Consider the following 115,343-nt stretch of genomic DNA (forward strand, 5'->3'; position numbering starts at 1 on the left):
ATTTATTTTTTCCCTCTCTGCCCGCTATCCCGCTAAACCCCGCCCCTGCTGAACCGGAATGCAAAAGTAACACTTATTTGTCGGAGGGCAAGACAAGAAACCAGAATTAACCCCCGCAACCAGCTAACAACATGAAGCTCAACAGGAAAATATTTATACATCCCCGCACAATCAGACACCAACCTGGCCAAGCCCCCGCATGCTCTTCGAAATAAACTATCCCAAAAGACCTTTCGTTCCTGTTGCTAAACTTCTTTTAGGCATACCCTAAGCTGTCTCACTCTTCTCTTTATTTCTTGCAGCACTATCTGCATACTCCTGCAAGTAACTATAGCGCGGAGTTAAACTGCCGCCCTTCGCAATGGTACCTCTTTCCAGCACGCCCTCTGCATCTCCGTTAAATAGATGCGGTAGCACATTGTCTATCAGGTGGCGGCCAAAGTCGCGGGAGGCATTGCGTGGCAGCTCGCAGGGCAGGTTATCAACTGCCATTACTGTGATGTTGCCCTGGCGGCTGTAGGCTGGCTCTAATTTTCCAGTGTGTGGGTTGTAGTCATAAGCTGGCTCCGTAATAGTAGCGGATCGCTTGGTAACAGGTATGGAACCACAAATATCGCAGGTAATATCGGCAATGGTGTTTATTTTGAAATCCGGCGCCAGGGTTTCCGCTTCGGTAAATAATTGAGGCGCACTTGGGTGCCAGTAGGCACAGGCCAGTAATAGATCTGTCACGCGGGTAAATTTGCGGAAGGTACTCTTATATAAGTGTGGATGGGTGTAAAAATCCGGCGAGTCCCATACTTCTACATCGGGGCGGGTGTTGTAATCGCCGGAGTGCAATTGGGCATACACCGGTTCGGTAAACTGCTTGTAGAGGTAATCGAACACGCTCACTTTCCTGATTCCCATTTTGTCGAGCACCTCCATTGCGCCATTGGCTACACGCCCTCCGCCTGTAACAGCAATTTTAATGGGCGGCAGCTTTACCTTAAAATACTCTTCCTGCATGTCTTCCATCTCGTGGCACAGGTAAGCCGGCTTCAAATCGAACAGGCCATGCTTTTTGCCATAGGTCAGGATACCGTTGTAAGCGCCCACAATGCCGGCATAGCGGCCAAAAGCTACTACCCGCTGGCCCTGTGGCGTAGTCAGGGTTTCATAATCTATCAAAGTGATGCGCTTGTCAAGTATAGCGCGGAGCAGCTTAGCATTATGCGGCTGCTTTTTTATAGTATGAGAAAAGAAGAAATACGTTTTATCCGGGATGAGCTGCTCTACCGGCACCTCCTTCACGCCCATCAATATATCGCAATCGCCAAGGTCTGGCTGCAGCGGAATGTGCAGTTCGGCATACTCGGCATCAGAAAAACAGCGGATATCGCTTGGTTGCACCGCCAGTTCCAGTTCCGGAAAGGCCTGTAGTGCCTCCACGCATTTTTTGGGCGTAAGCGGCACCCGTTTATCCACAGGCGTTTTTCCTTCCTTGATGATTCCGATTTTAAGTTTGTGCATCCGGGCCTTTTCTTGAATTGTTAGACAAACAGATTTGTTACGTATAAATGTCAGATATAAAGGGGGTCCAGCAGCAAAGCGCGCTATTACTATTTATAGTATAAGCTCTCCTGTAAGTATAGGCGGCTAAACCTTAACTATTTAAATCCAAGCCTCAATATAATAAAGATTTACGCTTACTTTTGCAGAATTATGGAGCACGGCAGTATTGCACTGGTTCCAGATGCACATAAACGCTAAAAATTTCCTATCCATACATCGTTGTTATGATTTTTAAAACCAAACCTGCCGACATGTTCAAGGAGCGCCACAATGGCCCCGACAAAGAGCAGATGCAGGATATGCTGAAAACCATCGGGGCAGCCTCGCTGGACCAATTAATTGAAGAAACCGTACCGGCCGCCATCCGGCTAAAAAAACCACTGAACCTGCCCGAGGCTCTTTCCGAAAAAGATTTCCTGAACAAGTTTGGGCAGATAGCCAGGCAGAACAAAGTATACAAATCGTACATTGGGCTTGGCTATAACGACACCATTCTGCCGCCGGTTATACTGCGGAACATTATGGAAAACCCGGGCTGGTATACTGCTTATACTCCTTACCAGGCTGAAATTGCGCAGGGCCGCCTGGAGGCGCTGATCAATTACCAGACCATGGTGATGGATCTGACAGGTATGGAAATAGCCAACGCATCATTGCTGGACGAAGGTACCGCTGCTGCGGAGGCCATGGCTATGTTCTGGAACCAGCGCAAAGGTGCCCGCAAAAATGCAACCCGCTTTTTTGTGTCGGAACAGCTGCTGCCCCAAACCATCGATATCCTGAAAACCCGCGCCACACCCATAGGCATTGAGTTGGTTGTCGGCGATCACCGCGAGGCGAACCTGGAAGACGAAACGCTGTTTGGTGCTATTGTACAGTATCCGGCTGCCGATGGCGCCATTTTCGACTATACCGATTTTATCAGCAAAGCGCATGCTAACGATATGTTTGTGGCTGTGGCTGCTGATATTTTGTCGCTTACTTTGCTAACGCCTCCGGGCGAGATGGGCGCTGATGCCGTGGTAGGCACTACGCAGCGCTTTGGCGTGCCGATGGGCTTTGGTGGCCCGCATGCGGGTTACTTTGCTACAAAAGATGCTTTCAAGCGTGTGATTCCGGGCCGCATCATTGGTATTTCTGTGGATGCTGCAGGAAACCGCGCTTACCGTATGGCCCTGCAAACGCGTGAGCAGCACATCCGCCGCGAAAAAGCTACTTCTAACATTTGTACAGCGCAGGTTTTACTGGCGGTAATGGCAGGTATGTACGCGGTTTACCACGGCCCGCGCCGCCTGAAGTATATCGGCCTGAATACACATGCGCTGGCGCAACAGTTGAACAAGGGCCTGCAGGCGCTTGGCTTTGCGCAGCAGAACGAGCAGTATTTTGATACGCTGAAAGTGGTGGTGGAAAGCACTGACATGCAGCAGGCCATCCGGACAGAGGCAGAAGCTGCCGGCATCAATTTCCGCTATTTTAACGGCACCAGCATTGGCATCTCCCTGAACCAGAATACTGAGCTGCAGGATGTGAAAAATATACTGGCCGTGTTCGCGAAAGTAGCAGGCAAATCAGCCGATGTATTAAGTATAAACGAGCTTCCGGAAGAAACGGAAATAACATGGGCTGACAACCTGATCCGCCAGAGCCTATACTTACAGCACGAGGTGTTTAACCAGCATCACTCCGAACTCGAGATTCTGCGCTACATGAAGCACCTCGAGAACAAGGATATTTCCCTGGTGCACTCTATGATACCGCTTGGCTCCTGCACCATGAAGCTGAACGCCACAGCCGAGATGATTCCGGTAACCTGGCCTGAAATCGGGCAGCTGCATCCTTTTGCTCCTGCGGATCAGACACAAGGCTATCAGCAGATTTTTGCTGACCTGGAAAGCTGGCTGTGCGAGATAACGGGCTTTGATGCCATGTCGCTGCAACCAAATTCCGGTGCGCAGGGCGAGTATGCCGGCCTGATGGTGATCCGTGCTTACCACGAGTCGCGCGGCGAAGGACACCGCAACATTGCCCTGATTCCGTCTTCGGCGCATGGCACCAACCCGGCATCGGCCGTGATGGCAGGTATGAAAGTGGTGATTGTGAAGTGCGATGAAAAAGGAAACATTGATGTAGCCGACCTGCGCGCCAAAGCGGAGCAGTACAAAGATAACCTGTCGTGCCTGATGGTAACTTACCCGTCTACGCACGGCGTATATGAGGAGAGCATCATCGAAATCTGTCAGCTTATACATGAAAACGGCGGCCGCGTATACATGGACGGCGCCAACATGAACGCCCAGGTGGGACTTACTTCTCCGGCCAACATTGGCGCAGACGTTTGCCACCTGAACCTGCATAAAACCTTCTGCATTCCGCATGGCGGCGGCGGTCCCGGCGTGGGCCCTATTGGGGTGGTGAAGGATCTCGCACCCTTCCTGCCTGGCCACGCCGTGGTGAAAACCGGCGGTGACAAAGCCATACATGCTATTTCCGCGGCTCCCTGGGGTTCTGCTTCTATCCTGCCTATTTCGTATGCTTATATTGCGATGATGGGTGGTGAGGGTTTGACGGAAGCGACCAAAGTGGCGATTCTGAACGCCAACTATATTAAATCGCGGCTGGAGCAGCATTACCCGGTATTGTATGTTGGTAAAAACGGCCGTTGTGCCCACGAGATGATCCTGGACTGCCGCGGCTTTAAGAAAGCAGGTATAGAGGTTGAGGACATCGCCAAGCGCCTGATGGACTATGGCTTCCATGCACCAACAGTATCATTCCCGGTGGCAGGCACGCTGATGGTAGAGCCTACAGAATCAGAAGCACAGGAAGAACTGGACAGGTTCTGCGATGTGATGATTTCTATTCGCGAAGAAATACGTGAGGTGGAAGAAGGCAAGGCAGATCAGAAAAACAATGTGCTGAAGAACGCGCCGCATACACAGAAAGCCGTAATAGTGGCAGATTGGAACAGGCCCTACAGCCGTGAAAAAGCCGCGTTCCCGATGAGCTACCTGCGCGACAACAAAGTATGGCCAACCGTGAGTCGCATCGACAGCGCTTACGGCGACCGCAACCTAATTTGCTCCTGCGCGCCTACAGAAGCTTATAATGAGAATGGCAATGAAATGGTAGCGGTAGGATAAACCTTTGATTAATCGTGATTTACATGACTTACAGGATGCCAGAAGTATAAATAAAAAGTATACATTCTGGAAATGCTAAGTAGACAGAATTAAGTATAAGTATAAAAAGGCAAAAGCAAGTATAACTATCTGGTTCATAAGGCATCCCATACTTTAGGTCTTTCGTCCTTTGTCATACTTTCTTTTGTCTTTATACTTAGTATTGTACGGCACCAGCTTAAAAAGCAGCAGTCCGGCACTTGTTGTGTTTCGGTATACCTGATGGATTTTACCTCCTATACTTAACTTGAAAATCGCAATGGGAATAAGAAAGTAACCTGAACTACACGAATATATGTTATAACTAATCTTATTAATCTCGATTAAGCAACAGTTTTTTGGTTTTGGCTTGATAATTGGCTACTTTTAGATAAGTGCGGGTAACCCGACAGGATTTGCTATTCAATCACTTTCAGCAACTTATACTTTCCATGGCTTATGGTACCGGAAAGCGGGCGACCCCATCTTTTAAATTTATCTTTTAACCCAATCCTAAAACCAAACTATGGGACTAATAAAGAAAGGGACTATTGCAGCTGCATTCATTGTGGCATCCATGTCTTATGTACCTGCGGCTTACGCTCAGCAGGCGTCAGCCTCTCCAACAGGAAGCCAGCAGACCTCGAGTAAATTTTCTGACGATGAACTGAAGAAGTTTATTGAGGCAAACACTGAGGTTACTGAAATACAGCAAGCAAACCGGCAGGCTGTGGTAGCCGCCATTGAAGAGCAGAATTTAACGCTGGATAGGTTTAATGAGTTAGTGAAAGCCCACCGGCAGCAAAAGCTGGAAGAAGTAGCCGCTAACCCGGAAGAGATTTCCGCCTTCAGTGAGGCTGCGCAGAGCGTCGCTAAACTGCAACCCGAGACAAAGGAAAAAGTAAAGCAGGCCATAGAAAAAACAGGCCTGACAGCAGACAAGTATAAAAAAATTATGCAGGCCTATGAGAACAATGCTGCTGTTCAGGCTAAGATAGCAAAACTGGTGAACCAGTAACAACAACTCCCTTCATCCAAAAAAGCAAAGGCTCCGGGTAATTTTCCCGGAGCCTTTGCTTTTAAATCCGCCCTATTCTAGCTATTATTCTGCTGCCGCTCCTTAACCTTACAGTGCGCACCCAGAACAAGAACCCTTTTATACTTATACCCCTGGCCGGTTGTTGTGCCGTATACGTAGCTAAACGATTTAACACAACAAAAGCCACATGCCGCTATCCCGCTATACTTTACCAACCCTGCTACTATTAAGCCTGCTGCTCTTTGGCGGTTGCGCCCGCATCATTGATGTGCAGAGCGCTTACGATCCCGACATACAATTTAAACATTACCAGACTTTTGCCTGGTACCAGGCCGAAGTGCCCCGGCAACCCGTAGGCGTCGGTCCCAACTTCAACCCCTTGCTGGATATGCGCATCAAAGAAGCCATCGCCAGCGAGTTGGTAAAAGAAGGTATTACGCCTGCTATCAGCAACCCCGGTTTGCTGGTTGCCTATGATATTGCCGTTGATCCGAAACTGGCACCTGCTGCGATAGGCGACGATGTGGGTCCTGGCTTTGCGTATGGCTACAGCTATTGGTACGGCTATCGTTACCGCTACGACTTCTCGGATATTCCGGACTATAAATCCATAGACAAGTATAGCCCCGGCACCCTTGTAATTGATTTGATAGATGCCAGCACCAACGAACTGGTATGGCGTAGCGCAGCGACAGCAAACTTAAACCCTACCCAAATCGAGGAGACACGCATAAACGTAATTGTGGCCAATATCATGTCGCAATACCCGCCTGTACCAGATTCGGTTTACTAAATTATAGCTTATACTTCAGAGAAAGACCGCCGTAGTAGTTGCGGTTGGGGGCGGGCTGGTAGTAACGGCCGCCAAAGGCATTCAGGTCATTGCCCAGGCTATACTTCTCATCCGTCAGATTATCCACACCGCCAAATATTTCCAGCACCAGTTGCTTTGGCAGTTGTTTCCGCCAGCCGGCGCGGACTCCCATTACCAGGTAGCTGTCAGCAAAAACGGTGTTCTCGTCCGTCAGCGGAATCTCATCTGCATAACTGGCGGTCAGGTTTAAGTATAACCCAGGCTTGGTTGCAGCATCCAATGCAAGCGTAGCAGTGTTTGGCGCTACACCGGTCAGTTTATTTCCTGATAAATCGGTATCGTCTTTCTGATAATCTTTAAAACGGAAGTGGCTGTAAGTATAACTGCCCCATACTTTCAGCAGGTTTATTGGCAGTGCCGGATCATTTATAAAGGTATAGCCGAGGCTGGTTTCGAGGCCTGCCTGGCTGGTAGCGCCCACATTCCGGAACACGGCCACGCCCGATACATCCTGGCGGCTCACAATCGTTTCCTTCAGCCGGAAATAAAATCCTACCACATCAAAGCTAAGTTTGCCATGCCCGGCAAAACCACGGATGCCGGCTTCATAATTAGTACCTTTCTCGGCCTCCAATGCGGTGTTCAGGCTACCATCAGAAGGCAGAATTTCTTCCTCGGTAGGTGGCGAAAAACCGGAACTTACGCTGGCATGTACTGAAATCTGGCGGGTAATGCGCTTAAGCAGCGCGAGGCGGGGCGAGAGCACCGTTTTAAAATCACGGGTGTATTCATACTGTCCGCCGCTGGCAGCCTGCCGCAGCCGCGTAATTTTATACTGTGCATCGTTCAAGCTAAGCGCGGCTGTGGCGATAATGCCAGCGGGAAGTTCTACCTCTGCCTGTGCAAACACAAAGCCCGCTTTCGAAATCACCTCATCGTCGGTGCGGAGGCTGTCGGGCGTGCCGCCCTTGTTATCATAGGTGCGCGCTGTCTGGAAACCCCGCTGAAACTCTCCGCCGAAAGTATAGGTAGCGGCCATACTTCCGATATGGCTGTTATACACCAAGCTGCTGCGCCCGCCCAGTTCCTGATTAGTGTTCCGCTCGTAATCAGTGTTAAAAGGATTGTCTTTGAAGCGGTGCAAACCATACAGCGATGTTGTATTTTGCCAGCTATTGTTAAACCTGTATTCCTGCTTCAGGCCGATGTTAATGCCATCCTGCCGGATAGAGGCATGCTGCGCAACGCTGCCAAACAAACCGCCCCTTGCCTGCCGCGGGTTCTGCACGTATTGCTCCTGCGTGAGGCCGCCCGGCAACTCATAGTATAAATCGGAGTAGATGAAGTTGGCGGCAATTGTTCTTTTCTCCGAAGTATAAAACTCAGAAGACAGCAGCAGCACCTGCCGGTCCACCGCCGACTGCTCCCGGTAGCCATCGTACTGCTGCCGCGTGTACTGCACCAGCAGGTTCGCTTTGTCGGAGCCGGAGCTATAGGAAGCCACATAGTGCCGGAATCCGTAAGAGCCGGTAGTTGCATTTACCTGTAGCTCTTGCCCGTCCGTCGCACGCTTTGGTTCCAGCAGAATCGTTCCGCCCGTGCCTGCGCCATACACGCTGGCCGTGGGACCTTTCAGGATTTCGATATTGCCGATGTTGGCGGCATCCAGCAGGTTGAGCGCCGTAGTGCCGTTGGCTTCTGTGAGCGGAATGCCGTTGAAGTATAGCTTGATGTTGCGGATGCCGTAGGGCGATCGGAGCGTGCTGCCGCGGATAGAAAGGCGATAGCTGGCGGGGGCTCGTTCGTCCATGCGCACACCCGGTACCGTGTTGACGGCCCGCACGATAGAGCTTTCGTTAAACCTGTTCAGCACTTCGCTGCCGATTACGCTGATAGCGCCGGCTGTTTGCAGCAGTGGCCGGTTGGTTTCGTAGCCCTGTACTTTTACCTCCTGCAAGGTTGCCGCCTGTGGCCGGAGCAAAGTTTGCTGCAGCCCCTGTTGCCTGAGGTCGGTAATCGTATCTGGCGCAAACCCCAGGTATGATATCAGCAGAAAAGCAGTGTTTTCCGGCACTGTGATAGTATAACCACCATCTGGGGCTGTGAGCACCTGTGCGCCGGTGTTTGCCGTTACCGAAGCGCCTTCCAGCGGCTGCTGGTTACGGGCATTTAGCACCTCACCTTTTACGGTAATTTGTGCCAATAGCAGTTGCGGCATCCCCAGCAGTAACAGTATAAGCAGGAAGATATAGAAGGGTGTTGTTTTCATAAGTAGCGGGCGACGCTTTCTGAACGCAACACCTGCGGCCAGGGTTGGCCATACTTCCCAACCTGGGCAGCTAAATTGCCTGATGTTCCTGGCGTCCGCATCGAAAGCATTAACATCCAGCTTCTTTGTTAGCTCCGACCTCCCAGCGTGCACAGCTCTGCGAAGCCGGAGCTATACTTATACTATGTCCGCTTGCTCTTCGTATTGCTTGCCAAAGCGGTCAGTAGCTATCACTTTCAGCTTCTTTACCTCCGGGCCAAAGTGAGCGACAAAGAGGTGGTCTGTTTTATTAGGCTCTGCAAAGGCCCGTTGCCTGGGTAGTTTGTCTCCTTTGTATAAAGCGACAGCCACTGGGTCAAAACCCTTTGTATTCTGCAGATTGCCCATGTATTTTTCATCTGCCCACCATTCTACCTTCCATTCCGGGCCCCAGTTCCATACATTAGCCACCATACGGTTCTGATTCGTTAATTGCTCCACATGGATGCTCACCTGATAGTTTTTATCCAGGCCTGTGGGTTTGTAATACCATTTTAAGTCAGTGCCGTCTACTTCGTAAACGCCATAGCCTCTGGGCGTACCGTCACCGCAGATAGGGCCTGTCCACCAGGCGCCGCAAACGGCGCCGTGGTTATGCTCATAAATGCCGTCTTTAATTACATTCCGGTTGTAGTGCGTGTGCCCGGACATAATATGTGCTTTATATCCCTCTAACAAGGCATATAACGCTGCATTGTTTTTTACGCCGTTATGCACAGGAATATGCAGGCACACAATAACTAAATTATTTTTGGGAACATACGCGAGGTCCTGCTTTAGCCAGTCTAATTGCTGCTGTGCAATATACCCGTCATACTTCCTGTCTTCGCCGAGGTAACGCACGTCATCCAAAACCACGTAATGCACTTTGCCGCGGTTAAATGAATAATGAGTAGGGCCATACAAGCTTTCAAAGGTATCATCCGAAACCTCATCCCCACCTTTGTTGTAATCCATGTCGTGGTTGCCCAGCGCCTGAAAGAAAGGGATGTTCATTTCTGCTACTGCTTGGTTGTAGCGGTCGAAAAGGGAATGATTGTCCCACACAATATCACCCACCGTAACACCATGAATCAGGGCTCCTGCGCCAAAGGATCGGACAAGCTGCTGTACATCCGGTACGGACTGCGTAAGCATCTGCTCGACATCATTTTCATTCTTTACCTGCGGATCGGCCCAGATAATAAAGTTGTGCTTTGTGTCATCTGTCTGTAAGGCCGTCAGTTCAAAATTATACTGCTGCCTGCCGGTTTTGGTTATAGGATGATAATGCCTGGCTATTCCTTTTTCGTCAGGGAAAGCATACCCCGATGGCGTAGACAGGAAAACAAACTTCGCCTGCTTGTTGAGAGGAAGTTTATACTTTCCTCTCGCATTCGTCTGTACCACGCTGTACCCGTCTGATACGGTTACATTGGCAAGTGCTTTGCCCTGGGCAGTTACGCGTCCTTTAAGCTTTGTTGTAGCTACATTTGCCTGAGCAGTAGCATGGTTATCCGGCAGTAACAAGCCTCCCGTTAGCAGCAAGAGGCTTTGGAGGAAAGGCCTTCTCTTCATCTGTATAATTTAAGTAGAGTTTAAGATGTATAAATCTGAAGCACGGGCTTTCAGAATGCTAATGAATGGAAGAACAACGTTTAATTTATCTACCTATACATAGATTTATCAGGCAGCGGATATCCATACTTATCTGAATCCGATGTGCAGGCGAGGTTGCATTCCCCGCCTGAGTTTAGCGCTCTGGAATATTAATAATTAGGATTTTGCTCCAGGTTCGGGTTCAGATCTGTTTCAGTTAATGGAATAGGCCAGAGATAATCCCTTGCCGGATTAAAAGTTCTCACTTCAATCTGGCTACCGTTATAGGTGTATATGGGTGCATTTAATACATCCTCGGCAGTTTTCCAGCGGCGGATATCATTATAATAATATCCTTCGCCCGCAAATTCAATCCTGCGTTCATGCCGGATAATTTCTCTCAATTCTTCCTGGGTATGCGGAGGGACTATTTCAGGCATATTAACACTTGGGCGCTGCCTTACTTTATTCAGAGCATCATACACAGCAGGAGATGGGCCAGAAAACTCATTCATCGCTTCGGCATACATCAATAAAACATCGGCGTAGCGCAGAATAATGTAATTCGTTTCAGACTGACCGGATTTAAGGTCAGACATGCCGGCAGGTGCAGGACCCTCGTCATAAATCGTATATTTTTGCATACCGAAGCCCGTTACAGCGAAACGATCTTCGTCAACCACCTGCTCCATTAATGTATCGCCCGGATAAAAGATAGTTGCATATAAACGCGGATCACGGTTGGCATAAGGCTCCTCCTCGTTATATCCCGAAAGAGGATCCGAAGCGGGCAGGCCATTTTTCATATCATAAGCCTGTGCCAGCCCAAGCAGCGGTGCATTGGTATTATACTGCTTCCCAATCAGGTCAAAAGAAGTACCAAGCCCTGGGAAGATATACTGTACGTCGAAAATCACCTCTTTATTATTCTCATTCTGGGGCATAAATAATTCGCGGTAATCATCATATAATCCATAGCCGGCTTCAGACAGGTCCATTACCGCTTTCGCAGCATCGGCCGCAGCTTGCCATTTCGTTATATCATTTGAGGGATTAAATAAAGGGCTGGCCTCGTATAACAAAACCCGCGCTTTTAATGCCAGGGCAGCGCCTTTAGTTGCCCGTCCTACATTACCGCCGCTATAGTTTAGTGGCAGCACCAATGCGGCACTGTCTAAATCCTGTATAATCTGTGCCACTACTTCTTCGCGCGGTGTGCGGGACAGGTCTGATTGCGTATCGGGGTTAGGCTCATCTAAAATAAGGGGCACACCACCGTAATAATTCTCCAGCATAAAATAATACAGGCCGCGTAGAAAATGAGCTTCGCCTTTCATCCTGGTTTTAATATCCTCACTCATCTCAACCCTGTCCACATTTGCCAGAAAGGTGTTGCAACGGCCTATACCTACATAGCTGTCGTGCCAGCGCTGGGCAATGATCCCGCCGTTGCTGGACTGCTGGCGGCCTTCGGCAATCAGATTAAAGCCCATCGCGTTGCTGTAGTTATAGGCATTTGGTGTTGCGGTTTCTTCCCAGAGGGGAGTTGCATCGCCGCCAAACAAGCCATCCGCAGTAAGCGGGTTGTAGCACCCTGACAGTGCGGCCTCCACGGCTGCTTCCGACTCCCAGAAATTCCCTTCATTATACTTGTCAGTTGGCTGTGTTTCCAGCAGCTCTTCTTCACAGCCGCCCGCACCCAGGAGCACGACAAGCAGCCCGGTTATAATTGCTATATTTTTCATATTGCCTTTTCTTAAGAAGTTAAAACGTAACATTGAAACCTGCACTAACAGTTTTTAACATCGGATAATGGTATATTGTGCTTGCATTAACGATCGACTCCGGATCAAACCCTTCATACTTAGAGAAGGTAAGGATATTTTGTGCATTAAGGTATACCGATGCCCCGCTGATTTTTACCTGAGACAGCCATTTGGCAGGCAGTGCATAGCTTAACTGGATATTTTTCATCCTTAAATAAGAACCGTCCTGCAGCCAGAAATCAGAAGCTACATAATTATCGTCATCCACATCGCTTGGTGTAACTTGTGGAAGCGGGGCATCCGGCCGCTCCGGTGTCCAGGAATCGGTCACCCATTCCCAGGTAGCATTTGCTCCGTTGTTGAATGGGAAAGCCAGGTTTGCTGTAGGATAAACCTTCAATCCGGTTACTCCCTGAAATAAAGCATTTAAGGTAAATCCCTTGTATCCCAAATCGAGGCCAAACCCGAAAGTATACTTAGGGATTTGGGTTGAGGTAGATATAATTACCCGGTCATCACTCGTAATTTTATTATCTCCGTTTACATCACGGTATTTTAAATCGCCTGCTGTAGTAGTAGCACTTTGAAAAGGGCTGCTTGCTACTTCATCAGCACTTTGAAAAATACCGATAGCATCATATATAAAGTATGAATTTACCGGATAACCCGCCTGCGTGATGGTAGAAAGATTGGTATCAAAGCCGTATAAAATCTCGCCGTTTAAATCCACTACTTCATTCTTGTTATAGGAAACATTTCCATTAACAGCGTAGCTGAAGTCGCCAATATCATTTTGGTAGCCTAAAACGAGCTCAAAACCCGTATTCCGCATGGCCCCGATGTTCCTGTTCGGCCCGCCAAGCCCGCCAACCTGATCGGGAATATTGACGGCACGAAGAATATCGGTTGTATACTTCTTATATACATCTGCGCTAAAGCTGATCCTGTTATTTAGCAGATAGGCATCCAAACCCAGATCATAGGCAGTGGTGGTTTCCCAGGAAATATTCGGATCGCTGTAAGCCGTTGCCGCGGCCCCGGAAGCTAATACGCCGCCAAAACTATAATCCTGCCCCAGGTTAATTGAATTTTCATAGCTATACAACGGTACGGCCTGGTTTCCCAACTCGCCATAAGAGGCCCGCAGTTTTAGCAGGTCAAATACATTTGTCAGGTGGAAGAATGGTTCTTTATCAATACGCCACCCGGCAGACACTGCAGGGAAAAAGCCCCAGCGATTTCCTGTTGCAAAGCGGGATGACCCATCATATCGGAATGTTCCTTCCAACAGGTATTTTCCTTTAAAGTCGTAATTTATCCTGCCGAAATAAGATATCAGGACGTCTTCATTAGAACTGCCGCTGATGTAACCTTCATAAGGAAGAGAACCTGCACTTATGGCAGTAAGCGTTCCATCAAGATAGCCGTATGATCCGCTGGAGAAAGAAATATCATCATAATTATCATAGCTGCCTCCGAGCATTATACTTACATTATGCTTCTCTGCAAAAGTTTTATCCCAGTTCAGGGTATGGTAAAAATGAAGGTTCAGCTCATTATAATCAATTGCTCTGGAACGGGGGGCAGTAGATGGGCTGTTCCAGTTGGTTGCCTTCTCTGTTTTAGGATTGTAATGCTTTACCTGCGGAGTAAAATTCTGTAAAAGGCCATCATATTTATCAGCTCCCAACTTTGCATGATAGGAAATGTCAAAAGGCAGCTGATAATCTGCAAACACAGTAGTCAGAAAGCGGTTTACCGTCTTTTTGCTGTAACCGGTTTCAAGGATCATCCGCGGGTTTTCCCAGTTGTTCCGGCCTGGTGTACGCAGCCAGGAATCACCATACCGTCCGTCTGCCAGGGTATCGGTAAGAATTGGCAATGTCCGGCTCAAATAACTCCAGATACTGTTATAGTAAGGTTCGTTGTAGTGGCGGTAATAGCCATCTAATGTTAAGCCTACTTTTAGCCGTTCGCTCACATTCATGCTGGCATTAAGCCCCAGCGAATATTTCTTTTCCTGATCATTGGGGCCAATGAGAATGCCTTTCCGATCTAAATAACCCAATGAAACCCGGTATTGGTATTTATCAGTACTCCCGGAAACACTAATATCATGTTTTTGTATCGTGCCATTGTCAAGGGCGATATCAAACCAGTTGCTTGCAGGATAAGTAAACGGATCAGTTTTCATTCCCTGCTCATATTCGGCAATTTCCGCATCAGAATAGTCATGCACCTTGCCAATATTTTCCAGCGCCTGGTTCTTCAGGTGCATATAGGCAATCGGATCCCAGATCGCATCAGGCATAACCGTAGGATTTTGAATACCTGTATAAAAGCTATAGTTTACTTTAGGTTTGCCGTTGCCCTTTTTTGTTGTTACCAGGATAACTCCATTAGCCGCACGTGATCCATAAATAGCGGCAGATGCATCTTTAAGTACAGATACACTTTCAATATCAGCAGGATTTAATTCATCCATGGAGTATTCAATACCGTCGACCAGGACTAAAGGATTGTTATTATTTAAGGTTCCCATTCCACGTATGCGGATGGTTGAGCGGTCGACACCGGGTTGGCTGTTGCCCAGATTAACAAACAGGCCGGGTGTTCCATGCAACGCATTACTTACGTTGGTAAGTGGCTGCCCTTCCTTCTCAGACATCTCTACTGTACTTATTGCACCCGTAAGGTTTACCTTTTTCTGTGTTCCGTAACCGACAACAACCACTTCATTTAAGCTCTGCGTATTTTCCTGCATCACAATCTGAAGGGTTGTCTGGTTGTCAACAGGAACTTCCTGCGTGATAAACCCAAGATAGGAAACCACCAATACCGCATTATCCGCTATACCGGACAAGGTAAAATTACCATCCGCATCTGTTGTAACGGCCTGGTTCGTGTCTTTAACCCTAACAGAAGCGCCGGGAAGCGGTTCGCCGTTCTCGTCGACAACTTTTCCTTTAACAGCCACATTTTCACTCTGAAGAACTGCTGCGGGGTGAGGGGCGCCCAATGTATGGGTAACTAAACCGGGACCTGAAAAAATAAGGCATGAGCAGAGTAACAAGCCTTTCCCAAGGCTGTACCTGCATTTTTCGGGAAATAGTAAACACTTCTTCATGTATGGTAAGGCTTAAGTGGTTATGCAAGGTTGATGTAAGTTTCGTTTTTCCTTATTCCAGGTAAGGGCAGTGAAGAAGATAGAGAGTACACAGGCCGCCACAAGCATGATAAAGCCGTTGCTGTTCAAAAGAGTGCATACCTTCAGGGTTATCTTAAGTAAGCGGACAAGAAAAACTACATACTCTCAATCCATCATCAAGTATAAATTGCTGGTTATCAAAGCATAGCAAGTATAAAAGTCTGTGGTTTATGTTCTGCATGCTATAACCGGCTAAACAGATTCGGGTAGTCGGTGATAATGCCGTCCACTCCCATTGCTTTGAGCTCCTTCATTTCTTCCAGCGTATTCACTGTCCAGGGGACGAACTTTATACCTTGCTCATGACACTTTTCTATCAAACTACTTGTGGCTAACTTGTAAGCAGGGCTATAAATCTGGGGAGCAAACCCGATTTTCCGGATGTTGTCTTCAAAGGAAGCTTTGTTATCAGATGTTAGAAAACCGATTACGACCTGCGGGTATTGCCTGTGTACTTCCTGTATCTGCCGGACATCGAATGACTGGATGTAGAACCTGTTATCCAGCTGCTTTTTGTTTACAACATCCATCACCAGCCTGATCAGCTCCTGCGGTTCAGGCTGATACACGCCGTCGTACTCAGGGTTGGCTTTTATTTCTATGTTATAAATAACATCAGGCAAACCCTTCGCGGCAGTATATTGCTCTACCGAATCAATCAGTTCGCCCAGCAAAGGAATATAAGCCGGCATCTTCTTTTGCTCCGGAAAGCTGCTGTAGTATTTAGAGCCTACATCAAACCTGCGGATGTCGGCATAGTCCATCTGGTGGAGAATGTAGCGCCTGGCGTCCTCTTCCGGGATTTCCCCGCCGTCAGGCAGCAGCGCGAAGTTGCGGTTTATGTAAGGATCGTGGGCAACCATCACCTGCCCATCTTTGCTGATTTGTACATCCATCTCCAGCACATTGGCGCCTACGTCCACGGCCTTTTTCATGGCAGGTATCGTGTTTTCAGGCATCAGCCCCCTGGTTCCGCGGTGACCTTCTTTATAGAAATCCGGAAAGTGCTCCTTCATCGCCGTAGCCGGCGACTGTACCCTGCAACCTGAAAACAAGGCTGCTACCAAACAGATCAGTAAAAAGGATTTCGCTGAATAAAACTTCTTCATAGTACAATTAGTTTATTTAGTCTCGCTGCAAAAGTAGACCAGCCAGTTTAAGCCATCTTTACCGCATTGTTATGTTACAGTTAGGTATAAAGCCAAAGCGTTAAATGGAAGCGATTCCGCTGGATAAAGCTTTTCCATAGTATAAATCAGGCTTTGAGCAGTAAGTACAGAAGCGCCGCCAGGCCAGCACCCAGAACAGGGCCTATTACAGGAACCCAGGCATACTTCCAATCGCTGTGGCACTTGTTCTTCATGGGCAAAAGCGTATGAATAATCCTGGGACCCAGGTCACGGGCCGGGTTAATAGCATACCCCGTGGTGCCGCCCAGCGACAGGCCAATGGCCCAAACCAGGAAAGCAACAGGGATAGCGCCCAGCGACCCCATGCCGATAGGAGTTTTTTCATCTCCCATCTCAGGCCCAGTAAAATAAAAGATCACGAATATCAGTACAAAAGTGCCCAGTATTTCGCTGAACAAGTTCGAGAAAGGGTGCCGGATGGCAGGCCCGGTGCTGAACGTCGCCAACTGTAACAGCGGATTGTCGGTAATATCAAGATGGGGCTTGTAGAGCAGCCAGACCAGAAAGGCACCCAGCATGGCTCCCAACAGTTGCGCTATAATAAACAGCCCGACCTGATCCCAAGCGAACTTACCAGCGATGGCCAAACCCAGCGTTACAGCCGGATTTAAGTGGGCGCCACTATAAGGAGCAGCAATAACTACCCCGGCAAAAACTGACAGCGCCCAGCCGGTGGTAATCACGATCCAACCGCTATCATGTCCTTTCGTGCCTTTCAGAACAACATTTGCCACTACGCCATTGCCTAGCAGTATCAAAAACATAGTACCTATCAGTTCGGCCGTAAATGCTGTCATGTTTAATCGGTTATACTATAAAATAATTCGGGTCGCGTTATACAATGTATAATAGGGAATCAGATGTAAAAGAGGCATACAACGAGTCTCTGTTCCTGTTGAAGCTACAACTCTCCCTCATCGAGAGCCATAATTCCTTATACCCAGGCTTTAGTAGCTCTCACAGCCCGGTGCCACCCTTCAATCAGGCCATCCTTCTGTAATGAAGTATCCGGTTCAAAACTGCGACCGGTTTGCCATTGCTGCTGGATTTCCTCTATGCTGTCCCAGTATCCTGTAGCCAGGCCTGCCAGGTAGGCCGATCCAATAGCCGTTACCTCCGTTACCCTGGATTTTACTACACGAGTTCCCAGAATATCTGCCTGAAACTGCATCAGCAGGTCGTTCTCGGTGGCGCCGCCATCAACCCGCAGTTCTTTAATCCTGATTTTAGCATCGGCTTCCATTGCCTGTAACACTTCCAGCGTTTGGTAGGCAATACTTTCCAGGGCTGCCCGGGCAATATGGGCAGAAGTAGTGCCTCGGGTCATTCCCACCATCGTGCCGCGGGCGTGTTGGTTCCAGTGCGGAGCGCCCAGGCCGGCAAATGCCGGAACGAGGTAAACGCCGTCACTGCTTTCCACTTTCTGTGCCAGTTGCTCGACATCGGCGGAGGAGGAGATTACCCCCAACCCATCCCGCAGCCACTGCACCACGGCGCCAGCTATAAAAATGCTTCCTTCCAGGGCATAATGCACCTGATCTTTAATCTTCCAAGCAACGGTAGTTACCAGTTTATGACTGGAGAGGATCGGCTTTTCCCCAATGTTCATGAGCATGAAGCACCCGGTTCCGTAAGTGTTTTTTACCATACCGGGTTTGGTGCACATTTGCCCGAACAAAGCTGCCTGCTGGTCACCGGCAATGCCGGCAATGGGAATCCGCTTTGCAAAAAGGGAACTGGAGGTTTCCCCCACTATTTCACTTGAGGATTTTACCTCGGGCAGCATATTTGCCGGAATTTCAAACAGTTCCAGGAGTTCCTCATCCCACGACAAAGTATTTATATTAAAGAGCAGTGTGCGGGAGGCATTGGTAACGTCCGTTACATGCACTTTGCCGCCAGTCATGTTCCAGATGAGCCAGGAGTCGATGGTGCCGAAAACCAGTTTTCCGGCCTCTGCCTTCTCTCTGGCGCCAGCCACATTTTTAAGGATCCATCTCACCTTGGTAGCTGAAAAGTAGGCGTCTATCACCAAGCCGGTTTTTTCTCTAATCATGCCTTCCAGCCCTTGCTCTTTCAGGCTGTCGCAGTAATCTGCGGTGCGGCGATCCTGCCAAACGATAGCGTTATAGATTACCTCGCCCGTCTGCCGGTCCCATACCACAGTGGTTTCGCGCTGGTTGGTTATACCGATGGCCTCTATGTCTTGTGCGTGTAGCCCCGCCTTAAGTATGGCTTCCGCAGCCACTCCTACCTGCGTAGACCATATTTCCTTGGCGTTATGTTCTACCCAGCCAGGCTTTGGATAGATTTGCGTGAACTCTTTCTGAGAAACTGAGATCAAGGCGCCTTTCTTATCGAAAATAATAGCGCGGGAACTGGTAGTCCCCTGATCGAAAGCAAGAATATATTTTGACATAGATATTAATTTATATGCTTTGAGATCGTTTTGTTGCTGTACTCAATACAAGGCATAGCTAGTGTAGATTGTCCTTGGTGCCATTCATCAACAATAAAAAACATAACTATCTACCTGTTATAATTACTATTCAGCTTAAAGTGCCCACTGTTGGCCAAACTCTTTGTACCATTTAGAGCAATGTTTCTTCTAAATCAAAGACCCTAATTATGTATTGTTGTTACCGGCACATAGGGTGCAAGCAAATAGCGATTCGCTAAGGTGGTAAAAGCGTTTACCTGCTTTTTTTGCCATACTTCATCAAACCCGAGTGCCGCCGCCATAACAACCGCAACTTTAGGCGCCATCTCAATAGCAGCTTTGGCATCCAGAAAAAGAATTCGTAATCTTCTTGCCAGCACATCCTCCACCGTTCTGGCCATCTCGTTTTGCACCGCCCATACCACCTCGGCTTCAATGTCAGGAAATTTCCCGTGCAACCGTTCCCCTAACGCAGGATTACTGTTTAACAGGCTCCTTATTGCTGGCGCATCGCTTCCATAAATACTTAGGTGATCAGACGTACTACCATGCGCTGCATAGCCATGTATTTTTATTCCTGCCGTAGGGCAGGGCACGGCGGGCAGCTTCCCTACTTTGATAGCTTCATCCACGGTGTCTTCTGCCATTTTGCGGTAAGTTGTCCATTTGCCTCCTGTTATGGTGATCAGCCCGGATGAGGTTACCATCAGCTTATGGCTTCGGGAAATCTCCTTCGTGCTGCCTGTATCCTTTCCTGATGCCGCCAATGGGCGAAGTCCGGCAAAAACACTCAGCACATCGAGGCGCGTGGGTTTTCGGCTCAGATACCGCCCGGCAGTTTCCAGAATAAAAGCAATTTCCTCTTCCAGGGCGGTAGGTTCCAGGCTGTGGCTGTTCAGAGGCGTATCTGTTGTTCCGACCAGGACATGCTGGTGCCATGGAACGGCAAACAACACCCGCCCGTCCGGTGTTTTGGGTATCATCAGGGCAGCACCTCCTCCCAGAAAAGAACTGTCCAGCACAACATGCACTCCCTGGCTGGGCTGTATCAACGGTTCCTGCGCAGGCGAATCCATCTGCAACACCTCGTCTACAAATACGCCTGTGGCATTAACCACCACTTTAGCCTGTAGCTGGTATTCCCGGCCGCTCTCCAAATCCTGGGCCTTTACCCCGGCTACTTTTCCTTTCTCATCTTTTAACAGATCCTGAACCTTAGTATAATTAAGCACAACACCGCCTTGTTCGGCGCATGTCTGGGCTATGTTCACGGCTAATCTGGCGTCATCGAACTGACCATCGTAGTATTCTATTCCGCCCTGCAGCCCTTTTTGCTCAATAGTAGGCAGCAACTTCACCACTTCGCTTTTGGAAAGAAAAGTTGTTTTCTGAAATCTGTGACGGCCAGCCATCCAATCGTATACCTTCAGTCCAACTCCGTAAAGCAGCTTGTCCCAGCGGGTATAACTGGGAATGACGAAAGGCTGCACTTTTACCAGGTGTGGCGCATTTTGCAGCAAAAGGCCTCTCTCATGCAAAGCCTCATACACAAGGCTGACATTTCCCTGAGCCAGGTACCGTACGCCTCCATGCACCAATTTGGTGCTCCGGCTGGAAGTACCTTTGGCAAAGTCCGACTGCTCCAGCAACAGGGTTTTAAAACCCCTTGAAGCCGCATCCAAAGCAACCCCCAGTCCGGTAGCGCCGCCGCCAATTACTATCATATCCCAGATGGATTGTGATTCTTCTACTTCCTGCATAAACTGTTGGCGGTCAAACCAGCTTCTATTTGCTTCTACTTTCTTCGGGCGCATTACACATGTTTACGTTTTGTTGTTATAAACTAAAATAATAAAATTGATAATAACAAAAAGAAACATATAAATTTTTTCTTTTATAGCATGAAAAGTAAATCTGATTTCCTATTGACAATCATCATTTAGCTTTGCACTTTTACTAAGTGCAAATACGAAAGTCTCTTTTTTACAAGAAATATTACTGAATTACATTTATGATTAACACAATTGAGAGGCATCAATACATTATAAACAAACTCCAGCAGGAGGGGCAGGTGAATGTGCTATATTTATGCAACGAACTGGATGTTTCGTCTGTAACTATACGAAAGGATTTGAAGCTACTGGAAGATAAAGGTTTGCTTTTTCGGACGCATGGTGGCGCAACCTTGCATAATCCCTATACTATAGATCGTTCCATTAATGAGAAAGAAAAAATTCATTCTACAGAAAAGATGCACATTGGCGCTGCAGCGGCCAAGATGTTACAGCCCAATGATTCTATTCTGATCGCCTCAGGCACTACCGTGCTGGCGCTGGCTAAAAGTATACAGGCCCAGGAAAACTTAACAGTTATTACCTCTGCTCTTCCTGTTGCTATGGAACTGATCCGGTATCCGGAAATCGAAGTGCTTCAATTAGGGGGCGTATTAAGGAAAAGTTCGTCATCCGTTACCGGGCCTCATGCCGAAAGAAGTTTAGCTGACTTTTCTTGTAGTAAGCTGTTTTTAGGGGTAGATGGAATAGATATTGAGTTCGGTTTAACGACCACGAATGTAATGGAGGCGCACCTTAACCGCCAGATGATTATGATCTCCCAAAAAACCATTGTGTTGGCGGATTCTACCAAATTCGGAAAAAGAGGATTCGGCAGAATCTGCGGGTTTGAAGACATTGACCAGATAATCACCGATAAAGGTGTGTCGGATTACAACGTAAAAGCATTGGAAGGCATAGGCGTAAAAGTAACCATTGTATAACGACTGTACTTTAACGCACATTTATACTATATACTTTATACTTAGAACTGCCAGGGAATGCTCTGTTCCGCACCAACTCCTTGCAAGCCGTACATCTATCAACCGGCTGCATATAAGAATAGCGCTATCAAGTAACAGAAAGGTCTTGTGTAGTGCCTTCATCCTTATACCTTTCACTTAGCGTTAATCATCCGCAGAAATGTCGTACTTCTTTAGTATAGCCGTGATCTCTGGTTTCAGTTGATGCAGCATTCTGTCAAAGCCAAGATCATTAGGATGCGTTCCATCCACTGTTCCTTCATGATCCTGACCAAGCAGGTTTTTCGCTGAGATAAAGTATAGATCTTTAATGCCTTTCTGTTGCAATAACCGAAACTGATCCTGAATAGCAGCATTCTGATCCGCAACTCTTTTTCCTACTTTCTGATCCCAGTAACTGTGTTCCCGGATAATGCTTTGTATCACGATAATCGGGGCTTTGGGATGTTTTTCCCTTATGGTAGAAACTAAATAGCCGGTGCGTTCTTTTATTTGTTGCGGAGATGAATTCGGAACACAGTCCAGTATGTACGCATCAGCAGGGATGGATGCCACCAGATCCGCTGCGGCTTTTTCCATTTTGGCGCTGCCGCTTAATCCAAGGTTCAGGAAGTTCAGCCCGGTTGCTCTTGACAGCCTGGCAGGATAAGCCATTCCGGGCCTGCTTGCGGATGCGCCCTGAAGAATGCTGGAACCGTAGATGAGAATACGCTTGCGGAAAGGATCTGGCAGTTTTTTTATCGAAGCGCCCGGATCAATGCCGATTTCCAGGTTAGAAGTTTCATCATATAACGGGAGATACAGCAGGCATTCTTTTTCGCTGTTGTCCATGTTTTTTACCAGGCTTGCTTCCGTGCAATCTTCACGGGGACGACCGACGCCTGCAAACTGCCATTTCCCATTTTTCTTGATATACAGATCAAGCCCCTCAGAAGCAATACCTGTCATATTGGACGATGCTTTGCGGCTACTGGTACACCATTTGGCGGATATTGCCGTACTGTTTGTTTTAAAAGTAACTGCCAGCCCGGCAGAATTGGTAAGCAGTCTCTTCACCGCCGGAGGCAGTGCCGGGAAATCGGCTGTATCTACCCTGTGATAAAGATTTTCTGTAGAAATTATTTTCCCAACCAGCGTTAAATCTGAAGCCGGAATATAAACCGGCTTCTGTGCCTGAATAGATGTCATCGCCATACCACATATGCCGGCGGTAATCACTAGCAGCCTAAAGAGTGCCTTCATATTCTTTCTTTTAAAATTAGCAGGTTAACCATTGATTATAGATGCTCTGGTTGGTATCGGTTATTATTAAACCGGATTATTGGCTGGCAAGCCGAAGCAGTAAATTATCCGGCTGATGTTGCGCATGCTGGTAGCAGCATATCAGGCATGAGGCTCGGTATACTACCACCAGCATGCGTAACAAAAATGTTATATTACAAGATGAAACAAGCTAAAACCCTAAGGGGAGTTAAGCCCCTCCAAACCCTTTCATATAGTTTCTAGTAATTTCGTTTAATATTATGTATAATCTATAAAAAACCAAAATCGAAAAGTAAGTAAATAACGGAAGCAGGTATACTTATTCACTGGCGCAATAGAAGCCTCATTAAAAATGCGGTTTAACTGTTAGATGATATGATGGACATTTATGAGGTGGCACATAGGAAGAGCTTTCACTTGTGCTGAGGTTTTCCTGACAGGGCTAAATAGTCTGGCAGAAAGCTGTTAGGCCATAAGAAGCTGTACAGTTGGAGTTGGCAAGTATAAGAGTAATGTAATGCTGAAACGCGTAAATGGCTGGCGTTAAGAGGCAAAAACAGCCGCTAACAAATCCGGCTGCATGGAGATCAGGCAAGCGACAGGTCATACTTGTTGCTGCGATCTATAGAAGCTTAAGGAATTATCATCATCGGTTTAATTATTAACTACGCCCAAAGTGACAGGCATCTGATTGGGTACCGGTTAGGAGAAAAGAGAAAGCTTTATTACCCGCCTTGTTTAATGTATAAAGGATCAAGTATACCAAGTATATCTCTTATACTTGGTATACTTGATCCTTTATATAAGTAATCGGGCTTTGTTACCGCCTGATTACTTTTTACTCAGATCTTTTATCCGGATGTTCCGGAACCATACCGTGGAGCCGTGGCCCAGAAAGCCGATATACCCCTTGTCACGCTTCAGCCCGGGATGTTCCTTTCCGTCCAGGGTGCCGTTCTTCCGGGCATCAGAAATATCGCCATCCAGAATCGTAGTGCCGTTCAGTATCACCTTTATCTTGGGGCCTTTCACGATTACTTCTTCGTAGTTCCACTCGCCTACAGGTTTTAGATAACCCCGCTTGGCAGGAATAACGCCATACACAGAGCCATGATACTGGTACTTATGCAGGGTTTTATAAATATCGGCGTCGTTGTCTAATATTTGCAGTTCCATGCCTTCATAAGCAGCGTCGCCTTCCAAAGGAGTGCGTATGCCCAGGCCATTGTTGGCGCCAGGCGTTAGTTTGAACTCGAAGCGGAATATAAAGTCGCCGTATTGCTCTTTGCTATACAGGTTGCCTCCGCTGCCGAATTTTGGTTCATGCACTACCAGTTCGCCATTTTCAATCACATAATCGGTGGTATTGCCTTGCCAGTGGTGCATGTTGGTGCCATCAAACAACACTTTAAAGCCTTCTTTCTTTTCGGCAGCGCTCAATTCAAACGGCTCCGGACGAGGAAGCTCCCGGATGTAAATATCACGGTAACCTACGCGGGAGCCATGCGCCTGCAGCTCTATCTGCTCTTCCGGGAAAATCGGCAGGCCCCTGTCCCAGTAATTCTCCAGAATCACATTATCTGTCACAAGTTCCCCGTTGAGGTATACCGTCACGCGATCGCCTTTCATGATAATATGAAAGTTGTTCCACTCACCCAACGGATTATCAGCTACTTTCAGCGGTTTGCTTGGGTTAACCTGGTTGTTGTACAACCCGCCGGAGCCTACCTGTGCACCATCCTTCACACGGGAAGTATCCCACATTTGTACCTGGGGCGTGCCCCGCAGGTAAATGCCCGCATCTCCGTCTTTGTTGCCATCGTCATAGATTTTCCAATCCACAAACATCTCGATGTCACCGTATTTTTTTGCTGTCGTAAGGTTATCGAAGCCATGCCCCACAAATGTAATCTCGCCATTTTCTACTTTCCAGTCTTTGCGCATTTGCTCATCGGCCGCTTTCTGTTTCTGCGCCAGCGTTTCCTTGTCCATCTTGGCCCGCTCAATCGGGTTGGCCACCAAACCTTTCCAGCCAGTCAGGTCTTTGCCGTTAAACAGCGCTACGAAACCTTCGCCTTGTGGCATTTCTGCCAAAAACTTCTGTATCGCTTTGATCTGATACTCGCTGTCAGGCCCCTCAAGCACCTGAGCGGTTTTATTAAGCAAATCCCGTACGATATCACCTGTATAGTTTTCGTCAGACAGCCCAATGTTCATCACGGCCTGGGCAGCCGCCTGTTGCAGCGCAGGCTTATCGAGGTACTTGCCGGCGAATACCAGCGCAGGGAAAGTATGTAATCCCGCTACTTCTTTCAGGATCAATTGCTGCTGTTCAGGTGTTTTCGCCAACGCCATGGCATCCCGCAGTTTCAGCAGCTTCTGTTCGGCAGGAAACTTAGAGAGACTGATTATGCGGATGTATCCTTTCAGCGCCTGATCCAGGTATGCCTCATTGGAAGCTTCCTGGCTGATGCGGTACAGCTCGCCGGCCGCACTCACATCAGACCACGCAGCCAGGGCAGCAACTGCGGCCTGCTTTGTGGCGGCATCGCCGGCATTAAAGGCTGCTGCAACAGCATCCAGGGCTTTTTCACCGCCAATATTGGCTAGTATGTTAAAGTATAGGGGCTTCTTCTCAGCCGGAGCCTGCGCCATTTGCTCCAGTATCAGGTTTGCCTGCTGTGCCTGCTCATCGTAACCGCGAACGGCTGCAACAATGGCCTCCTGCACTGCGCTTACTTCTTCAGGCCGCGCTGTTTCCTGCAGCAAAGAAAACAGCCGCGGCAGGTTCTCTTTTGTTGCCATTTGCTCCAGCGCAGTTAAAGCGGCCATACGCACGGCAGCATTTTCGTCTTTTACATAGTAGAACACCTCGTTTATTTTTTTGCTGGCAGCGCGGTTGCCCAAAACTGCAAGTGCGGCTGCCTGGGCCTCGGCGGGCATTTTAGGCAAAGCATCAGCTACAGCATCAGTCAGACCGTCAGCCTCCATGATAAGCAGCGCTTCTTTGGCAGCAGCAATTTCTTCGGCATTGCCTTTTCTCATCGCCTTCAGTAACTTAGGAAGCGCCTCTTCGTCGCCCATCCTTCCTATAGCGCCGATAGCAACCAGCTTTACCTGATCTTTCCTGCTTCTGAGCGCTTTTATTATGGCAGGCAGGGCAGCTTTAGCGTTGTTCCGGCCCAGCATGGTAATAATCTCCGCTTCAATTTCAGGGTCTGCTTTCTTCGCTTTTTTCACCCACATAGCTGTTGTAGCAGGCGTAATGTAGTCGCCGGCGAACTTCAGGGCGGCTGCACGGTACTCAGGGTTCTTGTCTGTGGCTGCATTGGTTAACAGCGCTACACTTTTTTCTCCCTGTATGTCTGCCAGCTGTTCCAGGGCAGCCGTGCGGGTATGCACCTGCAGATCTTGTCCGGTACCATCTAACAGCGACTGTGCTATTTTTTCGGCCTGCTGCTGTTTTCCGCTTTCGGCCAGGCGCTGTGCATAAAGTAAATAAGCGGAGGTGGCATTGTCGTTGCCGAAAGTATAATTGCCTTGTTGCGCCGCTTGTGCCAGCACCGCTTCCGAGGCCGGGTCTGCAATGTTGGCCAGGGCATAGAGCGCCAGCTTCCTGAGTTTGCTATCCGGGTCGGTTGCCAAAGGAGTAAGAACAGCCACAGCTTTTGCATAGCGGGCATCTCCCAGCGCCTCAACAAGCGACATCCGACAATCACCCTGCGCATTTGGCAAGGCCTGCAGCAAGGCTTCGCCGGCCGCGGGAGTATGAATATTGATCAAAGCTTTGGCAGCAGGGGCACACAGGCGCTCATCAGTCAGATAACCTTGCAGGCAGGCAACGGCATCGTCTTTGCCTACCATTTCAAGCTGCCTGATCAGGAAGGCCTTGTTCTCTTCATTATCAGCTCTCTGCAACGCCTGGCAATAGGCATCTACGCTCATCTGCCGCCACTCTTCCCTGCCGGGCTGCGACACATAATAAGAGAAGCCGCCCATGGCATATTCCAGGCCGGTATTATCTCCCTTACCCGGTGCTGTAAGCATAGCGGCCATTTCTACCAATCCTTCTTTACCCATGCCGGCAATCTCGTTCATGTCGGCGCTGAGTTGTGCGCTATCCTTGGCCGGCATCTGGGCCAGCAGGTCGGCAATTTTAGTAGTGAGGGTGCGCTGATCGTTTTCCCGCTGGGCTACCGCAGCAGCACTCAACGAGACAACAGCAATCAGCAGTAGTACTATTCTTTTCATAATATAATGCATAAGAGGCGAATAATCGTTTTTGATTTTTTCAGTTTAGATAGCTTTGGTAGTTGCAGGCTACAATACCATTGTCCAATCGGAGCGCATGGGCTGGTTGATCAGGCGGTTGGCACCTTCATCATCTATAAATTCCTGCTTCACCGGGTCGAACTTCAGCGATCGGCCTAAATGCAGCGCAGCTTTCCCCATGTTCACGAGCGTGCATGACCTGTGCCCGTTTTCTTCGTTAAGGGCAAACTTTTTGCGTTCTTTTACTGCCTCAATAAAATCAGTTACCTGTGGCTCCGGATCAGGGAAAGCTGCCAGCTTTCTTTCCAGGTTCGGAATATCGGAGCGGAAGCCGGGGTATAATTTTCCTTTCGGGCCTTCTATGTAAGGGATGTTTTCCTCTTTGCCTTCGCCGTCCAGCACAATCTGGCATCCGTCGGCATAGGTATACGTTATGCGGCGCCATGTACCCACAGCATCCGGATGCTGCTGCGGCGCATCTATCTCTACTGAAACAGGGCTTGTATTGTCTTTCCCCAGGAAGTATTGCACAGGATCCAGGTAATGCTGCCCCATGTCGCCAAGGCCGCCACCATCATAATCCCAGTAGCCGCGGAAGGTCTGGTGCACGCGGTGCGGGTTATAAGGCCTGTAAGGCGCAGGGCCCAGCCACATGTTGTAGTCCAGTTCAGGCGGCACCGGCATAGGGTCGAGGTTGGTTTTGCCTACCCAGTAAAACTTCCAGTCGAAGCCGGTGCCGCGGCCCACGGTTACTTTCAGGGGCCAGCCCAGCAGGCCACTGTCTACCAGCTTTTTGATAGGCTTAACGGGTGTGCCCATCCCGTAAAAGATATCATCGAAGCGGAACCACGTATTCAGCCGAAAAATGCGTCCGTGCTGTTGCACGGCTTCCACCAGGCGCTTGCCTTCGCCAATTGTGCGGGTCATAGGCTTTTCGCACCAGATATCTTTACCGGCTCTGGCCGCATCTGCTGCTATAATGCCGTGCCAGTGCGGCGGGGTGGCAATGTGCACGATGTCGACTTCCGGGAGCTGTATAACTTCGCGGTAATCTGCAAAGGTTTTCACGCCTTTCCCGACCATCTCTACAGCCTTTTTCAGGTGGTTGCGGTCCACATCGCAGACGGCTACCACGCGGGTATCGCCATAAGGAATATGGTTACGGCCCATAGACCCTACTCCGATGATAGCCTTGGTGAGCTGATCGCTGGGCGCTACAAAACCTCTGCCGCCCAGCACAAAGCGCGGAACGATTACGAATGCAGCAACTGTAGCCGCAGATTTCTTTAAAAAGTCCCGTCTTGAATTGGTAGTATCTGAACTCATAGAATATAAAGGTTATCTGTGTTAAGTAATGGCATTCCCAGAAAAATTGCTTTGCGAACCTAACCCGACAGGTAAAGCGCCCGTGCCCCACAGATGCTGATATAGCACAAGCATGCATCAGCTTAAACTCTCTGAGCCTGGGTTTGTCAGGTATAATTCCACCAATATACTTATTATCAACAAACTATATTCATAGATAAGAGTATTTTTATAGTACAAAGATCTGTTCCGGTCTGAAACAGACCACTTACCAGATGCAACTCATCAGCCATTTTAGTAACTGATAGCAGACTTTAAGTTGTAGAAAAAGAAAGCTGCAAATAACCTCCTGTATCATTTCCCGCCCTGATTGCCTTCGCTAATTTATTAAACCGTTTATAAATTTTAACCGGCTTTAACCCGGTTTCTTGATTTGGCAGATAAATTCTATGCCGGCTGGCCGGGAGGGCTCCACATAAGTTATGGCCTTTCTCTTCATATTTCCGGTGGCAAAGCAGGCAAGTCAGATTTACCGGGCACAGAAGCGTTGATTTTTAAACCATTTACACGATAAAAATCCAATAATGCCAGAAATTTACCCAGGTGGATTAACTCAGAAATCAGGCGTTACGAGCAGTTTGCCAGCCCTTAATGGGCCATTACAGTTCGCACCAGTTTAGAAATAATAAAGAAGCGGCAAGTATAAAGTTCAGGTATGGTAAGACCTTGGATTTCCTCTATACTACAGGAAGCAACATACGGCTTTCCTCAAATCAGAAAACAAATGTTACTGGCGTACATAAAAAAAGCCCTGCAGAAACTGCAGAGCCTTTCCAAACTATGAAAGCTAATGAAAATCTATGTATCAGTTTTTCCTGATTTTAAATTCGGTGCGGCGGTTTAGCTGATGCTCCGCCTCTGAGCATTCCACGCCATCGGCACAACGGTTTACTAACCTGGTTTTGCCGTAGCCCCTTGCGGTGAGCCTGCTTCTGTCTATGCCCATCGACACGATGTAATCCACAGCGGCCTGTGCTCTTTTTTCTGACAGCTGCTGGTTGTAGTCCACACTTTCGCGGCTGTCGGTATGGGAGCTCATTTCGATCTCTAACTTAGGGTTATTTTTCAGCATCGTTACTACTTTGTCCAGCTCTTTGGCCGCATCCGGGCGGATGTTCCATTTGTCGAGGTCGTAGTAGATGTTATCCAGCACCACCGCACGTGCTACTTCGTTTTTGTCGAAGAGCAGCGCCACTTGCACTGTATCGCCGGCTGTTTCCGGTACTTGTGCCACTACTTCCTGCTTCAGGTAACCATCTTTGGAGCCCAGGAAAGTATAGGTATTGCCCTGGAGGCCATTCATAAAGTATGCGCCATTTTCATCAGACACTATCATCTCTGAACCTGTTGCGCTTTGCTCAGATACTTTGATATTTACCTGTGGCAGCGGCACCTGTATGTTCTGCTTCAGGGCATTCTGTTTGCGCTCCAGTGTTGTTACAGCCAGCACAACAGGTTTCCTGAGGTCACTGAATTTAAAAATATCATCGGTGCCGTTCTGAGAATCGCGGTTCGAAGACAGCAGGCCGCTTTCGCCTGGTTTGGTAAACATAATGCCATAGTCGTTTTTAGGCGAGTTGATGGGATAGCCGAGGTTGCGCACCCCTGTCCAGGCAGCCTGTGCGCCTTCGGCTGAAAAAATATCCATACCGCCCATACCTGTGTGACCATCCGAAGCAAAGTATAGTTTGCCGTCGGCATCCACATAGGGGAAGCTCTCGCGGCCCGGCGTATTCACGGTGGTGCCCGCGTTGACGGGCTCACCCCAACTGCCATCGGCCTGGCGCACGGAATAATAAATATCAGTGTCGCCCATTCCGCCGGGCATATCGGATACAAAGTATAGCGTGTTGCCATCCGGTGTTACCGCCGGGTGCCCTACCGAGTACTTGTTCACGTTGTTGTAGCTGAATGGCTGAATGTTGCTCCAGCCACCATTTTGCTTTTCAGCAGAAAAAATTTCGAGGCGGTTTACGTACTCGTTTACCTCCGGCTTTACAACCCAACTGGTCGGGTCAGGATTAACGTTGCCGCGCTTCAGCACCAGGTGCGTGCGGGTGAAGTATAGTTTCTGGCTACCCGCAGCGGCAGAAGCTGTAGCATTGTGGTAATCCGAATTAACGACATCCTGCAGTGCCATAGGGTTGCTCCAGTTGCCTTGCACATCCTGTTGCGCTAAAAACAGTTGCAGGTATGGGCGGCCCGTCCAGCCGTATACTTGCTCCTTCTTTTTCCTTTTGCTTACGCCGCGATCGGAGGTAAAGATAACGCCGTTTTTGCCATAAGGCGTCGGGCTGAAATCGGAGTAGCTGTCGTAGTTGATGTTCTGGAATGCCTCTACTTTTGCTACTGCCGGCTGGTTCATCCAAGCCTGGGCCAGGTCGCAGGCGCGCATCAGTTCCTGTGCGCGCTCGGCCTGCGCCGGCATCTCATCGCCCCACTGCATGTATTGCGCTTTGGCCTCATTATACTTGCCATTGCTGCGCAGCGCCTCGGCATAATAGTACAGGCTTACAGGCTCATGGCCGGGCGTATTTACTACTTTGCCGTACCAATCTTCCGCTTCCCTGCTTTGGCGCGTCAGGCGGTATGCGTCGGCGATGTGCTGCATGGTTTGCAGTTCCGGCTGGCGTTTGCGGATAACTTTCTGATAGTCCTGCAGGGCAAGGGCATATTCGTAATTATCGAAATGCTTGTTTGCTTTACGCAGGTTTGATTGGGCATTTGCCACGGGCGACAGGCCAAGAATGGCAGCCATCACCAGGTATAAAGATGTATAAGTATAGTTCATAAGTAAATGTGCTAATTTGTTAATGTGCTAAGGTGTAGACTATCAGAGAATAACACATCAATCGAGTCTGTTTAGTACTACCCGGTTACTTAAGTTAAATGCTTTTGATTAGAAGTATTGCGGGGTCAGCATTTTTGTCTCTTTCTTTCGGAAGAAGTAGTAGCCTACCGAAACCTCGTGGGTGTCAAAGCCGCTCAGGTCGTTCAGCATCTTGTCGTAAGCATAGCCCAGCCGTAGCGACTTGCTTACCTGCAGTTCTGCTATCAAAGCCACGGCAGTACGCTTTGCTAATATTTCTGTTTCCTCCGGATCATCGCTAAACACACGCATGCTGGTACGGTATGAGCTGCCCAGCCACAGCCGGTCGCCCAGCAGCACAAAAGCATTCATGTCGATGCTTGTCGGGGAGTTAAAGGTTTCTTTCACCAGCACACTTGGCTTCAGTTTCAGGAACGAGCCCATATCTAACACATAGCCTGCCGTAAAATAATAGTGGCGCTCCGGCTCCAGTTGCTCGTCCTCTTTAAACTGCAGCAGGTCTGAGGCAGAGATGCCGGCGTAAAAGCGGTCGTTGTGGAAATATGCGCCCAGCTTTATCTCCGGCTTTATACTTGTTTCTTTGCCGGAAGGAATAGAGGGATCATTGATGATGCCGAATTTAGAACCGTCAAGCGTATACTGTACCACGCCCGGCGCCACGCCCAGGCTTAACACACCTGATGCGCTTACCTGCAGTTTCACGGCTACGTTGGCATAGGCCGACATGGTCGTCTGCGCGCCAATCTGATCGCGGTTAAACTCCAGACCCAGGCCCATTCTGTTGCCGGCAGCTATGCCATCAATGCTGGCAGCCTGCGTGGCAGGAGCACCTTCGATGCCCGTCCACTGCGAACGATGGAAGAGATTAAGATTAAGTACATTTTTGCTGCCAGTATAAGCTGGGTTCAGGCTCATGCTGTTGAAGATGTACTGTGAGTACTGTGGGTTTTGCTGGGCACTAGCCGAAAGCGTCAGCAGTAGGGCCAGCAGGGTATAAAGTATTTTCATGATAGTATGGTTTTCAATGGTTCAGGCATCGTTATCGGAAGATGGTCACGTACCCTGTAAATTCTTTGGTTACACCGTCGCAAAGCTCCACGCTCACTTTATAGAAGTAAGTGCCTTGTCCCAGTTTATTGCCGTTCCAGTTGTTCTGGTAGCCTTTCTGCCTGTATACTTCCGCCCCCCATCGGTTGAAGATAATTACCTCGTTGTCAGGAAACTTCAGCAGGTTGGTTATTACCCAGGTGTCGTTCTGGCCATCGCCGTTCGGGCTGAAAGCTTTCGGGAAACTCAGCTGGCCGTCGGCAAGGGCAACATTGATGCTGGCGCTGGTGGCTGCGCCGGCGCAGGAGGCGTTGTTGGCAACTACTGTTACCTGCCCTGCGGCTGCAGGGCTGTCGGCCTTCACTTTTATACTTGTAGTGCCCTGGCCAGCGGTAATCGTAAAGCCAGAGGGTACACTCCAGGTATAAGAAGTGGCGCCCGGCACGGCAGCTATACTATAAGTCAGGCCATCGCATACATTGCTGTTGTCGGTGATTAAGCCCGGCGCGGCAGGTGGCGTGGTAATGCGCACAGCCAATGTACCTGCTTCGCTGGTGCCACAGCTGTTTTTACCTTTCACACTGATAGTGCCTCCGGCTGTGCCGGCATTTACGGTTATCGTTCCTGTTCCTTGGCCTTTCACAAGCGTCCAGCCCTGGGGCAGATTCCAGGTATACACTGCGCCCTTTTCAGCATTTTTCAGGGTATAAGTCAGATTTCCGGAGTTAATGCAAACTTCTGTGTTACCGGTGATGCTGCCAATAGCCGGGGCGGTGATGCCTTTTACTGCCAGTGTGCCCGCTTCGCTGTCGCCACATTTATTACTTGCTACTATGGTTACATCGCCGGCACTATTGCCCACTTCCACCGTTATACTTGTTGTGCGCTGGCCACTGATAATTTTCCAGCCCTGGGGTACGCTCCAGGTATAGGCCGTCGCATCTGCTACATCAGCAATGCTATAGGTAAGCGTTGTGCCCACACAGGCGCCCGCCTCACCAGTTATAGTTGGCGCTGCCGGTTTTGATGCTACCTTAATAGCCAGGGAAACCGCTTCGCTGCTACCGCAATTATTGTCGGCTGTTACCGTGATGTTGCCGCTTGTTTCGCCTGCTTTTATCGTTACAGTGCGTGGGTCATTTGTTGGGCTTATGGTCCAGCCCTGCGGTGCCTTCCAGGTATAACCAGTAGCACCTGGTATGGCTGCTGCTGTGTAAGTCCCTTCAGTGCCTGCGCAAAGTTCTGTGTTGCCCGTAATGCCGGCCGGTGCTGCGGGTTTTGTGATGGTTGTGACATCCATTTCTTTAGACACACCCGTTGGTGAACAGCCGTTTTTAGCAGTTACTTTCAGCTTGCCGCCTGTAGCGCCTACATTTACCACAACTGTTGCCGTATTTGCGCCGCTCACGATTGTTATGTCGCCGGTAGCTGTCCATTCGAAAGTCTCGGCTCCTTCGCTGCTAGCAGTGTAGCTCAGGTTCTGGCTGTTGGCACACACGCTCGCCGAACCGTTTATACCAGGTATAGCTGGCGCAGAAAATAAGCTTACTTCTTTTGTAACAGTATAAGTTTTGCCACAAACATCTGTTACAGTAGCCGTAAGCGATCCGTTGCCGGCGATGTTAGCGGCAACCGTTTGTTGGTTGCGGCTGCCGGGCAGCGTTATGCCTCCTGTAGCTGTCCAGCTGTACACGGCACCTTCTACCTGTGTTACCGTGTAGGTTGTGTTAAGCTGCGGTGCGCAAAAGCTGCTTTCGCCGGTAACGGCCAGCGCTGGCGCAGGGCAGCTTACTGTAATAGGGTCTTCGTCGTTGTTATCATCAGGGCTGGGATCCGGGTTATCAGGGTTACTGATAATAACCACCTTGTTGGTTGTATTTGTTGCTGATATGATTTTAAACACGAGCCGCAGCGTAGCGCTCTCATTGAAGTTAAGCCTGCTGATTGTCCATTTATTTGTCTTCTCATCAAAGGTGCCTTTGCTGGCCTGCAGCGTTTTCACAAACGCCAGTCCGGCGGGTATACGCTCTTCCAGCACCAGGTTAGTAGCATTGCTGGGGCCATCGTTCTTAACAGTAATGGTATAAGCTACTTCCGAACCGACGGTGTACTCGCCCTCATCCGCTACTTTCTGCACGCTCAGGTCTGTCTGAATCGCAGTCGGCAGAAACAGTTTGTTGTTGTTCAGGCTGATATTACCTCCCAGGGAAATAACACGGCCGGTAACGTTAGAGCCTCTGCCCAATGTAATATCACCGTTGGCTATAATGTTTCCATGGAAAACTGTGATAGGCTCAAAGTTTACCTTATTCTTCACAAGCCAGTAAATGTTTTTCGACTGCGCCCCGCCTGTCAGCAACACAGCCCCCGTAGAGGTGGTCGCATTCAGATCGCCATCGACGATAAAGATGTATATGGCATTTACATCGCCGCCTGCGTCCAGCGTAAAAATGCCATCAAGCACTGCGCTGCCGCTTACCCTGTACACGCCGCCTGATAAAGAGCCATTCATGTTCAGCTTTGGCAGGATAGTAGTTACTGGTGCCGCTTGTATCAGGGAGTTGTATGCATCGGAAGCATCCTGGCGCGCAGTTGCCGCGGCGCTGTTGCCCAGGTCTTTTACTCCCTGCGCCTGGCTGATTTCTCCATTGTTGCTGATAGTAGTACCCGGCGAGATACCCATATCGCCGGCGACAACCGTAATGTTGGTGTTGTTGATTTGGTTGGATGCCAGCACAGCATAACTGCCTGCCTGCCCCAGTACTGGATCCTGCTGGGCAAAGCAAAGGGTGGTCGTGCCCGCAAGGAAGAGACAGATGAAAAGTAAAATTCTACTCATAAAGATATGTAAAGTAAGCATTGACTCAACTAAATATAGATAGATTAGTCTATATAGATTAACCATTGCAATTTACTCTCAATATCTTTTTAAGTTGCACCGGATTTGAAAAATAGCATGAATTAATATAAATAATACTAAATATATTCAAAAATTTATATTATTATCTATTTCTTATCCCTGATATTTATAGACAGCAGGTAAATCCAGTCCAAAAAAATAGATATAAATAAACACACTTCAGCCCACTTAACAGAAATTTGCTCTTCTAAAGCGCTGTTGTTTAAGACTTGAAGACTGGCTCATATAAAAAGCCGAAAAAAGCCTGTAAAAAGGCAACTTTAAAACAGCACAAAAAATAAAGCCCTGCTACTGGTAGAGTAGCAGGGCTTACAACAGCTAAAAGCTGGTCTTTTTATACGTGTACATGGCGTTCGGCATGGTACGAAGATCGGACCAAAGGCCCCGACTCCACATACTTGATTCCGCGCTTCAGGCCTTCTTCCCGGTAATGGTCAAACAAATCGGGGTGAATAAACTCGGCAACCTCCAGGTGCATTTTAGTTGGTTGTAAATACTGGCCCAGCGTCAGGATATCGCAGCCATTTTCAGCCAGATCATCCATGGCCTGGTACACCTGCTCGCGCGTTTCGCCCAGGCCCAGCATAATACCTGTTTTGGTGCGCTTGCCATATTCCTTGGTGCGGCGGGTCTGCTCCAGGCTTCGCTCATACTTGGCCTGCGGGCGCACACGGCGGTAAAGTTCCTTTACTGTCTCCATGTTATGCGACACCACCTCCTGTCCCGGCGAGATCATGGTAATCAGCGCATCCCAGTTGGCTTTTACGTCTGGTATAAGGGTTTCGATGGTGGTGGAAGGCGACAGCAGTTTTACCTGCTTTACTGTTTCGTGCCAGATGGCGGCGCCACGATCTTTCAGTTCATCGCGGTTTACAGAAGTAATCACAGCATGCTTCACGCCCATCAGCTGGATGGCTTCTGCCACACGGCGCGGTTCGTCCTCGTCATATTCATTTGGCCGGCCGGTGGCTACGGCGCAGAAAGAGCAGCTGCGGGTACATACGTTGCCCAGAATCATAAAAGTGGCTGTGCCTGCGCCCCAGCACTCACCCATGTTGGGGCAATTGCCGCTCTCGCAGATAGTGTGCAGCTTATACTCGTCTACGATGTTGCGTACTTTTGCGTACTCCTTCCCCACCGGCAGTTTTACGCGCAGCCAGTTAGGCTTGCGTGGCTTGCCCAGCGCGTTAAGCCCCTCGGGCTGTACGTTAGGCTGTATTACCGGAAGTATCAATAATTCGTCCATGGGTGCAAAGATAGGAAGTTATAAGGTAAGACATTAACCCGGGCAAAGTTTTGTGTGCCACCCTGGTTAACCTTCTAACAACTACCTGCCGCTTCTTGTTCGGGCTGGCGCTATTTACGGCTTCCGTAATACAGGTTCAGGTATACGGAAGAAAAAACCTGGCTGCTTTGAGCCTGCGGAATGATAACGAGCTTTTTGGGATAAGCCTCCACAGCAAAGCCTACTTCTATCCCCGTAATGCTTTCCTGGTAGCGGCCATACTCAAAGCTGAGGCCGGCTTTAAAGTGAACGCCCAGGTTAACGTTCGCTTCGCCCAGGCCCTGCAGGAAACTGGCACTACCCTGTATCCGGTCCAGGTTGCGGTGCTTGTCCGGATCGTATTGCTCAGTCCGGATGTCGGTTCCTCCCTGCCCGCCATAATCGTAGCGGATGTAATAGGGCACCAGCAACCCCAAAGAAGGGCCAATGGCTCCCACAGCGTTTACCTGTACCCCTGACTCGGCAGCCTTACGGAACAGCACCAGTTCGCGGCCGTAATGCGGACGCACCACGAACAGGTAATTTTGCTTTCCGGCAACAAAAAAATCGCCTGCGCCTAGATTATACAACCGGTTCTCTTTCGGATGCTTTACCTCTACTACTTCCAGGCCGCCAAACTGGTACATGCGCTCATTCATGTAATAAGCAGAACGGATAAAAGCTCCTCCAATCAGCCCTCCATTGGAATTGAAGTTAATACCGTAACTCAACTCGTTCTCGAAAGACTCATCTTCGTTGGTTTGGGCGGCTGCCGGCAAGGCCAGGCCTAAGGCAACTGCAAGTACAAGCGCAAGGTATCTGACCACCTTTTTATTTAATTTAAAGATTGATTAAAAGTAACTAATTTTACAATTATTACAAAACTATACTTAGCACACATGGCAACCATCAAAAGCATATACAAAGGCAGCCTGCGCACTTCCGCGCAGCACCTGGCTTCAGGCAACACCATCATCACCGACGCGCCCGTGGACAACAACGGCAAAGGTGAGGCCTTCTCTCCTACTGACCTGGTAAGCGCGGCGCTGGGCAGTTGCATGATGACTATTATGGGCATCGTGGCCAACCGCGCCAATATCGACATTGAAGGTATGGAGATCGACATTACCAAAATTATGGCCGCCGAACCGCGCCGCATTGCCGAAGTAGTGCTCGATTTTACCATGCCTGCCGGCAAAAGCTACACCGACAAAGAAAAGGCTATGCTTGAAAACGCAGCCCGCACCTGCCCTGTTGCCCTCAGCCTGCACCCGGATGTAAAACAAACGATTTCATTCCGGTATTAAGTATAAGTGTGTCCACGCAAGGAAAAGCTTTGCCAGGTATAAATCAGGTATACCTTCCTCAGCTTTAGTTAAACTGTTATACCTGCATGATAATAGCAATGCAGGTATAACAGTTTAACGGCACAGCGGCAAGTATAAGTTGTGCTATGCCGTTACTTTTTTCTTCAGCGCCTCTACGCCAATGCTCATGTGCGAGGCATCATACGTACACACCCCATCCTGCACCAGCAGCAACTGCGGCGACTCGTGGTGCACGTGCAGTGTTTCGGCCACTTCCCGGGATACAGGACGATAACGCAGCAAGTCCAGGTAGTATGATTTCACATTGTCGAGGCCGGCGCCGTCCCACTGGCGCTCCAGGCGGCTTTTGGCCGTGGCGCTGATAGAGCAGGAGGTGCTGTGCTTAAATATTACTACGGGCGTACTTTTAGATTCTTCTAATATCTCATCCAACTGTTCGGGATTTGTAAGCGGAAGCCAGTTCATATATGTTGTCTTTCTTTTCGGTTAGTTATACTTAAAGTTGCAGTGTACAAAAATCGGAAAGTGGTCCGTTCTGAAAGCTCGCCCCACCCAGGCGTAACTTATGCTCTTACTCATCAAGAGGGATTAGATTTCAACGTTATTTCCGAATTGCAACTTGTTTACATAGTGGTTATACTCTAAATCAGAACAGTAGTTTCTTCCGCTTCTTAATGCGTCCATTCTTATCAAAGGGCACGCGGATGGCCTCCAGTTCGTTGCCGCCCCGGCCTTTTACTTTACTCGTTTTGCCGCTCGGCTTTGGGCATGGAATACTTTTGCTCTGGCAGCCAGCAACAGACAGCAGCAGGCATAGCAAAAGGGAACAAAAAGGACGAAACAGGCGCATAGCGTGGTTGGGTTATGATTTATACCTGAGGAGAGATCAGGAGACAGCACAAGTATAAATCTTACCTCCTGATCTGCTCCCGGCTTTAGTAGTTCAACATGGACTCCACTTTCTCGCGCAGGCGCTGTTCTGGCAGGAAGTCCTGTTCCAGCGGCGGTGCAAACGGCACGGCGGTATCCAGGCTGGCCACGCGGGCAACCGGCGCATCCAGCAGTTCAAAGCAGTACTCGCTTATCCAGGCAGCAATTTCGCCGCCAATGCCGCCGGTCAGCGTGTCTTCGTGCAGGATGATGACACGGCCTGTTTTTTCTACGGCAGCACGCACGGCTTCTTTGTCCCAGGGCAGCAAGGTACGTAAATCCAGAATCTCGAAGCTGGCATCTGTTAGTTCCTGCTGCAGTTGTCTGGCCCAGTGCACGCCCATGCCGTAGGTGATGATGGTCAGGTCGGTGCCTTCGGCTACGGTGCGGGCTTTGCCTATTTCGATGGTATAATAATCGTCCGGAATTTCCTGCGAAATGGAGCGGTACAGCATTTTGTGCTCGAAGTACATCACCGGGTTCGGATCTTCGATGGCGGCATTCAGCAGGCCTTTGGCATCGTAAGGCGAAGACGGATACACCACTTTCAGACCCGGCGTATGAAAAAACCAGGCTTCGTTGCTCTGCGAGTGGAACGGACCGGCTGCCGTGCCCGCGCCCGTCGGCATGCGTACCACCACATCGGCATTCTGGCCCCAGCGATAGTGGCTCTTGGCCAGGTTGTTCACTATTTGGTTGAAGCCGCAGGTTACAAAATCAGCAAACTGCATCTCCACAATACTCTTCATCCCGCGCACCGACATACCCAAACCAACGCCAAGTATAGCCGACTCGCAAAGTGGCGTGTTGCGGATACGGCTCTTGCCAAACTTCTTTACAAACCCTTCGGATACTTTAAACACGCCGCCATACTCGGCCACGTCCTGCCCCATCAGTACCAGCTCGGGGTAGCGCTCCATACTTTGGCTGATGGCATCCGAAATGGCATCCACATAGCGCCGCTCTGTTTTGGCATCCGAAGCCGGCTGTATCACCTCCTGGTCAAAAGGCTGGTACATATCGGCCAGTTCTTCCGCGCGGTTCGTCTCGGGCATCGGCTGGGCAAAGGCTTCCTGCAGGCCGGCTTCTATTTCGGCTTTCAGCTCCTCTTTTATACTTTCCATCGCCTTCTGTGTCAGCACCAGCTCGTCCAGCAGGTAGCGCTCAAAGTTTTCTACCGGGTCTTTTTTGGCCCATTTTTCAAACAGCTCCTGCGGCACATACCTGGTACCGCTGGCTTCTTCGTGGCCGCGCATCCTGAACGTAATGGCTTCTATCAGCATCGGGCGCGGGTTTTTACGCATACTTGCCGCCGTTTGCCGCACGGTGTCGTATACTTCCAGCACGTTGTTGCCATCTATCTGCAGGGCATCGATGCCATAAGCCGGACCTTTGTCGATAAAGTGCCTGAATTTGAACTGCTCGTTGCTGGGCGTAGACAAACCATAGCCGTTGTTCTCTATCATAAAAATAACCGGCAGGCCCCACACCGCCGCCACGTTCAGCGCCTCATGGAAATCGCCTTCCGAGGCGCCGCCATCGCCGCTGAACACCAGCGTTATTTTCTCTTTGTTCTCCAGCAAATCGGCCAGCGCAATACCATCAGCCACCGCCAGCTGCGGGCCCAGGTGCGAAATCATCCCTACAATGTGGTGTTCATTGGTGCCGAAATGAAAGGAGCGGTCGCGGCCTTTGGTGAAGCCGGTGGTTTTGCCCTGAAACTGTGCAAACAGCCTGCCCAGCGGAATATTGCGGCTGGTAAACACGCCCAGGTTGCGGTGCAGCGGCAAAATATACTCATCCTGCTCCAGCGCCATGGCTGCGCCAACCGAAATGCCTTCCTGCCCGATACCGGAAAACCACTTGCTTACCCGCCCCTGGCGTAGCAGCACCAGCATACGTTCCTCAATTAAGCGGGGCTTCAGAATAGCTTTGTATAAAGTTAAAAGTTCGTCGTCTGTATAGTCCTTGCGGTTGTAATTCATCTCTGAAAAGGAAAACTTCGTTATAGGTTGGCAAGTTAATGTATTAGCGCTTGCGCTGAAATTTATCCCGTAATTTTTTAATTTTGAGAAATTAGATGTTAGATACTAGGCATTAGACTTGAGTTTGTAACTCGGGAATATCCCTTAAGAGCAAATTGCGCCTTACTTCGGAAAGTAGTTGTATGATTGTACTTTACTCTTTTTAGTCCAGAGTCTAATGTCTAAAATCTAACGTCTCTCCAAACCATGATACAATTCAAAGAATTTACCCTCGATAACGGCCTGCAGGTAATTGTGCACGAAGACCACACCAGCCCGGTAGCGGTGCTGAACGTACTGTACAACGTAGGCTCGCGCGACGAGGAAGAAGCCCATACCGGCTTTGCTCATTTATTTGAGCACCTGATGTTTAGCGGCTCTGTGAATATACCTGTGTACGACGAGCCGCTGCAGCGTGTGGGCGGCGAGAACAATGCTTTCACCAGCCCCGACATTACCAACTATTACCTGACATTGCCGGCGCAGAACATCGAAACCGGCTTCTGGCTGGAATCAGACCGCATGCTGAGCCTGGCCTTTAGCGAAAATGGCCTGGAAGTGCAGCGCAAAGTGGTAGTGGAGGAATTCAAGCAGAACTACCTGAACCAGCCTTACGGTGATGTATGGCTGAAGCTGCGCCCACTAGCCTACAAAGAGCACCCGTATAAGTGGGCAACCATCGGTAAAGAGATTTCGCACATCGAAGAGGCTACCATGGATATTGTGAAAGCCTTCTTTAAAAAGCACTACGCGCCGAGCAATGCCATACTGGTGGTGGCTGGTGATGTAACCTTTGACCGTGCCAAAGAGCTGGCCGAAAAATGGTTTGGCCCGATACCGGCCGGTGAGAAGTATGAGCGTAGTATAAAACCAGAGCCGCCGCAAACCGCGCCGCGCGTGCTGGAGGTTTCTGCCGATGTGCCCCTGAGCGCCATTTACAAAACCTACCACATGCCCGCCCGCACCGACGACGACTATTATGCCGTGGATTTAGTTAGTGATATCCTGGGCCGGGGCAAGTCGAGCCGCTTGTATGAGCAGCTGGTAAAAGAGCAGAAATTGTTCAATTCTATCTCGGCCTCTGTGTCCGGTTCCATTGAAGCCGGGCTGCTGATGATACAAGGCAAGCTGAACGAAGGCGTAGATCTGCAGCAGGCAAACGCTGCGATTGAGGCCATCAACCAGCAGCTAATGGATGAGCTGGTAGACGAGCAGGAACTGAACAAGGTGAAAAATCAGGCCGAAGCCAGCATTGTTTTTTCGGAGATTGAGCTGCTGAACCGTGCCATGAACCTGGCCTATGGCAAACTTTTAGGCGATGCCAACTTCGTAAACACCGAAGGCGAGAAACTGCAGGCCGTAACCCCACAGGACATCCAGCGTTGCGCCCGCCAGGTGCTAAACCCCAATAACTGCTCTACGCTACTGTATAAGGCGGAAAAGAAAGAAGTAGCCGTAGCAGGAGAAGAATAAAAGAAGCTTTTACCAGAGGTCCGGCTGGCAAAAAAGATCTGCCATCCGGACCCCTGGCTCCTACTGGCGCAAGCGGACACTTGTGCCATTGTGCACACGTAGCACGAGGTCAATTATAGAGACCAGTGCTTTTTGTCCTGCCATCATGCTACCTGCTACGATTTACAAACAGCACAACCTTATTTACTAAACACTTGTATATACAAATAACAAAGCCTACTTTTGTGGCACGTATATACTATGCGGATAGAAGACGAAATACAGCAGAAAGATTTTAAGGACGATTACCGTCGCCTGCTCGTGAACCTGTTGTTTACCAACAACTGGGTGAATCAGCAGGTAATGCCGTTCTTCCGTGCGCATGGACTTACGCTGCAGCAGCACAACGTACTCAGCATTTTGCGGGGGCAGCATCCGGAGCCTGTTTGCTTTGGCGATATTCAGTGCCGAATGGCAGACCGCAGCTCTAATGTAACCCGCCTGATTGATAAACTGATTGAAAAGGGCTACGCTACCCGTGATATCTGCCAAGCCAACCGCCGTATGATTGAAGTGCGTTTAACGGAAAAAGGACTGCAGAAGCTGGAGGAAGTAGACGAAGATATGCCCGCCCTCTACCAGCGTTTCCATAACCTATCGCACGAGGAGGCCGTTTTAGTAAGCAACATGTTGGACAAACTGCGCGGCTAAGCGCAATTTTTTAACTCTATATTTGTATACACAAGTAATGTATAAACCTGAATTATAATATACTTATGAAAGATATCAAAATAAAAGGAGCAACAATACCGGCACTGGGTTTCGGTACTTTTCAGCTGGATAGTGAAGCGGCAAACCACATGGTGAAAGCTGCGCTGAACGAAGGCTACCGCCACATCGACACGGCCCAGATGTATAAGAACGAGGAAAGTGTCGGAAAAGCCATCCGGGAATCGGGTGTGCCCCGAAGCGACGTATTTCTGACGACCAAGGTCATGCCCGGTAACTTAAGTAAGAAGGACTTTTTGCCCTCGGTAGAAGAAAGCCTGCAAAAACTGGGAAGTGAGTATGTGGATTTGCTCCTTATTCACTGGCCAAATGCTGAGGTGCCGGTAGAAGAATATATGGGTGAGCTGGTAAAGGCGCAGGAAAAAGGCTATACCAAGTACATCGGCGTGAGCAACCATACCACGGCTCTGCTGGATAAGGTACTGGCAACCGGTGCGGATATCATCACCGACCAGGTGGAGTATCACCCTTTTATCAACCAGGATAAACTGCATCATTACCTGCTGGAGCACGATTTATCGCTAACCGCTTACAGCCCCATCGCACAGGGCAAAGTGATGGGCAACAGCACGCTGAAAAGCATCGGCGACAAGTATAACAAGAACGAAATACAGGTAACGCTGCGCTGGTTAATACAGCAGGAGGCTGTGCTCGCCATTCCGAGAAGCTCTAAGGAACAGCACATGAAGTCGAACTTCAACATCTTCGATTTTGAACTGACCCCTGACGAAATGCAGCAGATTGATGCACTGAAGCAGGAAAACAAGCGCCTCATCAATCCAAGCTGGGCTCCCGAATGGGACTAAGTATAATTTTGAATAGCTAAATCTTGAATAACTGAATGAGGGGGTTTCGGAGAACAGGACAGAAGCCGTTTACAAAACCTTCCACTCTCTAACCTTATAAATTTTAACTCTTTAACTTAACATGACACAAGCACTTTTAAAACCTATAAAATTACACGACCTGGAACTCAAAAACCGGGTAGTGATGGCGCCTATGACGCGCAGCCGTGCCAACAACGAAGGCAATGTGCCGAACGACCTGATGGTAACGTATTATACCCAACGTGCCGGGGCCGGACTGATTATTACAGAAGGCTCCCAGGTATCGAAGCAGGGAGTAGGCTACGTGAACACGCCAGGCATTTACAGCCCCGAACAAGTAGAGGGCTGGAAGAAAGTTACCAAAGCTGTACACGACGAAGGCGGCAAGATCTTTATCCAGCTATGGCACGTGGGCCGCATGTCGCACCCCGATTTCCATAACGGAGAACTACCGGTAGCGCCTTCGGCCATTAACCCGAACGACAAATCCTATACACCGCAAGGCTTTAAGGATACGGTAACGCCACGCGAGCTGACTATTCCGGAAATTAAGCAAATTGTGCAGGACTTTACCAATGCGGCACAGAATGCCATGGCTGCCGGTTTCGATGGCGTAGAGGTGCATGCTTCTAACGGCTACCTGCTTCACCAGTTCTTCGTAACGTCTGCCAACACCCGCACCGACGCATACGGTGGCTCCAAAGAGAACAGGGCGCGTATTCTGTTTGAGATATTGGACTCCATTAAAAAAGTTGTGCCTATCGAGAAAGTGGGCGTGCGTCTGAACCCGAGCCTGCACAAGGCTTTTGGTATCACGCTGAACGAAGATACGATCCCAACTTACGATTACATTATCGCGCAGCTGAACAACTATAATCTGGCTTACCTGCACCTGACCGAAGCTGCACCGGCTAACCATGAAGTACCGTTTATTGAAGCGCACATTGCCAAACGCTACCGTCCTGTCTATAAAGGTAACCTGATTATAAACGGGGGCTTCACACAGGAAAGCGGCAACAAAGTAATTGCCGAGGGCGATACCGATATGGTTGCTTTCGGGGTGCCGTTTATCGCTAACCCGGACCTTGCAGAGCGTTTCGAACAGAACGCAGATTTGCAGCAACCGGATACAGGTACTTTCTATACGCCGGGTGCCAAGGGCTATATCGATTACCCTTCGCTGGCAGAGGTAGAGGCTTAAACCAAAGGCGCTTTTATAGATGAAACAGCTGACCACTTTGCGGTGGCCGGCTGTTTCGTTTTATACTTCCCTATACTTCAGCAGCTCAAACAAAGTATAAACATCAAAAAGAAAACCTGTGCCTTCCAGTTAAGCACAATTTAAGTTACTTTTACTTTTTGTATCAGCCTGAAAACAACAGGTTGGCAACGTTTATACTTTGCTGTAGCGCTAACGCATGAAACTGAAAATAAGAACCGGCTTTGGCTACGACGTGCACCAGTTGCAGGAAGGCCTCGACTTCTGGCTCGGCGGCATTAAAATTCCGCACACGCACGGCGCCCTGGGCCACTCCGATGCCGATGTATTGATACACGTTATCTGCGATGCCCTGCTGGGCGCGGCCAACCTGCGCGACATCGGCTTTCACTTCTCCGACAAAGACCCGAAGTATAAAGGCATCGACAGCAAGCTGCTGCTGAAGGAAGTAATGCACCTGCTGGCCCGCGAAGGCTATGAAATCGGCAACATCGACTCTACCATCTGCCTGCAGGAGCCCAAAGTAAATCCGCACATCCCGGCCATGAAAACCTGCCTCGCCGAAGTGATGGGCATTCCGGAAGCAGATATTTCTATCAAAGCCACTACTACCGAACAGCTGGGCTTTGTAGGCAAAAAAGAAGGCGTAGCTGCCTTTGCTACCGTTCTTATCGTAAAGCAATAAACCTAACCTAACTTTAAAACAAAATGAAGTATAATCACCTGTATGCCTTTGCCTTGCTGGCCGCCATGAGCGCCGGCTGTGCCAAAGGCCCTTCCACTTCTTCGGCTCCTGAAACTGCCAAAGCGCCGGTTACTGATGCGGCCAAGCTGGCAGAGGTTTCGCAGAAGTATGCCGAGACCATTACAGCAGCAGATCTTTCGGAACACCTGCACGTTATCGCCTCCGACTCTTTTGCAGGCCGCGACACGGGTTCCAAAGGACAAAAAATGGCAGCGGAATACATCTCCAGCCACTTTAAAGAAGACGGTTTAGCCGGCCCTGTTAAAACCGGCAGCAATCCATACTACCAGTCTTTCGACCTGGAGAAAAGCCAGTGGGGCCAGGGTCATATCAGCGTGGGCAAAGAAAAGTACCTGATGATGAAGGACTTCTTTGTGCTGGGTGGCTCACCTTACCAAACCGAGCAACCCGCCGATGTGGTGTTTGTGGGATACGGCATCGATGATCCGAAATTTAACGATTATGCCGGCAAAGATGTGACCGGCAAAGTGGTAGTAGTGCTGGCCGGCGAGCCAAAAGATGCCAGCGGCAACTTTATCATCAGCGGCAGCGACAAAGCTTCTGACTGGGGCAACGATTACCGCAGCAAGCGCAACGCCGCTACCGAACACGGCGCAAAGGCAGTCCTCATTGTTACGGGCACCAGCGATGCCGAATTTAACAGCCTGACAGAACGTTACAAAGCACGCGCCGGCCGGCCATCTATCGGCATGAAAAGCACCGGCGACCAGGCCACGGCGGCTACCATGTTTATTTCGCCGGTTGTAGGCGCCTCGCTGCTGGGCACCACCATGGACAAGCTGTTTGACTACCCTGAAAAAGTAGCAGCTAAAGGAGCACCGGCGGTATCGACCTTTACGGCAGCCAAAGACGTGAAAATACAGACGGAGCGTGTGGCAGAGCCGCTCTCCACAGAAAACGTGCTGGGCTTTATAGAAGGCACCGACAAGAAAGATGAAGTGGTGGTAGTAACTGCGCACTACGATCACGTAGGCACAGATTCCACGCTGGTGGGCGATAAAATATACAACGGCGCCAATGACGATGGTTCCGGCACCGTGGCTGTGCTGGAGGTAGCCGAGGCATTTGCCCAGGCAAAGAAAGATGGGTATGGTCCGCGCCGCAGCGTGTTGTTTATGACGGTTACGGGCGAAGAGAAGGGCTTGCTCGGCTCGGAATACTACTCCGAGAACCCGGTTTTCCCGCTGGAGAACACGGTAGCGGATGTAAATATCGATATGATTGGCCGCATGGATTATGAGCATGAGAAAACCAACGACAGCAACTATATCTATGTGATTGGCGCAGACAAGCTTTCGTCTGAGTTAGACCAGATAAACACCGCTATGAACGAGAAGTATACCCACCTGAAGCTGGATTATACTTTTAATGACGAAAACGACCCGAACCGCTTCTATTACCGCTCCGACCACTATAATTTCGCCAAAAACGGTATTCCGATCGTGTTTTACTTTAACGGCGTACACGACGATTATCACAAGCCGGGCGATGAAGTAGAAAAAATCAACTTCGAGAGCGCGCAGAAGGTGGCCAGGCTGGCATTTCACGTGGCCTGGGAGCTGGCCAACCGCGACAATCGCATTGTAGTAGACAGCAACAAAAAGTAACATACTATAATTATGCTAACTGGCGTTATACATAAATAAAGTTTAGCATTATTCACTTTCAGAAAAACACCCTAACTTTAAGGGTGTTTTTCTTTTTTAAATAGCACCTCCTGCTGTTTTTACATACCAGGAGACACCGTAGGGGAGACAGAATGAGCAAGTTAAAACAGTTTCTGCAGGATGCAGAAACAAAAGCGTTTGACCAGGGGCATCGCGCCACTATAAAATTCAACATAGGCAAGTATGATGCCGCCGTGCAGCGTGGCCTTACCCAATATACTGACCACGAGCTGGCCCGGGAGCGCGGTTCGTATATCAAAACCAACACCATCAACAACTTAGACAAGTACCTGATGGAGTTTGAAGCGAACTTTACGTCCCGTGGCGGCAAAGTAATCTGGGCGCGCGACGCACAGGAAGCTTTAAAGGAAGTCGGCGAGATTATGAAGCGCAAACGCGCGCGCTCGGTGGTGAAATCCAAGTCGATGAGCACCGAGGAAATTCACCTGAACGAGTACCTCGAGAAAAACGGCATTGATGTGGTGGAAACCGACTTAGGCGAGTACATTGTGCAACTGGCTGATCAGCGGCCTTACCATATTGTAACGCCAGCCATGCACATGTCTAAAAAAGACATTGCCGATCTGTTTGTAGAAAAACTGCACATCGCTCCCACCGACGATGCACAGGAACTGGTATTAACCGCACGCAAGCTGCTCCGCGAGAAGTATACTTCGGCGGAGATAGGCATTACGGGCGGTAACTTTCTGCTGGCTGATATCGGCGGTATTGCCGTAACCGAAAACGAAGGAAATGCACGCCTCTCCACTACTTTCCCGAAAACACATATCGCCATAGTAGGCATCGAAAAAATGTTGCCATCGGTAATGGACCTGGATTTATTCTGGCCACTACTCAGCACCAGCGGCACCGGCCAGCAGGTAACAGTATATAATACCATCCTGTCGGGCCCGCGCCAGCCGCAGGAGAAAGATGGCCCCGAGGAAATGTATGTGATCCTGCTCGACAATGGCCGCACAGATTTACTGGCCCTGCCCGAAAAACGCGAAGCGCTGAACTGCATCCGCTGCGGCGCCTGCCTGAACGTGTGCCCGGTATATAAAAACATTGGCGGCCATACGTACGAGAGTACCTATATGGGTCCGATTGGCTCCGTCATTACGCCGCATTACGATGGTATGGCCGAAAACAAGCACCTGAGCTTTGCCAGTTCGCTGTGCGGCGCCTGCACCTCGGTGTGCCCGGTAAAAATTAATATCCACAACCTGCTGCTGCTTAACCGCAAACAAAGCGTGGATGAGGGACTGGCCGATAACCAGGAAAAAACAGCTTTTAAATTCTGGCTGAAGGCCATGAAGAGCCGCACGCTCCTGAACCTGGCCCCGGCCGGCGTCAAAAACTTTGTGCTGAAATATGTGCTGAAGGATACCTGGAGTAAGCGCCGTGAGCCGCTGCATGTACCTAAAAAATCATTCAACCAACTCTGGAAAGAAAAGAATAAATCTTAATCTTTGATTCAGGTCATGTTTATTAAGTGGCCTGAAGTATAAAATCCCGAAAGAATCAGACGCTCGCAGAGCTCCCGAAGCGTCTGGCTTCCATAAGAGGTCTGTTTTCAAAATAACACCTAAGCCAAAAAGGCCTGCAAGTATGCAGGCCTTTCTATTTTATGGAATTCGCTGGATTATCTCCATTATCATTATCATCCATACAGATATATTTTAGAAGATGGCAGAGGTGAATGGCTTGCGTGAGAAAGCAGTCACTTCATCCACATCTTTCAGGCGGCAGATAAAGCGGGTCATGCGCTCCACACCGAAGCCTGCACCTGCAGTTTTGGGCAGTCCTCCCTCTTTCGCAACAGTCAGGTAATGGCTGAATGCCTCCTCGTTGGTACCTACATCAGCCATGCGCTTCCGTATCTGGTGGTATTCATGCTCGCGCTCACCGCCGGATAATCCTTCGCCAAACCCTTCGGGCCAGATTAAATCATAGTTCAGGTAAGTACCTTGCTTTGCCGGATCTTCTTTGTCATAAAACTCCCGCTTGTGGTTCAGCAGCCAGAACGGAGTTGTCATTTCTTCTGATTTGATGTGTTCATAATCTGGGCCCAGGGCAGCTTCCAGCTTCTCGGTGCGGAACACAGGCCATTTCTCAAATTGCGGCAACAACTCCCCGCGCAATTCCAGCAATAGCTCCGGAATTTCCTTGTTGAGGCGTGCAAAAACAAAATTTACCAGTTCCTCCATAAATTCCATCACAAAAAAGCGATCTTTGCCTTTAAACTCGAAATCTATCTGAGTAAATTCGAACAGGTGGCGGCCGGTACCGGCACGGTCGGCAAACTCCAGGCGTACGTTGGGCGAAATAATATAGATACTGCTTAATCCAGGATTCAGCAGGGCCAGTTGCTTATGAAAGATCATCGATTTGGTCAGGCTCCAACGTTGCTCGGCATAACCGATAGTGGCATCAACCACACCATGGTTCAGAGGATCTGTAATAGGAGAAAGCATGAGCGGCATAAGCTGCGTCAGGCCTTTTCTGAACATAAAATCGTGGGTAGCCCGCACAATGCCTTGCTGTACCTGTAGTACTTTGGGCAGCAGGGGGCGGCTGAGATGCTGTAAGGTAGTGTCCAGTTCCTTTGCCGTGTCGAGGGTTTGTAACTCCATGTTATTTTAGCAATTTGTTAACGTATGATGATTTAATATTTAACAAATATAAATAACGCTATTGTAAATTACAAATTTATCAAAAATTAATTTTTAAAATTTTAAATATTGCAACGATATTATTTTTTGATTGAAACTTTGTTAAAACCACTAAGTATAGGGAGGTATGAATTACGAAATTGATAATCTGGACAAGCAGATTTTACAGCTATTAATGAAGGACGTAACACGCGCCTATACAGATATAGCCAAAGAACTGAATGTTTCGGGGGGCACCATACATGTACGTATGAAGAAGCTGAACGAAATGGGCGTGGTGAAAGGCTCACAACTCCTGGTAAACCCTTCAGCTGTTGGCTATGATATCTGTGCTTTTATTGGAGTGTTCCTGGAAAGAGGCTCTGAGTATAAAGAGGCCGTAGAGCAAATGCGCCTGATACCGGAGATTGTAGAACTGCACTATACCACGGGTTCCTATAGTATGTTCGCCAAACTTATATGCCGCGATACAAAGCACCTGCGTGAGGTGCTGAACGAAAAGCTGCAAACTGTAAATGGTGTAGAGCGTACCGAAACACTGATTTCGCTGGAAGAAAGTATAAGCCGCCAGATAGTTTTAGAGTAATAACCCAGGTGTGAACTTAAGATAAAAAGAACCCAGCCCGGCCCCTTCGGGAGGAGCCGGGCTGGGTTCTTTAGCAATCTACAACCTAAGCTGTTTGCACTTATACTTACTTCAGCTTCTGCAAGGCAGCACGCAGGTTCTGCAGAGAGGCTTTAATGCTTTCCAGCGAAGCGCCGCCCACCGATAACCTGAACCAGTTCAGGTCGCGGCTGGTACCGAAGGCAGAGAACGGCACGACCGCCAGTTTGGCTTCCTGCAAAACGTAGAAGGTTACATCCTGGCTGTTTTGCAACTGTTTGCCATCGGGAGTGGTTTTGCCGGCCAGATCAATTTTCACTGTGAGGTAGATGGCACCCATCGGCTCAATGGCATCTACGGCAAAGCCATCTGCTTTCAGTTGCCGAAACCCGTTATACAATACATCCAGGCTCTCCTGCACTTTGGGCTTAAAGGTACCCATAAAGGCAGCTACTTTCTCCGGCTGCTTCAGAAAAGCAGCCGTGGCTGTTTGCTCGGCTTTCGGCGCCCAGGCGCCCACGTGGCCAAGTATGGCTTTCATCTTACTCATCACCAGGGCAGGACCATAGGCATACCCTACACGCACACCGGTGGCAGCAAAAGATTTGGAGATGCCGTCGATGTATACCACATAATCCTTTAGTTCCGGCCGCAGGCTTACGGGGTCGTAATGCGCGGCACCACCGAAGGTCAGCATCCAGTAAATCTGATCGTAGAGGATGTACAGCGGCTTTTCGCCTTCGGAGCGGCTGTGGTTTTCTTCCAGCACCAGGTCGCATATTTCCTGCAAGTCCTTCTTCGTAAACATGGTGCCTGTGGGGTTCAGGGGCGAACACAGAGCCAGCAAAGCAGCGCCTTTCAGGTGTGGTTTCACGTCGGCTGCCGTAGGCATAAAATTATTTTCCGGCCCGGTTTCCACCATCACGGGCGTCGCGCCCGACAAATGGCAATAGTGATTGTTGTTCCAGGAGGGCGTCGGGAAAACGACTTTATCACCAGGGTCAACGATGGCCAGGTAGGTAGCATAAATCAGCGGGCGCGAGCCACCGGCTACCAGAATATCTTCCTCGGGGTAAGACAAGCCCAGCTTATCCTGAGTAAAGGCCGCCACTGCCTCCCGCAGTACCGCTACGCCATTGGCCGGCGGGTAATTGGTATGCCCCTGCTCATAAGCCTGTATGATTTGATTTTTGAGTTCTGTCGGAATTGGGAATATGCCTGGGTCGAAATCGCCGATGGTGAGGTTACAAATCGGTTCACCCCGGGCTATCATCGCGTTTACCTCGCCGGCTACCTTTATAATTTCAGAGCCAATGAGGTTTTGCGCCATTTTAGAAACGGTCATGGAAAGTCTTGTTTTAAGTTAATCTTTACAAGTTACGGTTTCCGGCAAAGTATGGTGTAAGCTCCCCGTTAAAAAGTATAAACCTGACATCAGGCATTCGCGGGAGCTGCGCACGCCGCGGGTGCCTGATGTCAGGTTTATTAATTAAAATTTATACTTCTGCTAAAGCTACATTACCACTTGTAATAGCCGTTTTCCTCGTTGTCGTTCAGAATGTCGGCGGCTGTGTTAGGGCTACGGTGGATATCAGCCAGTTTGCGCTCTTTCCAGACGGCAGCCGACTGGCGCACTACTTCCAGGTGGGCATCCGATTTAACCCGCTCTTCCTCGCGCTTGGCATCCACTTCATACTCGGTGCGTGCCGCGAATTTGGCATCGCCCACCATCTGGCGGGTATCATATTGCTTCTGGCGTTCGCCCACACGCTGCATTTCCTGGGTGGTGCGCTCGTGCTCTACGCCTTTCAGAATATCATCATAGGGGCCTTTACTGGAGATAAGCTTGGTAAAAATAGGCGCAGTTTCGAGGCAAATGAACAGCAGCGTAATAAAAAACACGGGGAGCCACGGCAGTTTGTCAAGCGCATTTACGCGCGCCATCAGGCCGTCGTAATGCGTAAAGCTTTCCTGTCCTTTTGCCACGGTTGCATCATACTGTTTCATTAAATCCGCAATGCGCTGCTCCCGCAACTTTATCTGATCCTGCGCGCCGGCCTGCAGCAGTTTCAATTCTTCGTCTACTTTGTCGTACTGCCGTTTTTTCTCCTCAAAGATAGGACCTTTGCCAATCTTACCCGTACCGCCGGTGCCATCAGCCTCAGCAGCCAGGGCATCGTATAGTTCGTTACGTTCCTGCAACTTGGCGGCTACACCTGCCTGTATGCCGGCAATCTCTGTTTTAATGGAGTCTACTTCGGCGAACTGCTTGCCTACCAAAGCCTTATGCTGAATAGCGAGCTCTGCCTGCTTTTCTTTCAGAATGGCCTGGATTTCCTTGTCAAAAATCTTTAGCTCCAGCGGCTTGGAGATGACCACAGCCAGCACCAGCGCCAGCAGAATACGCGGCGTTACCAGCAGCAGCTCTTTCCAGAACTTGCCCTCTTTACGCAGCGTGGAAACAATAAACCTGTCGAGGTTAAAGATAACGGCTCCCCAGAACAAGCCGAAAACAATCGCCTGAAAGGCGGAGTCGAATACAGTATAAAGGGCATACCCTCCTGAGATAGCGGCCAGGAGCCCCGTAAACAGCACAGTAGCCCCTATACCGGCATATTTGATGTGCTCAGACTTAGAGCATTTTTCGAGGATGGTGTCGTCGGCGCCCGCGCACCACCAAAAGAAATTCTTCATGTATGTTTTATAAAACTAAACGGATATGGCGCTACAGAGAAAGCGTTAAACTAAGTAACGTAAAAAATGCTGAATATATACGCTTTAGCAGGCATAAATTACTAAAAGCCAACAGGCTACCCTAAAAAACGGCAACAGCCGCAGCCGCGGATTTAGTTCAAAGCTTTCTGCAGATTCATTCAGCATTTCGAAAGCAAAGATGCCATAGCACGAATTAGCCTGCCCGAGACGATGAAAGCTGCAAAACGAATGAAAGCAGAGCCTCGCTGTCATCCTAAATATAAAGAGCGTAAGCGCCCTCGCTTGTACCGGCTGTTTTGAGTCCTTCGGCCTCAGTGAAGCCGGATACTTCATATCATAAAAAGCGTAAGTCTGAAACTTGCGCCAGAGAAACATTTTTATACTTCAATTCAACTCGGAGCTCAGAATTAACTTCCCTCTTCATCAGGCAGTATCTCTACGTCCTGCACCAGTACAAAATTCTCTATCTCGCGGGCTCTGGGCGTGTTGGCCAGTCCGCCTTCGGCTGTTTCTTTATACTTGCGCTCCATGCTTTCGCCTACCTCGCCCAGCGCTGCCACGCACTGGTCTACAGGTATAACCGCGTTTACGCCGGCTATGGCCAGTTGTGCCGAGGAAAAAGCAATAGCTGCCGCGCTGGCGTTGCGCACAATGCAGGGCACCTCTACCAGTCCGGCTACCGGGTCGCACACCAGCCCCAGCATACATTGAATGGTAATGGCTACGGCCGTAAAAACCTCATCTACCGAACCTCCCAGACAATATACGATGGCACCTGCTGCCATGGCCGCCGCGCTGCCTGTTTCGGCCTGGCAACCGCCCACAGCACCAGCCAGCGACGCATTCTGCTCAATAATGAGCGCAATACCGGCTGCTACCAGCAAGCCTTCGTGTATACTTCGATCTGACAGGCCGTGCAGTTCCTGCAGGGTGGTGAGTGTGCCGGGCAGAATACCAGAGGCGCCCGCCGTTGGCGCAGCCACCACACGGCCCATGCACGAGTTTACCTCTTTGGCCCCAAGCGCCCGCGACACCAGCATCTTAAACTCCGGCGATAGCACTGTAACCGGCGAGCTGGCAACTTTTTTGGCGCCATTGTTCACCATGCTCGAGCGGGAGCGCATGTCTTCGGTCAGGCCGGTGTGTACGGCATCCTTCATCACGTCGTAAGCGCGGGCAATATTCTCCCAGATAAATTCTTCGGTGCGATCTTTCTGCTCTATCTCGTATGCCAGCACCGGCTGGTACAGCAACTCGCCGGTTTCGGCGCAGTGCTTTTCCCAGCTTTTAAAATCATTGAATAATAACGACATACTTATACTTTGTAAACCCGCTTCGCATCTGTGCCGCAAGGTGTGTTAAAGATAAATCAATTTGAAGGAATCAGCTATACCTGAAGTAGACGAAAAGCACAGGATAAAGATGTAAGACTTCCCGCAGCCTGACAAGGAGCTTTCAGGTTCCTGCACCTGCCGTTTTTTCTGTTGTTCCTTTCCCCTCCTTCTAAACAAAATATCGCGTGTTATTCGTTCTGCGTGAGCCGACTTAACTGCTTATACTTTCGCCTAACTTACAAGCGGCCCGTGCGTTCTTTTTAAAGGCAATCACTTATACATAATGGCGTAGCTTTATAGTATAAGCCGTTTGTCGCTAAACTATTTTATACCTGGCAACCTGTATCGTATACTTAACCTGATTTATACTTTAACTATACTTTTACAGCATGAAAAACAGCAGCACCAAACACATTGCCATACGCGTGCATGGCAAAGTACAAGGCGTATTTTTCAGAGCTAGCACCCAGGAAAAAGCCGAAGAACTAGGCCTGACCGGTTTTGTACAGAACGAGCCTGATGGCACTGTTTACCTGGAAGCCGAAGGAACCGCCGAAGCCTTGAATAAACTGGAGCAATGGGTACACCAGGGCCCAAGGCGGGCACGAGTGGAAAAAGTAGCAGTTGAGGAAAGGCGGGAGTTGGCAGGATTCAGCAAGTTTGAGCAGCGGCGGTGAGGGCATCTTTTTTTCAGAACAGGCTGCCATAAAGTCATAAATTCAGTTTTGTATTACATAAAACATTGTATCAGCGAGATCAGAAACAATTTTTTATTGCAAAATTTGTAATAATACACTAAGTTTAGTTCGGACAATATTATCCGACGCGCAAACAAGCTAAATTTTAAAATATAAAGTATGCCGAAAGTCTCCTTAAGTCTGTTCTTATCCCTCTCTATCCTGTTGGGCTGTAATCAAAAACAGGATCGCTCTGAAGCGCAAGCCACCAACGACGTTCAGAATGCAGATAGCACGAATGCTGCTGCCGATACGGCAAATGCCATCGTTGTACCCAATGATTTAAAGATCACCGAATTTGCAGGACCTGATCTAACACCCAGTCCTGCCTGCCTTGCTGTAGCGCCAACCGGAGAAGTCTTTGCGGGCGTTGACATGATTGGTTCACTGGGCAAAGATCCGGGGAAAGGAAGTATCATTAAACTTGTTGATACTAACAACGACGGCAAAGCAGACGAGCATACCACCTTTGCAATGGTCGATAATCCGCGCGGCATTATAGTGCTTGGCGATCAGCTCTTTGTCCTGCACACTACTTTCTCTGAAAAAACCGGGAAAGCGACCGGCATGGATCTGGTTGTTTTTGAAGATACAGATCATGACGGTGTTGCAGATGGGCCCTCCAAACCGCTCATTCAGAACATAAGCTCCCCTAAATTCCTGCAGGAACGGGGTACCGACCACGCTACCAATGGTATCCGGATGGGCATTGATGGCTGGATATACATTGCTGTTGGCGACTTTGGATTCCATAATGCGGTGGACAGATCAGGAAAGAAACTTACCATGCTCGGCGGCGGAATTGTCCGGGTACGGCCGGATGGCACAGAGATGGAGGTTTATACCCACGGTATGCGTAACATCTATGATGTGGCAATTGACCCGTATATGAACATTTTCACACGCGGAAACACCAACGACGGCGGCGGCTGGAACATTCGCTTCAGCCATCAGATCCAATCCGGTGAATACGGCTACCCTGTTCTCTTCCAGAACTTTACAGACGAAATTATTCCTGCGCTGGTAGACCTTGGAGGCGGCTCCGGTACCGGCGCCTTATTTATGGATGAGCCTACCTGGCCAAAAAAATACAATAAGGTTCCGATGATGGCAGACTGGGGAAGAAGCCAGCTTTATATTCACCGGGTTACGCCGGATGCTGCAAGCTTTAAGCAAAAGGAAGAAGCATTTATAAAATTACCCCAGATTACGGATTTGGATGTTGACGGGTCTGGAAGGTTATACCTTTCTGCCTGGGATGGCGCGGGTTATTCCGGTAATCCTGACAAAGGATTTGTGGTACGGGTGGTGCCGGAAGACTGGAAGTATAAGCCCTTCCCCGATCTTGAAAAAGCATCTGTTGAAGAATTGGCAAACTTGCTGAAATCAGGTAGCTCCGTAGCCCGTTTGTATGCCCAGCAGGAACTTATTACACGCCCGACCGATGAGGCGACAAAGGCAGCGTGGGAAGTTGCCGCCGACAAAAGCCTGCCGCTTTATGCGCGGGTAGCCGGCATGTATACGTATGCGCAGGCAGCAGGCGAAAGTGGCACCAGCAACTTAGTAAAGCTGACGCAGGATAGTAACATGAAGGAATTTGCTTTACGCGCCCTCAGCGACAGAAAAAAGCGTCTCGAAAATGTTCCCATCAAGCCCTTTTTCGATGGTCTCAAAAGCTCCTCTGAACGGGTGCAGGCAGCGGCCATTATTGGCTTAGGACGCCTCGGCCGTATAGAAGCTGCCCCGGCCTTGCTACAGGTAAAAGTTCCTGATTCCTTTGCCGCGCCGGCCAAAGGAACGGAAGGACCTCATGCCACTCCCAACGCAGCCATTATTCCGGCACACCTTGCAGTGCAGGCTCTGGTGAAACTAAATGCTGTAGATGCATGCGTAAATGCTATCGGCACAGATAACTCCACCATTGCGCTTTGGGCCCTGCGCTACATGCACGATCCGAAAGCAGTTAACGGATTGATCGCCGCTTACAAGCAGACCAATGACGAGGAACTGCAAAAAGAAATCCTTACCACCTTATCGCGCCTCTACAAAAAAGAGGCTCCATATGATGGTTCCACGTGGTGGAGCACGCGGCCGGATTCGCATGGCCCTTATTACAACGGAATTACCTGGGAGTCTTCTCCTAAAATAGAAAAGTTCCTGAAGGCGGAATGGGCTAAGGCAGACAAGTCAGAAAAGCAGTTCTTCGCTGATCTGAACGGCAGACACCGCATGGGCATTACCGAGTTTGGGGGAGAAGAGAAACCCGTTGTAGCGAAAGAAGAAGTTAATGTTGACCTGGATAAAATCAGAAACCAGAAGGGCCAGATTGGCAAGTCCTCTATTGAAGATGTGATGCTGGCAATGGCTAAACTGGACGGAGATCCTGTAAAGGGTAAAGCCCTGTTTACCCGCCAGGGTTGTATTGCCTGCCACAGCATAAAGGAAGGCGAAACGATGAAGGGCCCTTTCATGGGTCAGATCGGGTCTATCATGAACCGGGAGCAGATTGCAGAGTCCATTCTCAAGCCAAATGCTTCCATCTCGCAGGGTTTTGCTACGGTGCAGGTTACCACAAAAGGAGGTAAGAGCTATACCGGCTTTGTTACACAGGAATCTGCGGACAAACTCGTTATGCGGAATACCTCCGGTGAGATTTTCACAATTGATACCGGAGACATTCTGAAGCGTAAGGAACTGGAAACATCCATGATGCCGACAGGGCTTGCCAATGCCTTGTCCTACGAGGAGTTTGCATCTCTTATTACTTTCCTTTCACAACAGAAAAAATAAGTCATACCTGTTGTATAGCTGCCATTTAAATAAATGGCAGCTATACAACAGGTATGACACAAAGCAGCCGGAAAAACCATTCAGCAGATAGCTTCAATCCTATCACGGCTAATTGATTTAACTTTATCGTTTTTCGCAAATACAAAGACCCGGAACTTACCGGATAATAAATGAAAATAACCGCCTTGTTTAGTATCTGCCTGCTTGGTGCGTGCTTATCCTGCGCCACACAGAAAAAGGAATCACAGGATGATGGATGGGTAAAACTCTTCAACGGAAAGGACCTGAACAACTGGGATGTAAAAATCAAGGGCCACCCCCTGAACGAAAATTTCGGAAATACTTTCCGGGTAGAAGACGGTAACTTAAAAGTAAGCTACGATAAGTATAAAAACTTTGATGAGCAATACGGCCATCTTTTCAACAAGCAGAAATTTTCGGCTTACCTGCTGGTCATGGAATACCGCTTTACGGGCGAACAGGCAACCGGCGGCCCCGGTTGGGCTTTCCGCAACAGCGGCGCTATGCTGCATTCCCAGCCGGCCGCCACGATGGGCCTGGATCAGGACTTCCCGATTTCACTGGAGGAACAACTGCTGGGAGGCAACGGCCAGGATCCGCGCAGCACCGCCAACCTGTGCACGCCCGGCACCAACGTGGTGCTGCAGGATACGCTTTTCACGCCCCACTGCATTGATTCCAGCTCCAAAACCTACCACGGTGATCAATGGGTACGCGTAGAGGCGCTGGTTCTGGGCGATTCCATTATCAAACATATAGTAGAAGGAGACACGGTGCTGGTTTATAAAAAGCCTCAGATTGGTGGCGGCAACGTGAGCAACTATGATCCGGCGGTAAAAAAGGATGGCCAGCCTTTGAAGGAAGGATACATTGCCCTGCAAAGCGAAAGCCACCCCGTGGAATTTAGAAAAGTAGAGCTTTTTAACCTCGAAAAGTATATGGATGATCCGCAGAAACTGAAAAAAGTGTTGCAGGATCTGCAGAAACAGAAAGCACATTAAGTATAAAGCTGCTACGAGCTTTATACTTTGTAAATCCACCCGCCCCGGTAACAACTTATACCTCAGCACAACCGTGCCAGACAAGCTTTTATTTATTTAGAAATGAACACTCCTAAAATATACTTTAAAGCATTTTTGATTGGGCTCACCTGTTTCGCGCTTATACCCGGCCCGGCGCACTCCCAAAAAAGTACCGCCAAACCCTACACACAGGACATTTCAGGTATGAATCTGAAATTTGATATGGTAGCTATACCTGGAGGTGAATTTAAAATGGGCAGCCCGGCCGATGAGCAGGGAAGGAACCAGGACGAAGGCCCCCAGCATACGGTAAAGCTCAGCCCGTTCTGGATGAGCAAGTATGAAATAACCTGGGATTTGTTTGAGCCTTTTTTATACAGGGATTATGAGGCAACCCAGAGTACCGGGGCCATTAGCCCCGAAGTAGATGCTGTGGCGCGCCCTACCAAGCCTTACCTCGACATGACTTTCGGTATGGGGAAAGAAGGCCATCCGGCTGTAGGCATGACGCAATATGCTGCTATCCAGTTTTGTAAATGGCTGTACGCCAGAACCGGCGTCTTTTACAGGCTCCCGACAGAAGCCGAATGGGAGTATGCCTGCCGTGCCGGAACAACAACAGCCTATTCTTTCGGCGACGCCCCTTCAGAACTTGATGCCTATGCCTGGTTTAAGGCCAACAGCAACGAAAAAACCCATCCGGCAGGTACTAAAAAGCCAAATGCCTGGGGCCTTTACGACATGCACGGCAACGTAGCCGAATGGACAATCGACCAGTATATCCCTGATTTTTACGAGCAGTTTAAAGGGAAAGTAGCTGTTAATCCTGTTGCCGTACCCGAAAAGCTATATCCCCACGCCATCAGAGGAGGCGCATATAACGATGAAGCCCCGGCACTTCGCTCAGCCAACCGTGAGGCCTCCGATCCCAACTGGAAGCGAATAGATCCGCAGATACCTAAAAGCAACTGGTGGTTTCCGGAGGCACCTTTTATTGGTTTCCGGATTGTTCGTCCGCTGAATCCACCTTCCGCAGCAGAGATCGACGCATACTATAACCGCCAGCCTATCCCGGACTATTGAGAAGTATAGCCTCTTGGGAAACCCGTAGGCTTTAGCTTTATTACCTGCTATACTCATCTTGTCTGGCAAAACTTGTCGGCTTGTTAGGCAAATAATTTACCTTGAGTTTAATAAGTGTCGGAAAAACATCAATTATATACATTGAAATCATAAATCAGGCATAAACATATAGTGTTCAGTAGGTTGTCATAAATAAATCTTGTATCTTATGCCTCAATACCTTTGTCCCTTTACTTACTTTAACGACACACAGAATGGAGAAGAATGACAAAATTTTTGACTTAACCCAGCGGCGCGAGTTTCTGAAAGCCTCAGCCCTGCTGGCAGGAGGTGCACTGCTAAGTTCGGTTCCCCTGGCAGGTGCATACGCAGCAGGCAGCGACACCATAAAAATTGCATTGGTAGGATGCGGGGGCAGAGGTACCGGAGCCGCTTTCCAGGCTTTGCAAACCAAACAAAATATAAAACTGGTTGCTATGGCAGATGCCTTCCGTGATCGCCTGGATGACAGCTATAAGCCACTGTTTGATAAGTTTGGAAAAGGGAAAGTAGATGTTCCGGAAGATAAGAAGTTTGTTGGGTTTGATGCTTATAAAAAAGCCATAGCCGAAGCTGATGTTGTGCTGCTTGCCACACCTCCCGGCTTCCGGCCTATTCATTTCGAAGAAGCCATTAAGCAGAACAAGCATGTTTTCATGGAAAAGCCGGTAGCCACCGACTCGCCCGGCATCCGCAAAGTACTGGCGACTGCCGAAGAAGCAAAACGAAAGAAACTAAACGTGGTAGTAGGTTTGCAGCGCCGTTACCAGAATAACTACCGCGAAGCAATCAAGCGCATCCAGGATGGCGCCCTCGGCGATATTGCCTCAGGCCAGGTTTACTGGAACAGCGGTGGCGTGTGGGTACGCCCGCGCAAACCAGAACAAACGGAGATGGAATACCAGATGCGCAACTGGTATTACTTTAACTGGCTTTGCGGCGACCATATCACCGAGCAACACATCCATAACATCGATGTGGCCAATTGGATAAAGAACGATTACCCGGTATCGGCCCAAGGCACCGGAAGCCGCTTCCTGCGTACGGGCAAAGAATACGGCGAAATATATGATAACCATACAGTGGAGTTTGTCTACAAAGACGGTACCGTGCTGCAGAGCCAGTGCCGCCACTTTGAAGGAACAGACAACCGCGTAGATGAAAGTTTCCAGGGAACAAAAGGCCGCGTATACCTTTCTGCTGATAACATCGCAAGGTTAACGGATTATAAAGGAAATGTAATTTATGATCATGCCGGAAAAGGTGATCCGAACCCTTACCAGACCGAGCATGACGAACTTTTTGCGGCCATAAGCGCCGGACAATTTAAGTTTGCCGATGCAGAACGCGGCGCTAAGAGTACCATGACTTCGCTCCTGGGGCGCTATGCTACCTATTCCGGGCACCAGGTAAAGTGGGATGAAGCGCTCAACTCTAATATCAGCTTAATGCCTGAAACTTTTGCCTGGGATGCCAAGCCAAAAGTGTTGCCGAACGCAGATGGATTCTATCCTGTTGCTATTCCGGGCAAGACAAAGGTGATAGGCTAGCAAATCAACTATAGAAAAGGAATTGTCTCTCAGACTGCCTATACCTGCAACAAGCGCAGAGGTCAGGTGGAGTAGGGGCAATTCCTTTTTATTCTCCATACTTTGCTGAGGCTAGCTCGCCTGCTCTTGTTTTTTGCAAAACACATGCAGGAAAGTATAAGATGGCAGGCAATATTATATTTCATACTCACAAAGTATAAGCCATACAGATCCCTGATAATTAGCACATTAATTTATACTTATGCGCTGTGTATTGCTGTTCTGCCTTGCCTTTTTGCTCCTATCTTCGTTCAGCAAGCCAGCGCTAAAGCCATTTCATATTTACGGATTTACCCAGGGCACGAGCTACCAGGTAACCTACTATGCTGAAGATAATGTTATATCCAAAGCGCAAATCGAGCATCTCCTGAGTGAGATAGATAGTTCACTCTCCATCTACAAACCTTATTCCTTGATTAGCCGGTTTAACCAGTCTGCTTCAGGGTTACAGGCAGATGAACACTTAAAGAGTGTAGTGAAAAAGTCGCTGGAGGTTTCCCGAAAAACGGGAGGAGCTTTTGACATTACCGTACAGCCGCTCGTGCAAGCCTGGGGCTTCGGAACAAAACCTGTCGCTGCGCCGCCGGATTCAGCTTCTATACTATTACTGCTAAAATGTGTTGGCCCGGGCAAAGTAACCCTTCTCCGCAACCAGCTCCGGAAATCAGCTCCTTGTATACGGATAGATGTAAACGGAATTGCCCAGGGTTACACGGTAGATGTACTGGCGAATTACCTTGAAAAACAAGGTATCAGAAATTACCTGATAGAGGTGGGTGGCGAAATACGGGTAAAGGGGCGCAAGCAGCCGGGCGGCGCGTTAATGTCCATCGGCATTGAAGGCCCTGACGATCAAACACAAGGTGTTTTCCCTATCCAGAAAGTTATCCGGCTGGAGAACGGAGCCATAACGGCCTCCGGCAATTACAGAAAGTTTTACCAGAGCGGCAACAAAACAATCTCCCACTTAATTGATCCCAAAACCGGCTTCCCCGTGCAGAACGAGCTGATAAGTGTTACCGTTTGGGCCAAAAATGCCCTTACAGCCGATGGCTACGACAACGCACTAATGGGCATGGGGCTGGACAAAGCCTTGCAGTTTGTAAATGGGCAAAAGAACATGGAGGCATACTTTATTTACCACAGGCCGGATGGCACCGTAGCCGATACCGCCACCACGAGGTTTTATAAGCTGATGGAATAGAGGTATAAGAATATAAACAACGTTACAATCTACTGGAAAACTGCAGCAGGTTACAACGTTGTTTATAAATAAAGTTTAACTGTCTTCCCTAAATGTTGTCCTCCCAAAAAGATTTTATGTGTGATAAGGACGCAATACACAAAATCCTTTCAGGAGGACAGACTATAATATAAATTACTGCTTAACTTAAAAATCTGTCGGCTTCTCTGTATGCTTTTATCAGCGCCAGTTCTCCTTCTTTCCCTTCTTTTGATTTTCCGTGTTCCATCCCCATTACGCCTTTGTACCCTTTTTCGTAGATGTGCTTGAATACATTATTGAAGTTGATTTCTCCCGTTGAAGGTTCTTTGCGGCCGGGGTTATCACCTATCTGTATATAGGCAATTTCATCCCAGGTTCTGTCCATGTTCACGATTAGGTTGCCCTCGTTCTTTTGCATATGGTAAAGGTCGTAGAGCAGCTTGCAGGAGGGGCTGTTTACTGCTTTGCAGATTTCGTAAGTCTGGTCGGAGGTACGCAGGAAAAGGTTAGGCGTATCGCTAAGCGGTTCCAGCACCATCACGATACCATGCGGCTCCAGGATCTCCGCTCCCCGGCGTAAAGCTTCCACTACATGGCCGGTCTGTATACCAATCGGCAGGTTCCGTTCAAAGTCTCCCGGCACCACTGTTGTCCATTTGGCATTTACACGTTTGGCTACATCTACAGCGCGCTTGCATCCGTTAAGAAAGATGTCGATGTACTCCGGTTTGCCGGCTGCCAGCGAATTTTGGCCGTTACCACCTTTATCGAGCACAAATACCCCCATGGTCATGCCCAGCCGGTTAAGTTCTTTGCTTATCTTTTCCTGTTCACTTACCGGGCGCCCCATCATGCCATTGTCTTCTATGGCACGGAAGCCCTGGTCGTGCATAAACCGGATCTGATCCGTAAAATCTTTACCACCAAGGTTCGAAAACATCCCATCGTGCGGGGCATAGTTCAGGTTAAAGGTTTTACCTGCTTTCTTTTCGGCAGGTGCACTTTCCGCCATGGCAGCAGCACCGCTTGCAAGGGCTACTCCGGCCAACAGGCTGCTCTTTAAAAACTCGCTTCGTTGCATTATATAAGGGTTAATGACGCTGCCGCTTTATCATGTATGTCTGTTAAAACAGCAGCTTTCGTTTACATTCGATTTTTCCGGCTGATGATTTTGCGCTCTGGTTAATGCCTGTTAATCTTATACATCGCAGATTATGATACTTTCCTTCAGCGAAACAAGCGGGCTCTTTGATTTTGGAATAAATTCCTGCGCCACATAGCCCTTATAGCCTGTATCTATTATTGCCTGCATGATAGCCGGGTAATACAGCTCCTGCGTATTGTCTATCTCGTTCCGGCCTGGTACGCCGCCCGTATGATAATGCGATATATAAGGATGATTCTCCTGGATGGTGCGAATTACGTCCCCTTCCATTATCTGCATGTGGTAGATATCGTAGAGCAGCTTGAACCTGTCTGACCCTACCATTTTCGCCAGTTCCACACCCCAGTTGGTATGATCACACATGTAGTCTTTGTGGTTAACTTTGCTGTTGAGCAACTCCATCGAAAGGGTGACTTTATGCTTCTCGGCCGTCTTCATCAGGCGTTTCAACCCTTTGGCGCAGTTCTCCATCCCCTGCTCATCGCTCATGCCGTTGCGGTTTCCCGAAAAGCAAATCAGGTTGTTCAGCCCGGCTTTGGCTACTTTCGGAATCATGGCTTCGTAGCTGGCCACCAGCTCGTCATGATACTTCGGTTCATTAAAGCCTTCCGTCAGGCTTTTCTCTGCTCCCCAGGCCATGGCGCAGGTCAGGTCATACTTTTTCAGCGTGGGCCAGTCGTCTGGCCCCAGCAGTTCTATGGAAGACAGGCCCATTTGCTTACCTGCTTTGCACAGATCCTCCAGTGGAATATCGTTGTAGCACCACTTACAAACTGAATGATTTATCCTGCCTTTGAGCTTTGTTTCTTTCAATTCAGCGGCCCTTAGGGGTTCGGGCAACATCATAGCTGAAGCGAGCACGGCTGCGCCTCCTGCCAGGTTTTTAAGCGCAGTGCGCCGGGTATATTGGTTTCTCATTTTATTTCATTTTTGAGTTATTAGCAACATGCCTTACTCCAGGAGTCCGGCACTGGCTTATTTGCTGGCTACAGTTTTCGTTGCAGGCTTTTTAAGGGAATACAGGTACTCTACCAAGTCAACAAGTTGCTGCTCCGACATGCCCTGCTGCAGGTTAGCAGGCATGATAGAGTGCTCCATCTGCGTTTTGGAAGCAATCTTCGATTTTTCGTAGCGGTTCTTCATTCCGCCCGGGCTAACCAATTCTATTTCGTCTTCTGTTTCGCTGGCGATAATGCCTGCTACTTCGCTGCCATCCTTCAGTTTAATTTGATACCCTTCGTAACCAAAACTGATACCCGCATCCGGATGAAGTATGGATACGTATAGCGCATCTTTGGTCAGCTTGCTTCCGATCTGGGTAAGTGCCGGACCAAAATTGGCGCCCTCTTTCCCAACCTGGTGGCAAACAGTACAGGTTTGCAGGAAAACCTTTTTGCCTTCTACTACAGAGCCCGTGCGCATGGCCAGCTCACTAATCGGCGGCAGGGGCTTACCATTTGTTGTACTAGCCGACTTCAGGTATTTCAGCGCTTCGTCGCGTATGCCTGTGCGCATGGCTCCCGCCAGCGTTACCGATGCTGCCGGCTCCAGCTCTTTTGGAAGCTTACCATCTCTTACCACATTCATCAGCCGCTCCTCGCCACTCCAACCGGTGCCCAGCGCCTTCACAGCTACCTTCCGCACAGCCATGTCGCCGGACTTGTCCATGACAATGGACTGTATCAAATCCATGGATTCGTTGCTGCCCACGTGGCTTAGTGCCTTTAGCACCGCTGACACATCGTCTTCATCCTTACTGTTAATAGTTTTTTTCAGCAGATCTGAACCACCTGAGCTCAGCAACAGCCGCGTTGACTCTACGCCCAGGCTGCTATCCGGATAGGCAAGTGCCAACTGAAGCAGCGCCTGGTTCTGATTGCGGAGTTTATAACGGCTGACAAGATCTACAAATTCCTGTTTTCCCTTTAACTCTGCCAGCGTTCGCTCCAGCACCGCCTTCGCCTTCGGTGATTTAGCGAGACTTGCCGGATCAATATGGTTCAGCGCTATCTTAGACACCTCCGCCTTATGCGGCCCCTGATCGTCCAGCAGGGCTAACAATGTTTTTTCTTTGGCAGGATCATCTATGAAATCAAAAGCTCTGAAATACTTCGCCCGGTCAGCCGACGAAGTACCCGCATCCGTGATGTTTTTGGCCAGGTAAGGCAGGGCAAGACCCGTTCTGGATCGCCAGATGATGTCCTGGCTGGCTTTATCTGTCAACTGGTTACCCATCTCCTTCTGATAGGCAGCAAAGAACTTGTCCCACTGCTCATCAGCCCCGATACCCAGGGCCTCCAGATACCAGCGGTCTTTGCCATCATACTGTTTCGCCAGCTGCGCCCAGAGTGCCGGCGCCTCCGGTGATTTGTTATGGTGCAGGGCAATGGCCACCTCGCGGCGCACCTGCGGGCTTTTATCGTTTACCAGTTGCTTCACATAAGGAATAATGTTGTCTGCTTCCTGGCGGGCAATACGAAGTCCCGTAATACGGATATCCGGATTTTCGTCCTGTAGCGCCTGCTGTATATAAGTATCGCTTTTGCCGTCAATCTTCGCCAGCAGCCACAGCGCTCTTGCCCGCATTCTGTCATTGTCTGATTTCCATAGTTGCTGCAGTGCAGGCTCGGCCTTTGCGCCCCATTGATGCAGCTTGGTCCAGGCCAGATAGCGCGTAGCCAGGTTAGGATTTTGCAGGCCCTCAACTGCGCCCTCCGGCGAGGAAAGATCCAGTTCCGGTATTTTATAGGGAGTTCCGGGAGGGGCTATCCTGTAGACACGTCCCCTGTCCATGTCTGCCATCTGATGGCCACCAACGCCCGGATCGTACCAGTCTGCTACAAAGATAGAACCGTCCGGAGCCACACTCAGATCAGAAGGGCGGAACCACTGATCGCGTACCCCCTCAACCAACGGCACGATTTCGGCTTTATACCCGGCTCCGTTTTTTGTTACCGGATACGCTCTTACTACATTCGGGCCCGCATCGGTATGAATCATCTGGTTACGGTATACTTCCGGAAGCAGATCTCCTTCGTATATCACCATACCTGTAGGCGAGCCTGCTCCCGTCTGCAACAGGTTCGGAATAGAACCAGGGTCATTCTGGTGCCAGTGCTGCAGCGGTATCTCCTTCTCCATGTTGGTGCGGCGAGAGCGCCAGCCGGCCCCGGTCATTTCATCGGTATAGCCGTAATTGCCGAATTCCATTACATAGTTGATGCGCACACCCTGGTTGCCATCGTCGTCGTTGTCGGACTGCCACAGCGTACCATAGGAATCCACGGCGGCCTCATAGTTGTTGCGGAAGTTGTGGGCCAGCACCTCGAACTCCGTGCCGTCCGGATTCACCCGGAAAACCATCCCCTGGCGGTAAGGGTTTCCACTGTTGTTCACCACCTTGCCATCTTTGTCGACAATGGGCTTTCCTTCACTGTCCATAATCTGTTTCCCTTCGTTACCGAAGTTGAAGTATAGCTTGCCGTCAGGGCCGAAGGTGAATGAGTGAATGGCATGATCGTGCTGCACCCCGCCGAGGCCTGAATAAAGCACCTCTTTCTTATCCGCTACATCATCTCCATTGGTGTCAGTAAACATAAACACGTTTGGACTGCTGGATACAATCACCTTGTTTCCCAGCACAGCTACACCAAGTGCAGCATTAATGTCTGTGCCCTGGTAAAACACTTTGGCTGTATCGGCGCGCCCGTCAGCATTAAGGTCTTCCAGGATCAGGATGCGGTCTCCTTCTGCCCGCTGTGGGTTTGTTGGGTTAAGCTCCGGCCGGTAATTATAAGCTTCGCAGACCCACACCCGCCCCTTTGCGTCAACATCGATGTTGGTGGGGTTGCCCATCATGGGTTCAGAGGCAAAAAGCTTTACCTGCAATCCCTCGGCAGCTTCAAGGCCAAGGACAGCGTTCTCCGGCAGCCTTTTTTCTGCTTCCGTCAGCTTACTGTATAGTTCATCACGCTCTTCCTTAGACTGTACAGGCTCTTTTGCGGCAGTCTGTTTCGTGTCGTTACACGACGACAATGTCAGCATACTCATCAGAAAAGCCACTGAAAGTATATTCCTTTTCATGGAGATAATGGTTATAGTTCAATATGTTGTTTTAGCCGCGCTTAGCTTCACCCGTTTAGTGCTGTTTTCTGCAGGGGCAGTTTTCTGTATCGGCAAGTATGGCCACCTATGGTATGTTTTGTATTTCTGCTTTTACATCAGAAGTATAAGGATCTTTCAAAACCCTGCAATACAGGTTTTAGTGTTATACTTACACCTATAAATATTAGTATTTATCTGCTTAAATACAAGCAAAAAGATTAATAAGAATATAGAAAGTGTTATGCAGCAGAAGAGGTCTTCTCTTAAAGTATACTTAAGTTTGATTTCGGGTATTGTAAAAACACAAAGGAGCTATCTTTTAAAACGGCTCCCTTGTGTTTCTTTTTATACTTAGATCAATATAGCGGGTTCTGGATCAATAACTCATTCCTATTCATCTCGTCTATCTCAATCGGCAGGAAGTAAAATCTTGGATTCCACTCTCTGTCCTGAATCACGATAGGCGCGTACTTTCGGTTCGAAATTGCTCCGTCAGCAGTCATGGTGCCGGTCACGCTCACACCCTTGGCATCCTGGTAAGCCTTGTCGGCTATCATCCAGCGGCGTACATCGAAGAAGCGCTGTTCTTCATAAGCCAGTTCAATGCTGCGCTCGTTTCTATAACGCTCTACCAAAGCCTGCCCGCTTTCGGTCACAGGCGGCATTCCGGATCGGGCCCTTACCTGATTGATATACGTTTTGGCTTCATCTTCCTGACCAAGTTCAATACATGCTTCAGCATAGTTCAGCAGAATCTCAGCATATCTGAATCTGCGGAAAGGTAATGTCTGCTTATTATACTGATGGTCTATGGTGGGATCAATAAACTTGCGCAGATAGTAGCCGGTATACGAACCATTCCAATCCTCAATTGGGCCTTTTCTGGTATCTAGCCCCGGCACAACGGTGCCATCCGGCTTTGTATAGGTGCCTACCTGCACAATTCCAATCGGATCAGCAGCCTGCACATCTGCCGGCCTCGGACGCCAGAGTGCGCCTTCATACAATATACTGGCATAAAAACGGGGGTCGCGGTTCTCATATGGATTGGCCTTTTGTGCCGGGTTGTCCCAGCTAAACGCCGTTCCATCGCTCATTTCATACCTATCTACCAACTGGCCTATAGGAGAACTCTCGCCCCAGTTGTGCCAGCCATTAGGGCCGGTAAACAAGCCAGGATTCGGAGCATCCCAATTTCCGTTGCGCAGGTTATCGTTAAACTGCAGGAAAATATCTTCTGAATTACCGTTGTTGAGGAAGATATTGGCATAATTCGCGGTTGCCGCTTCCGCACTGGTAGGGTTTGCCTCGCCGAACAGACTGTACAGGCCCAAATCCATGACGGCTTTGGCGGCATCTTTTGCAGCCTGCCACCGGGCCTGCTGGTCTCCGCTTGTGTAGCCAACCAGTTCGGGGTTGCTGTACCCTCCTGCCCAGGATGCATTGCTGTTATGCAAATCGCTGGCGGCGTACAACAATACCCGCGACTTCAGCGCCAGAGCAGCTCCCTTTGTGGCACGGGCTTTATCGCCCGATTCAGGTAACAGAGCAGCTGCTTTATCACATTCCTCCGAAACAAAAGCGATTACCTCTTCATATGTATTTCTGGGCGCTGTAAAGTCATCGGTGAGCGTATAGGTATCAGTAATAAGCGGCACACCGCCATAAAATGATGCTAACCCATGATAAAAGTAAGCTCTCAGAAACAGGACTTCACCTGTCAGCCTGTCCTTATCAACCTGGTTGTCGAAAGGAACTGCTTCTATCTTCTCCAGGAACAGGTTACATGCCCTGATATTTTTATAGGAACTGTTCCACGTCATGTACCGCTCATGCGAAACCCAGAAGCCATCATCAAAAACACCTAAATAGCTAGGGGTTATCTGGCTTTTTGTTACGTTTCCGGTTTCCCAGTCTGCATTAAACTGGGCCTCGTCTACCAGGTTAGCCAACATAATGGTATGGAAAGGGCTTGGTATACCTAAGTAGATATTATTCACAAAAGTTTCTACCAGGGCCGGGTCCTGCCAGACAGCTGCATCAGAGTAGTCACCTAGAGGTGTCTGTTCCAATATACCTGTATCACAGGAGGTTGTACCTGCCAGCGCTAAAGCTAAAAGGATGGGATATATTCTTTTTTTCATGACTGCTAATTAAAAGGTAACGGATAAACCACCATTTACAATTTTCTGTAGAGGATACCCTTGCCCGGATCCGGAGCCCAGTTCGGGATCGAAGTCTTTATAATCGGGGCTATAGGTCAGGAAGTTATAGGCATTCACGTATACTCTCAGCTTTTGAATACCCCAGTTTTGTGTAAATGCAGGCAGGCTGTAGCCTAGTTCAATGTTCTTTAAGCGCACATAATCTGTTTTATGCAGCCAGTAAGTATTCCGCTGGCCCACCCAATACTCGTTGCTGCGGTTAAAAACACGCGGCCCGGAAGCAGTTGGGTTTTGCTCTGTCCAGCGATTATCATAGAAGCTCTGCAAAAAGTTTCCAATCTCACCAGACTCTGTGCTGATGTAATTCACGGCGCCGGCAGCGCCCTGTATCAGCATAGAGAGGTCGAAACCTTTGTACCCGAGGCGTGCAGTGATACCACCTGTTAAAGTAGGCACATTGCTCTTTTCATTTCTTACCCGATCATTGGCATCAATCACGCCATCATCGTTCACATCTTCAAAGATAATGTCGCCTGGGCGCGCGCCGGACCAGTGTGGATATGCGTCTACCGCAGCCTGATTTTCGAAAATACCGATGGCCTGGTAATACAAATCATTATCCGGGTTGTAGGGGTCAGTCGGAATAGGGCGGCCGGTTGTCAGTTGGTATTCCGGTCTGCCGGGGGTTTCATCCCAGAAAATGATCCTGTTTTTGGCATAGCCGCCATTAATTCCTACTTCATAGGTAAAGTCGTTGCCAATAACATTGTCGTAAATCACACTGAAATCGAATCCCCTGTTTCCGGACTTTCCAATATTTTCCGGAGGTAAAGTCATACCGGTTGATGCCGGAATGGAAGCACTTCTCCTCCATAGAATGTCGGAGCGCAGGTTATCGAAGTAATCAAACGTAACAGAGAGATGATTATTGAGCAACTCAGCATCAAAGCCAACGTTGCGCTGAATGGCCTTCTCCCAGGTTGTATTCTGATTTGGAACACGCCTTTCATATAAGGTTGGATTTAACACCGTTCCACCATCTGTTACAAACGCTGATCCACCGGCTCCTAAACCAAGTGTCGCTAAGTAAGCATACTCTTGCAGAACACCTCCGAACGTTACTTCATCCCATCCTGTCTGACCATACGAAGCCCTTAACTTGAAGAAGTTGATAGCGCCAATGTTATCCTTCCAGAAGTTTTCCTCAGACATGACATAGCCTAAGGACATGCCTGGAAAAAATCCAAATTTTTTGCCTTCTTCAAATATGTAGGAGCCTTGATAGCGCCATACAAACTCCGCCAGGTATTTTTCCTTATAACCATAATTTACCCTTCCAAAATAGTTCAGACGGGCGCTTGCACTACCGGAACCATAGTTTGTCAGGTACTGGTCCGTTGCGCCGGCAAACATCTGATCAAGGGCAGTAGAGGTAAAGTTACGACGGTAAGCGCTGAACCTGTCCATCCCGCCCGTAATTCTTTCTACCCCGGCCAGGAAGTTGACGGAATGCACGTCCGAGAAAGTTCTGTCATACTTTAGCAATCCGTTTAGCAGGATGCGCTGGTTGTCTTCCATCTCTTCTGTCAGGGCCGGACTGTCAAAGCCTTTTTTGCCTTTAATCAGCACGGGCTGTCCGTCCGTATCACGTGTGGTGCCATCCCAGGAATATAAATACCAGGGTGTTTGCCATAATTTACGAAAATTAAAGCCTTTGTCAATAGCGGCATTTCCTGTAACGGATAGCCCTTCCACCCACGGGATGGTGACATTTAGCCTAAAATTAGAGTTAACCACATAGTTTTTATTTCTGTCGTAACCGGTTGCCTTGGTGCTTACCACCACGGGATTATCACCGTATTCTATATCCGGGCCGGGAGTGCCATCGGGCCAGTAAGCTGTCATATTCGGCTTGCCCCGCATTACCATCCTGAAAATGCTTCCTGCGCCGCGGGTCGGAAAGTTGCGGTCTTCCATGCGGCCCGAAAGATCGACAGCCAGGCTTATGTTTTCAGAGATTTTACCATCCAGGTTAGAGCGGAAATCATACTGGTTATACTTAGTGCCGCTGTTGTAGTAAAAGCCATTTTGGCTCCTGGTGGTAAGCGCCACAAAGTATTTCATGTTTTCGCTGCCTCCGGAAACTGATACATTCGCCTGGTTTTGGCCAGACCATGGCTTGATTACTTCCTTAAACCAGTTGGTGTTGGGGTGCCCCCAGGGATCAGATCCATCGCTAAACTGCTGGATATCTTCGGGTGTGAATCGGGCAGGATTACCCGCGTACAGGTCAATCTCGTTCAGCATGGTAGCATACTCTGCTGCATCTGCCATATCCGGAAGGCGGGTAGGCCGGCCATACCCCTGGTTAAACGAAGCGGTAATAGTAGGCTTTCCTACTTTTCCTCTTTTAGTGGTTACCAGGATTACGCCGTTAGCTGCCTGTGCGCCATAAATAGCGGCAGAAGCATCCTTTAGCACGGATATACTTTCAATTGTATTGGGGTCCAGTCGCTCTAGTGATCGGCCGGGTACACCATCTACTACAACCAGGGGCTCTGAGCTGCCAAAGGAATTCAGTCCTCTTATACGGAGCTTTGCGCCGTCATATCCGGGCTCACCACTTGATCCTACAGCTGTTAAACCCGGCATACGGCCGGCTAAACTGTTGGTAACGTTAAGGGCTGGGCTCTTGGTTATTACTTCGCCCTGAACGGCGGTTACAGATCCGGTTAAAGTAGCTTTTTTCTGTGTGCCGTATCCCACTACCACTACCTCTTCCAAAGCTTTGGTGTCAGCGCCCAACTGCACGTTAACGGTAGAGCGGTTGTTAACCGGCACTTCCTGCGTCTGGTAACCTATAAAGGAAAAAACAAGCGTACCACTGCCATCCGGCACATTGATAGTATAAGCCCCATCAGCACCTGTGGGCGCTGCCGTATTGGTGCCCTTGAGCAGCACTGTTACGCCGGGAAGCCCCATGCCGCTTTCATCTGTAACTTTCCCCTGCACCGTGACGCCCTGGGCGAGCGCCATCACAACAGAGGCAAAGAAAAGAGGAAATACAAGCAAGTATCTCAGCTCTTTAAGTAAAAAGTGTTGCATACATCATCATATTTAAAGGTTATAGAATAGATTAAAAATGTACTGAACTGGTTAATTCCCTTGTATGAAGTGCCGCTCCTGATAAGAATGGCTCCTTTAACATTTTCCTGTATAAGATAAGCTTCTATTCAGCAATTTACTGAACCCGCAAACCGCTGTGCTTATTACTATAATCATGCTTTTCCGTAATATCATACCACAAACCAGCGCTGAAATTGAAAATGTCTTTTATCGATGCTGTTTTAAGGTAGATACCCGCTTCTTTATGATAAATGTCCATAATCGTTTGCCAAAGCCAAACTTAACTGCTTCTTCAGATCATAAACCGCAATAAGCTTCAACTTATGGAAACAAGGAGCAGTAAAATTACTTTGGTTTAATGTACTAGGAGAAGTTGGGATGTTAGTTATTATTACGGAGTGTAATATAAATATCTTAAAGAAGAAAACAAATATCTTTAACGTCACGCCGACAAAAAATATTCCTGCTCCGGAAAGGCAATGAATTTACTGTTATCTGCTGAGAGTGTGCCCTATAGCAGACACAATGGCCCAGCAGAGATTTCATATTACGCTCCCTGCGATAGCCTGGCGGATTTATTCACCGCTGGATCAAGTATGTTTCGTCCTCTGCCTGTACAGCTGCGTATTGCAGCAAAAACAAGAACAGCCTAACCATACATGCTATGTTATTCCGGTTTATATGCCTTTACATCCTGCTGGTTGATGCCAAATAATAAGGTGCTGTTCACTTTCAGAATACTCCTTACATCCCCCTTCACTTTAAAGCCTGATTGGGCCTGTGGTACGTAATAAAACTCTCCCTTTCCGTTGCCCTGCAGCAGGATACCATAGTTGGCATCATACTTCCCGAAGCGCAGCCGGGCCTGGCTCATGTTGCCTCCCAGCAATAAATCCTGCTTGCCGTCGCTGTTATAGTCCAGGGCAGTCATGGCATATACCGGCGAGAACTGGACCTCTACCGGCAGGGACTTCTCCTGGAATTTACCCTGCGCATTGCTCTCAAAGTAGGCTGTCTGCAGATAATTGGCAGAAAAATGCCCTGCTCCTTTAAGCTCTTCGGGTGTAAAAATATCCTGCAGGGTGGCGTCTGCATAGCTTTTATAGTCGGTAAAGCGGGTGCGCATGATGCTTATCTGGTCCAGCAACTCGTCGCGGGTTACATAGGGATAGCTCTTACCCTGTATATAGAAGGTCAGGATAGGATCAACAGATCCGTTGTCGTCAAAATCCTTGTAATACAGCTCTGCCGGTTGCTGATCTGTGGCTTTGCACTGGGTGTTCAGGCCAAGATTGCCTATCACCAGATCAGGCTTGCCGTCCTGGTTAAAGTCATCCACCAGCAACTTATTCCACCAACCCCTGTACTCCTTATCGAAGTAGGCTTTGGTATTGTCAGTTAGTTTGCCGTTTGTGTTTTTGAAAACGGTTACCGGCATCCACTCCCCCACTATCACCAGCTCCTGTTTTTTGTCGCCGTTCAGGTCATGCCAGGCGGCATCGGTTACCAGGCCCGGGCGTTGCAAGGCGGGTGCCACAGCCGCTGTCATATCCTTAAACCTGCCGGTGCCATCATTCATGAGGATATAGCTTCTGGGTATCTCCGGGTAGCGGCCCGGAATCATGCGGCCCCCTACAAACAAATCCAGATGCCCGTCGCCATTTATATCTGCTGCACGCGCACAGCTTGTGCTCACGGGCATGGCTGGCAGGGCATCTGCGCTGCTCCTGCTGAAATTACCTTTCCCATCGTTAAGGTACAGCCTATCCTGCAGCAGCGCATCATCCGGCATATAGTTGTGGTAACCTCCACTAACAACGTACAGATCCGGGGCCCCGTCGTTGTTGGCGTCAAAAAATACGGCATCCACATCTACAGCCATCTTGTCGGCATCAAAAGCGGGCGTAGTCCTCGGTGCGAAACTGCCGTTTCGTTGCTGCAGGTATAGCGCCCCTGCCTGCCCCTGTCCGCCGCCTGCAAAAATATCCTCCAGCCCATCTCCATTCACATCCGCCTTCACCAGGCAGGGACCGGAGAAAGAGAGTGGGTTAACCAGCAGCGGCTGCCGCTTAAAGTCATTTGTAACGTTCTTCTGATGCGCAAAGGAAATCGGTGCTTTGGCTTCCCTGAAAATGGGTGCAGCGGGCTTCCTGGAGCTATATGAAGCATCTGCCGCTTCCTCCTGCAGAGTAAGCCGCTGGTCCGGTTTCACATTCCGTAGCACTTGCTGTTTCCCACTCAGCCATACAACCCGCAGTGAGTCTATCATACTCTCCTGCCCAAGGCCAAAATGCAGCACCGGCGAAACGCTTGACTGATAACCCCGCGAGGGCATCTGCTCCTGGTACTGCTGCCTGCTGCCCGCATAGACTGTAACTTTAGCGCCTGTTCCGGCGGTGTTTTTGCCAGCCCCTTTTAGCTTAAGTTGCACGTAGTGGTGGTGCAGTTGCTCGCTGGCCCCGTTCTGGTATATAAAAGCTGGCTGGTTGATATTGTTGACGATGAGATCCAGATCGCCGTCGTTGTCGAGATCGGCATAGGCAGCCCCGTTGCTGGTGGAAGGAATACGCATACCCCAGTCCTGGCCTTTGTTGCTGAACGAGAGGTCGCCGTTGTTTTTGAAGATGTAGTTCGTTACATTGGACGAAGGTATTTTGTTGACAAGTTCCAGTGCACTCCTCCGATCCATTCTGCCGCTGTTCTGCTGCACAAAGTTTCCCATGTACTTGATAAAATCCATGTTGGTATAGTCGCGCAAATAACCGTTTGTCACAAATAGATCTTTAAGGCCGTCGTTATCATAGTCAGCAAATAAAGGTGCCCAGCTCCAGTCGGTATTGGAGATACCTGCCAGCTGACCGATCTCACTAAACGTACCATTGCCATTATTTAGCTGTAGCATGTTACGCATATACTGGTAATGGAAACCTGATTTGAGACTGAGATTGAACTTCTCGTAATTATCCGGGGCAAACAGCAGCTTCTGCCGCCTGTTGTCTTCAGGCAGCATGTCCAATGTAAAGATATCCGGGTGGGCGTCGTTGTTGATGTCGGCGATATCATTACCCATGGAGAAATGGGAGGTATGGCCGATGCTTGTTTTCATCTGATCCGTAAAGGTACCGTCCTGGTTATTCATGTAAAGGTAATCCGGAACATCATAGTCATTCGATATATAAATATCAGGCCAGCCATCCCCATTTATATCGGCTACGCCTGCCCCCAAACCATACGTCAGGGTTGAAGAAAGGAACCCTGCCCTGCCTGTTATATCCTCAAAATGTCCTTTATCATTTCTGAAAAACCGCACTCCCCGTTGCGCATCCTCTACCTTAAGAATTTCTGCTGTAGTAACTTCATCTAATATCGGCAATGACTCCGGGCTATGGTTCAATAAAAACATATCAAGATCATTGTCCCGATCAAAGTCGAAGAAGACGGCATGCGTGCTGTTGGAAGAACTGGCCAGACCATACTGCGCTGCCTGCTCCACAAACCGGGGCTCCCCGTTAGCATCTGGGCCTGTGTTAATGAACAACTGGTTTGTCCGCTTTTCAGGCGGCAGCTTACCGGAGTAGCAAACATATATATCTAATAAACCGTCTCCGTTCACATCCGCCATAGTTGTGCCGGTAGCCCAGGGGCCTTCTCGTCCGGCTACACCGGCCCTGGCAGTTATATTTTCAAACTGCATATTTCCCTTGTTCAGGTATAGCTGATTTGGCGCCATGTTAGCGGTAAAGTAAATATCCTGCAGACTATCTCCGTTTACATCTCCTACGGCTACCCCGCCTCCATTGTAGAAGTACTCATACATGAGCACATTTGTATTTAACCCTTCAGTCAGGTTGTTGGAGAAATTAATACCAGTCCGGCTGGCAGGCAGCAGGCTAAACAGTGGATGGGCGACAATGGGGGGAGCATCGTTACCTGCTTTTTTCCCCTCTTCAGAAGATCTTTCCTGGCAGGATGCAACAACTAAAAAAAGGATGAGTAGCGATAGGGTAGATAAGGGAGATCGGAGCAGGCTCATTCGTATAAGCGTTCTATAAGTAAGCGATAAAAAAGAAAATCTATGCCAGCACAAAACGACTGGCATAGATTTTAAATTCAAATAAGCACAAATTCTTAGTACCCCGGATTCTGAACCAGTTTATCATTCCTGTTCATCTCGTCCCGGTGAATCGGCAGGTAAAACATTTTATCGTCCCATGCCCGGTTCTCAATTCCTTCACCAAGTTCTATCACATTGTATGTATAGTTGTAGTTCTCAGGATTGTGCTGGTACTGCGTCACTGTTTTACCGGGTTTCAGTGTTCCTTTGATGTCAATGATCCCAGGCTGTTCACCAAACTCCTCTGGCGCAATCATCCATCTGCGGGCATCATGAAAGCGCTGTTCCTCGTAGGCCATTTCTATCCTGCGCTCGTTACGGTACCGTTCCATCAGCGCGTCGCCTGTTTCGGTTACAGCCGGCATTCCCACCCGGAAGCGCACTTTGTTCAGCCATGCCTGGGCTTCGGCATCCTGGCCCAACTCAATGCTGGCCTCCACATAGTTCAATACTGCTTCTGTATAGCGGAAGAAAGCCCAGGGAACCTGCTGCCACATGTTCATGTCTACCAGATTAGGGTTCGGGTCAATAAACCTCCTCATATAGTAACCGGTGCGGCTACCGTTCCAGTCCTCAATAGAGCTCTGCCGTGTATCCAGGCCGAAGTGTGTCGTTTTCTTCCCATCGGGCCCAATTATCTCATATTGACCTGTCTGGATCTGGTTGGCAGGATCTGCTGTGGTAGTGAACCTTGGTTTCCAGTCAGCGCCATCGTACAGGATAGAGGCTTCAAAACGGGGATCACGGTTTTCATATGGGTTCGCGGCTTGCTCCGGGTTATCCCAGCTGAATTTACTGCCGTCCATCATTTCATAGTCATCTACCAATTGCTGGATCGGCGTATTACCGGCCCAGTTACGGTACCCGTTAGGACCATTGTATAGGCCAACCTGACCACCGCTCTCGTTCTTAGACTGGATAAAGTAGCGCCCAAAGATCATATCTTCTTCACCACCGCCACGGAACAGGGAAACATTGACATAATTTTCAAACCCTTCCTCTGGCGTAACAGGTCCTGACAGGTTCAGCTTAAACCCGTAGCCCGGCAAGTCCAACACATCTTTGGCAGCAGCCTGAGCTTTTTGCCAACGCTCCATCTGGCTGCCATCTACATAACCTATTAACTCAGGGTTAGAGTAGCCGGCAATTATACTTGACTTTGCGTTGGCAGTAGGTATATCGTGCAAATCGCTGGCAGCATACAGCAAAACCCGGGATTTGAGCGCCAGGGCTGCGGCCTTAGACGCCCGGCCCAGCACTATCGGCTTACCATCAAGCAGTTGCGCCGCTTGCTCTGCATCTTTCACAATAAAATCTACAGTTTCTGCAAAGGTATTGCGGGCGATAGTATAATCTTCTGCGCCAAGTTCGTACGGGCTATCCACGAGCGGCACACCGCCATAATAGCGAAGCAACTGGTGATACATGTAAGCCCGCATAAACAGTGCTTCCCCCATCAACCTGTCCACAAGTTCCGGATTGTCAAACTGGGGCTCCTGCAGGTTTGTAATAGCTAAGTTGGCTGCCCTAATTCTGCTATACATGTTAGGCCAGTTAAGCGTATAGTTTATCCAACCCGGGTCAGCAGGATTGGAACGTGCCTCAGTGATAGTATTAATGCCTCTGCCCGGGTGCGTAAAAACAGCTTCATCTGTAAGGGAAGCCTGCATTTGCTCATCAAAGCCTCCTACGCCCAAAACCGTATAGAGGTCAGTTACAAAGGCCTCGGCAAGGGCTGCATCTGTCCAGACAAGCTCACTTGGAACACTTGATAAGGGCTGTGTGTCCAGAAAGTCATCCTTACAGCCGGTCATAAGCGCCATGGCTGTAATAACTCCCAGGGACAAAGATTTTATTTTATTCATTCTCTTCATTTCTAGGTCTGTTAAAATGTTACGGTTACACCTCCATTAATAACTCTGGACTGCGGGTAATACTGGCCGTTAGCGTTCACGTTCTCAGGATCGTATACCTTTAGTTTATCCCAGGTGGCCAGGTTCAGGGCGTTCACATACACCCGCAAAGCGCTTAAGCCTATCTTCTGTCCAATTTCAACTGGCAGTGTGTAGCCCAGTTCTATGTTCTTCAGGCGGATATAGTCGGTGCTTCGCATCCAGTAGGTGTTGCCACCGGAGTAATACTGATTGCCGCGGTCAGCAATGCGCGGATGCACAGAACTGTGGTTGTCCACGGTCCAGCGGTTCACATATATATCCTCCAGGAAGTTACCGATACTGCCCATTTCGCCTGTTCCGATGGTTGTAACGGCGCCGGCTGATCCCTGAAACAACACGCTGAAGTCGAAATTCTTATAGCCCAGGTTTGCGCTTAAGCCCCCCTGGAAGGTAGGAATGTCGTTGCGGGGATCTCTTGTTCTATCGTCAGGGGTTATTTTACCATCAGGCACACCGTCAGGGCCGGAAATGTCCTTGTACTTCATATCACCAGGACGCAGGGTTCCTACAATCGCGCTGTAGTCGAGTGGGTTGGCATCAATAGAAGCCTGGTCTGGAAAAACTCCGTCGTATTCGTATCGAAGCCCGGTACCCATTGGCATGCCCGTAGAACGCTGGTGCGCAGGAGCGCCCGGAGCCTCATCCCAGAACAAAATCTCGTTTTTGGCATAGCCGCCGTTTGCACTGACGTTGAAGGAAACATCACCAAACTGGTTGTTATATCCAATCAGAAATTCCCAGCCTTTGTTAGCCACTTCACCAATGTTCTGGCGAGGCAAAGTCATACCCGTAGTCTGAGGAACTGATCCATACTTAGCCCATAATATACTGGTACGCTTGTTATAGAAGACATCAAACTCAAAGTTGATCTTGCCCTGCAGCATCTGGCCTTCTAAACCAATATCTGTATTGTTTGCTACTTCCCAGGTAATGGTTGGATTGGGAACCCGCGTCTCGCGCAACGTCTTAACTTCCTGGCCTCCAATTATGTATGAACTAAACTGGTTAAGGGACAGATAAGAGTAGAGTTCTCCGATATCGTCATTACCCATTTGCCCCCATGATCCGCGAAGTTTCAGAGAGTTAATAAAGGAAACATTATTTTTGAAAAAGTCCTCTTCAGAGATTCGCCAGGCAGCCAGCACCCCCGGGAAAAAGCCATAGCGCGTATCCCTTGGGAAAATATCCGAGGCATCGTAGCGCCATAAGAACTCTGCCATGTACTTCTCTTTGTAGTTATAGGCAAAACGTCCAAAGTGGCTCAGACGTGCTCTTTCTACGGCATCACCATTATTGCTCTTCTCTAAATCTCCTCCAACGGCAAGCTGGTCAATTGCAGGTGAGATAAAGTACCTGCGGTAGGCATTAAACCAGTCTCCTTCAATCGTTTCCCGGTTGGTACCTGCCAGCACGGTTACTGCGTGGTCGCCAAAGGAACGCTCAAAAGTCAGGATGCCGCCCAGCAAAATTTTCAGCTCCTCCTCATCCCCCATGGTAAGGTTCGGATCGGCAGGGCCTCTTCGTCCTGCAGTAAGCAAAGGCGTAACGCCGTCTGCTTCGTAAGTTGCTTTGTCCCAGTCATACAAATACCACGGAATTTGCCATCTTTTCGTACGACGGGTCATTTTATCCACTGCGGCTGTACCGGTAAACTTCAGTCCCTCTATCCAGGGGTTGGTAATCTCCACTGATCCGTTTGTCTGCAGGTAACTGCGGGTATCGCGGTCGTATCCGGTTTTGTTGGTGGTAATAACAACCGGGTTTTGTCCATTCTCAATATCAGGGCCCGGCTTCCCGTTAGGCCAATAGGCTGGTGAAGTAGGAATGCCCCGCATCTGCATCCGGAAAATGGCGCCGGCGCTAACGGTAGGGAAGAAGCGGTTCTCCTGGCGGCCTAACATCCCGATGCTTGTCTTGATATATTTGCTGATGTTCGCATCCAGGTTTATCCGCAAATCATATTGCTTGTAGCCTGTAGCAGAGTTTTTATAGAAAGCGTCCTGGTTTACATATCCCAGAGAGGTCAGAAACTTGATGTTTTCGCTTCCTCCTGTCAATTGCAGGTTGTGCTGCGACTGTGGCGACCATTCCTTCAGGGTAGCATCGTACCAGTCGGTGTTGGGGTGTGTCCAGGGGTTGGAGCCGTCTCTGAACTTTTGGAAGTCTTCCGGGCTGTAATGCGCATTTACAACAGCACCATCAGGCAGGGTGTAGCTACCGCTCTGGCGGAAAGCTTCCTTGGCTTCTTCCCACAGGGGCACCGGCACACGGTTATAGATCTCCAGGTCGTTCCGCATCTCACCGAACTGAACGGCATCAGTCAGTTCAGGGATAACGGTAGGTTGGGCGAAACCCTGGTTAAAGGAGTAAGACAGTTCCGGCTTTCCTACAGTACCCCGCTTTGTGGTAACGAGGATAACACCATTGGCGGCACGTGAGCCATATATAGCTGCCGAGGCATCTTTCAGCACCGAAATACTTTCAATATCGGCCGGGTTAAGGCGCTCTATACCGCCAGCTCTGGCCGGGATTCCGTCAATTACAACCAGTGCCCCGTTGCTGCCCAAAGTATTAGAGCCTCTGATGCGGATAGATGACCCATCGTAGCCCGGTTCACCACTTCTGTTTACGGCAACCACGCCGGGCATGCGGCCGGCAATGGAGTTTGTAAGGTTAACCGCCGGCGACTTTTCGAGTTCTGCGCCCTTTACAGCGGCAACAGATCCGGTAACAGTTTCCTTTTTCTGTGTGCCATATCCTACTACCACTACCTCTTCCAAAGCTTTGGTGTCAGCGCCCAACTGCACGTTAACGGTAGAGCGGTTGTTAATCGGCACTTCCTGCGTCTGGTAACCTATAAAGGAAAAAACAAGCGTACCACTGCCATCCGGCACATTGATAGTATAAGCCCCATCAGCACCTGTGGGCGCTGCCGTATTGGTGCCCTTGAGCAGCACTGTTACGCCGGGAAGCCCCATGCCGCTTTCATCTGTAACTTTCCCCTGCACCGTGACGCCCTGGGCGAGCGCCATCACAACAGAGGCAAAGAAAAGAGGAAATACAAGCAAGTATCTCAGCTCTTTAAGTAAAAAGTGTTGCATACATCATCATATTTAAAGGTTATAGAATAGATTAAAAATGTACTGAACTGGTTAATTCCCTTGTATGAAGTGCCGCTCCTGATAAGAATGGCTCCTTTAACATTTTCCTGTATAAGATAAGCTTCTATTCAGCAATTTACTGAACCCGCAAACCAGAACTGCTCCGGGTAGCCGAAGCAGTTAATCCTGGGGCCGCTGCCCAACCATCTCTTAAAACAAAGTACATGATCCGACATTTTAGCGCCAACCGGTTCCGGACTTATTCCTGCCCAGGCATAGCATCTTTCAGAAATGGTTTGTACCAGGTTTTTATCAAATCCTAAAAAGCAATTATATATTAAGTTCTTATGTGCTACCCCTAAAAATATGATTATAATGAAGATGCCCGTTCATTAAGCCAAGTTGCCGACTTAATCTTCTTATACTTCCGATTAAATGTATGATTTACACAATAAAAAACCAAATCTTTTGAATTTAAGACCCTAAATATTTTTTCTCATAAGTTAGAGGCCGCTGCTTGTGCAGCAGCAACTGTATAAAAGAAAACGGAGCGTACCAGGACCGCCGAAACAATCATGAAATTAAGTTGTTCCTGTGGCTGTAGTTTGAGGAGCTTATACTTACTGCTTTGAATTTAGCAGCCGCTTCGGGTAATTTTTACTTTCTTGTGGCTTTATCTGTAAAACCCCGCACATGCGCACCAGAGTTATTCAATACATCTTCTTTTTCTCGGGCCTGCTATTATTTGGTTTAGGCAATGCTGTGGCTGTAAAGGTAAAATACCTGGGGTTGCACCCGTGGGAGGTGTTGAATGTAGCCTTATACCAGAAATTTGGCTTTACTGTCGGCACCTGGAGCACGCTAACGGGACTGATGCTGATTTCGGTGTCATGGTTCGTAAACCGGAAATACGTAAATGTCGGCACTTTCCTGAACGCGCTGCTTATTGGCCCCTTCATGGACTTTTTCCTGTGGCTGGGTATTTTACCTGAGGCAGCCCATACCAGCCGCGATTACCTCCTGCTGGCCTGTGCCATCGTGCTGGTAGGTATAGCAGGCGGTTTATACGTGGCAGGCGGTATCGGCGCCGGGCCGCGCGATGGCTTTATGCTGTCCGTATCAGACCGTGTCAGGATTTCCATAAGCAAAGCCCGCATACTGGTAGAGTTTATAGTGATAGGAATAGGCCTGACACTTGGTGGGCCGGTGTTTATTGCCACTTTCTTCTACTCGCTCATTCAAAGCCCCATTTTTCAGGTGATGCTGAAGTTTTTCGGCAGGCTGCGCATAGCGCTAACCGAACAGCAGGCAGATGCCTGATCTTGCAAAAAGCATACGCACCAATATTGCAGCCAGGCAGGGAACGTACACCGCAACGCTTTGCTCTGAGATCGTTATTCCGCCACTTACTGCAAAACCTTAATCAGAGGAGAATCTCTTTGTCTGTTAATAGTATGAAGCCATACCTTTCCTGCCAGTAAGCTTCCTGCATAAGGGCAAAGCATCAATTCTGTACAGGTTAACTTTGCCGCTCTGCTTCAGCAAAACTTACCTGCACTTCCTCTTTCTCTCCGGTGCTGATGTCAACCTTAAACAGTTGATGGCTGTTGGTGCTCGTTACCCACAATTGTCCGCCCAAAAATATGATGTCGTTTGGCTCGCTCAGGCCATCGGTTAAAGTACGCACCCGCTTATGGCTTAGGTCAAGTATTTTGATTTTGCCGTTGTAGGTATCAGCAATGAACACATCACTGTCAATATTCTCCACGCCCATACAGTGCTGCAGCAGCGCTTCATCTACCGGGCCATCTGCATCGCCAAAATCAAACAACCCGCTGCCAATTAATGTAAGCACCATGCCTGTGTTGGTATTTACACTACGGATAGCGCTTGCCTCGGCATCGGCTACATAAAGTATGTGGCCATTGCGGGCCAGACCGCTGGGCTGGTTAAAAGCAGCCTGGCGCAGTGGCCCATCGGTGAGCGCCTCGCGCCCGCTGCCGGCAAAGCGGTACACCTGCTCTGTAGCTAAATCCATGCGCAGTATCTGGTGGTTGCCTGCATTAGCAACATACATGCTTCCGTCAAGTATAAGCAGGTCCCAGGGGCTGTTGGGGTTTACGGGCTCATCCATTTTATCATCCATAAAATAATAGCCCAATTCGCCGGTACCGGCCGCCGTGCTTACCTGCTGCTGCGCCAAATCTACCTTCCGGATAGTGTTGTTTTTGGCATCGGCCACATAAAGGATAGTATCGTGCAGCGCCATACCGTGTGGTTCGTAAAAGCTGGCCTCCGTGTAGCTGCCATTTTCAAAGCCCTCTCGGCCACTGCCGATAGTTTCCAGCACCTGCCCCTGCTGGTCCAGTTTCAGGATGCGGTTATGGCCACTGTCGGCAAGGTAAATGTTGCCTTCGCTGTCGCTGATGAGTTTGGAGGGATAGTATAGCGCCGTGCCTGGGCGATGCTCCACGTGGAAACGGAAAGGCTCATAGTTGAGCTCATCCTTAAACTCCTGCTTCAGTTGCTCGATGTAAGGTTGTACGGTCTGGTATACGCCTTCACCGGCATGCTGCCCGATTACTTTCCCGTTGGGGTTGATGAGCACCAGCGTTGGCCAGGCCCTTACGCCATATTGGTTCCAGATTTTAAAATCCGCATCGTTTACTACCGGGTGCTCCACGCCAAACTTGCGGATAGCCTGCGCAATGGTTTCATTTTGCTTCTCGGCGTCGAACTTGCCTGAATGCACCCCGATTACGACCAGCACATCGGCATATTCCTCTTCCAGCCGCCTGAGGTCGGGCACAATATGCTGGCAGTTGATGCAGCCGAAAGTCCAGAAATCCAGCAGCACAATTTTGCCCCTGAGATCTTTGATAGACCAGGCCCGACTGGTATTAAGCCAGCCATACTTAGTATCTATTTCTGGTGCATTTACACGTCCGGTCAGCATAGAGGGAGAGGCTTTTAAGTCAGTTGGTTGTTCTATCTGTTACAGGTTTGAGGCTGTAAATGTTATTTGTTTTCCGTTATACTATGTTATGACGTCTCTGGTCCTGCTTCTGACCTCGCAGCGTGCGCAGTTCCTACGAGTGTCTGATTTGCGCTGTAGCAGGCAAGACGCCCGTTAGCCCCAAACTCTCATTTTGGCTAATCTAAGGAGGAAAACTAAAGCACTTCTGCGGCTATACTTTCATAAAACAAAAAGCCCTGCAAGTATCACTTACAGGGCTCCTTAACTTTTAACTCTTAGTTTTTAACTAATTACACCTCCACTTCGCCATACAAATCAAAGTCCGAGGAATCGGTGATTTTTATGTTGGCAAAATCGCCGAGGCGCACGTAATTGCTGTTGGCTGGCACCAGCACTTCGTTGTCTACTTCGGGCGAGTCGTATTGGGTACGGCCTACAAAATAGCCGCTTTCTTTGCGATCGAAAAGCACTTTGTAGATCTTGCCGATCTTCGCTTCGTTCAGTTCCACCGAAATGCCCTGCTGTAACTCCATAATAGCATCGGCCCGCTCCTGCTTCACCTCTTCCGGCACATCATTCTCGAGCGAGAAGGAATGCGTATCGTCTTCGTGCGAGTAGGTAAAAATGCCCAAGCGGTCGAAACGTGTTTCTGCTACCCAGTCGTAAAGCTCCTGGAAATCTTTATCTGTTTCGCCGGGATGACCAGCAATGAGTGTGGTTCTGAGAGCAATATCAGGCACGCGATGGCGGATAGAATCAACTAACTCTAGCGTGCGGCGCTTGCTGATGCCGCGGCGCATGGTCTTGAGCATGTTGTCGGAGATGTGCTGCAGCGGCATGTCCAGGTACTTGCAGATATTCTCGCGTTCGTTCATTACATCAAATACCTCCATAGGGAACTGCGACGGATACGCATACTGCATCCGTATCCACTCAATACCTTCCACATCCGACAGGTTACGGAGCAAATCAGCCAGTTTGCGCTCGCCGTAATGCTGCAGGCCGTAGTAGGTCAGATCCTGTGCAATCAGCACCAGTTCTTTGGTGCCCATACCTGCCAGCCGCTTTGCTTCCTTCACCAAGTCCTCTATCGGACGGTCTACATGCTTGCCGCGCATCAAAGGGATAGCGCAGAACGAGCAGGGACGGTTGCAGCCTTCGGCTATCTTAAAGTAGGCGAAATGCGAGGGCGTGGTCAGCAGGCGTTCGCCAATCAGTTCGTGCTTGTAATCGGCCTCCAGCGTTTTCAGCAGGCGCGGCAGTTCCAGCGTACCGAAGTAGGCATCTACCTGCGGGATTTCGGCTTCCAGCGAATCTTTGTAGCGCTGCGACAGGCAGCCGGTCACGTATAGTTTATCAATCTGGCCGGCTTCTTTGGCATCGGCATAGCGCAGAATGGTGTCGATGGATTCCTGCTTGGCATTGTCTATAAAACCGCAGGTGTTTACGATAATGATGTTGGAATCGTCGTTTTCAGACTCATGCGCCACCTCAAATTCATTGGCACGCAACTGCCCCATCAGCACTTCCGAATCAACCAGGTTTTTGGAGCAACCCAGCGTTACGACGTTTACTTTATCTTTCTTAAGTGTTCTTACTTTCACTTACAGGTATAATTAAGAGGATATGCTATAATAGTTTAGAACCCGCACGGGCTCCGATTGGTTCGTTTCGTGAATCAGGGGCAAAGGTACGATATGTTTGGAGAATAAAATGCCTGCAATCAGGTTGGGAACGACAGGCTCCATTTTATAGGGAGAAACTGAACGCACTGGCGCAAATGTAGCACCGCGCTGCCAGTCCCTGCAACTTACCTTATGTATAGCCTTAAACCACTACCTTATCAGGAGTTGGCCAATGAATACTGCGATAACCATTCCAGGCCGGCAGCCCGGCTTTTTACCAGTTTAACCGCAATAGGCAAATGATAGCCAGTAATGAGCAGCTTAATTAACAGGTACAGATTATTGTCCCAGAGATAATCCGGCGACTCCAGAATGACTATATTTTTCAAGGGCGTGTCAGGAATATGCTGGATAAAGTAACTGATAACTTCTTCGGTCAGTACACCCCCCGCCGGAATGCCCGAATCTATGATCAGGTTGGTGACCTGGCTCTCCCGGATGGCGGCGAATAAAGAAATAATGGTTTGAAAAAACTGGGGAGATTCCACACTTAAATCATCCGACCATTTTACGCTTAATATATTGGGCGCGGCCTCGTACGCCAACTCCATTAAGCCATGCTCATTTACATTCATTACAAAGAGTGATTAAAAAGTAAACATGGTTCCTTTAACCGTTTTTAACTATTGCCGATAATGTTACTAACCATCATTCCCTGGGTTTTTCCTTCACAAGCCGGCCGTATACTTCTCATACAACTCAAGCAGGATCTGTATGCGTCTGGCTTCTGCCACATAGGCTTGGCAGGACGACGGCAAGCCTTTGTGGCAGTTTATGTGCGGCTGGTTTTGTCACTCCCTAAGGGGGAGCATAACATCTGTTTCTATGAGAAAAACAGATTAATAACTTGCCTTGTAATTGATCACAAACTCCACATTAGTGACCTGCCCCTTTTGCACTTCTACCGGAAAAATGTTCATCTCTCCATCAAACAGATTGGCGTACAATCCGTTTTCTTCTTTGGTAAAGAGGCTATACTTACCGGGCGGCAGGCTGACGGCAAAGTTACCTTCAGCATCTGTAGTAACCTGTGTAACTAACTTGGTTTGAATGTTGGTGTGAAAAACACCGTCTGTAGTGGTCGCCTGGCTGCTGTTGGTAAGCTCATAGACATAAACAGTGCGCTGTATGCCGCGCTTGCCACTACTTTGCGGCGCGTCCGGCGAGGGCATCTGGTTGCCTGACACCCACAGCACCTGGCCGGTTATACCTTGTTCGATGGGAGCCTGCTGTTCCTGCTGCGCCTTTTGGCTTGTTGCGCCGCCTATACTTATACTTGTGGATGGATTTTGGGGCGGGTTTATCGCTTGCTCCGTTTCCTGAGTTTGTTCCTCCTGCCCTGAGGTGGCTGGTTTTGAGTTGCTGCAATTGGAGAGCAGCAGCGCGAAGGGCAGCAACAAAAGCTTATCCATACTTATACCTGGTTAGCGTGAAAAGAAGGAATCTACAAATTCGTGCTTGTCGAACAGTTGCAGGTCCTCAATTTTCTCGCCAACTCCGATATATTTTACCGGAATTTTAAATTCATCCGAAATGCCAATCACCACGCCGCCTTTGGCTGTGCCGTCCAGCTTGGTAATAGCCAGCGCAGTTACGTCGGTGGCTTTGGTGAATTCGCGGGCTTGTAACAGGGCGTTCTGGCCGGTGCTGCCATCCAGCACCAGCAACACTTCGTGCGGCGTGTCTGGTGTTATCTTCTGCATCACGCGCTTTATTTTGGTCAGCTCGTTCATCAGCCCCACCTTGTTGTGCAGGCGGCCGGCCGTATCGATAATCACCACATCGGCATTCATTTCCACGCCTTTTTTCACAGCATCGTAGGCCACAGATGCCGGGTCGGTATTCATGCCGTGCGAGATAACGGGCACGCCCACGCGCTCGCCCCAGATAATAAGCTGGTCTACAGCGGCAGCCCGGAAAGTATCGGCAGCGCCCAGCACTACCTGTTTGCCGGCCTTGTGAAACTGCGCAGCCAGTTTGCCAATGGTAGTAGTCTTGCCCACGCCGTTCACGCCAACCACCATAATCACGTAAGGCTTGATACCTTCAGGCAGTTCAAAGTCAGCACCATCGCCGGAGTTATTTTCTTCAAGCAGCGCTGCAATTTCTTCGCGCAGAATATTGTCCAACTCGTCGGTACCCACATACTTGTCGCGGGCCACGCGCTTTTCGATGCGGTCAATAATTTTCACCGTCGTTCCTACGCCCACGTCGGCCTGCACCAGAATTTCCTCCAGTTCGTCGAGCACGTCTACGTCTACCGTAGCTTTGCCCACGACGGCTTTGCTCAACTGGCCAAAAAAGCTGGACTTGGTTTTTTCAAGGCCTTTGTCCAGCGATTCCTTTTTCTTCTCTTTGCTGAAAAAGTCAAAAATTCCCATGCCGGTGTTTGTGTAGGATGAAAGCTGTTGCGGTTGAAACAGTAATATACTAAAAAAGTCCCACCAGTGGGACTTTTTCATATAATCTATCTATAAGCCGCAGCGCAGGCTTATTTATTTCTTAAAGGCATCCTGTACTTTACCAACAGGTACCATTTCTTCTTTAAAGCTATAAGCACCTGTTTTTGGTGACTTCACAGCTTTAATCACTTTTGCCCATTCTCTGCCTGCGGCGGATTGTAGGGTTGCAACCGACTTCTTTGCCATGATTATTTAATTTCTTTATGTACAGTTACTTTTTTCAAATTCGGGTTATACTTCTTGAGCTCCAGGCGCTCTGTCGTATTCTTTCTGTTTTTGGTAGTGATGTACCTTGAAGTTCCAGGCACATCCGTAGTTTTCTGCTCTGTACACTCCATGATAACCTGGATTCTGTTACCTTTTGCTTTTTTAGCCATCTCGCCAGTAATTTTTATTTAAGACTGCAAATATAGTAGCTCAAAATGCTACTTACAAATAAAGTTTATACTTTGTTGCAAAACCGATGCAAAATACTTTACATCCTTATATCCTCACAATAAACCTGTTGCACAGCAAAAAACAGCAACGGAGCAAGCCCAAAGCTGGCCTTACTCCGTTGCCCGGATATTACGAATGCACTAAAGGTTTTTCCTGCTTTGCGTAAGCCGCTGCGGTTGGTTCCGCAGGTGCAGCACGCCTTGCCGGAAGGTGCTTTAGAACATGATATAGCCTTGCGCTACTGCTTTTTTCAACACAGCAGAAATGCCGTTTTTGTTGATAGTGCGCAGTGCTGAAGTAGACACTTTAAGCGTTACCCACGCATCCTCTTCCGGGATATAAAAACGCTTCTTCTGCAGGTTAGGATAGAACTTACGCTTTGTTCTGTTATTTGCGTGCGATACGTTATTTCCTACTTGTACTCTTTTTCCGGTTAAGTCACAAACTCGTGCCATCGTATATTTTATCTAAATTATTTCAACAGGGGTGCAAATATCTGCAAAAAGAAGCGTAATGTCAAAAGCAGGGCAAATATTTTTACCATAAATAGTATAACCTGCCAGCAAATTTATACTTCCTTCTTACCGCTGTGCTGCTGCGGCGGCTTTTTCCGGAAACCATATGGGCAATGCTTACAGCCATTCTGGCAGCAATAGCCGCGTTTGAGGTGATATCTGGCTGTGAAAACCATCAGCCCCTGCTCATTCAGGTAATAATCTTCTCCTTCTATTAACTGGCTGCTCAAAGTTATACTTTTATCTATCCTTTATACTTTTATCCATACTAAATCAACCATAAATATACGGCATTCATTCCAAACCTGTGCTGCCATACCTAAAGCACAGGTCATAGCAGACAAGTTGATGTCCAGGTTTTAAACAGGCACTATTTTCATTATTTTTACAACAATAAAAGTTTTTACTTGTAAAAATAGAAGCTGATGCGCCTGCTTTATAGGCGTCTGTCCGGCTTTACACGAATCTTAATCCTGAACTATGAATACCTTATCGATTACATCAAGCCAGCAAGAAATTGAGATAGAACACCAATATGGCGCCCACAACTACCATCCGTTGCCCGTTGTACTAACCAAAGGCGAGGGCGTGCACCTCTGGGACGTGGAAGGGAAACATTATTTCGACTTTCTCTCCGCATACAGCGCCGTGAACCAGGGCCACTGCCATCCCAAAATCGTAAACGCGCTCATAGAGCAGGCACAACAACTGACGCTTACCTCCCGCGCTTTTTACAACGACAAGCTGGGTGCGGCCGAAAAGTATATCTGCGAGTATTTTGGCTACGACAAGGCTTTATACATGAACTCGGGCGCCGAAGCCGTGGAAACAGCCATCAAGCTCGCGCGCAAGTGGGGTTACCTCAAAAAAGGCATTGCGCCAAACAAAGCTGAAATTATTGTGGTAGAGCATAATTTCCACGGCCGCACCACCGGCATCATCTCCTTCTCCACCGACCCCGATTCTACCAAAGGTTTTGGGCCTTACATGCCGGGCTATAAAGTAATCCCCTATAACGATGTAAACGCCCTGGAAGAGGCGCTGCAGGAGAATCCGAACGTATGCGGCTTCCTGGTAGAGCCGATACAAGGCGAAGCCGGCGTGATGGTGCCGGATGAGGGCTACCTAGCTAAAGCACAGGCACTTTGCAAAGAGTATAACGTGCTGCTGATGACCGATGAGATACAGACAGGCATTGGCCGCACCGGCAAGTTACTGGCCAGCTACTACGATGATGTGAAAGCGGACATTCTTATACTTGGCAAAGCCCTTTCGGGCGGCGTGCTGCCGGTTTCCTGCGTGCTGGCCAACGATGAGATCATGCTGTGTATTCAGCCGGGCGAACATGGTTCTACCTTTGGCGGAAATCCATTAGCGGCAGTAGTGGCCATTGCTTCACTAGAAGTAATAAAAGACGAAAACCTGACAAAAAATGCGCTGGTGCTCGGAGAGAAATTCCGTGAACGCATGAACCAGCTCAAAGCTAAACGGCAGGAACTGATAACACTGGTACGTGGCCGCGGCCTGCTGAATGCTGTGGTGATCACTCCGACACCAGATGGCCGTACGGCCTGGGATGTATGCATAGCCCTTATGGAAAAAGGCCTTTTAGCCAAACCAACCCATGGCGACATTATCCGCTTTGCGCCGCCGCTGGTGATAACGGAGGCCCAACTGCAGGAATGCTGCGATATTATAGAAGAAGTGGTGATGGAATTTTAGGCGCTAGATTTCAGGCTACAGGTTATCAAAGTATAAAAGGCGTTGCTGCTAAATGTGGCATCGCCTTTTATACTTTGCATGGCAACACGTAAAAGAATGTTAGTAGCGGGTTATCTAATTTTGATGTTCAAACTTAAAAACGAATACTTATCATTCCGATTCCCCGCCATTAGCCGTACCTTTGCAGCGATTTGATTAGAACGCTTTTCTGTAAAATTCCGATATGATGACCAGAAGACCAAGACGCAACCGCCAGACCGAAGCCATACGCAACATGGTACAGGAAACCACCCTGGGCCTGAATGATTTTATCAACCCGCTTTTTATTATAGAAGGACAAAACCAGCGCGTGGAAGTAAATTCCATGCCCGGCATTTTCCGATACTCCATTGATACCTTGCTGGACGAAGTAGCCGCCTGCGTGGATCTGGGCCTCAAAGCTTTTGCTCCGTTCCCGAGTATTTCCGAGCAGCAGAAAGACAAGTATGCCACCGAAAGCCATAACCCCGACGGGCTGTTCCCGAGTGCTATCCGCGCGATAAAGAAAAACTTTCCGCAGGTAGCGCTGGTTACGGATGTCGCCATGGACCCGTACAGCTCCGACGGCCACGACGGGATTGTGGAGAACGGTGAAATTCTGAATGATGAGTCGCTGGTAGTGCTGGGCAAAATGGCTTTGACGCAGGCACAGGCCGGCGCTGATATTGTAGCTCCTTCTGACATGATGGACGGCCGCATCGGTTACATCCGCCGGTTGCTGGACGAAAACGACTTTCAGAAAGTAGGCATCATGGCGTATACGGCTAAGTATGCCAGCGCTTTCTACGGCCCGTTCCGGGATGCACTCGGCTCAGCTCCGAAAGCAGGCGATAAGAAAACCTACCAGATGAACTATGCCAACAGCCGCGAAGCTCTGCTGGAGGCAGAACTCGATACGGCAGAAGGCGCAGACTACCTGATGGTAAAACCAGCGCTCTCGTACCTGGATGTGATTAAACTACTGCGCGAAAATTCGCACCTGCCAATTACGGCCTACAACGTGAGCGGCGAGTATGCCATGGTGAAAGCAGCCGCGCAAAAAGGCTGGGTAGATGGCGAGAAAATCATGCTCGAAACCCTGACAAGTATAAAACGCGCTGGCGCCGATGCCATACTCTCCTACTTCGCCAAAGAGTTTGCCCAATACCTGAAAAAGTAAGTACAAGTATAAAAGCAGTTTTATACTTTGCTGATGTTCGGCCAAATATAAAACCTGCTAAAGCCTTATTTTATACTTAGGCTTCAGCAGGTTTGTACTCAGAAAGCTTTACCCGGCAGCTTAAGTAGCCGGACAAAAAGGAACATTTATCTCATGCTGGCATCCAGCAAGGCTCCTGCGGGCTTCTTACTTTTCTCCTGCAGAACCCTTGCTGGATAGCAGCATCGGGAGAAGGCAAATATTTGGTTACTGCGGCCCATTCACTTACTTTTTGTGCCTTGCACAGGAGGCTTTATCAAATTATACTTACAAAAATGCATCAGTGTTCCTGATGCATTTTTGCATTATTCCCTCTGCTGCTGCAAAAACTTTTCTTTTTAGCTGATATCACTGCAAAAATAACGCAGCTTCCGCCAGAACAACCTTGCCATTATCAGCATTTTACATTAAATTGAGCTGGCATAATTTTACGCTATTACCTTATGAAAAGATCGGGCCTTTGGTTGGCTGTTTTGTTCCTGACAACAGCTACCTCGGCGTTTGCACAGCGCAGCATCACCCCTATACGTGCCAATGTAAGTGCACTGCAGCGCATAGCTGCCACCGCAGAAAAAGATTATAAAGCCAGTCACGCCAGAGCCCTTGCGCTGGCGCAGCAAAATGGCTGGGTAATAGAGAAAACCTATAGCAATGGCACCCATGTGGCGCTGCAGCGCCTTAATGCCAAAGGGCTGCCGGTATACTACATCACTTACAACAATACCCTCTCCGCCGTTACCACGCGCACCGACCAGCTCTGGGCAGGTGGCGCACTGGGCTTAAACCTGAGCGGAACAGGCCCTGCGGTCGCCAACAAAATGGCTATCTGGGATGGCGGCCGTGTTCGGGCAACGCACCAGGAACTGGTTGGCCGTGTAGATCTGAAAGACGATGCATCTGAAATAAGCGACCACGCCACACACGTAGCCGGCACCATGATAGCAAGCGGCGTAAACCCGGTATCCAAAGGTATGGCCTATGCTTTTAAAGATTTACAAGCATATGATTTTAACGGCGATGTAGCGGAAATGGCCGAAGCAGCCAAAAACCTGCTCATTTCCAACCACTCGTATGGTACCATTGCCGGGTGGCACTACAATCCGGATCGCAAAGGCACAGACGAAGATCCTTACTGGGAGTGGTGGGGCGACGCCGATATCAGCGCAACCGAAGATTACAACTTCGGCTATTACAACAGCGATGCGGCTGAGTGGGATAAAATTGCTTTTAATGCGCCTTATTACCTCATCGTGAAATCTGTAGGAAATACCAGGGGCGAAACAGGTCCCGGAGTAGGCGAGCCATACTATCAGCGCAACAGCAACGGCAAATTTACCCTGGTGAAAAGCCGCCCCGAAAACATGAGCAGCAACGATAGTTATGACGGTGTTTCTACCTACGGCACGGCTAAAAACATTCTGGCTGTGGGCGCTACAAGTGCCATTCCGGAAGGATATACGCAGCCTTCGGATGTTGCCCCGTCCGACTTCAGCAGCTACGGGCCTACGGATGATGGCCGTATTAAGCCTGATGTGGTAGGTGATGGCGTGTCTGTGCTCTCCTCATCCGGTAGCAGCGACCGTGCCTACGAAATTATGAGCGGTACTTCTATGGCTGCGCCTAACGTATCAGGCTCGCTGCTGCTGCTGCAGGAGCATTACGCCAACCTGCATGATGGCGATGTGATGCGCGCCGCTACCCTGAAAGGACTGGCCATACATACCGCCAGCGAGGCCGGAGAAAATGCCGGGCCGGACTACAATTATGGCTGGGGCCTGCTGAATGCCGCAGCGGCTGCCAAAATGCTTACCAATGCCAATGGCACGCATGTGATAGAAGAAAATACGCTGGCACAGGACAAAACTTACACAATGCAGGTAATTGCGTCGGGCGCAGGCCCCCTGGTGGTAACCATCTCCTGGACAGATCCGGAGGCCATTGCCATAACAGATGGCGCCGATGCCCTGAACAACCGCACAGCCCGCCTGGTTAACGACCTGGATGTACGGGTTAATAAAGGAACAACCGTATACCAGCCCTGGACACTTGACCCCGAAAACCCCGGCGCCGCTGCCATGCCCGGCGACAACAAGCTCGACAATGTGGAACAGGTATACCTGGGCAATGCTGTGCCGGGCGAAACGTATACCATTACGGTAAAGCATAAAGGCACTTTAAAGAAAGGGCCGCAGGCTTACTCGCTGCTGGTAAGCGGCGTAGGCGGAACAGCATTTTGCGCCAGTAGCGCTACCACTGGTAATGGCTCCATAAATAAAGTAACTATAGGAAGCAAAACCGTAATAATACCTGCCGATAACGCTGCTTACCGCAACCTGACCAGCAACGTGTTTGGTTTTGAGCCCGGACAATCGAAAGTCATCGCGGTAGAGCTGGGCGGCAGCAACACCCCGGAAGTAATTAAAGCTTTTATCGACTGGAATGGCGATGGCGACTTTAACGATGCAGGCGAACTGGAAGCTGTCTCAGAGGCACTAACCGGTACTACCACGTTCCGGGCTTCTCTTACCGCACCTCTTGGCCTGCTGCCGGGCAACAGGGTGCGCATGCGCCTGGTAGCCCAGGAAACAACAGATGCCACAGCCGTTGATGCCTGTGGCAGTTATGCCCGCGGCGAGACGCAGGATTATCTCCTGCAGTTTGAGGAGCCCCGGAAAGATATTGGCGTGATAAGCGTTTTACCAATGGGCGCCTCGCTCTGTGCCTCTGCGTCGCAAGCAGTGGCCGTAACGCTCAAAAACTTCGGTACTGCCACACAAAGCAACATCCCTGTAACTGTAAATGTGCGCAGAAACGGAACTCAGGTGACCCAACTGACAGGCACTTACCAGGGCAGCCTGGCCCCGAACAAACGGGCAGAATTTGTGCTTGATGGCAGCTTTGCCACGGAAGCAGGCGCTACGTATGAGGTAGTTGCGCTGTCGGGCCTGCAGGAGGATGCGGTAGAAGAGAACAACCGTTCTGCACGCTCTTTCACCATCAGTGAGGCCGTAGCGGCGCCACAGGCAGAGGTTTTCCGGTGCGGCAACGAATCCAGTTATACCCTGACAGGCTCCGGCGACGGCACTATTTTCTGGTTCAGCAGCCCTACGGCCGATATGCCCTTTGCTGCAGGCAACCAGCTCAGGGTATCAGGCAACTATAGCGGCACCTCCATGTTTGCCAGCCTCAACGACTTTAGTGCTACCATTGGCCCTGCTACAAAAGATGCTTTTGCCGATGGCGGCTACAACCAGTTTTCGCCGGACGTGATTATCAGCACAAACGCACCCATGCAGTTGGAGAGTGCGCGCCTTTATATCGGCCACAGTGGTAAAATCAAGTTCACGGTCATCAACGCAGACGGTGTGCCGGTATCCTCCCAAACGATTTCTGTAACAGCTACGCGCACGGTGCCGGGCGCCGGCGTGCAGCCAAACGACCCCAACGACAAAGGCGAAGTATATTCCCTTGGCCTGGCCCTGCCACAAGCTGGAGTCTATAACATCGCCATTGCTTACGAGGATAGCGCCACCATTTTCCGGAACAACCAGGGCGTCAGCGGCTATCCGTTCGGTGTTCCGAATATTATCCAGATTACAGGCAATACGGCCACGACAACCTCGCAGGATTATTATTATTACTTCTACGACCTGAAAGTGAGCGCGCTTGGCTGTAAGAGCGAGCGGGTAGAAGTGCCTGTAGAAGTGGGAGAGCCGCTAAGCACGCCAGTAATTACGCGCCAGGGATTAGCGCTGAATTCGGGTGTAGCGGAAGGTAACCAGTGGTTCCTGGACAACAAACCTATACCCGGCGCCACCGGCCAGTTATACACACCAACCGAAAGCGGCGACTATATGGTGCTGGTGCAAAAGAATGGCTGTATGTCTGATGTGTCGCTGGCTTATACTTATGTATACAAGCCGGGCATAGAAGAACTGAGCGCCGACCTGGTGGTGTCGCCTAACCCAAGCCAGGGCCGCTTCAGGGTAGAAGTAGAAACAAGCCAGCCGGAGGATATCCTGTTCGAGGTATCGGATATGCTTGGCAACCAGATTTACACCGGCAAAGTAGCGCGGCGCAACGGGCAGTTTGAAGGTTTCATAAACTTAAGCGACAGGGCCTCCGGCGTATATGTGCTACGCGTGCAGCATGGCGATAAGACTTATTCCAGAAAGCTGGTAGTGCAGCATTAAAGAGTTTCCTCTCCAACACAAGTGCGGCCCCGGAAAACCGGGGCCGCACTTGTGTTTATACTTTATCAACGGCAACTTTCTTTCAAAAGTAAGATATAAGGAAAAAGTACATATGGCTATAGATAAGCACCATGTGAAACGATGGGCATTACACTAAGTATAGCGTATGTTGAAACTATCTAAAATTTTCTTTGCCGTTATATTGGGGTTTATGTCCTTTTACTTTCTTTCTATACCTAAATTTGTAGCACGCATCACCTAACTTTTAGACAGCCGCTTCTTCACCGTCAGGTAATCGAGGTAATAAATTACTTTTACTGAAAGCGTGTTGTTTTGCGGAGAAGACATGGTATGGCTGAAATTCTCGAAGTAGTGCGGCATCACCTGGTCTTCTTCCTGCAGGATGGCATTCTTCCACACAATGCTAATTTCGCTCCCTGGCGCAAACCACCAGCCGTATACCATATCCACGTTAAAAGCATTAAAATTCACATTCTTGTTCTTGCTATAACTGTTGGGCAGCAGGGCGCCCTGTTCGGTTAACTGGAAAAAGCGGCTGTAAACAGCCTTAGACCAGTAATGACGGGCACGCAACGTCAGCGACATGCGGTTGTTAAAAATATAGCTGCCCGACAGGGTATTTGCCACTGCATTTACGTCGCGCTGCCCAAAGATAATCCGCTGCAGTTCTCCGTTGTTTCCCCGCTCCATAAAGCTATCGGCATAGCCTATATCGTTCAGGCGGTTTTCGGAGCTGTAAGAATACACAAACATCAGGCGGTCGTTTACACGGTAGCGGGGCGAAATAAAGAAATTAAAATTACGGCGGTGATTTTCCTGAAAGGGGCGGTAGTTCATTTCTATATCGAACGAGAGCTTTTTGCGATAGTCGGTCGAGAACCAGCCGCCAATGTTATAGTTCTCCGGAAAAAGGTAGTACCAGCCACTGACACGGGGCTCAAAAAAATCATAGGTTTTTACCGGCTCCAGGTTGATATTGAGGCCTGCGCTGTAGAAGTTTTTAAAAGTCCCGTTCACGTTGGCATAAATACTGAAGTTTTCAAAAGCGTCCGGCTTGTAGCGGCGGGAATACTCGGCGCCCAGGTTGGTGTACAGGTTCAGCAACTTCCAGAAAGGCTGGTAAAAGTTATAGTTCAGGTTTAGTTCCTCTTCCCTGGTATTGTTCCTGAACAGGATGCCCAAGTCGTTTGGATTATAGGTGTCTGATTTAACAGAATGCGTAAAATTGTACAGAAAACGGCCGCTCACCTTTCCGAACTTAAGCCCGTACATATGGCCTAGTGCCGTGCTGTCGGAGAGATAGCGTTGGCTGAGTGCGCCAATCCCCTCTACCGCAAACTTGTTGCCTTTGTTTGCCAGCCGGAAGAGCATACCAGTCAGATTAGCGTCGTAGGTAGTTCCCTGGCGCATCACGTTGGTATTCACCAGCGTTACAAAAGAGTTGTTTTTGAGCGACTGGTCCAGTACCGTAATGTTATAGTTGGTGAGCGGCTGGGTTTCTTTTTTGAAGCGGTTGCCTTCGCTATCTTCAAGCGTTGCGTACTGCCTGCCCACGATGGCATTAAACACACCAATGCCCAGCCCCGACTGAGTGCGGCCTGATATTTTGGTGCCATTCAGCATTTTGGTCTCCAGAGGGTTCTCTATTACTTTGTAGCCTTTTTCTGCCTCTTTGCTCTCATCTAAATAATTAATGGGCGTCCCGCCAATCCGGCGCGAATAGAAGAAATCACCTTTATTAAAAAGCTCTGTGCCTTCCATAAAAAAAGGACGATTCTCATCGAACTGCGTTTCAAAAGGGCTCAAGTTCAGTATTTGGTTATCTGACTGCACCTGGCTGAAATCAGGGATCAGAGTCATGTCTAACGTAAAGGCGTCGTTAATGCCATACTTTACGTCCATACCACCGCTGAAATTCACTTTATTTTTATAGCTCACTTCACTACTGCCCTCCTCGTTGGCAGGGTAGCGCGCTGCAAAAGCGGAAAGATAGGGCGTGAGCGAAAGGCGCAGAGGCGCTTCGATGTTGCGCAGGCCCGTAAGCGTGCCATACTGATTCACAAAGCCATCCACCGCCGGGTCCACGTAGTTCCAGAAATACCCCTGCCGCGTAGACTGGCGGTTGCGCATAAAATTAATGCCCCATACCTGCTCGGGCTTGCTGCTAAAACGGATAGCGGAATAGGGAATTTTAATTTCAGCTACCCAGTCAGAGCCTTGTAATTTCGCCTCGCTCTCCCATACAGCGTTCCAGCTCCAGTCTTCGCCACTGGTGGGCGAGTACCGCGCATCAAGCTGCACGCCGGCAGGCGTTACCACAAAGCCCAGCGCGTTGATGCCGTCATGGTAAGTATCCAGAAACACGCCGAAGAAGTCGGTGTTGCCCAAGTCATCGCGCTGGCCAAGTTGCCTGAAAATAGAATCCTGCGCCACATCATGCATCAGCGCACCCACATAAATGGCCTCATCATCATACAATACCCGCACTTCGGTAGGATGCACTTCCAGCGGACCGGGCGTCGGGCGGTTCTGGATAAAATTGGTTGCTATCTGCGCCTGCTGCCATACGGCTTCATCCAGCATACCGTCAATTTTGGGCGCCTCCTGCACGCGCAGCGCTTCCAGGCTTTTCTGCGGATGCACAACCGGCTTTTTCCTGGTGTCCTGCGCCTGTGCTTTCAGAACCAGGCATAACGACACCAGTAATATAAGGAGCCGGCGTACAACTGAAACGGGCAGTACAGATGCATACATAGTTTTATGGAGGTAGATAAGGGCAGATTTTCAGAATGACATCTAAAAGATGAAACTGGCAGGCGAAAGGTTGCCTGGAAGAAAAGAAAAACTTTAGATGATGATAGCGGCAAAAGGCTGCTGCACTCTAGCAGGCAAAATGCACAATACGGCGTCTCTATACAGGCCATAAACAGCAGCGCTATACTTGCTTAAGTATGGCGCTGCTGTTTACAAAGTATAAACTCTGTTAGCTTACAAATCCTCTTCACGCACCAGCATCAGCACGGCCGACTGCGGCACGATGAAGTACCTTTCGCCTACGTAGTTGATTTCAATGGCGTCGCGCTGCAGGTAAATGGCCAGGTCGCCTTCTTTGGCCTGTAACGGAATGTAGCGCACGTCTTCTTCCTCATCGCCCCGCTCCCACGATTCTTCCTCGAAACCGTAATCAACCGGAATAGGATAGCCCGGCCCTACTTTCATAACATAGCCTTCCTGCACCTTTTCCTTTTCCTGAACACCGGGCGGCAGGTATAAACCGCTTTTGGTCTGCTCCCGCGCCGATTTTGGTTTGATGAGCACACGGTCGCCAACGATGATTATTTTCTCCAATTTATTCTTTTCAGAAATCCTCATGGGTAATGTATGATGCATCTTTTTATAATGGATCTGCCGTTGCTTTAAAGCGCATATCAGCTTTTATGGTAATATCACTGGAAACCGGTTTGGCCAGCACCGCCTCGGTACGGATGGTATACGAATCGCTTTTGATATACTCGTCCAGCTCGGCGTTGGTAGACTGCAGCTCAATTTGGCTAACATTCTGCGGCACTGCATCCAGGCCGGCCAGTTTCACTTCCGGCTTGTTATCGCTGGAGATATATAGCTCTATGCGCTTGAGGAAATCAAAATTCCCGCCCTGCGGATCTGTAATAGTCAGCGTCAGTTTATCCAGCGTAACATCTTTTACCAGCTCGGCCCGGGTTTTGTTATTCTTAAACGATTCTTCGGAGTTGGTGGTAACGGTTACGGGCGTCAGCGGCACCAACTGGCCAACCGGGAAGTTTGATGCAATGGTGATGGTTTCGTCGTGGTTGATGTAAAAGGTCAGCAGATCATCGATCGCATCGCAACTCACGCCAGCAAAAGCCAGCAGCACAACCGCGGCTAAAATTAATCTCTTCATTTTAAAGTATAAGTATAAACGGCAGACAGAGCAGGTCTTTCCTCCTCCGCTTGCCGCAAATTTACTAAATCTAATTTGGATTAATCAAACATATCGGCAGCGCGTGTGGCACCCGGCCCGTGTTCGTTCCAGCTCATCGGGTAGTGCTCGTCCATCAGCGCCACGGCTTCTTCGGTTAAGTATAGGGGCTTAAAAGTATCCACCATCACGGCGTACTCTTCTGTGCCGGTTTTGCCGATGCTGGCCTCTACAGTGCCTGGGTGCGGGCCATGTGGAATACCGCCCGGGTGGATGGTAAAGGAAGCAATGTCCACGCCTTTGCGGCTCATAAAATTACCCGCCACATAGTATAGCACCTCGTCAGAATCTACGTTGGAGTGGTTGTAGGGTGCGGGGATAGACAGCGGATGATAATCGAAAAGGCGCGGCACAAAAGAGCAAATCACAAAGTTGTGCCCTTCAAACGTCTGGTGCACCGGCGGCGGCTGGTGGATGCGGCCCGTTATCGGTTCAAAATCATAGATAGAGAAGGCATAGGGGTAAAAGTACCCATCCCAGCCCACGGCATCAAAAGGACTGAAATCGTAATAATACTGGTGCAGCTGGCCTTCTTTCTTTATTTGCAGGCGGTGTTCGCCTTTTGTTGTTTCGGTAATTAATCCCACCGGCGGCCGGATGTCGCGCTCACAGAACGGCGCATGTTCCAGCAACTGGCCGTACTGGTTGCGGTAGCGGCGCGGCGTTTCCACGGGGCTGAATGATTCGATGACCAGCAGGCGCGTCTGCCCTTCGTCGAACCGGAACTTATGGATGATGGTGCGCGGAATAACCAGGTAATCGCCGGGCTTAAACGGGATGCGGCCCATCTGTGTGAGCAAATCACCGGAACCTTCGTGCACAAACACAACCTCATCGGCCTGGGCATTCTTATAGTAGTAATCCATACTTCGCTCCGACGGATTGCATATGCTAATGGCTACATCGCTGTTAAAGAGCATGGTTTTGCGGGCGTTCAGGTAATCGGTGCCGGTGGTTTTCTGGCCCAGCGTGCGCAAGTGGTGCGGGGCCAGCTTAACGCCTTCAGCCTTTTTAGGCGCAAACGCAACAGGCTCCCCAATGCGGCTGATTTGTGTGGGCGGGTTGATGTGGTACAGCAGCGACGACACGCCGCTAAAGCCCAGTGTGCCCACCAGTTGCTCGGCATACAGGCTCCCATCCGGCTGCCGGAACTGCGTATGCCGCTTGTGGGGGATTTCTCCTAAAGTGTAGTAATACGCCATGTTTACGCTGGTTTATAGTAACATCATGCTTAGGAGGATTATGCCTACACTATTTACTTCTTCCGGATTTAGGATCCGGAAGAAGTAATTTATACTTGGATAATGCTATACTTTATGCTCCGCTTTTAGCCAGATGCTGTGCCCGGCCGAACTGCTTAAGCGCCTGCTGAAATTCTTCATCGGACTCGTGCAGCACCGGGAAGAAGCCGGCGTTTCCGTACACGCTACGGGCGATAAAGGCTTTCAGGTTGTTGCGGATTAGATTTTTAGAGCGGTTAAACTGTGCTCCGTCATACTTCACATCTTCCTTCTCTGCAATTTTCAGTACCTGTTCCAGCATAGCGTCCGTCACCTTAAAGTTCTGGTTAAACTTATCGAATGGCATTTTCTCCAGTTCCTTACGATGATCGCGGTAGTAGCCCAGGGTATACTCGCGCAGTACGTTCTTGTTATAAAGCTGGCTCAGGTAGGGCGACAGTTCGGTGGTATCGCGGGGCACAAACACATCAGGCATAATACCGCCGCCGCCATACACGGCACGGCCATGCAGTGTTTTATACTTAAGCGAATCGGCAAACAGGCTGCTGTCCGGGTGAAAGTATTCCCCGTTTTCGTAGCGATGCAGCATGTCTTTCTCGTACTCTTCCGGATCGCCATGATACGGTTTCTGAATGGAGCGGCCGCTTGGGGTGTAGTAGCGCGAAATAGTGAGGCGCAGCTCGGAGCCATCGTCCAGCGGAATGGGCATTTGCACCAGGCCTTTGCCAAACGAACGGCGGCCTACTATCAGGGCGCGGTCGTTGTCCTGCAGGGCGCCGGCCAAGATTTCGGAGGCGGAGGCACTGCCCTCGTCGATGAGCACAATCAGGGGGCCGTTTTCAAAATCGCCTTTGGTGCGGGCATTGGTCCTGGAATCATACTTGTCGCCTTTGCCATCAGTATACACAATCATTTTATCACCGGAGATAAACTCATCGGCCATGCGCGTGGCATGATCCATGTAACCACCGGGGTTGCCGCGCAAATCAAGTATAAGCTGCTGCAGCCCTTTCTTCTTCAGCTTTGTCAGGGCCTGCTTAAACTCCTCGAACGTATCAGACGAAAAGCGGCTGACCTTGATGTAGCCGGTTTTGTTATCCACCATGTAGCTCACATCCACCGAAGTAGTCGGTATTTTGCTGCGCTCCAGCGTAAAGTTAAGCGGCTTGCTGCTGCCCTTGCGGAGTATCTCCAGGTTTACTTCAGAGCCTTTTTTGCCACGCAGGTGCTTGAACACGCCTTCGTTTGTGATGCCGATGCCGGCCACGTTCCGGCCGTCTACCTTCACAATCTTGTCGCCGGCCTGTATGCCTGCCGCTTCTGACGGGCCGCCGCTCAGGGGCGTAATCACGTAAATGGTATCCTGAAAAATGTTGAACTCTACGCCGATACCTTCAAAATCACCTTCCAGTTGCGAGCGCGCCATAGCCAGTTCATCCGCCGGAATATAAGCTGTGTGCGGGTCCAGCTTCTCCAGCATCTTCGTAATCGCGTAATCCGACAATTCTTCAATATTCACGGTGTCCACGTAATCGCGGTCGATGTAGCTGAGGATTTCGCGGTATTTAAGATAGCTGCGGGCTGTATCCTGCGGGTTGTTTGCGGAGGGCGAAAATGTAGTGGCGCCAATCAGCACGCCCGCCACCAGGGCCAGGGCTATAAAGATCGGCAACTTTATCTGAAACGGCGAATTCCGGATGCTTCCCCTTTCTTCTCCTTTTTCCATCTCATCCATAGTGTTAAATTAAAATGACCGGTGCCTAAAGATAACAAAATACAGCAGACCTACTGTACTATACAGTACAAAATCAGCAGGGTTGCGGCCCCTGCCCTGCGCTATACTTTGTAACATCATCCAATTTAAAATAATTTTATCCGGGTATAAATATACACCGCAGCGGGCGCATCTCCTGCGAGCGTCCGGGTCTTTATCCTTAAAAATTAATCTGCTAACTTTGCAGTTTAGCGGCACACTTATGGGCAGGATACTGGCAATCGATTACGGGAACAAGCGTGTGGGGCTGGCAGCCACCGATCTGCTGCAAATCATTGCCAACCCGCTGGAAACCGTTCATGCCAAAGATGTGTTGTTATACCTAAAAGCCTATGTGCAGCGTGAGCCCGTAGAAGCTTTTGTGGTGGGCATGCCCCGCAACCTGGCGAATGAGGCAACAGATGCTACCCCGCACGTAATAGGTTTTGTGCGCAAGCTGCAGAAGGAGTTTCCGGGTATGCCAGTGCATATAGTAGATGAGCGCTTTACCTCTAAAATGGCACAGCAGGCCATGCTGGCGGGCGGCCTGAAAAAGAAAGACCGCCAGGACAAAGGCACCGTAGACCGCGTGAGTGCCGCTATTATTTTACAATCGTATTTAGAAAGCAGACTTATATGATTTACCCGATTACCGCTTACGGCGACCCGGTTTTGAAAGAACCAGCAGCCGATATTCCGCAGGACTTTCCGAACCTGAAAGAACTGACAGACGACATGTTTGCCACCATGTACCATGCCCATGGCGTGGGCCTGGCTGCCCCGCAAATCAGCAAAAGCATCCGCCTGTTTGTGATAGATTCGGAGCCGATGATGGACGACGAGGACAAAGGCAAAGGCGTGAAAAAAGCATTTATCAACCCCGAGATTATCGAAGAAGACGGTGAGGAATGGGGCTTTGAAGAAGGCTGCCTGAGCATCCCCGGCGTACGCGAGGTAGTATACCGCCCCGAACGCATCGTGATCCGCTACTTCGACGAAGACTGGAACGAGCACGAAGACACGTATGATGGCATGACGGCCCGCGTGATCCAGCACGAGTACGACCACGTGGAAGGTATCCTGTTTACCGATCACCTCAACGGCCTGAAAAAGCGCCTGATCAAAAACAGGCTGGCCAAAATCACAAAAGGTGATGTAGATACGGATTACAAGATGAAGTTCCCGCTACTGGCCAAGAAACGATAAAGTTATACTTGCTCTATACAGAGACCGCCTGCTACAACTACTGTGGCAGGCGGTCTTTGTTTTTGGCAGATTTATCACCTGCAGGCGTTGCCAGCATTGCTAAAATGATGCCGATGTCCTTACCGCCCTCCACAACTATAATATACTACAAACGTTTTATACCCATCCATTAACTGTACATCGCGACACTTATGGGAAGCACAAAGAATGAACTGGAGGTAGAAGAAGATATAAAGCTCGATCGCCGGATGTGGACACTTGAGAGAGTGGGTTGGGCTGCTATGTTTCTATTTCTTGTTGCCGCTGTTCTGGGGTTTATGGGCAAAGGCGGGTTAGTAGTAAGCGAGGAGAATGCAGGCGGGCCGGACACAGGCCTTGCCATAACATACGATCGTTACCTGAGGCAGGACGCCCCTTCTAAAATAACTGTTACCTTCCACAGCCAGAGGCCTGAGCATCAGCTGAGATTCAACAAAATGTTTATAAAGTCAGCACGCATTGAGCAGATTGTTCCGGAGCCATCAGCGGCAGGAATAGATAGTGCGGGCATAACTTATACTTTCAGCACCAAAGACGAGGGAGCAATGGTTATTTTATACTTTAAACCATCACGCGCCGGCAGTCTCCACACAGTTGTATCCGATAACGCCACTACACTGACATTAAACCAATTTGTCTATCCCTAAACCTCTCGCCCAATGGATTCAGTAATTCGCGGCCTGGTAATTTATATCTTCCTGCTGATCATTTTCAAGATAAGCGGAAAGCGCACGCTTCACGAAGCTTCTACGTTCGACCTGGTGCTGTTGCTTATTATAGCAGAAACAACGCAACAAGCAATGCTGGGCGAAGATTTCTCTATGATCAACAGTTTTATACTGATTACAACACTCGTCTTTCTTGATATTGTGCTGTCTTTTATCAAACAAAAATCAAAAAATGCAGATAAGATACTGGACGGAACCCCAACCATACTTGTTGATAACGGAAAGTTGCTAAAAGATCGGATGGATAAGGTGCGTGTAGATCAAGGTGATATCCTGGAATCTGCCAGAAAGCTTCAGGGATTGGAGTCGCTACAACAGGTAAAATATGCTATTCTTGAGAAAGACGGCAGTATCTCTATCATCCCGCAGGCTGAATAATGAAGAATTTGTTCAAAATCGTGAAAGGCGATGTAGATACGGATTACAAGATGAAGTCCCTGGATCTGCCTAAAAAGCGTCAAGTTTATACTTGCTTTATTGCTACAGTTATTGTGACAGGCGGTTTAGGGTTTATATGTAGCAGTTGTTTCGCTTTACTTCAGATATAGCTGATAAGCTCCTATAGTAGCAATTTATACTTCAAGCAGTGCAGGTCTTGGCATTCTGCCATGCAGCCCGGGCATTGCAGAATGCTATAAAATCACTAATATTATAGTTCTGTTTATCAAACACTATGGCAACAAGCTTTGTTAGCAGCTCGTTGTTTCTGCATTTCACGCTTATCAGAAATTAATGAATAAGGTTACAGTAATAAGCCCGGACATTCTCAAGACTAAACAGCATTTTGTAATCCTCGATGGATTAAGAGGAATAGCGGCTTTGGCTATCGTGATCTTTCACTTTATGGAATGGATTTACCCGGACTCCAGCCAGAATTTTATCGGGCATGGCTTCCTGGCCGTGGACTTCTTTTTCTGCTTGTCCGGGTTTGTTATCGGATACGCTTATGACGACCGTATCGGGAAAATGGGGGTTCTGGAATTTTTTAAATCAAGGCTGATAAGGCTGCACCCTTTAATTATTTTAGGCTCCGTACTAGGTTTACTGGCTTTTCTCTTCGACCCATTTGCTGCTTATACAGGCGTGTATGGCACGGGCAGGCTTCTGCTGGTGTTTCTTTGCTCCATACTTCTTATTCCCTTTCCGGTGATGGAAGACCGCGCTTTCAACCTGTTCGGTCTCAATGCTCCTTCGTGGTCATTGTTCTGGGAATACGTCGCCAATATCGTTTATGCCCTCGTCCTCTGCAAGCTCTCGCGCCGCTATCTGGCTGTACTCACCATGCTGGCAGCGGTTGCCCTTTGTCTTGTTTGTTATCGTGCAGGAAACCTGCTGGGCGGCTGGGCAGGAGAGAACTTTTGGGATGGCTGTGCCCGTATCTCTTATTCTTTCTCAGCCGGGCTGTTGATCTATCGTTCTAACTGGATTATCAAAAACAGGCTCGGGTTTATTGGCTTGGCTATCTTGCTGTCGCTGGCCTTTGTGATGCCTCATTTTAAATGGAACTGGCTGGCAGAATTGCTGGTTGTCCTGTTCTATTTCCCCTTGCTTGTTGCCTTGGGCGCTGGTTCCGGCTTATCGTCAGGGTTAAAGAAGATCTGCGTATTTTCCGGAAAGATATCATATCCCCTGTACATGACACATTATGCTGCCATCTGGGTATTTGGCAACTATTACACGAGTACCAAACCCGGAACAAGCGAGCTGTTCTTTATCATAACCATAGGAACAATGCTGCTGGTCGGCTTCGCCTATCTGGTAATGGTCATTTATGATATTCCTGTCAGAAGATACTTAAGCCGTAAGAGGCAAGGTGGGTTAAGACCCTAGTACTTTTAAAATTTAGTTGCATTTACGGGATTCTCAGCTGTTTCTTCTCCCCGAAAAAATTATGGCTTATAAGCTAACTTATGTTAAGCTAGTTTAACGGTTAAGGGTTTGAGTTGTGTCCGATTTATAGTACTCACTGTCACCCTGCACTAAAGTAGTTAGAAAGTAGAAAGCAGACGAGATTCACATTACTAGGGCAGAACTTAAACGCTATGTTATCTGCATTGAATAATGCAGATAACATAGCGTTTAAGTTCTAATTTATTTAGGTATGACACTTTTGCAACTACGCATAGTTGTTATTTAGCATGCTTTATAAGCTTCAAAGCAGTGTCCAAATCCAAATCCTTTCCACTTAATTTATCCTGAATAGAAGAGTGAATTGTAAAGTCAGGTTTGACTCCATTTGACTCCTGCGATTGATCATTGAACCGCACAGTCTTGAATACGAACATTTCAATTTCCAATTTAGAGTTTGGCAGTGTAAGATTTCCCCATGTGCCGCCTGTATTGCCATTGTAATTGCCACCCGTCTCTTCACCAATTAGGATGCCTCTTTTAAAGTGATGAACCAGGGACGCAAAGGAAGACGCTTGTGATCCTACCAGCCCATCAATAAGCAAATACACATTTCCTGTAAAGCTATTTGCTTTAGGTTGTATTGTTTGCAGGACAGGGTAATCTTTTAGACGATAAGCACCTTCGCTAGTTTTGGTATAATCCTCTTTTTTAAAAGCTATGGTGTCTCCATTACTGTCTTTTACACCTGCAAAACTCCAATACTTCAGCGGGATGGATCTTAACTCCATGTATTGAACTTCAGTAAAAGCTTTTTGAGTTAGATAGGAAAACAGATAGCTCCCATTTCCACTGCTTCCACCGATATTGCCACGAATGTCAATAATCAGATTTTTTATATTCCTCTGCTTGATTTCAAGGAATGTGCTGTCTATGTAACTTGCGAAGTCCTGACCATGGTGCCTGATATAACCATCGGAAAAAATCTTAATTTGTAAAACAGCCGTTGAGGACTCAGGAAGAAAGTGAAGAGAAAGTGGATTAGGCGAAGGCGGTATAAAAGGCGAGGAGATTTTCTTATTATTAGAAATATTCCGCACCCTGTTTTGTTCAATCTGATTCAAAGGCAACGCTTTTACCTTCGCTGTTTTCTTTTTCCCATTATGTTTTAGCTCCACAGTAAACCATTCAGGCTGGCCATAGAAGCCGTTATAATAAGTGGCAAAACTGTTGCTTAGCGTCCTGTACTTGAATGTCTCAGTATTATTGTCAACTATCATGTATTTGAAAAGTTGTTTAGTAATGCTATTCAATGGTTCATTATTGATCTTAATTACTTCACTGCCAACAGGAATGGCAGGATCATCGCTGTTGTTATTAAAAATATATCCTTTACCATTGGCATAAGTAATATCAAAGGGAAAATACTTTCCCTCTATTGATTGCGACTGTGCGTACAGCGATGGCAGTCGGGTATTCATATGAAGATCTCCTATAGTTGCGGTGAGCGACCTTATAACTTTGTGAAATTCAGAAACCGTCATGGGCTCATTTAACCGGGAATAACTTTGTTTGAAGGCAGCATCCAATGAATCTTTGGAAACATGCCAATACAGAGCGGGATGCGACGCTTCCAATGCCAGCCTATAAAGGTTCAAATCTCCTTTCAAGGATTGAACATCGTACAACTTATGATAGCCAACAAGGATTGAATCAAGACTTAACAAACTCATCTGGCAATGTGGGCAGATACCAGGCTTGTTAAATGTTATTGTATCACAAGAAGCATTGCAAGGGCCACATATGTATTTCCCAGAAAGACTATTTTGGGATTGGGCACTTAACGTAAATGCTAATAGGCTTGTGAAAATAAAACAGAATAGTACAGCTCTCTTTATAAAAATGCTTAGATTCAGATTGGTCTTCATAATTCGATTGAGTGAAGGTGAATAAGTCATTTGCACCTAATTAGCGGATACGCGTAGATTGTTGCGTTTTTCCGGCCTACGGGTGTTATATAAGCTGATTAGGATTGCCGAATATACTATAATAAGGATAAATATAAAATAATCCGCCTGAAAGTTGCCACTCCCCTGGAAAGTACCAAAAGCGGCACCCCCTCCAGGAGGCTGTGGGGGCTGTTTCTCTTATAACTACTCTTATGTTTAATATACTCAAATTCTATGAAACTTTCAACAAATCTTTAGCAGCTTCAAACAAGAGTTTCTGATAGTCGATTACTTGTCCTGTTCTTCCAAACTTACAACACCTGTTCTTTTGTATTTGCAATCTGCTTAGCATCTTAAACACCTGAGTCATTAAAATCGGATTGCAAATCCTCATAATAACAGCTTCCGGATTATAAATCCGGAAGAGCAGGGGCAAATCCAAAGCAGAAAGCCTTACACCTCCATACTTTCACTTTATACTTATCAGCTAACAAGCACTTTCTCTGGCTTTTCTACCTGTTGCGCTGCTTTCACTTGTAAGGCTGTGGTGGGGCGTTTTCTGATGCCTGCACGGTATAAAACAGCCTGGCTACCCTCTAAGCTTTTGTGCAAGGCCACCTCAAGCAGCCTGTTAAAAGCCGGTATAAAGGCAAACCGCCGTTCAGCCCACTCAAAAGCATTTACAGAACCCAGCGACAGCACAGCCGTTATGGCCCAGGCAAAAGCCACCGGCAGGATATCGTGGTTTACCGCAGGCGTCAGGAGAATCACCACATTGCCGTAGAAAAATATAATGAAAGTGTTGCCGCCGTAGTAAGTTATTTTCTCTTTTATGCTGCTTTTCAGGCGGGACGCCGCCAGCCAGCTAATGCCCCAGTAAAGGATAAAGGTTAGTATGCCGTAAGCAAAATAAATATAACTGTTATGCGCCCGGTATCCGGCGTACCTGGCTACGCCGGCCAGAAATGGGTACAAGCCAGCCTGTCCGATTTCAATTGCAATTGCACCAAAAGACACAACCCCCACACCCACTAGTATGTTCCTCTGGCGTATAGTACCGCCAGCCGATGCGTAATTTGCCACCAGTCCGCCAAACATTATCAATATGATGGAATGGATGATACTGGGGCCGAAGTTATCCTTCAGGCCGAGAAACAAGCTGCCTGCATGCTGAAAGGGGAACGGAAGCGTATAGGTGAAAAACTGAGCCAGTTCTGCCATCGCTATCAGCAATAGCACCAGCGAAACCTGCCATTTCCATGCTAACCTGAACCGCACCCACATCAATAAAAATGCAACAGGTATTAGTAAGGCATAGCACTTAAACAGGTCGGCATGCGAATGGCCCGGCACGAACAGGAGGAGGCTGCTCACAAAGTGCCTGAAAGAGGCATCTCCTGTTAAAAACACAACCAGCATGATGGCCGCAAACGCAAGATAGCACAGTATCGCCCTCGTTAGCATTCTGACCAGCACTACCCGCGGCCCTTTAACTGCCCAGCGCCTTGCATATACATATTCTAGCATGAAGCCAAAAATAATAAGCAAAGTAGGCGTTGCAGATCGTGTAACCGCTTTCACCAGAACAGGCCTGCCGAGATGCTGCGAAAGGATGAAATGACTTATTAAAGCCAGGAAAACTAAAAACAAGCGTAAAAGGTCGAAATGGTACAGCCTTTTGGAGCCGGCAGTTGCCTTCATTGTTAATTTTATAGTATCTGAACAAAAGATTGACTTAATACCATATTAATATATAAAAGTTTCAATTTGTTGTTGAAAATTAGCAGGAATGTAAATGCAGCAGGTTTACGCATTTAAGTCCATGCATAGCCCGGCCCTACGGATTATAGCCTGGCAGTACAAAAAATGGTATAAAGCCCACATCCATTTACCTCGGCTTACATCTGTGCGTATGCAGCAGGTATGGCCCCAAAACAAAAAGCTATCCTGCTCCTGTTCGCGCTGCTGTTGCCGCTCAACGGCTATACCTGGGGCTTTTTTGCGCACCAGCGCATCAACAGGCTGGCCGTGTTTGCGCTGCCGCCCGACATGATTGGCTTCTACAAAAAACACCTCCGCTACATCACCGAAAACGCCGTAAACCCCGACCGCCGCCGCTATGCCGTAGAAGGCGAAGCCGCCCGCCACTACATCGACCTGGACGTGTACGGCGACAGCGCCTTGTATAAAATGCCGCGCTTCTGGCAGGAGGCTGTGGCAAAGTATAGCGAGGACACGCTGCAGGCCTACGGCATCGTTCCCTGGCACATCAGCCTGATGAAGTATCAACTGACACAAGCCTTTAAAGATCGTAACCTCGACCGCATCCTGCGCCTCTCCACCGAAATGGGGCATTATGTAGCCGATGCCTGCGTGCCGCTCCACACCACCCGGAATTATAATGGGCAGCTCACAGGCCAGCTTGGCATTCATGCTTTCTGGGAGTCGCGGTTGCCCGAACTGTATGCCGGCAGTTACGATTTTTTTGTAGGCCAGGCGCAATACATTGAGCAACCGCAGCTAAAAGCCTGGCAACTGGTAGCCAGCGCGCATACGGCCCTGGACTCCGTTTTATACCTGGAGAAGCAGCTGACGCGGGAGTTTGATGAAGAAAAGAAGTATAGCTTTGAAGTGCGCAACAACCTGACCACCCGCGTATACTCCCGCGAGTTTTCGGCGGCTTACAGCCGGATGCTCAACGGGCAGGTAGAACGCCAGATGCGCCTGGCCATACTTACGGTAGCCAGCTACTGGTACACCGCCTGGGTTGATGCCGGCCAGCCTGATCTCAGCAAAATTACCCAGCCCTTATCCGCAGAAGAACTGCAGCGCCTGGAGATGGAGAAGAAAGATTATGACACAGGCCCGCATAAAGCCCGGGAAGAAGGAGAAGATTAGCCAGCGCCTTACACCTTGTGTAGCTCCTGATACTATACTTATACCTGCTTCAAGCTCATAGCAGGGCTATGCAGGGTAGAAAGCCACAGCAATACTGATACCCAGACACATACAACCGTAATCTGCTATAGCAGCATCACGGCCGGTTACTAGTCTATCCCTGAAGGCGGTTTCCGGGGCAAGGCAAAAATCCGTAACTTGCTACACCATAAAACAACCAAACTTTAAATGACAACCAAACATACTCTTTTGCCACGGCTGCATGTCCTGCTTTTGCTGGCGCTCACGCTGCTGGTGCAGCAAACTGCTTCGGCACAGCAAACGCTTACGAAAGTAAACCTCCAAGAGCTGGATGCCTATTACCAGAAAGCCCTGCAGGACTGGAATGTGCCGGGCATGGCCATTGCTATTGTTAAAGATGACTCTGTAATTTTTGCGAAAGGGTATGGCGTAAAGAACATCGAAACCGGCGGCGCGGTAGATGCCAATACACTCTTCGGCATTGCCTCCAACACCAAAGCATATACGGCCGCTGCGCTGGGCATCCTGGTAGATGAAGGCAAAATCAGCTGGAATGACCCGGTACAGAAATATCTGCCCTACCTGCAGCTCTACAGCCCTTATGTAACCGAAAACCTGACGATTGAAGACCTGCTGTGCCACCGCGTGGGCTTCCGGACGTTTGCCGGCGATTTGCTGTGGTATAATACCACTTACAGCCGTCCCGAAATTATCAGGCGCATGCGTTACCTGGAGCCCAGCTATGGTTTCCGCAACGGCTACGGCTACTCCAACCTGATGTTTATCACAGCTGGCGAAGTGATAGAGGCTGTCTCGGGCACTACCTGGGAGAACTTTATCAAAACGCATTTCCTGCAGCCGCTCGGAATGAACCGCACTTATACTTCGGTGAATGATTTGAAAGGGGTGGACAATGTAACCACACCACACGGCTTTGACGCGAACGGAAAGCCCTACCCCACCGTTCTCACCGCCTGGGACAACTGGAACCCGGCAGCCGGAATTTTTAC

Annotated in this window: 78 protein-coding genes (1 of these 78 running past the window's edge); 30 read left to right on the forward strand and 48 right to left on the reverse strand. The window is 49.1% G+C overall.

Features of this window, described 5'->3' with window-relative positions:
• Positions 1-267: 267 nt before the first annotated feature.
• A complete protein-coding gene (locus I2I11_RS19245) occupies positions 268-1,512 on the reverse strand; it encodes an NAD(P)-dependent oxidoreductase (protein WP_196269385.1) in 1,245 nt (414 codons plus the stop codon).
• Between the two features lie 266 nt (positions 1,513-1,778).
• Here I2I11_RS19245 and gcvP point away from each other — a divergent pair, with 266 nt between their 5' ends.
• The 3 genes from gcvP to I2I11_RS19260 all read left to right on the forward strand — a co-directional run bounded on the left by gcvP (position 1,779) and on the right by I2I11_RS19260 (position 6,547).
• Entirely contained in the window at positions 1,779-4,697 is a 2,919-nt protein-coding gene (gene gcvP / locus I2I11_RS19250; RefSeq protein WP_196269386.1) for an aminomethyl-transferring glycine dehydrogenase, read from the forward strand.
• Positions 4,698-5,241: 544 nt separating this feature from the next.
• Positions 5,242-5,733, forward strand: a complete 492-nt coding sequence (locus I2I11_RS19255) for a DUF4168 domain-containing protein (protein ID WP_196269387.1) — start codon at positions 5,242-5,244, stop codon at positions 5,731-5,733.
• Positions 5,734-5,941: 208 nt separating this feature from the next.
• Positions 5,942-6,547 (forward strand): DUF4136 domain-containing protein, encoded by a 606-nt coding sequence (locus tag I2I11_RS19260; RefSeq protein ID WP_196269388.1) that lies wholly within the window; start codon positions 5,942-5,944, stop codon positions 6,545-6,547.
• A gap of 1 nt (position 6,548) precedes the next feature.
• Here the strand turns inward: I2I11_RS19260 and I2I11_RS19265 are convergent, their stop codons facing one another.
• The 8 genes from I2I11_RS19265 to I2I11_RS19300 form a co-directional block, all read right to left on the reverse strand.
• Positions 6,549-8,837 carry a TonB-dependent receptor domain-containing protein gene (locus tag I2I11_RS19265; protein ID WP_230680446.1) on the reverse strand — a complete coding sequence of 763 codons (2,289 nt, stop codon included), beginning with the start codon at positions 8,835-8,837 and terminating at the stop codon, positions 6,549-6,551.
• 177 nt (positions 8,838-9,014) lie between these two features.
• Positions 9,015-10,433: a calcineurin-like phosphoesterase C-terminal domain-containing protein gene (locus tag I2I11_RS19270; protein ID WP_196269389.1), complete on the reverse strand. Its 1,419-nt coding sequence runs from the start codon at positions 10,431-10,433 to the stop codon at positions 9,015-9,017.
• A 191-nt stretch (positions 10,434-10,624) separates the two neighbouring features.
• Entirely contained in the window at positions 10,625-12,199 is a 1,575-nt protein-coding gene (locus I2I11_RS19275; protein WP_196269390.1) for a RagB/SusD family nutrient uptake outer membrane protein, read from the reverse strand.
• 19 nt (positions 12,200-12,218) lie between these two features.
• Positions 12,219-15,197: a SusC/RagA family TonB-linked outer membrane protein gene (locus I2I11_RS19280; RefSeq protein WP_370583020.1), complete on the reverse strand. Its 2,979-nt coding sequence runs from the start codon at positions 15,195-15,197 to the stop codon at positions 12,219-12,221.
• 413 nt (positions 15,198-15,610) lie between these two features.
• Positions 15,611-16,537, reverse strand: coding sequence for a glycerophosphodiester phosphodiesterase family protein (locus I2I11_RS19285; protein ID WP_230680448.1), 927 nt, complete (start codon positions 16,535-16,537; stop codon positions 15,611-15,613).
• Positions 16,538-16,683: 146 nt separating this feature from the next.
• Complete coding sequence (locus I2I11_RS19290) at positions 16,684-17,415, reverse strand: MIP/aquaporin family protein (protein ID WP_196269392.1); 732 nt, start codon at positions 17,413-17,415, stop codon at positions 16,684-16,686.
• A 137-nt stretch (positions 17,416-17,552) separates the two neighbouring features.
• On the reverse strand, positions 17,553-19,037 hold the full coding sequence (gene glpK, locus I2I11_RS19295) for a glycerol kinase GlpK (protein ID WP_196269393.1): 1,485 nt from the start codon (positions 19,035-19,037) through the stop codon (positions 17,553-17,555).
• Positions 19,038-19,240: 203 nt separating this feature from the next.
• Complete coding sequence (locus I2I11_RS19300) at positions 19,241-20,872, reverse strand: glycerol-3-phosphate dehydrogenase/oxidase (RefSeq protein WP_230680450.1); 1,632 nt, start codon at positions 20,870-20,872, stop codon at positions 19,241-19,243.
• A 197-nt stretch (positions 20,873-21,069) separates the two neighbouring features.
• Between I2I11_RS19300 and I2I11_RS19305 the strand changes: the two genes are divergently transcribed.
• Entirely contained in the window at positions 21,070-21,834 is a 765-nt protein-coding gene (locus I2I11_RS19305) for a DeoR/GlpR family DNA-binding transcription regulator (protein ID WP_196269394.1), read from the forward strand.
• A 183-nt stretch (positions 21,835-22,017) separates the two neighbouring features.
• Here I2I11_RS19305 and I2I11_RS19310 read toward each other — a convergent pair whose 3' ends face one another.
• The 8 genes from I2I11_RS19310 to I2I11_RS19345 form a co-directional block, all read right to left on the reverse strand.
• Positions 22,018-23,115, reverse strand: a complete 1,098-nt coding sequence (locus I2I11_RS19310) for an SGNH/GDSL hydrolase family protein (RefSeq protein WP_196269395.1) — start codon at positions 23,113-23,115, stop codon at positions 22,018-22,020.
• Positions 23,116-23,967: 852 nt separating this feature from the next.
• A complete protein-coding gene (locus tag I2I11_RS19315) occupies positions 23,968-27,387 on the reverse strand; it encodes a DUF1080 domain-containing protein (protein WP_196269396.1) in 3,420 nt (1,139 codons plus the stop codon).
• A 69-nt stretch (positions 27,388-27,456) separates the two neighbouring features.
• On the reverse strand, positions 27,457-28,734 hold the full coding sequence (locus I2I11_RS19320; RefSeq protein ID WP_196269397.1) for a Gfo/Idh/MocA family oxidoreductase: 1,278 nt from the start codon (positions 28,732-28,734) through the stop codon (positions 27,457-27,459).
• Between the two features lie 844 nt (positions 28,735-29,578).
• Positions 29,579-31,564: an OmpA family protein gene (locus I2I11_RS19325; RefSeq protein ID WP_196269398.1), complete on the reverse strand. Its 1,986-nt coding sequence runs from the start codon at positions 31,562-31,564 to the stop codon at positions 29,579-29,581.
• 108 nt (positions 31,565-31,672) lie between these two features.
• Positions 31,673-32,611, reverse strand: coding sequence for a PorP/SprF family type IX secretion system membrane protein (locus tag I2I11_RS19330; protein WP_196269399.1), 939 nt, complete (start codon positions 32,609-32,611; stop codon positions 31,673-31,675).
• A 31-nt stretch (positions 32,612-32,642) separates the two neighbouring features.
• The gene (locus tag I2I11_RS19335) at positions 32,643-35,489 is read right to left on the reverse strand and encodes an ice-binding family protein (RefSeq protein WP_196269400.1); all 2,847 of its coding nucleotides are present in this window, start codon (positions 35,487-35,489) and stop codon (positions 32,643-32,645) included.
• 415 nt (positions 35,490-35,904) lie between these two features.
• On the reverse strand, positions 35,905-36,816 hold the full coding sequence (gene lipA, locus I2I11_RS19340; protein WP_230680453.1) for a lipoyl synthase: 912 nt from the start codon (positions 36,814-36,816) through the stop codon (positions 35,905-35,907).
• Positions 36,817-36,926: 110 nt separating this feature from the next.
• Positions 36,927-37,661, reverse strand: a complete 735-nt coding sequence (locus I2I11_RS19345) for a hypothetical protein (RefSeq protein WP_370583021.1) — start codon at positions 37,659-37,661, stop codon at positions 36,927-36,929.
• Between the two features lie 72 nt (positions 37,662-37,733).
• Here I2I11_RS19345 and I2I11_RS19350 point away from each other — a divergent pair, with 72 nt between their 5' ends.
• Positions 37,734-38,141, forward strand: coding sequence for an OsmC family protein (locus I2I11_RS19350; protein WP_196269401.1), 408 nt, complete (start codon positions 37,734-37,736; stop codon positions 38,139-38,141).
• Between the two features lie 144 nt (positions 38,142-38,285).
• Here the strand turns inward: I2I11_RS19350 and ytxJ are convergent, their stop codons facing one another.
• From ytxJ to I2I11_RS19365, 3 genes are all read right to left on the reverse strand, one after another.
• Complete coding sequence (gene ytxJ / locus I2I11_RS19355) at positions 38,286-38,627, reverse strand: bacillithiol system redox-active protein YtxJ (RefSeq protein WP_196269402.1); 342 nt, start codon at positions 38,625-38,627, stop codon at positions 38,286-38,288.
• 181 nt (positions 38,628-38,808) lie between these two features.
• Entirely contained in the window at positions 38,809-39,012 is a 204-nt protein-coding gene (locus tag I2I11_RS19360) for a hypothetical protein (RefSeq protein WP_196269403.1), read from the reverse strand.
• Positions 39,013-39,097: 85 nt separating this feature from the next.
• Positions 39,098-41,077, reverse strand: coding sequence for an alpha-ketoacid dehydrogenase subunit alpha/beta (locus I2I11_RS19365; protein WP_196269404.1), 1,980 nt, complete (start codon positions 41,075-41,077; stop codon positions 39,098-39,100).
• A 246-nt stretch (positions 41,078-41,323) separates the two neighbouring features.
• Between I2I11_RS19365 and I2I11_RS19370 the strand changes: the two genes are divergently transcribed.
• From I2I11_RS19370 to I2I11_RS19400, 7 genes are all read left to right on the forward strand, one after another.
• Positions 41,324-42,589, forward strand: a complete 1,266-nt coding sequence (locus I2I11_RS19370) for a M16 family metallopeptidase (RefSeq protein WP_196269405.1) — start codon at positions 41,324-41,326, stop codon at positions 42,587-42,589.
• Positions 42,590-42,829: 240 nt separating this feature from the next.
• The gene (locus I2I11_RS19375; RefSeq protein WP_196269406.1) at positions 42,830-43,279 is read left to right on the forward strand and encodes a MarR family winged helix-turn-helix transcriptional regulator; all 450 of its coding nucleotides are present in this window, start codon (positions 42,830-42,832) and stop codon (positions 43,277-43,279) included.
• Positions 43,280-43,344: 65 nt separating this feature from the next.
• Positions 43,345-44,163 carry an aldo/keto reductase gene (locus tag I2I11_RS19380; RefSeq protein ID WP_196269407.1) on the forward strand — a complete coding sequence of 273 codons (819 nt, stop codon included), beginning with the start codon at positions 43,345-43,347 and terminating at the stop codon, positions 44,161-44,163.
• Positions 44,164-44,284: 121 nt separating this feature from the next.
• Positions 44,285-45,385 carry an alkene reductase gene (locus I2I11_RS19385; RefSeq protein ID WP_196269408.1) on the forward strand — a complete coding sequence of 367 codons (1,101 nt, stop codon included), beginning with the start codon at positions 44,285-44,287 and terminating at the stop codon, positions 45,383-45,385.
• A 217-nt stretch (positions 45,386-45,602) separates the two neighbouring features.
• Complete coding sequence (ispF, locus tag I2I11_RS19390; RefSeq protein ID WP_196269409.1) at positions 45,603-46,088, forward strand: 2-C-methyl-D-erythritol 2,4-cyclodiphosphate synthase; 486 nt, start codon at positions 45,603-45,605, stop codon at positions 46,086-46,088.
• A gap of 23 nt (positions 46,089-46,111) precedes the next feature.
• Entirely contained in the window at positions 46,112-47,776 is a 1,665-nt protein-coding gene (locus I2I11_RS19395; protein ID WP_196269410.1) for a M28 family peptidase, read from the forward strand.
• Between the two features lie 152 nt (positions 47,777-47,928).
• Entirely contained in the window at positions 47,929-49,305 is a 1,377-nt protein-coding gene (locus tag I2I11_RS19400) for a LutB/LldF family L-lactate oxidation iron-sulfur protein (RefSeq protein WP_196269411.1), read from the forward strand.
• Positions 49,306-49,518: 213 nt separating this feature from the next.
• Here the strand turns inward: I2I11_RS19400 and I2I11_RS19405 are convergent, their stop codons facing one another.
• A complete protein-coding gene (locus I2I11_RS19405; protein ID WP_196269412.1) occupies positions 49,519-50,472 on the reverse strand; it encodes an asparagine synthetase A in 954 nt (317 codons plus the stop codon).
• A 166-nt stretch (positions 50,473-50,638) separates the two neighbouring features.
• Here I2I11_RS19405 and I2I11_RS19410 point away from each other — a divergent pair, with 166 nt between their 5' ends.
• Positions 50,639-51,097 carry an Lrp/AsnC ligand binding domain-containing protein gene (locus tag I2I11_RS19410; RefSeq protein ID WP_196269413.1) on the forward strand — a complete coding sequence of 153 codons (459 nt, stop codon included), beginning with the start codon at positions 50,639-50,641 and terminating at the stop codon, positions 51,095-51,097.
• Between the two features lie 106 nt (positions 51,098-51,203).
• Here I2I11_RS19410 and I2I11_RS19415 read toward each other — a convergent pair whose 3' ends face one another.
• From I2I11_RS19415 to sdaAA, 3 genes are all read right to left on the reverse strand, one after another.
• The gene (locus I2I11_RS19415; protein ID WP_196269414.1) at positions 51,204-52,460 is read right to left on the reverse strand and encodes a pyridoxal phosphate-dependent aminotransferase; all 1,257 of its coding nucleotides are present in this window, start codon (positions 52,458-52,460) and stop codon (positions 51,204-51,206) included.
• A gap of 173 nt (positions 52,461-52,633) precedes the next feature.
• On the reverse strand, positions 52,634-53,809 hold the full coding sequence (locus tag I2I11_RS19420; protein WP_196269415.1) for a DUF4407 domain-containing protein: 1,176 nt from the start codon (positions 53,807-53,809) through the stop codon (positions 52,634-52,636).
• Positions 53,810-54,237: 428 nt separating this feature from the next.
• The gene (gene sdaAA / locus I2I11_RS19425; protein ID WP_196269416.1) at positions 54,238-55,143 is read right to left on the reverse strand and encodes an L-serine ammonia-lyase, iron-sulfur-dependent, subunit alpha; all 906 of its coding nucleotides are present in this window, start codon (positions 55,141-55,143) and stop codon (positions 54,238-54,240) included.
• 410 nt (positions 55,144-55,553) lie between these two features.
• Here sdaAA and I2I11_RS19430 point away from each other — a divergent pair, with 410 nt between their 5' ends.
• The 6 genes from I2I11_RS19430 (at position 55,554) to I2I11_RS19455 (ending at position 63,649) form a co-directional block, all read left to right on the forward strand.
• The gene (locus I2I11_RS19430; RefSeq protein ID WP_196269417.1) at positions 55,554-55,841 is read left to right on the forward strand and encodes an acylphosphatase; all 288 of its coding nucleotides are present in this window, start codon (positions 55,554-55,556) and stop codon (positions 55,839-55,841) included.
• Positions 55,842-56,021: 180 nt separating this feature from the next.
• Entirely contained in the window at positions 56,022-58,691 is a 2,670-nt protein-coding gene (locus I2I11_RS19435) for a DUF7133 domain-containing protein (RefSeq protein ID WP_196269418.1), read from the forward strand.
• A gap of 170 nt (positions 58,692-58,861) precedes the next feature.
• Positions 58,862-59,713 carry a 3-keto-disaccharide hydrolase gene (locus tag I2I11_RS19440; RefSeq protein WP_196269419.1) on the forward strand — a complete coding sequence of 284 codons (852 nt, stop codon included), beginning with the start codon at positions 58,862-58,864 and terminating at the stop codon, positions 59,711-59,713.
• A 102-nt stretch (positions 59,714-59,815) separates the two neighbouring features.
• The gene (locus I2I11_RS19445; protein WP_196269420.1) at positions 59,816-60,817 is read left to right on the forward strand and encodes a formylglycine-generating enzyme family protein; all 1,002 of its coding nucleotides are present in this window, start codon (positions 59,816-59,818) and stop codon (positions 60,815-60,817) included.
• Between the two features lie 254 nt (positions 60,818-61,071).
• Positions 61,072-62,406 (forward strand): Gfo/Idh/MocA family protein, encoded by a 1,335-nt coding sequence (locus I2I11_RS19450; protein ID WP_196269421.1) that lies wholly within the window; start codon positions 61,072-61,074, stop codon positions 62,404-62,406.
• A gap of 241 nt (positions 62,407-62,647) precedes the next feature.
• On the forward strand, positions 62,648-63,649 hold the full coding sequence (locus tag I2I11_RS19455; protein WP_196269422.1) for an FAD:protein FMN transferase: 1,002 nt from the start codon (positions 62,648-62,650) through the stop codon (positions 63,647-63,649).
• A gap of 181 nt (positions 63,650-63,830) precedes the next feature.
• Here the strand turns inward: I2I11_RS19455 and I2I11_RS19460 are convergent, their stop codons facing one another.
• The 8 genes from I2I11_RS19460 to I2I11_RS19495 form a co-directional block, all read right to left on the reverse strand.
• Positions 63,831-64,751, reverse strand: coding sequence for a hydroxypyruvate isomerase family protein (locus I2I11_RS19460; RefSeq protein ID WP_196269423.1), 921 nt, complete (start codon positions 64,749-64,751; stop codon positions 63,831-63,833).
• A gap of 117 nt (positions 64,752-64,868) precedes the next feature.
• Positions 64,869-65,753 (reverse strand): hydroxypyruvate isomerase family protein, encoded by an 885-nt coding sequence (locus I2I11_RS19465; protein WP_196269424.1) that lies wholly within the window; start codon positions 65,751-65,753, stop codon positions 64,869-64,871.
• 57 nt (positions 65,754-65,810) lie between these two features.
• The gene (locus tag I2I11_RS19470; protein ID WP_196269425.1) at positions 65,811-68,918 is read right to left on the reverse strand and encodes a PVC-type heme-binding CxxCH protein; all 3,108 of its coding nucleotides are present in this window, start codon (positions 68,916-68,918) and stop codon (positions 65,811-65,813) included.
• Between the two features lie 377 nt (positions 68,919-69,295).
• Complete coding sequence (locus I2I11_RS19475; protein WP_196269426.1) at positions 69,296-71,083, reverse strand: RagB/SusD family nutrient uptake outer membrane protein; 1,788 nt, start codon at positions 71,081-71,083, stop codon at positions 69,296-69,298.
• Positions 71,084-71,092: 9 nt separating this feature from the next.
• Positions 71,093-74,176 (reverse strand): SusC/RagA family TonB-linked outer membrane protein, encoded by a 3,084-nt coding sequence (locus tag I2I11_RS19480; protein ID WP_230680455.1) that lies wholly within the window; start codon positions 74,174-74,176, stop codon positions 71,093-71,095.
• 721 nt (positions 74,177-74,897) lie between these two features.
• Positions 74,898-78,263 carry a VCBS repeat-containing protein gene (locus I2I11_RS19485; protein ID WP_196269428.1) on the reverse strand — a complete coding sequence of 1,122 codons (3,366 nt, stop codon included), beginning with the start codon at positions 78,261-78,263 and terminating at the stop codon, positions 74,898-74,900.
• Between the two features lie 95 nt (positions 78,264-78,358).
• Positions 78,359-80,209, reverse strand: coding sequence for a RagB/SusD family nutrient uptake outer membrane protein (locus tag I2I11_RS19490; RefSeq protein ID WP_196269479.1), 1,851 nt, complete (start codon positions 80,207-80,209; stop codon positions 78,359-78,361).
• Positions 80,210-80,229: 20 nt separating this feature from the next.
• A complete protein-coding gene (locus tag I2I11_RS19495) occupies positions 80,230-83,400 on the reverse strand; it encodes a SusC/RagA family TonB-linked outer membrane protein (RefSeq protein WP_196269429.1) in 3,171 nt (1,056 codons plus the stop codon).
• A gap of 693 nt (positions 83,401-84,093) precedes the next feature.
• Here I2I11_RS19495 and I2I11_RS19500 point away from each other — a divergent pair.
• Positions 84,094-84,720: a YczE/YyaS/YitT family protein gene (locus I2I11_RS19500; RefSeq protein WP_196269430.1), complete on the forward strand. Its 627-nt coding sequence runs from the start codon at positions 84,094-84,096 to the stop codon at positions 84,718-84,720.
• Between the two features lie 199 nt (positions 84,721-84,919).
• Here I2I11_RS19500 and I2I11_RS19505 read toward each other — a convergent pair whose 3' ends face one another.
• From I2I11_RS19505 to I2I11_RS19545, 9 genes are all read right to left on the reverse strand, one after another.
• Entirely contained in the window at positions 84,920-86,356 is a 1,437-nt protein-coding gene (locus I2I11_RS19505) for a thioredoxin-like domain-containing protein (RefSeq protein WP_196269431.1), read from the reverse strand.
• A gap of 311 nt (positions 86,357-86,667) precedes the next feature.
• Complete coding sequence (rimO, locus tag I2I11_RS19510) at positions 86,668-87,981, reverse strand: 30S ribosomal protein S12 methylthiotransferase RimO (RefSeq protein ID WP_196269432.1); 1,314 nt, start codon at positions 87,979-87,981, stop codon at positions 86,668-86,670.
• A gap of 239 nt (positions 87,982-88,220) precedes the next feature.
• On the reverse strand, positions 88,221-88,637 hold the full coding sequence (locus I2I11_RS19515) for a hypothetical protein (RefSeq protein ID WP_196269433.1): 417 nt from the start codon (positions 88,635-88,637) through the stop codon (positions 88,221-88,223).
• Positions 88,638-88,901: 264 nt separating this feature from the next.
• On the reverse strand, positions 88,902-89,474 hold the full coding sequence (locus I2I11_RS19520; protein WP_196269434.1) for a carboxypeptidase-like regulatory domain-containing protein: 573 nt from the start codon (positions 89,472-89,474) through the stop codon (positions 88,902-88,904).
• A gap of 12 nt (positions 89,475-89,486) precedes the next feature.
• Positions 89,487-90,443: a signal recognition particle-docking protein FtsY gene (gene ftsY / locus I2I11_RS19525; protein ID WP_196269480.1), complete on the reverse strand. Its 957-nt coding sequence runs from the start codon at positions 90,441-90,443 to the stop codon at positions 89,487-89,489.
• Positions 90,444-90,557: 114 nt separating this feature from the next.
• Positions 90,558-90,710: a DUF4295 domain-containing protein gene (locus tag I2I11_RS19530; protein WP_196269435.1), complete on the reverse strand. Its 153-nt coding sequence runs from the start codon at positions 90,708-90,710 to the stop codon at positions 90,558-90,560.
• Between the two features lie 2 nt (positions 90,711-90,712).
• Complete coding sequence (gene rpmG / locus I2I11_RS19535) at positions 90,713-90,901, reverse strand: 50S ribosomal protein L33 (protein ID WP_196269436.1); 189 nt, start codon at positions 90,899-90,901, stop codon at positions 90,713-90,715.
• Positions 90,902-91,177: 276 nt separating this feature from the next.
• A complete protein-coding gene (gene rpmB, locus I2I11_RS19540) occupies positions 91,178-91,417 on the reverse strand; it encodes a 50S ribosomal protein L28 (protein ID WP_196269437.1) in 240 nt (79 codons plus the stop codon).
• Positions 91,418-91,530: 113 nt separating this feature from the next.
• Positions 91,531-91,707, reverse strand: coding sequence for a C1orf53 family protein (locus I2I11_RS19545; protein ID WP_230680457.1), 177 nt, complete (start codon positions 91,705-91,707; stop codon positions 91,531-91,533).
• A gap of 250 nt (positions 91,708-91,957) precedes the next feature.
• On the opposite strand from I2I11_RS19545, the gene rocD reads away from it, so the two are divergent.
• The 3 genes from rocD (at position 91,958) to I2I11_RS19560 (ending at position 98,629) form a co-directional block, all read left to right on the forward strand.
• Positions 91,958-93,199 (forward strand): ornithine--oxo-acid transaminase, encoded by a 1,242-nt coding sequence (rocD, locus tag I2I11_RS19550; protein WP_196269438.1) that lies wholly within the window; start codon positions 91,958-91,960, stop codon positions 93,197-93,199.
• 226 nt (positions 93,200-93,425) lie between these two features.
• The gene (gene hemB, locus I2I11_RS19555) at positions 93,426-94,397 is read left to right on the forward strand and encodes a porphobilinogen synthase (protein WP_196269482.1); all 972 of its coding nucleotides are present in this window, start codon (positions 93,426-93,428) and stop codon (positions 94,395-94,397) included.
• Positions 94,398-94,879: 482 nt separating this feature from the next.
• On the forward strand, positions 94,880-98,629 hold the full coding sequence (locus tag I2I11_RS19560; RefSeq protein ID WP_196269439.1) for a S8 family peptidase: 3,750 nt from the start codon (positions 94,880-94,882) through the stop codon (positions 98,627-98,629).
• A gap of 258 nt (positions 98,630-98,887) precedes the next feature.
• On the opposite strand, the gene I2I11_RS19565 is transcribed toward I2I11_RS19560, so the two are convergent.
• The 5 genes from I2I11_RS19565 to I2I11_RS19585 form a co-directional block, all read right to left on the reverse strand.
• The gene (locus tag I2I11_RS19565; RefSeq protein ID WP_196269440.1) at positions 98,888-101,404 is read right to left on the reverse strand and encodes a DUF5916 domain-containing protein; all 2,517 of its coding nucleotides are present in this window, start codon (positions 101,402-101,404) and stop codon (positions 98,888-98,890) included.
• Between the two features lie 234 nt (positions 101,405-101,638).
• Positions 101,639-102,022, reverse strand: coding sequence for a co-chaperone GroES (locus tag I2I11_RS19570; protein WP_196269441.1), 384 nt, complete (start codon positions 102,020-102,022; stop codon positions 101,639-101,641).
• A gap of 22 nt (positions 102,023-102,044) precedes the next feature.
• Positions 102,045-102,572 (reverse strand): hypothetical protein, encoded by a 528-nt coding sequence (locus tag I2I11_RS19575; protein WP_196269442.1) that lies wholly within the window; start codon positions 102,570-102,572, stop codon positions 102,045-102,047.
• Between the two features lie 80 nt (positions 102,573-102,652).
• Positions 102,653-103,852 carry a homogentisate 1,2-dioxygenase gene (locus I2I11_RS19580; protein WP_196269443.1) on the reverse strand — a complete coding sequence of 400 codons (1,200 nt, stop codon included), beginning with the start codon at positions 103,850-103,852 and terminating at the stop codon, positions 102,653-102,655.
• A gap of 112 nt (positions 103,853-103,964) precedes the next feature.
• The gene (locus I2I11_RS19585; protein ID WP_230680459.1) at positions 103,965-105,626 is read right to left on the reverse strand and encodes a S41 family peptidase; all 1,662 of its coding nucleotides are present in this window, start codon (positions 105,624-105,626) and stop codon (positions 103,965-103,967) included.
• Between the two features lie 241 nt (positions 105,627-105,867).
• Here I2I11_RS19585 and ruvX point away from each other — a divergent pair, with 241 nt between their 5' ends.
• The 5 genes from ruvX to I2I11_RS19610 all read left to right on the forward strand — a co-directional run bounded on the left by ruvX (position 105,868) and on the right by I2I11_RS19610 (position 109,447).
• A complete protein-coding gene (gene ruvX / locus I2I11_RS19590) occupies positions 105,868-106,284 on the forward strand; it encodes a Holliday junction resolvase RuvX (RefSeq protein ID WP_196269444.1) in 417 nt (138 codons plus the stop codon).
• Positions 106,281-106,850, forward strand: coding sequence for a peptide deformylase (def, locus tag I2I11_RS19595; protein WP_196269445.1), 570 nt, complete (start codon positions 106,281-106,283; stop codon positions 106,848-106,850). Before ruvX ends, def begins: the two co-directional genes overlap by 4 nt.
• Positions 106,851-107,041: 191 nt before the next feature.
• Positions 107,042-107,536, forward strand: a complete 495-nt coding sequence (locus I2I11_RS19600; protein WP_196269446.1) for a hypothetical protein — start codon at positions 107,042-107,044, stop codon at positions 107,534-107,536.
• Between the two features lie 12 nt (positions 107,537-107,548).
• On the forward strand, positions 107,549-107,995 hold the full coding sequence (locus tag I2I11_RS19605) for a DUF421 domain-containing protein (protein WP_196269447.1): 447 nt from the start codon (positions 107,549-107,551) through the stop codon (positions 107,993-107,995).
• Positions 107,996-108,349: 354 nt separating this feature from the next.
• Positions 108,350-109,447, forward strand: a complete 1,098-nt coding sequence (locus I2I11_RS19610; protein ID WP_196269448.1) for an acyltransferase family protein — start codon at positions 108,350-108,352, stop codon at positions 109,445-109,447.
• Between the two features lie 299 nt (positions 109,448-109,746).
• On the opposite strand, the gene I2I11_RS19615 is transcribed toward I2I11_RS19610, so the two are convergent.
• Together I2I11_RS19615 and I2I11_RS19620 are read right to left on the reverse strand one after the other, a co-directional pair.
• Entirely contained in the window at positions 109,747-111,393 is a 1,647-nt protein-coding gene (locus I2I11_RS19615; RefSeq protein ID WP_196269449.1) for a S41 family peptidase, read from the reverse strand.
• A 504-nt stretch (positions 111,394-111,897) separates the two neighbouring features.
• Positions 111,898-112,941, reverse strand: a complete 1,044-nt coding sequence (locus I2I11_RS19620) for a hypothetical protein (RefSeq protein WP_196269450.1) — start codon at positions 112,939-112,941, stop codon at positions 111,898-111,900.
• Between the two features lie 396 nt (positions 112,942-113,337).
• On the opposite strand from I2I11_RS19620, the gene I2I11_RS19625 reads away from it, so the two are divergent.
• Together I2I11_RS19625 and I2I11_RS19630 are read left to right on the forward strand one after the other, a co-directional pair.
• The gene (locus I2I11_RS19625; RefSeq protein ID WP_196269451.1) at positions 113,338-114,312 is read left to right on the forward strand and encodes a zinc dependent phospholipase C family protein; all 975 of its coding nucleotides are present in this window, start codon (positions 113,338-113,340) and stop codon (positions 114,310-114,312) included.
• A 228-nt stretch (positions 114,313-114,540) separates the two neighbouring features.
• Positions 114,541-115,343, forward strand: the 5' portion of a protein-coding gene (locus tag I2I11_RS19630) for a serine hydrolase (RefSeq protein ID WP_196269452.1). It continues 778 nt past the right edge of the window; only the first 803 of its 1,581 coding nucleotides appear in the window; the start codon lies at positions 114,541-114,543; its stop codon lies beyond the right edge, outside the window.

Source organism: Pontibacter rufus (assembly GCF_015694705.1).
Classification (GTDB): Bacteria; Bacteroidota; Bacteroidia; order Cytophagales; family Hymenobacteraceae; genus Pontibacter; species Pontibacter rufus.

Bases quoted from the DNA above. Each gene is read 5' to 3' on its own strand.
- I2I11_RS19245 (WP_196269385.1), bottom strand. From the start codon at position 1,512: ATGCACAAACTTAAAATCGGAATCATCAAGGAAGGAAAAACGCCTGTG.
- gcvP (WP_196269386.1), top strand. From the start codon at position 1,779: ATGATTTTTAAAACCAAACCTGCCGACATGTTCAAGGAGCGCCACAAT.
- I2I11_RS19255 (WP_196269387.1), top strand. From the start codon at position 5,242: ATGGGACTAATAAAGAAAGGGACTATTGCAGCTGCATTCATTGTGGCA.
- I2I11_RS19260 (WP_196269388.1), top strand. From the start codon at position 5,942: ATGCCGCTATCCCGCTATACTTTACCAACCCTGCTACTATTAAGCCTG.
- I2I11_RS19265 (WP_230680446.1), bottom strand. From the start codon at position 8,837: ATGAAAACAACACCCTTCTATATCTTCCTGCTTATACTGTTACTGCTG.
- I2I11_RS19270 (WP_196269389.1), bottom strand. From the start codon at position 10,433: ATGAAGAGAAGGCCTTTCCTCCAAAGCCTCTTGCTGCTAACGGGAGGC.
- I2I11_RS19275 (WP_196269390.1), bottom strand. From the start codon at position 12,199: ATGAAAAATATAGCAATTATAACCGGGCTGCTTGTCGTGCTCCTGGGT.
- I2I11_RS19285 (WP_230680448.1), bottom strand. From the start codon at position 16,537: ATGAAGAAGTTTTATTCAGCGAAATCCTTTTTACTGATCTGTTTGGTA.
- I2I11_RS19290 (WP_196269392.1), bottom strand. From the start codon at position 17,415: ATGACAGCATTTACGGCCGAACTGATAGGTACTATGTTTTTGATACTG.
- glpK (WP_196269393.1), bottom strand. From the start codon at position 19,037: ATGTCAAAATATATTCTTGCTTTCGATCAGGGGACTACCAGTTCCCGC.
- I2I11_RS19300 (WP_230680450.1), bottom strand. From the start codon at position 20,872: ATGCGCCCGAAGAAAGTAGAAGCAAATAGAAGCTGGTTTGACCGCCAA.
- I2I11_RS19305 (WP_196269394.1), top strand. From the start codon at position 21,070: ATGATTAACACAATTGAGAGGCATCAATACATTATAAACAAACTCCAG.
- I2I11_RS19310 (WP_196269395.1), bottom strand. From the start codon at position 23,115: ATGAAGGCACTCTTTAGGCTGCTAGTGATTACCGCCGGCATATGTGGT.
- I2I11_RS19315 (WP_196269396.1), bottom strand. From the start codon at position 27,387: ATGAAAAGAATAGTACTACTGCTGATTGCTGTTGTCTCGTTGAGTGCT.
- I2I11_RS19320 (WP_196269397.1), bottom strand. From the start codon at position 28,734: ATGAGTTCAGATACTACCAATTCAAGACGGGACTTTTTAAAGAAATCT.
- I2I11_RS19325 (WP_196269398.1), bottom strand. From the start codon at position 31,564: ATGAACTATACTTATACATCTTTATACCTGGTGATGGCTGCCATTCTT.
- I2I11_RS19330 (WP_196269399.1), bottom strand. From the start codon at position 32,611: ATGAAAATACTTTATACCCTGCTGGCCCTACTGCTGACGCTTTCGGCT.
- I2I11_RS19335 (WP_196269400.1), bottom strand. From the start codon at position 35,489: ATGAGTAGAATTTTACTTTTCATCTGTCTCTTCCTTGCGGGCACGACC.
- lipA (WP_230680453.1), bottom strand. From the start codon at position 36,816: ATGGACGAATTATTGATACTTCCGGTAATACAGCCTAACGTACAGCCC.
- I2I11_RS19350 (WP_196269401.1), top strand. From the start codon at position 37,734: ATGGCAACCATCAAAAGCATATACAAAGGCAGCCTGCGCACTTCCGCG.
- ytxJ (WP_196269402.1), bottom strand. From the start codon at position 38,627: ATGAACTGGCTTCCGCTTACAAATCCCGAACAGTTGGATGAGATATTA.
- I2I11_RS19360 (WP_196269403.1), bottom strand. From the start codon at position 39,012: ATGCGCCTGTTTCGTCCTTTTTGTTCCCTTTTGCTATGCCTGCTGCTG.
- I2I11_RS19365 (WP_196269404.1), bottom strand. From the start codon at position 41,077: ATGAATTACAACCGCAAGGACTATACAGACGACGAACTTTTAACTTTA.
- I2I11_RS19370 (WP_196269405.1), top strand. From the start codon at position 41,324: ATGATACAATTCAAAGAATTTACCCTCGATAACGGCCTGCAGGTAATT.
- I2I11_RS19375 (WP_196269406.1), top strand. From the start codon at position 42,830: ATGCGGATAGAAGACGAAATACAGCAGAAAGATTTTAAGGACGATTAC.
- I2I11_RS19380 (WP_196269407.1), top strand. From the start codon at position 43,345: ATGAAAGATATCAAAATAAAAGGAGCAACAATACCGGCACTGGGTTTC.
- I2I11_RS19385 (WP_196269408.1), top strand. From the start codon at position 44,285: ATGACACAAGCACTTTTAAAACCTATAAAATTACACGACCTGGAACTC.
- ispF (WP_196269409.1), top strand. From the start codon at position 45,603: ATGAAACTGAAAATAAGAACCGGCTTTGGCTACGACGTGCACCAGTTG.
- I2I11_RS19395 (WP_196269410.1), top strand. From the start codon at position 46,112: ATGAAGTATAATCACCTGTATGCCTTTGCCTTGCTGGCCGCCATGAGC.
- I2I11_RS19400 (WP_196269411.1), top strand. From the start codon at position 47,929: ATGAGCAAGTTAAAACAGTTTCTGCAGGATGCAGAAACAAAAGCGTTT.
- I2I11_RS19405 (WP_196269412.1), bottom strand. From the start codon at position 50,472: ATGGAGTTACAAACCCTCGACACGGCAAAGGAACTGGACACTACCTTA.
- I2I11_RS19410 (WP_196269413.1), top strand. From the start codon at position 50,639: ATGAATTACGAAATTGATAATCTGGACAAGCAGATTTTACAGCTATTA.
- I2I11_RS19415 (WP_196269414.1), bottom strand. From the start codon at position 52,460: ATGACCGTTTCTAAAATGGCGCAAAACCTCATTGGCTCTGAAATTATA.
- I2I11_RS19420 (WP_196269415.1), bottom strand. From the start codon at position 53,809: ATGAAGAATTTCTTTTGGTGGTGCGCGGGCGCCGACGACACCATCCTC.
- sdaAA (WP_196269416.1), bottom strand. From the start codon at position 55,143: ATGTCGTTATTATTCAATGATTTTAAAAGCTGGGAAAAGCACTGCGCC.
- I2I11_RS19430 (WP_196269417.1), top strand. From the start codon at position 55,554: ATGAAAAACAGCAGCACCAAACACATTGCCATACGCGTGCATGGCAAA.
- I2I11_RS19435 (WP_196269418.1), top strand. From the start codon at position 56,022: ATGCCGAAAGTCTCCTTAAGTCTGTTCTTATCCCTCTCTATCCTGTTG.
- I2I11_RS19440 (WP_196269419.1), top strand. From the start codon at position 58,862: ATGAAAATAACCGCCTTGTTTAGTATCTGCCTGCTTGGTGCGTGCTTA.
- I2I11_RS19445 (WP_196269420.1), top strand. From the start codon at position 59,816: ATGAACACTCCTAAAATATACTTTAAAGCATTTTTGATTGGGCTCACC.
- I2I11_RS19450 (WP_196269421.1), top strand. From the start codon at position 61,072: ATGGAGAAGAATGACAAAATTTTTGACTTAACCCAGCGGCGCGAGTTT.
- I2I11_RS19455 (WP_196269422.1), top strand. From the start codon at position 62,648: ATGCGCTGTGTATTGCTGTTCTGCCTTGCCTTTTTGCTCCTATCTTCG.
- I2I11_RS19460 (WP_196269423.1), bottom strand. From the start codon at position 64,751: ATGCAACGAAGCGAGTTTTTAAAGAGCAGCCTGTTGGCCGGAGTAGCC.
- I2I11_RS19465 (WP_196269424.1), bottom strand. From the start codon at position 65,753: ATGAGAAACCAATATACCCGGCGCACTGCGCTTAAAAACCTGGCAGGA.
- I2I11_RS19470 (WP_196269425.1), bottom strand. From the start codon at position 68,918: ATGAAAAGGAATATACTTTCAGTGGCTTTTCTGATGAGTATGCTGACA.
- I2I11_RS19475 (WP_196269426.1), bottom strand. From the start codon at position 71,083: ATGAAAAAAAGAATATATCCCATCCTTTTAGCTTTAGCGCTGGCAGGT.
- I2I11_RS19485 (WP_196269428.1), bottom strand. From the start codon at position 78,263: ATGAGCCTGCTCCGATCTCCCTTATCTACCCTATCGCTACTCATCCTT.
- I2I11_RS19490 (WP_196269479.1), bottom strand. From the start codon at position 80,209: ATGAATAAAATAAAATCTTTGTCCCTGGGAGTTATTACAGCCATGGCG.
- I2I11_RS19495 (WP_196269429.1), bottom strand. From the start codon at position 83,400: ATGCAACACTTTTTACTTAAAGAGCTGAGATACTTGCTTGTATTTCCT.
- I2I11_RS19500 (WP_196269430.1), top strand. From the start codon at position 84,094: ATGCGCACCAGAGTTATTCAATACATCTTCTTTTTCTCGGGCCTGCTA.
- I2I11_RS19505 (WP_196269431.1), bottom strand. From the start codon at position 86,356: ATGCTGACCGGACGTGTAAATGCACCAGAAATAGATACTAAGTATGGC.
- I2I11_RS19515 (WP_196269433.1), bottom strand. From the start codon at position 88,637: ATGAATGTAAATGAGCATGGCTTAATGGAGTTGGCGTACGAGGCCGCG.
- I2I11_RS19520 (WP_196269434.1), bottom strand. From the start codon at position 89,474: ATGGATAAGCTTTTGTTGCTGCCCTTCGCGCTGCTGCTCTCCAATTGC.
- ftsY (WP_196269480.1), bottom strand. From the start codon at position 90,443: ATGGGAATTTTTGACTTTTTCAGCAAAGAGAAGAAAAAGGAATCGCTG.
- I2I11_RS19530 (WP_196269435.1), bottom strand. From the start codon at position 90,710: ATGGCAAAGAAGTCGGTTGCAACCCTACAATCCGCCGCAGGCAGAGAA.
- rpmG (WP_196269436.1), bottom strand. From the start codon at position 90,901: ATGGCTAAAAAAGCAAAAGGTAACAGAATCCAGGTTATCATGGAGTGT.
- rpmB (WP_196269437.1), bottom strand. From the start codon at position 91,417: ATGGCACGAGTTTGTGACTTAACCGGAAAAAGAGTACAAGTAGGAAAT.
- rocD (WP_196269438.1), top strand. From the start codon at position 91,958: ATGAATACCTTATCGATTACATCAAGCCAGCAAGAAATTGAGATAGAA.
- hemB (WP_196269482.1), top strand. From the start codon at position 93,426: ATGACCAGAAGACCAAGACGCAACCGCCAGACCGAAGCCATACGCAAC.
- I2I11_RS19560 (WP_196269439.1), top strand. From the start codon at position 94,880: ATGAAAAGATCGGGCCTTTGGTTGGCTGTTTTGTTCCTGACAACAGCT.
- I2I11_RS19565 (WP_196269440.1), bottom strand. From the start codon at position 101,404: ATGTATGCATCTGTACTGCCCGTTTCAGTTGTACGCCGGCTCCTTATA.
- I2I11_RS19570 (WP_196269441.1), bottom strand. From the start codon at position 102,022: ATGAGGATTTCTGAAAAGAATAAATTGGAGAAAATAATCATCGTTGGC.
- I2I11_RS19575 (WP_196269442.1), bottom strand. From the start codon at position 102,572: ATGAAGAGATTAATTTTAGCCGCGGTTGTGCTGCTGGCTTTTGCTGGC.
- I2I11_RS19580 (WP_196269443.1), bottom strand. From the start codon at position 103,852: ATGGCGTATTACTACACTTTAGGAGAAATCCCCCACAAGCGGCATACG.
- I2I11_RS19585 (WP_230680459.1), bottom strand. From the start codon at position 105,626: ATGGATGAGATGGAAAAAGGAGAAGAAAGGGGAAGCATCCGGAATTCG.
- ruvX (WP_196269444.1), top strand. From the start codon at position 105,868: ATGGGCAGGATACTGGCAATCGATTACGGGAACAAGCGTGTGGGGCTG.
- def (WP_196269445.1), top strand. From the start codon at position 106,281: ATGATTTACCCGATTACCGCTTACGGCGACCCGGTTTTGAAAGAACCA.
- I2I11_RS19600 (WP_196269446.1), top strand. From the start codon at position 107,042: ATGGGAAGCACAAAGAATGAACTGGAGGTAGAAGAAGATATAAAGCTC.
- I2I11_RS19605 (WP_196269447.1), top strand. From the start codon at position 107,549: ATGGATTCAGTAATTCGCGGCCTGGTAATTTATATCTTCCTGCTGATC.
- I2I11_RS19610 (WP_196269448.1), top strand. From the start codon at position 108,350: ATGAATAAGGTTACAGTAATAAGCCCGGACATTCTCAAGACTAAACAG.
- I2I11_RS19615 (WP_196269449.1), bottom strand. From the start codon at position 111,393: ATGAAGACCAATCTGAATCTAAGCATTTTTATAAAGAGAGCTGTACTA.
- I2I11_RS19620 (WP_196269450.1), bottom strand. From the start codon at position 112,941: ATGCTAGAATATGTATATGCAAGGCGCTGGGCAGTTAAAGGGCCGCGG.
- I2I11_RS19625 (WP_196269451.1), top strand. From the start codon at position 113,338: ATGGCCCCAAAACAAAAAGCTATCCTGCTCCTGTTCGCGCTGCTGTTG.